122 protein-coding genes and 2 riboswitches (2 of these 124 running past the window's edge) are annotated in these 109,108 nt (G+C 66.1%); of the genes, 48 read left to right on the top strand and 74 right to left on the bottom strand.

Annotated elements, in window-relative coordinates:
• On the bottom strand, positions 1-142 hold the 5' portion of the coding sequence (locus O9281_RS02765) for an exodeoxyribonuclease VII small subunit (RefSeq protein WP_298182483.1). The gene continues 116 nt to the left of window position 1, outside the view; 142 of the gene's 258 nt are visible here — the first part of the coding sequence; its start codon is at positions 140-142; its stop codon lies off the left edge, out of view.
• A gap of 63 nt (positions 143-205) precedes the next feature.
• Here O9281_RS02765 and O9281_RS02760 point away from each other — a divergent pair, with 63 nt between their 5' ends.
• From O9281_RS02760 to O9281_RS02745, 4 genes are all read left to right on the top strand, one after another.
• On the top strand, positions 206-610 hold the full coding sequence (locus O9281_RS02760) for a DUF2177 family protein (protein ID WP_298182481.1): 405 nt from the start codon (positions 206-208) through the stop codon (positions 608-610).
• Positions 611-634: 24 nt separating this feature from the next.
• On the top strand, positions 635-1,282 hold the full coding sequence (locus tag O9281_RS02755) for a hypothetical protein (RefSeq protein ID WP_298182479.1): 648 nt from the start codon (positions 635-637) through the stop codon (positions 1,280-1,282).
• A gap of 41 nt (positions 1,283-1,323) precedes the next feature.
• Positions 1,324-3,504 (top strand): phosphoribosylformylglycinamidine synthase subunit PurL, encoded by a 2,181-nt coding sequence (purL, locus tag O9281_RS02750; protein WP_298182477.1) that lies wholly within the window; start codon positions 1,324-1,326, stop codon positions 3,502-3,504.
• Between the two features lie 137 nt (positions 3,505-3,641).
• Positions 3,642-4,049 carry a DUF3052 family protein gene (locus O9281_RS02745; RefSeq protein ID WP_298182475.1) on the top strand — a complete coding sequence of 136 codons (408 nt, stop codon included), beginning with the start codon at positions 3,642-3,644 and terminating at the stop codon, positions 4,047-4,049.
• 15 nt (positions 4,050-4,064) lie between these two features.
• Here the strand turns inward: O9281_RS02745 and O9281_RS02740 are convergent, their stop codons facing one another.
• Positions 4,065-4,913 (bottom strand): Coq4 family protein, encoded by an 849-nt coding sequence (locus O9281_RS02740; protein ID WP_298182473.1) that lies wholly within the window; start codon positions 4,911-4,913, stop codon positions 4,065-4,067.
• 116 nt (positions 4,914-5,029) lie between these two features.
• On the opposite strand from O9281_RS02740, the gene O9281_RS02735 reads away from it, so the two are divergent.
• Positions 5,030-5,608 (top strand): hypothetical protein, encoded by a 579-nt coding sequence (locus tag O9281_RS02735; protein WP_298182471.1) that lies wholly within the window; start codon positions 5,030-5,032, stop codon positions 5,606-5,608.
• Here the strand turns inward: O9281_RS02735 and serB are convergent.
• Positions 5,605-6,444, bottom strand: a complete 840-nt coding sequence (gene serB / locus O9281_RS02730; RefSeq protein ID WP_298182469.1) for a phosphoserine phosphatase SerB — start codon at positions 6,442-6,444, stop codon at positions 5,605-5,607. The genes O9281_RS02735 and serB overlap by 4 nt on opposite strands.
• A gap of 28 nt (positions 6,445-6,472) precedes the next feature.
• Between serB and miaA the strand changes: the two genes are divergently transcribed.
• The 4 genes from miaA to ilvC all read left to right on the top strand — a co-directional run bounded on the left by miaA (position 6,473) and on the right by ilvC (position 10,990).
• Positions 6,473-7,435 (top strand): tRNA (adenosine(37)-N6)-dimethylallyltransferase MiaA, encoded by a 963-nt coding sequence (gene miaA, locus O9281_RS02725; protein ID WP_298182467.1) that lies wholly within the window; start codon positions 6,473-6,475, stop codon positions 7,433-7,435.
• Between the two features lie 149 nt (positions 7,436-7,584).
• Positions 7,585-9,327, top strand: coding sequence for a biosynthetic-type acetolactate synthase large subunit (ilvB, locus tag O9281_RS02720; RefSeq protein ID WP_298182465.1), 1,743 nt, complete (start codon positions 7,585-7,587; stop codon positions 9,325-9,327).
• 14 nt (positions 9,328-9,341) lie between these two features.
• Positions 9,342-9,857 (top strand): acetolactate synthase small subunit, encoded by a 516-nt coding sequence (ilvN, locus tag O9281_RS02715; protein ID WP_298182601.1) that lies wholly within the window; start codon positions 9,342-9,344, stop codon positions 9,855-9,857.
• A 113-nt stretch (positions 9,858-9,970) separates the two neighbouring features.
• The gene (gene ilvC / locus O9281_RS02710) at positions 9,971-10,990 is read left to right on the top strand and encodes a ketol-acid reductoisomerase (protein WP_298182463.1); all 1,020 of its coding nucleotides are present in this window, start codon (positions 9,971-9,973) and stop codon (positions 10,988-10,990) included.
• 40 nt (positions 10,991-11,030) lie between these two features.
• On the opposite strand, the gene O9281_RS02705 is transcribed toward ilvC, so the two are convergent.
• The 3 genes from O9281_RS02705 to O9281_RS02695 are packed head-to-tail and all read right to left on the bottom strand — an operon-like array spanning position 11,031 to position 13,789.
• Positions 11,031-12,155 (bottom strand): epoxide hydrolase family protein, encoded by a 1,125-nt coding sequence (locus O9281_RS02705; RefSeq protein ID WP_298182461.1) that lies wholly within the window; start codon positions 12,153-12,155, stop codon positions 11,031-11,033.
• 3 nt (positions 12,156-12,158) lie between these two features.
• Complete coding sequence (locus O9281_RS02700; protein ID WP_298182459.1) at positions 12,159-12,578, bottom strand: PaaI family thioesterase; 420 nt, start codon at positions 12,576-12,578, stop codon at positions 12,159-12,161.
• A gap of 11 nt (positions 12,579-12,589) precedes the next feature.
• On the bottom strand, positions 12,590-13,789 hold the full coding sequence (locus tag O9281_RS02695) for a serine hydrolase (RefSeq protein ID WP_298182457.1): 1,200 nt from the start codon (positions 13,787-13,789) through the stop codon (positions 12,590-12,592).
• 253 nt (positions 13,790-14,042) lie between these two features.
• Here O9281_RS02695 and leuA point away from each other — a divergent pair, with 253 nt between their 5' ends.
• Positions 14,043-15,719, top strand: a complete 1,677-nt coding sequence (gene leuA, locus O9281_RS02690) for a 2-isopropylmalate synthase (RefSeq protein WP_298182455.1) — start codon at positions 14,043-14,045, stop codon at positions 15,717-15,719.
• A 34-nt stretch (positions 15,720-15,753) separates the two neighbouring features.
• On the opposite strand, the gene O9281_RS02685 is transcribed toward leuA, so the two are convergent.
• On the bottom strand, positions 15,754-16,533 hold the full coding sequence (locus O9281_RS02685; RefSeq protein ID WP_298182453.1) for an SDR family oxidoreductase: 780 nt from the start codon (positions 16,531-16,533) through the stop codon (positions 15,754-15,756).
• Between the two features lie 117 nt (positions 16,534-16,650).
• Between O9281_RS02685 and O9281_RS02680 the strand changes: the two genes are divergently transcribed.
• Entirely contained in the window at positions 16,651-17,694 is a 1,044-nt protein-coding gene (locus O9281_RS02680) for an amidohydrolase (RefSeq protein ID WP_298182452.1), read from the top strand.
• Positions 17,695-17,739: 45 nt separating this feature from the next.
• Here O9281_RS02680 and O9281_RS02675 read toward each other — a convergent pair whose 3' ends face one another.
• The 6 genes from O9281_RS02675 to rpmF all read right to left on the bottom strand — a co-directional run bounded on the left by O9281_RS02675 (position 17,740) and on the right by rpmF (position 22,277).
• The gene (locus O9281_RS02675) at positions 17,740-19,173 is read right to left on the bottom strand and encodes an NAD-dependent succinate-semialdehyde dehydrogenase (RefSeq protein WP_298182450.1); all 1,434 of its coding nucleotides are present in this window, start codon (positions 19,171-19,173) and stop codon (positions 17,740-17,742) included.
• Between the two features lie 28 nt (positions 19,174-19,201).
• Positions 19,202-19,651 carry a MerR family transcriptional regulator gene (locus tag O9281_RS02670; protein WP_298182448.1) on the bottom strand — a complete coding sequence of 150 codons (450 nt, stop codon included), beginning with the start codon at positions 19,649-19,651 and terminating at the stop codon, positions 19,202-19,204.
• Entirely contained in the window at positions 19,648-19,944 is a 297-nt protein-coding gene (locus O9281_RS02665; protein ID WP_298182599.1) for an integration host factor subunit alpha, read from the bottom strand. Before O9281_RS02665 ends, O9281_RS02670 begins: the two co-directional genes overlap by 4 nt.
• Positions 19,945-20,055: 111 nt before the next feature.
• A complete protein-coding gene (locus O9281_RS02660; protein WP_298182446.1) occupies positions 20,056-21,024 on the bottom strand; it encodes a beta-ketoacyl-ACP synthase III in 969 nt (322 codons plus the stop codon).
• Positions 21,021-22,073: a phosphate acyltransferase PlsX gene (plsX, locus tag O9281_RS02655; protein WP_298182444.1), complete on the bottom strand. Its 1,053-nt coding sequence runs from the start codon at positions 22,071-22,073 to the stop codon at positions 21,021-21,023. Before plsX ends, O9281_RS02660 begins: the two co-directional genes overlap by 4 nt.
• Positions 22,074-22,097: 24 nt before the next feature.
• Positions 22,098-22,277, bottom strand: a complete 180-nt coding sequence (gene rpmF / locus O9281_RS02650) for a 50S ribosomal protein L32 (RefSeq protein ID WP_298182442.1) — start codon at positions 22,275-22,277, stop codon at positions 22,098-22,100.
• A gap of 148 nt (positions 22,278-22,425) precedes the next feature.
• Between rpmF and O9281_RS02645 the strand changes: the two genes are divergently transcribed.
• Positions 22,426-22,821, top strand: a complete 396-nt coding sequence (locus O9281_RS02645) for an MAPEG family protein (RefSeq protein ID WP_363321455.1) — start codon at positions 22,426-22,428, stop codon at positions 22,819-22,821.
• A 35-nt stretch (positions 22,822-22,856) separates the two neighbouring features.
• Here O9281_RS02645 and O9281_RS02640 read toward each other — a convergent pair whose 3' ends face one another.
• Together O9281_RS02640 and O9281_RS02635 are read right to left on the bottom strand one after the other, a co-directional pair.
• Positions 22,857-23,522 (bottom strand): MBL fold metallo-hydrolase, encoded by a 666-nt coding sequence (locus O9281_RS02640; protein ID WP_298182441.1) that lies wholly within the window; start codon positions 23,520-23,522, stop codon positions 22,857-22,859.
• Between the two features lie 79 nt (positions 23,523-23,601).
• Entirely contained in the window at positions 23,602-24,252 is a 651-nt protein-coding gene (locus O9281_RS02635) for a LexA family transcriptional regulator (protein WP_298182439.1), read from the bottom strand.
• Positions 24,253-24,534: 282 nt separating this feature from the next.
• Between O9281_RS02635 and O9281_RS02625 the strand changes: the two genes are divergently transcribed.
• Positions 24,535-24,903: a hypothetical protein gene (locus O9281_RS02625; RefSeq protein WP_298182435.1), complete on the top strand. Its 369-nt coding sequence runs from the start codon at positions 24,535-24,537 to the stop codon at positions 24,901-24,903.
• Here O9281_RS02625 and O9281_RS02620 read toward each other — a convergent pair.
• On the bottom strand, positions 24,900-25,592 hold the full coding sequence (locus O9281_RS02620; protein WP_298182433.1) for a winged helix-turn-helix domain-containing protein: 693 nt from the start codon (positions 25,590-25,592) through the stop codon (positions 24,900-24,902). The two genes, O9281_RS02625 and O9281_RS02620, sit on opposite strands and share 4 nt — an antisense overlap.
• A gap of 72 nt (positions 25,593-25,664) precedes the next feature.
• Here O9281_RS02620 and O9281_RS02615 point away from each other — a divergent pair, with 72 nt between their 5' ends.
• Positions 25,665-25,988 carry an NIPSNAP family protein gene (locus O9281_RS02615; protein WP_298182431.1) on the top strand — a complete coding sequence of 108 codons (324 nt, stop codon included), beginning with the start codon at positions 25,665-25,667 and terminating at the stop codon, positions 25,986-25,988.
• Entirely contained in the window at positions 25,985-26,311 is a 327-nt protein-coding gene (locus O9281_RS02610) for an antibiotic biosynthesis monooxygenase (protein WP_298182429.1), read from the top strand. The genes O9281_RS02615 and O9281_RS02610 overlap by 4 nt, the downstream gene beginning before the upstream one ends.
• A gap of 10 nt (positions 26,312-26,321) precedes the next feature.
• On the opposite strand, the gene O9281_RS02605 is transcribed toward O9281_RS02610, so the two are convergent.
• The 11 genes from O9281_RS02605 to O9281_RS02555 form a co-directional block, all read right to left on the bottom strand.
• Complete coding sequence (locus O9281_RS02605) at positions 26,322-27,260, bottom strand: D-2-hydroxyacid dehydrogenase (RefSeq protein WP_298182427.1); 939 nt, start codon at positions 27,258-27,260, stop codon at positions 26,322-26,324.
• Entirely contained in the window at positions 27,257-27,613 is a 357-nt protein-coding gene (locus tag O9281_RS02600; protein WP_298182425.1) for a hypothetical protein, read from the bottom strand. The genes O9281_RS02605 and O9281_RS02600 overlap by 4 nt, the downstream gene beginning before the upstream one ends.
• 56 nt (positions 27,614-27,669) lie before the next feature.
• Positions 27,670-29,136 carry a cysteine--tRNA ligase gene (gene cysS, locus O9281_RS02595; protein WP_298182423.1) on the bottom strand — a complete coding sequence of 489 codons (1,467 nt, stop codon included), beginning with the start codon at positions 29,134-29,136 and terminating at the stop codon, positions 27,670-27,672.
• Between the two features lie 99 nt (positions 29,137-29,235).
• Positions 29,236-30,114 carry a DMT family transporter gene (locus O9281_RS02590; RefSeq protein WP_298182421.1) on the bottom strand — a complete coding sequence of 293 codons (879 nt, stop codon included), beginning with the start codon at positions 30,112-30,114 and terminating at the stop codon, positions 29,236-29,238.
• Positions 30,115-30,140: 26 nt separating this feature from the next.
• Positions 30,141-30,812, bottom strand: a complete 672-nt coding sequence (locus O9281_RS02585; protein WP_298182419.1) for a nitroreductase — start codon at positions 30,810-30,812, stop codon at positions 30,141-30,143.
• 11 nt (positions 30,813-30,823) lie between these two features.
• Positions 30,824-31,501: a nitroreductase gene (locus tag O9281_RS02580; RefSeq protein ID WP_298182416.1), complete on the bottom strand. Its 678-nt coding sequence runs from the start codon at positions 31,499-31,501 to the stop codon at positions 30,824-30,826.
• A 112-nt stretch (positions 31,502-31,613) separates the two neighbouring features.
• Positions 31,614-32,141 (bottom strand): DUF2846 domain-containing protein, encoded by a 528-nt coding sequence (locus O9281_RS02575; RefSeq protein WP_298182414.1) that lies wholly within the window; start codon positions 32,139-32,141, stop codon positions 31,614-31,616.
• On the bottom strand, positions 32,131-32,778 hold the full coding sequence (locus O9281_RS02570) for a hypothetical protein (protein WP_298182412.1): 648 nt from the start codon (positions 32,776-32,778) through the stop codon (positions 32,131-32,133). Before O9281_RS02570 ends, O9281_RS02575 begins: the two co-directional genes overlap by 11 nt.
• A gap of 57 nt (positions 32,779-32,835) precedes the next feature.
• Positions 32,836-34,650 (bottom strand): cobaltochelatase subunit CobT, encoded by a 1,815-nt coding sequence (cobT, locus tag O9281_RS02565; protein WP_298182410.1) that lies wholly within the window; start codon positions 34,648-34,650, stop codon positions 32,836-32,838.
• Between the two features lie 11 nt (positions 34,651-34,661).
• A complete protein-coding gene (gene fsa, locus O9281_RS02560; RefSeq protein ID WP_298182408.1) occupies positions 34,662-35,312 on the bottom strand; it encodes a fructose-6-phosphate aldolase in 651 nt (216 codons plus the stop codon).
• A gap of 80 nt (positions 35,313-35,392) precedes the next feature.
• Positions 35,393-36,076 carry a DUF4197 domain-containing protein gene (locus O9281_RS02555; protein ID WP_298182406.1) on the bottom strand — a complete coding sequence of 228 codons (684 nt, stop codon included), beginning with the start codon at positions 36,074-36,076 and terminating at the stop codon, positions 35,393-35,395.
• A gap of 65 nt (positions 36,077-36,141) precedes the next feature.
• Between O9281_RS02555 and O9281_RS02550 the strand changes: the two genes are divergently transcribed.
• Genes O9281_RS02550 through O9281_RS02540 form a run of 3 tightly spaced genes read left to right on the top strand, consistent with a single transcriptional unit; the run spans position 36,142 to position 40,528 of the window.
• Complete coding sequence (locus O9281_RS02550; RefSeq protein ID WP_298182404.1) at positions 36,142-38,307, top strand: primosomal protein N'; 2,166 nt, start codon at positions 36,142-36,144, stop codon at positions 38,305-38,307.
• Entirely contained in the window at positions 38,304-39,890 is a 1,587-nt protein-coding gene (locus tag O9281_RS02545; protein ID WP_298182403.1) for a cryptochrome/photolyase family protein, read from the top strand. Before O9281_RS02550 ends, O9281_RS02545 begins: the two co-directional genes overlap by 4 nt.
• The gene (locus O9281_RS02540) at positions 39,884-40,528 is read left to right on the top strand and encodes a glutathione S-transferase family protein (RefSeq protein ID WP_298182401.1); all 645 of its coding nucleotides are present in this window, start codon (positions 39,884-39,886) and stop codon (positions 40,526-40,528) included. The genes O9281_RS02545 and O9281_RS02540 overlap by 7 nt, the downstream gene beginning before the upstream one ends.
• Here the strand turns inward: O9281_RS02540 and O9281_RS02535 are convergent.
• The 3 genes from O9281_RS02535 to O9281_RS02525 form a co-directional block, all read right to left on the bottom strand.
• Entirely contained in the window at positions 40,525-41,568 is a 1,044-nt protein-coding gene (locus O9281_RS02535; RefSeq protein WP_298182399.1) for a bifunctional transcriptional activator/DNA repair enzyme AdaA, read from the bottom strand. The two genes, O9281_RS02540 and O9281_RS02535, sit on opposite strands and share 4 nt — an antisense overlap.
• Positions 41,565-42,044, bottom strand: a complete 480-nt coding sequence (locus tag O9281_RS02530) for a DUF1203 domain-containing protein (RefSeq protein ID WP_298182397.1) — start codon at positions 42,042-42,044, stop codon at positions 41,565-41,567. The genes O9281_RS02535 and O9281_RS02530 overlap by 4 nt, the downstream gene beginning before the upstream one ends.
• A gap of 82 nt (positions 42,045-42,126) precedes the next feature.
• Positions 42,127-42,807 (bottom strand): dienelactone hydrolase family protein, encoded by a 681-nt coding sequence (locus O9281_RS02525; RefSeq protein ID WP_298182395.1) that lies wholly within the window; start codon positions 42,805-42,807, stop codon positions 42,127-42,129.
• A gap of 159 nt (positions 42,808-42,966) precedes the next feature.
• On the opposite strand from O9281_RS02525, the gene O9281_RS02520 reads away from it, so the two are divergent.
• The 5 genes from O9281_RS02520 to O9281_RS02500 are packed head-to-tail and all read left to right on the top strand — an operon-like array spanning position 42,967 to position 47,727.
• On the top strand, positions 42,967-43,521 hold the full coding sequence (locus O9281_RS02520; protein WP_298182393.1) for a F0F1 ATP synthase subunit delta: 555 nt from the start codon (positions 42,967-42,969) through the stop codon (positions 43,519-43,521).
• Positions 43,522-43,524: 3 nt separating this feature from the next.
• The gene (gene atpA / locus O9281_RS02515) at positions 43,525-45,054 is read left to right on the top strand and encodes a F0F1 ATP synthase subunit alpha (RefSeq protein WP_298182391.1); all 1,530 of its coding nucleotides are present in this window, start codon (positions 43,525-43,527) and stop codon (positions 45,052-45,054) included.
• 23 nt (positions 45,055-45,077) lie between these two features.
• Entirely contained in the window at positions 45,078-45,956 is an 879-nt protein-coding gene (locus O9281_RS02510; RefSeq protein ID WP_298182390.1) for a F0F1 ATP synthase subunit gamma, read from the top strand.
• A gap of 24 nt (positions 45,957-45,980) precedes the next feature.
• Positions 45,981-47,465: a F0F1 ATP synthase subunit beta gene (gene atpD, locus O9281_RS02505; RefSeq protein WP_298182388.1), complete on the top strand. Its 1,485-nt coding sequence runs from the start codon at positions 45,981-45,983 to the stop codon at positions 47,463-47,465.
• A 4-nt stretch (positions 47,466-47,469) separates the two neighbouring features.
• The gene (locus O9281_RS02500; protein ID WP_298182386.1) at positions 47,470-47,727 is read left to right on the top strand and encodes an ATP synthase F1 subunit epsilon; all 258 of its coding nucleotides are present in this window, start codon (positions 47,470-47,472) and stop codon (positions 47,725-47,727) included.
• A gap of 59 nt (positions 47,728-47,786) precedes the next feature.
• Here the strand turns inward: O9281_RS02500 and O9281_RS02495 are convergent, their stop codons facing one another.
• Positions 47,787-48,806, bottom strand: coding sequence for a nitronate monooxygenase (locus tag O9281_RS02495; RefSeq protein ID WP_298182384.1), 1,020 nt, complete (start codon positions 48,804-48,806; stop codon positions 47,787-47,789).
• Position 48,807: 1 nt separating this feature from the next.
• Complete coding sequence (locus O9281_RS02490) at positions 48,808-49,644, bottom strand: PhzF family phenazine biosynthesis protein (RefSeq protein WP_298182382.1); 837 nt, start codon at positions 49,642-49,644, stop codon at positions 48,808-48,810.
• Positions 49,645-49,712: 68 nt separating this feature from the next.
• Here O9281_RS02490 and O9281_RS02485 point away from each other — a divergent pair, with 68 nt between their 5' ends.
• The gene (locus tag O9281_RS02485) at positions 49,713-50,030 is read left to right on the top strand and encodes a helix-turn-helix domain-containing protein (protein ID WP_298182380.1); all 318 of its coding nucleotides are present in this window, start codon (positions 49,713-49,715) and stop codon (positions 50,028-50,030) included.
• Positions 50,031-50,038: 8 nt separating this feature from the next.
• On the opposite strand, the gene O9281_RS02480 is transcribed toward O9281_RS02485, so the two are convergent.
• Positions 50,039-50,500: a DUF6265 family protein gene (locus tag O9281_RS02480; RefSeq protein WP_298182378.1), complete on the bottom strand. Its 462-nt coding sequence runs from the start codon at positions 50,498-50,500 to the stop codon at positions 50,039-50,041.
• Between the two features lie 53 nt (positions 50,501-50,553).
• Complete coding sequence (locus O9281_RS02475; protein WP_298182376.1) at positions 50,554-51,453, bottom strand: DMT family transporter; 900 nt, start codon at positions 51,451-51,453, stop codon at positions 50,554-50,556.
• A gap of 145 nt (positions 51,454-51,598) precedes the next feature.
• Between O9281_RS02475 and O9281_RS02470 the strand changes: the two genes are divergently transcribed.
• Both O9281_RS02470 and O9281_RS02465 read left to right on the top strand, forming a co-directional pair.
• Positions 51,599-52,621: a glycosyltransferase family 2 protein gene (locus tag O9281_RS02470; protein ID WP_298182374.1), complete on the top strand. Its 1,023-nt coding sequence runs from the start codon at positions 51,599-51,601 to the stop codon at positions 52,619-52,621.
• Positions 52,618-54,270: a hypothetical protein gene (locus tag O9281_RS02465; RefSeq protein ID WP_298182372.1), complete on the top strand. Its 1,653-nt coding sequence runs from the start codon at positions 52,618-52,620 to the stop codon at positions 54,268-54,270. Before O9281_RS02470 ends, O9281_RS02465 begins: the two co-directional genes overlap by 4 nt.
• A gap of 4 nt (positions 54,271-54,274) precedes the next feature.
• On the opposite strand, the gene O9281_RS02460 is transcribed toward O9281_RS02465, so the two are convergent.
• Entirely contained in the window at positions 54,275-55,117 is an 843-nt protein-coding gene (locus tag O9281_RS02460) for a hypothetical protein (protein ID WP_298182370.1), read from the bottom strand.
• The gene (locus O9281_RS02455; protein WP_298182368.1) at positions 55,110-55,763 is read right to left on the bottom strand and encodes a class I SAM-dependent methyltransferase; all 654 of its coding nucleotides are present in this window, start codon (positions 55,761-55,763) and stop codon (positions 55,110-55,112) included. The genes O9281_RS02460 and O9281_RS02455 overlap by 8 nt, the downstream gene beginning before the upstream one ends.
• Positions 55,764-56,023: 260 nt before the next feature.
• Here O9281_RS02455 and O9281_RS02450 point away from each other — a divergent pair, with 260 nt between their 5' ends.
• The gene (locus O9281_RS02450) at positions 56,024-57,544 is read left to right on the top strand and encodes a CpaF family protein (RefSeq protein ID WP_298182366.1); all 1,521 of its coding nucleotides are present in this window, start codon (positions 56,024-56,026) and stop codon (positions 57,542-57,544) included.
• 29 nt (positions 57,545-57,573) lie between these two features.
• Here the strand turns inward: O9281_RS02450 and O9281_RS02445 are convergent, their stop codons facing one another.
• Positions 57,574-57,798, bottom strand: coding sequence for a hypothetical protein (locus O9281_RS02445; RefSeq protein WP_298182364.1), 225 nt, complete (start codon positions 57,796-57,798; stop codon positions 57,574-57,576).
• Positions 57,799-57,916: 118 nt separating this feature from the next.
• On the opposite strand from O9281_RS02445, the gene O9281_RS02440 reads away from it, so the two are divergent.
• Positions 57,917-58,051 (top strand): entericidin A/B family lipoprotein, encoded by a 135-nt coding sequence (locus O9281_RS02440; RefSeq protein ID WP_298182362.1) that lies wholly within the window; start codon positions 57,917-57,919, stop codon positions 58,049-58,051.
• Positions 58,052-58,155: 104 nt separating this feature from the next.
• On the top strand, positions 58,156-59,364 hold the full coding sequence (locus O9281_RS02435) for a hypothetical protein (protein WP_298182360.1): 1,209 nt from the start codon (positions 58,156-58,158) through the stop codon (positions 59,362-59,364).
• Positions 59,365-59,382: 18 nt separating this feature from the next.
• Here the strand turns inward: O9281_RS02435 and O9281_RS02430 are convergent, their stop codons facing one another.
• The 20 genes from O9281_RS02430 to O9281_RS02335 form a co-directional block, all read right to left on the bottom strand.
• The gene (locus O9281_RS02430; protein WP_298182358.1) at positions 59,383-59,859 is read right to left on the bottom strand and encodes an ABA4-like family protein; all 477 of its coding nucleotides are present in this window, start codon (positions 59,857-59,859) and stop codon (positions 59,383-59,385) included.
• Positions 59,860-59,864: 5 nt separating this feature from the next.
• On the bottom strand, positions 59,865-61,427 hold the full coding sequence (gene gcvPB / locus O9281_RS02425) for an aminomethyl-transferring glycine dehydrogenase subunit GcvPB (protein WP_298182356.1): 1,563 nt from the start codon (positions 61,425-61,427) through the stop codon (positions 59,865-59,867).
• On the bottom strand, positions 61,424-62,779 hold the full coding sequence (gene gcvPA, locus O9281_RS02420; protein ID WP_298182354.1) for an aminomethyl-transferring glycine dehydrogenase subunit GcvPA: 1,356 nt from the start codon (positions 62,777-62,779) through the stop codon (positions 61,424-61,426). The genes gcvPB and gcvPA overlap by 4 nt, the downstream gene beginning before the upstream one ends.
• 4 nt (positions 62,780-62,783) lie before the next feature.
• Positions 62,784-63,155, bottom strand: a complete 372-nt coding sequence (gene gcvH / locus O9281_RS02415) for a glycine cleavage system protein GcvH (protein WP_298182352.1) — start codon at positions 63,153-63,155, stop codon at positions 62,784-62,786.
• 4 nt (positions 63,156-63,159) lie between these two features.
• Complete coding sequence (gene gcvT / locus O9281_RS02410) at positions 63,160-64,305, bottom strand: glycine cleavage system aminomethyltransferase GcvT (protein WP_298182350.1); 1,146 nt, start codon at positions 64,303-64,305, stop codon at positions 63,160-63,162.
• A 31-nt stretch (positions 64,306-64,336) separates the two neighbouring features.
• Positions 64,337-64,439, bottom strand: a riboswitch (glycine riboswitch).
• Positions 64,440-64,560, bottom strand: a riboswitch (glycine riboswitch).
• A 72-nt stretch (positions 64,561-64,632) separates the two neighbouring features.
• Complete coding sequence (locus O9281_RS02405; protein ID WP_298182349.1) at positions 64,633-65,310, bottom strand: NAD(P)H-binding protein; 678 nt, start codon at positions 65,308-65,310, stop codon at positions 64,633-64,635.
• Positions 65,303-66,460: a deoxyguanosinetriphosphate triphosphohydrolase gene (locus tag O9281_RS02400; RefSeq protein WP_298182347.1), complete on the bottom strand. Its 1,158-nt coding sequence runs from the start codon at positions 66,458-66,460 to the stop codon at positions 65,303-65,305. The genes O9281_RS02405 and O9281_RS02400 overlap by 8 nt, the downstream gene beginning before the upstream one ends.
• Entirely contained in the window at positions 66,457-67,152 is a 696-nt protein-coding gene (locus O9281_RS02395) for an amino acid racemase (protein WP_298182345.1), read from the bottom strand. Before O9281_RS02395 ends, O9281_RS02400 begins: the two co-directional genes overlap by 4 nt.
• 93 nt (positions 67,153-67,245) lie before the next feature.
• Positions 67,246-68,205 (bottom strand): alpha/beta hydrolase, encoded by a 960-nt coding sequence (locus O9281_RS02390; protein ID WP_298182343.1) that lies wholly within the window; start codon positions 68,203-68,205, stop codon positions 67,246-67,248.
• Positions 68,202-69,191, bottom strand: coding sequence for an SO2930 family diheme c-type cytochrome (locus tag O9281_RS02385; RefSeq protein WP_298182341.1), 990 nt, complete (start codon positions 69,189-69,191; stop codon positions 68,202-68,204). Before O9281_RS02385 ends, O9281_RS02390 begins: the two co-directional genes overlap by 4 nt.
• Positions 69,188-70,381: a parallel beta-helix domain-containing protein gene (locus O9281_RS02380; RefSeq protein ID WP_298182339.1), complete on the bottom strand. Its 1,194-nt coding sequence runs from the start codon at positions 70,379-70,381 to the stop codon at positions 69,188-69,190. The genes O9281_RS02385 and O9281_RS02380 overlap by 4 nt, the downstream gene beginning before the upstream one ends.
• 66 nt (positions 70,382-70,447) lie before the next feature.
• On the bottom strand, positions 70,448-70,732 hold the full coding sequence (locus O9281_RS02375) for a hypothetical protein (RefSeq protein ID WP_298182337.1): 285 nt from the start codon (positions 70,730-70,732) through the stop codon (positions 70,448-70,450).
• A gap of 146 nt (positions 70,733-70,878) precedes the next feature.
• The gene (locus tag O9281_RS02370; protein ID WP_298182335.1) at positions 70,879-72,318 is read right to left on the bottom strand and encodes an NAD(P)(+) transhydrogenase (Re/Si-specific) subunit beta; all 1,440 of its coding nucleotides are present in this window, start codon (positions 72,316-72,318) and stop codon (positions 70,879-70,881) included.
• Positions 72,318-72,602, bottom strand: a complete 285-nt coding sequence (locus tag O9281_RS02365; RefSeq protein WP_298182333.1) for an NAD(P) transhydrogenase subunit alpha — start codon at positions 72,600-72,602, stop codon at positions 72,318-72,320. The genes O9281_RS02370 and O9281_RS02365 overlap by 1 nt, the downstream gene beginning before the upstream one ends.
• A 16-nt stretch (positions 72,603-72,618) precedes the next feature.
• Entirely contained in the window at positions 72,619-73,440 is an 822-nt protein-coding gene (locus O9281_RS02360) for a hypothetical protein (protein ID WP_298182332.1), read from the bottom strand.
• A gap of 1 nt (position 73,441) precedes the next feature.
• Complete coding sequence (locus O9281_RS02355; protein WP_298182330.1) at positions 73,442-74,230, bottom strand: hypothetical protein; 789 nt, start codon at positions 74,228-74,230, stop codon at positions 73,442-73,444.
• An 88-nt stretch (positions 74,231-74,318) separates the two neighbouring features.
• Complete coding sequence (locus tag O9281_RS02350) at positions 74,319-75,194, bottom strand: hypothetical protein (RefSeq protein ID WP_298182328.1); 876 nt, start codon at positions 75,192-75,194, stop codon at positions 74,319-74,321.
• An 11-nt stretch (positions 75,195-75,205) separates the two neighbouring features.
• Positions 75,206-75,913 (bottom strand): hypothetical protein, encoded by a 708-nt coding sequence (locus O9281_RS02345; RefSeq protein WP_298182326.1) that lies wholly within the window; start codon positions 75,911-75,913, stop codon positions 75,206-75,208.
• Positions 75,914-75,936: 23 nt separating this feature from the next.
• Positions 75,937-77,052, bottom strand: a complete 1,116-nt coding sequence (locus O9281_RS02340) for an NAD(P) transhydrogenase subunit alpha (protein ID WP_298182594.1) — start codon at positions 77,050-77,052, stop codon at positions 75,937-75,939.
• Between the two features lie 19 nt (positions 77,053-77,071).
• A complete protein-coding gene (locus tag O9281_RS02335; RefSeq protein ID WP_298182324.1) occupies positions 77,072-77,194 on the bottom strand; it encodes an aa3-type cytochrome c oxidase subunit IV in 123 nt (40 codons plus the stop codon).
• Between the two features lie 183 nt (positions 77,195-77,377).
• On the opposite strand from O9281_RS02335, the gene O9281_RS02330 reads away from it, so the two are divergent.
• Complete coding sequence (locus tag O9281_RS02330) at positions 77,378-78,799, top strand: sigma-54 dependent transcriptional regulator (protein ID WP_298182322.1); 1,422 nt, start codon at positions 77,378-77,380, stop codon at positions 78,797-78,799.
• Between the two features lie 9 nt (positions 78,800-78,808).
• Here O9281_RS02330 and O9281_RS02325 read toward each other — a convergent pair whose 3' ends face one another.
• From O9281_RS02325 to O9281_RS02300, 6 genes are read right to left on the bottom strand one after another with little or no spacing between them, the layout of a single operon-like run.
• Complete coding sequence (locus tag O9281_RS02325) at positions 78,809-79,429, bottom strand: TIGR02281 family clan AA aspartic protease (protein WP_298182320.1); 621 nt, start codon at positions 79,427-79,429, stop codon at positions 78,809-78,811.
• A complete protein-coding gene (locus tag O9281_RS02320) occupies positions 79,426-80,595 on the bottom strand; it encodes a CCA tRNA nucleotidyltransferase (RefSeq protein WP_298182319.1) in 1,170 nt (389 codons plus the stop codon). Before O9281_RS02320 ends, O9281_RS02325 begins: the two co-directional genes overlap by 4 nt.
• Positions 80,592-81,176, bottom strand: a complete 585-nt coding sequence (locus tag O9281_RS02315) for a CoA pyrophosphatase (RefSeq protein ID WP_298182317.1) — start codon at positions 81,174-81,176, stop codon at positions 80,592-80,594. Before O9281_RS02315 ends, O9281_RS02320 begins: the two co-directional genes overlap by 4 nt.
• Positions 81,173-81,712: a DUF1285 domain-containing protein gene (locus O9281_RS02310; protein ID WP_298182315.1), complete on the bottom strand. Its 540-nt coding sequence runs from the start codon at positions 81,710-81,712 to the stop codon at positions 81,173-81,175. Before O9281_RS02310 ends, O9281_RS02315 begins: the two co-directional genes overlap by 4 nt.
• Positions 81,713-81,735: 23 nt before the next feature.
• The gene (locus O9281_RS02305) at positions 81,736-82,254 is read right to left on the bottom strand and encodes a GNAT family N-acetyltransferase (protein WP_298182313.1); all 519 of its coding nucleotides are present in this window, start codon (positions 82,252-82,254) and stop codon (positions 81,736-81,738) included.
• Between the two features lie 42 nt (positions 82,255-82,296).
• Complete coding sequence (locus tag O9281_RS02300) at positions 82,297-83,424, bottom strand: PQQ-dependent sugar dehydrogenase (RefSeq protein WP_298182311.1); 1,128 nt, start codon at positions 83,422-83,424, stop codon at positions 82,297-82,299.
• 10 nt (positions 83,425-83,434) lie between these two features.
• Between O9281_RS02300 and O9281_RS02295 the strand changes: the two genes are divergently transcribed.
• From O9281_RS02295 to folP, 3 genes are all read left to right on the top strand, one after another.
• Entirely contained in the window at positions 83,435-84,058 is a 624-nt protein-coding gene (locus O9281_RS02295; protein WP_298182309.1) for a ribonuclease HII, read from the top strand.
• A gap of 228 nt (positions 84,059-84,286) precedes the next feature.
• Positions 84,287-85,420 (top strand): site-specific DNA-methyltransferase, encoded by a 1,134-nt coding sequence (locus O9281_RS02290; protein ID WP_298182307.1) that lies wholly within the window; start codon positions 84,287-84,289, stop codon positions 85,418-85,420.
• Positions 85,421-85,606: 186 nt separating this feature from the next.
• A complete protein-coding gene (folP, locus tag O9281_RS02285; protein ID WP_298182305.1) occupies positions 85,607-86,707 on the top strand; it encodes a dihydropteroate synthase in 1,101 nt (366 codons plus the stop codon).
• On the opposite strand, the gene O9281_RS02280 is transcribed toward folP, so the two are convergent.
• Positions 86,696-87,475, bottom strand: coding sequence for an SDR family oxidoreductase (locus tag O9281_RS02280; RefSeq protein WP_298182303.1), 780 nt, complete (start codon positions 87,473-87,475; stop codon positions 86,696-86,698). The two genes, folP and O9281_RS02280, sit on opposite strands and share 12 nt — an antisense overlap.
• A 247-nt stretch (positions 87,476-87,722) precedes the next feature.
• On the opposite strand from O9281_RS02280, the gene O9281_RS02275 reads away from it, so the two are divergent.
• Positions 87,723-88,616, top strand: coding sequence for a hypothetical protein (locus O9281_RS02275; protein WP_298182301.1), 894 nt, complete (start codon positions 87,723-87,725; stop codon positions 88,614-88,616).
• Positions 88,617-88,618: 2 nt separating this feature from the next.
• On the opposite strand, the gene parC is transcribed toward O9281_RS02275, so the two are convergent.
• From parC to O9281_RS02260, 3 genes are read right to left on the bottom strand one after another with little or no spacing between them, the layout of a single operon-like run.
• Entirely contained in the window at positions 88,619-90,904 is a 2,286-nt protein-coding gene (gene parC, locus O9281_RS02270; protein WP_298182299.1) for a DNA topoisomerase IV subunit A, read from the bottom strand.
• 42 nt (positions 90,905-90,946) lie between these two features.
• On the bottom strand, positions 90,947-91,279 hold the full coding sequence (locus O9281_RS02265; protein WP_298182297.1) for a 2Fe-2S iron-sulfur cluster-binding protein: 333 nt from the start codon (positions 91,277-91,279) through the stop codon (positions 90,947-90,949).
• Positions 91,280-91,281: 2 nt separating this feature from the next.
• Positions 91,282-92,376 carry an aminotransferase class V-fold PLP-dependent enzyme gene (locus O9281_RS02260; protein WP_298182295.1) on the bottom strand — a complete coding sequence of 365 codons (1,095 nt, stop codon included), beginning with the start codon at positions 92,374-92,376 and terminating at the stop codon, positions 91,282-91,284.
• A gap of 129 nt (positions 92,377-92,505) precedes the next feature.
• Here O9281_RS02260 and O9281_RS02255 point away from each other — a divergent pair, with 129 nt between their 5' ends.
• Positions 92,506-93,162 (top strand): alpha/beta hydrolase, encoded by a 657-nt coding sequence (locus tag O9281_RS02255; RefSeq protein ID WP_298182293.1) that lies wholly within the window; start codon positions 92,506-92,508, stop codon positions 93,160-93,162.
• 16 nt (positions 93,163-93,178) lie between these two features.
• Here O9281_RS02255 and O9281_RS02250 read toward each other — a convergent pair whose 3' ends face one another.
• Both O9281_RS02250 and O9281_RS02245 read right to left on the bottom strand, forming a co-directional pair.
• Positions 93,179-93,385, bottom strand: a complete 207-nt coding sequence (locus O9281_RS02250; protein ID WP_298182291.1) for a hypothetical protein — start codon at positions 93,383-93,385, stop codon at positions 93,179-93,181.
• The gene (locus tag O9281_RS02245; protein ID WP_298182290.1) at positions 93,382-93,939 is read right to left on the bottom strand and encodes a DUF937 domain-containing protein; all 558 of its coding nucleotides are present in this window, start codon (positions 93,937-93,939) and stop codon (positions 93,382-93,384) included. The genes O9281_RS02250 and O9281_RS02245 overlap by 4 nt, the downstream gene beginning before the upstream one ends.
• Before the next feature lie 161 nt (positions 93,940-94,100).
• On the opposite strand from O9281_RS02245, the gene O9281_RS02240 reads away from it, so the two are divergent.
• Positions 94,101-95,936, top strand: a complete 1,836-nt coding sequence (locus O9281_RS02240) for a DUF885 family protein (protein WP_298182288.1) — start codon at positions 94,101-94,103, stop codon at positions 95,934-95,936.
• On the opposite strand, the gene O9281_RS02235 is transcribed toward O9281_RS02240, so the two are convergent.
• Together O9281_RS02235 and O9281_RS02230 are read right to left on the bottom strand one after the other, a co-directional pair.
• Positions 95,912-96,373: a hypothetical protein gene (locus O9281_RS02235; RefSeq protein WP_298182286.1), complete on the bottom strand. Its 462-nt coding sequence runs from the start codon at positions 96,371-96,373 to the stop codon at positions 95,912-95,914. The two genes, O9281_RS02240 and O9281_RS02235, sit on opposite strands and share 25 nt — an antisense overlap.
• A 48-nt stretch (positions 96,374-96,421) precedes the next feature.
• Positions 96,422-98,023, bottom strand: a complete 1,602-nt coding sequence (locus tag O9281_RS02230; protein ID WP_298182284.1) for a phosphoenolpyruvate carboxykinase — start codon at positions 98,021-98,023, stop codon at positions 96,422-96,424.
• Between the two features lie 231 nt (positions 98,024-98,254).
• Between O9281_RS02230 and O9281_RS02225 the strand changes: the two genes are divergently transcribed.
• From O9281_RS02225 to O9281_RS02190, 8 genes are all read left to right on the top strand, one after another.
• Positions 98,255-99,001: a response regulator transcription factor gene (locus tag O9281_RS02225; RefSeq protein WP_298182282.1), complete on the top strand. Its 747-nt coding sequence runs from the start codon at positions 98,255-98,257 to the stop codon at positions 98,999-99,001.
• Entirely contained in the window at positions 98,994-100,580 is a 1,587-nt protein-coding gene (locus O9281_RS02220) for an ATP-binding protein (RefSeq protein WP_298182280.1), read from the top strand. The genes O9281_RS02225 and O9281_RS02220 overlap by 8 nt, the downstream gene beginning before the upstream one ends.
• The gene (locus O9281_RS02215) at positions 100,577-101,032 is read left to right on the top strand and encodes an HPr kinase/phosphorylase (protein ID WP_298182278.1); all 456 of its coding nucleotides are present in this window, start codon (positions 100,577-100,579) and stop codon (positions 101,030-101,032) included. The genes O9281_RS02220 and O9281_RS02215 overlap by 4 nt, the downstream gene beginning before the upstream one ends.
• Positions 101,029-101,949, top strand: a complete 921-nt coding sequence (gene rapZ / locus O9281_RS02210; RefSeq protein ID WP_298182276.1) for an RNase adapter RapZ — start codon at positions 101,029-101,031, stop codon at positions 101,947-101,949. The genes O9281_RS02215 and rapZ overlap by 4 nt, the downstream gene beginning before the upstream one ends.
• Before the next feature lie 82 nt (positions 101,950-102,031).
• Positions 102,032-102,436, top strand: coding sequence for a PTS sugar transporter subunit IIA (locus O9281_RS02205; RefSeq protein ID WP_298182274.1), 405 nt, complete (start codon positions 102,032-102,034; stop codon positions 102,434-102,436).
• Between the two features lie 34 nt (positions 102,437-102,470).
• Positions 102,471-102,749, top strand: coding sequence for an HPr family phosphocarrier protein (locus O9281_RS02200; protein ID WP_298182273.1), 279 nt, complete (start codon positions 102,471-102,473; stop codon positions 102,747-102,749).
• A gap of 4 nt (positions 102,750-102,753) precedes the next feature.
• The gene (locus tag O9281_RS02195; RefSeq protein ID WP_298182271.1) at positions 102,754-103,557 is read left to right on the top strand and encodes an RNA methyltransferase; all 804 of its coding nucleotides are present in this window, start codon (positions 102,754-102,756) and stop codon (positions 103,555-103,557) included.
• Between the two features lie 44 nt (positions 103,558-103,601).
• Positions 103,602-104,015 (top strand): META domain-containing protein, encoded by a 414-nt coding sequence (locus O9281_RS02190; protein WP_298182269.1) that lies wholly within the window; start codon positions 103,602-103,604, stop codon positions 104,013-104,015.
• On the opposite strand, the gene O9281_RS02185 is transcribed toward O9281_RS02190, so the two are convergent.
• The 3 genes from O9281_RS02185 to recR form a co-directional block, all read right to left on the bottom strand.
• A complete protein-coding gene (locus tag O9281_RS02185; protein WP_298182266.1) occupies positions 104,012-105,352 on the bottom strand; it encodes a DNA recombination protein RmuC in 1,341 nt (446 codons plus the stop codon). The genes O9281_RS02190 and O9281_RS02185 overlap by 4 nt on opposite strands.
• Positions 105,353-105,393: 41 nt before the next feature.
• Positions 105,394-105,963: a peptide deformylase gene (gene def, locus O9281_RS02180; RefSeq protein WP_298182264.1), complete on the bottom strand. Its 570-nt coding sequence runs from the start codon at positions 105,961-105,963 to the stop codon at positions 105,394-105,396.
• Positions 105,964-106,050: 87 nt separating this feature from the next.
• On the bottom strand, positions 106,051-106,647 hold the full coding sequence (gene recR / locus O9281_RS02175; protein WP_298182263.1) for a recombination mediator RecR: 597 nt from the start codon (positions 106,645-106,647) through the stop codon (positions 106,051-106,053).
• A gap of 112 nt (positions 106,648-106,759) precedes the next feature.
• Here recR and fmt point away from each other — a divergent pair, with 112 nt between their 5' ends.
• The 4 genes in view from fmt to O9281_RS02155 are tightly spaced (at most 44 nt apart) and all read left to right on the top strand, a layout consistent with a single transcriptional unit that may run on beyond the window.
• Positions 106,760-107,665, top strand: a complete 906-nt coding sequence (fmt, locus tag O9281_RS02170) for a methionyl-tRNA formyltransferase (protein ID WP_298182261.1) — start codon at positions 106,760-106,762, stop codon at positions 107,663-107,665.
• Entirely contained in the window at positions 107,665-108,060 is a 396-nt protein-coding gene (locus O9281_RS02165; RefSeq protein ID WP_298182259.1) for a hypothetical protein, read from the top strand. Before fmt ends, O9281_RS02165 begins: the two co-directional genes overlap by 1 nt.
• Positions 108,057-108,803 (top strand): tRNA pseudouridine(38-40) synthase TruA, encoded by a 747-nt coding sequence (gene truA / locus O9281_RS02160; protein WP_298182258.1) that lies wholly within the window; start codon positions 108,057-108,059, stop codon positions 108,801-108,803. Before O9281_RS02165 ends, truA begins: the two co-directional genes overlap by 4 nt.
• A 44-nt stretch (positions 108,804-108,847) precedes the next feature.
• Positions 108,848-109,108, top strand: partial view of an NADH oxidase gene (locus tag O9281_RS02155; RefSeq protein ID WP_298182256.1) — the beginning only. 852 nt of this gene lie beyond the right edge of the window; 261 of the gene's 1,113 nt are visible here — the first part of the coding sequence; it begins with the start codon at positions 108,848-108,850; its stop codon lies beyond the right edge, outside the window.

The following is a 109,108-nucleotide window of genomic DNA, read 5'->3' as shown; positions in this document are numbered from 1 at the left end:
GCAGCGCCTCACCCCGCTCATAGAGCGCGATCGAGCTATCCAGCGGCACTTCGCCGCCTTCCAGCTTGCGCACGATCTCTTCCAGCGCGCGCAGCGCATCCTCGAAGCTCAGGGCGGCGATATCGGAATTGTCTTCGCTCATCGCCAAGCAGCATTGACCGCGCCCGCGGCGGCGGTCAAGCATGCAGCGCAAGGGAGAATGCCGATGCACTGGATTACCGCCTATGTTACCGCCGCCGTAGTCTTCGGCGTACTCGATGCCCTGTGGCTGCGCTGGGCCATGCCGAACCTCTATCGCCCAACGATCGGCGAATTGCTGGCAGACAATTTCCGCATGGTTCCCGCGCTGGTGTTCTATGCGCTCTACATCGCCGGGATGGTCTGGTTCGCGGTGCGCCCGGGCATGGTGCTGGGCGTGCCGCATGGCGTGCTGAACGGCGCGCTGTTCGGGGCGATCTGCTATGCCACCTATGACCTGACCAACCAGGCGACGCTCAAAGTCTGGTCGACCCAGATGACGCTGATCGACATTGCCTGGGGCGCATCCGCCACGGCGCTGGCCAGCGGCGCGGCGGTGCTGGCGGTACAGAAACTGGCCCAGATGGGGTAGTTCTTCGACGGGAGGGGGAAAGCCATGTTCATCGGTCACTGGGCACCGGCCCTTGCCGCCGCCGCGGCCAGCCCGCGCGCGCCGAAGATCGGCATGCTGTTCATTGCCGCGCAGCTGGTTGACTGGGCCTTTTTCGGCCTGCTGCTGTCGGGTGTGGAGCACATGCGCTTTTCCCCCGGCATCAGTGTGATGAACCCGATGGACCTCTATCACATGCCGATCACGCATAGCCTGCTTGGCTCGGCCGCCTTCGCCGCCGCCTTTGCCGCGCTGCTGTGGCTGGGGAGCAAGGACCGCGTACTGGCGCTGATCGGCGGGGCGGTGGTGCTGTCGCACTGGTTTCTCGACCTGCTGGTCCACGTGCCCGACCTGACCCTGGCCGGCAGCCCGCCCAAGCTGGGGCTGGGCCTGTGGAATCACCCGGCGATCGAAATGCCGCTGGAACTGGCGATCACCTTTGGCGCGCTCTGGTGGTACGCGAAGGTCCGCCGCCCTGCCCGCCTGCGCCTTGGCGTTCTGGCGGCACTGCTGCTGGCGCTACAGGCGTTCAACTGGTTCGGCCCGGTTGAGTCCGAAGTGACGGCGGGCACCAGCTTGCTGGCCTTCGTCGCCTTTGGCCTGGTCACGCTGGCGGCCTGGTGGATGGGGAAAAGCGAGGCGGCGAACCGCTGAACGGACTCGCCTTAAGCAGACTGGCTCGCTAAGGGCCGCCAATGGCCGAAATCACTCCCGAAATCGTTGCCCAGCACGGGCTGTCCGAGGATGAATACCAGCGCGTGCTGCACGCCCTGGGGCGTGAGCCGAACCTGGTCGAGCTGGGCATCTTCTCGGTCATGTGGTCGGAGCATTGCTCGTACAAGTCGAGCCGCCTGCACCTGAAGAAGCTGCCGACCGAAGCGCCCTGGGTGATCTGCGGCCCGGGCGAGAATGCCGGGATCATCGACATCGGGGATGGCCAGGCCGCCATCTTCAAGATGGAGAGCCACAACCACCCCAGCTACATCGAACCCTACCAGGGTGCGGCGACCGGCGTGGGCGGCATCCTGCGCGACGTGTTCACCATGGGCGCGCGGCCCGTCGCCAACATGAACGCGCTGCGTTTCGGCCGGCCCGATCATCCCAAGATGAAAAGCCTGGTCCAGGGCGTGGTTGCGGGAATCGGCGGCTATGGCAACTGCGTCGGCGTGCCGACCGTTGGCGGCGAGACCAATTTCCACAAGGCCTATGATGGCAACATCCTGGTCAACGCGATGACCGTGGGCGTGGCCGATACCGACAAGATCTTCTATTCGGCCGCCACCGGCATCGGCAATCCGATCGTCTATGTCGGCTCCAAGACCGGGCGCGACGGGATCCACGGCGCGACCATGGCCAGCGCCGACTTCGACGAGAAGAGCGAGGAAAAGCGCCCGACCGTGCAGGTGGGCGATCCCTTCACCGAAAAGCTGCTCATCGAGGCCTGCCTCGAGCTGATGGCCACCGACGCGATCGTCGCGATCCAGGACATGGGCGCGGCCGGCCTCACTTCCAGCTCGGTCGAAATGGCCAGCAAGGGCGGCGCGGGCATCCGGCTCAACATGAACCTCGTGCCCTGCCGCGAGGAAGGCATGACGCCCTACGAAATGATGCTGAGCGAAAGCCAGGAGCGGATGCTCATGGTGCTGAAGCCCGGCAAGGAGCCGATGGCCGAGGCGATCTTCCGCAAGTGGGAGCTGGACTTTGCCGTAATCGGTGAAGTGACTGATACCGGGCACATGGTGCTGGAATTCGACGGCGAAGTGGTCTGCGACATTCCGCTGGGCCCGCTGGCCGACGATGCCCCGCTCTATGATCGCCCGCACCTGAGCCTGGAAGAATACAAGGCCTGGGCCAAGGTCAAGCCGCTGGGCGAGATCCCGCAAAGCGCGGACCTTGGCGCGGACCTGCTCAAGCTGATGGCCTGCCCGGACCTCGCCAGCCGGCGCTGGATCTGGGAACAGTATGACAGCCAGGTCGGGGCCGATACCCTGCAGAAGAGCGGCGGGGATGCCGCCGTGGTGCGCGTGCATGGGACGAAGAAGGCGCTGGCGATCAGCACCGACTGCACCCCGCGCTACTGCTATGCCGACCCCTATGAAGGCGGGAAGCAGGCCGTGGCGGAAACCTACCGCAATATCTCGGCGGTTGGCGCCACGCCACTGGCGATCACCAATTGCCTCAACTTCGCCAACCCGCAGCGGCCAGAGATCATGGCCCAGATCGTCGAGGCGCTGCGCGGGATGGGCGATGCTTGCCGCGCGCTCGACTATCCGATCGTTTCGGGCAACGTCAGCCTCTACAACGAAAGCAAGGCCACCGGCGGCGGCTCAGCGATCCTGCCCACCCCGGCCATTGGCGGTGTCGGCCTGATGGCCGATCACGAGATCATGGCCACCATCGCGATCAAGGCCGAGGGCGAATGCCTGGCGATCATCGGCCCCAGCTATCCGGACCTGGGCCAGTCGCTGTGGCTGCGCGAGATCCACGGGCGCGAAGACGGTGAGCCGCCGCGCGTCGACCTGGGTGACGAACGCTTCCACGCCGAAGTAATCCGCCAGCTGATCGCCGATGGCGCGGTGACGGCCGTGCACGACATCAGCGATGGCGGCCTGCTGGTCGCGATCGCGGAAATGGCGCTCGCCGGCAACATTGGCGCGACCATCGATCCGATGGACACGGCCTTTGCCTTCAACGAGACGCAGTCGCGCTATCTGGTGATCTATCCGGCCGACAAGCCGCTCGACCGCAGCAAGGTGCCGTTCGAGAAGATCGGTACGACCGGCGGCGATGCACTGGTGATCAATGGCCAGCCGGTCGCACTCAGCGCGCTTCGTGAAGCGAGCGAGAGCTTCTTCCGCGACTGGATGGAAGGCTGAATTCACCGCGACGCCGTCACCCCGGGCTTGACCCGGGGTCCCGCTGAAATTTCTCGCGTTGCCTTGCGTGGCGAACCTGCAAGAACAGCAGCGGGACCCCGGATCAGGTCCGGGGTGACGATGAAGGGACATGGCTGGTGACTACAGGCTATTCCGGCACGCCGCTGGCGAAGAAGCTCAACCTGCGCGACGGGATGCGGGTGTGGTTCGATGCTATGCCCGAAAGCGTCGCCGATGAAATCGACGAATATGCGCTGGACCTGCGGTTTGCGGACGATCCGGCCAAGGGGGTCGACGCCGCCCATGTTTTCGTGACCGAGCGCGCCGTCCTGGCGCAGCGACTGGCGGCGCTGCGCGATCAGATCGCCAGTGATGGCCAGGTCTGGGTCAGCTGGCCCAAGCAGGCCGCCAAGGTGCAAACCGACGTGACCGAAGACACGGTGCGCGAAATCGCGCTACCGCTGGGCTTCGTCGATACCAAGGTCTGTGCGATCGACGAGGTCTGGTCAGGCCTGAAACTGGTGATCCGCAAGGAGCTGCGCTGACCGCAGCTCCCCCTGTCAGGCAGCCTTTTTCTTGGCCGCCCCCAGCAGGTCATAGGGATCGATCCCCATCCCGCGCCAAACTTCGTGGGCCTTGCTGTAATTGACCGCCGGGGTGATGTGCAGCCGCTTGCGCACGTCCTCGATCGGCATGGCCAGCAGTTCGCGGATCGGCTGTTCGACCAGGCGCGGACAGGCCTTGCCCAGCCGCTGCCCTTCGCGCACCGCGCGCAGCACCGGGGCGCTGCTCTTGATCCGCTTCTTGATTTCCAGGCCGCCGGCATAGCCCAGCAGCAGGTGACCCGGGCTGGGTTGCTGGCTGTAGGTAAAGGCCAGCACGCACTGTTCGCCCAGCGCATCGCGGCCGAAGCCGGTCAGCACGTGCAGCAGGTCATGCGTGTCGCGCATCCGGTTGTAGTACCATTCCATCTGGTCGTGGAACTTCTCGCGCTTGGCGGCGAATTCGGCGAACTCGTCAACCAGGCCCTGTGCGGTCAGCCCTTCGCGCTCCATGAAATCGCAATAGGCATGGGCTAGGCTGCCCTTGGGCAGCCGGCGCAGCGCGGCGTGATCGTCAAGGATCGGCGGCAGATAGGGCTCGCTCTTGCGCAGCGCCTGGCCGCGTGAGGAGCGCAGGAAGCTCTCGGCGGCAGCGCGCAGGCCGGTCCAGGGCAGCGCCTCGAAGATGTAGAACACCTCCTTGGTGTTCTCCTTGTCCTTGACCAGCTCCTTGAAGTGCCGCCAGGCCTTGGGAATGTTGCGCTTCAGCTGCGGGCGCCGCTCGTCATAGATCGGCAGGTCCGCGGCAACATCGGCAGCGGCGGGCTCTTCGGCAGTAAACTGCGCAGTGGGGGCAAGGCTGTCCATTAATCCAATCTGTCATTAGCTGACACGGGTGTCAATATATCGCTCCCGCCAGTGTCCCGGTATCTCGCCAATCGGTTGCCGATCCGTTATCCGAGCCATCGGGCAGGGAGAAACCCATGAACCTTCTTGATCGACGCTGGCCACTGGTCATGGCCGTTATTCTCGGCCCTGGGTCGCTGTACCTTGGCCTGGCGCTTGGCACTACCGAGCCTGAGGCATGGAACCTTGCCGCGCGTTACACCGCGCGGGTTGGACTGCCGATCTTCATGCTGGCCTATGCCGCCTCCAGCCTGCTGCGCCTGGCCCCGTCAGCCACGACAAAGGCTCTGGTCCGCGACCGGCGCCGGTGGGGGCTGGCCTTCGCCTTCACCCACACGATCCATTTCGGCGCGCTCTATATGGCGGTCACCACGCGGGGCGACAGCCTCAGCCTGCTCGCCCCCGGCGCAGTGGCCTATCTGGCGATCCTGGCCATGGCGCTGACCTCCAGCGATGCAGCGATGAAGGCCCTGGGGGCCAACTGGAAGCGGTTGCACCGCACAGGCATTCACGTGATCTGGCTGGTCTTCACCCTGGCCTATGCCAAGCGCATTCCCGAAGCGGATACGATGATCACCGGGCTGGTCGGCACGGCGCTGTCCCTGTCCGCCGCCGCCCTCAGGCTGGCGGCATGGCGCAAGACCAGGCGGGCCTAATCCCCGATCCAGTCCCCACGCGGGATGCCAAGCAGCAGCAGCACACTGGTCAGGTCACCGGCGGCGACATAGCCGTGGGCGGCCTCGCGCGCCTTGGGCTTGGCGTGATAGGCAATCCCGTGGGTGGCCGCGCGCAGCATCGGAATGTCGTTGGCACCATCGCCAGTGGCCAGGCTCGCTCCGCCGCGCAGCGCCACTTCCTCGCGCAGCACCTGCTCCTTGACCGAGCTGTCGACGATCCCGCCGACCAGCCCGCCGGTCAGCGCACCGTGCTCTACCCCCAGCCGGTTGGCGACAACCCGCTCGAAGCCCAGCTGATCGGCCACCGGATCGGCAAATTGGTGGAAACCACCTGTGACGAGGACGGTAAAGCAACCATGATCCTTGAGCGTGGCGACCAGCGTGGTGGCCCCCGGCATCGGCGGCACGCGCTCGGCCAGGCACTGGGCAATCGCCCCCTCGCCCAGCCCGCCCAGCAGCCGCACCCGCTCGGTCAACGCCTCGGCAAAATCGAGCTCGCCCTGCATGGCGCGTTCGGTGATTGCGGCGATCTGGTCCTTCAGCCCAGCAAAGTCGGCCAGCTCGTCGATGCATTCGGCCTGGATCATGGTTGAATCCATGTCCGAGACGAACACCTGCGGCACGACCGGCGCCTCGGCGCTGACCAGCAGGTCGGCGACCGGGAAGACCCGCTCCAGCACGGCGCGCATGGTGGCCGCATCGCCATCGACCGAGAACTGCAGCACCTCGTCCAGCCCGGCCAGTGGCTCGGCCGCATGGACCCGCACTCCGGCCGCTTCGAGCGCGTGGATCGCGGCCGAGACATTTGCCGACAAGACCGCCGGTTCTGCTATCACGCGGGCAATGGGCACGAAGGATTCCCCTGTAGATTCGGACCGCGAACGGCCGCCGGTGGCGCTCATCGCAGGGCCGACCGCCAGCGGCAAGAGCGATCTGGCCGTGCGGCTGGCGCTGGCCCTGCGGGAACGAGGCCGCGAAGCGGTGGTGATCAATGCCGACAGCGCGCAGGTCTATGCCGACCTCGCCGTGCTGAGCGCACGCCCCGGCGAGGAAGAGATGCAGGGTGTGCCGCACTGCCTGTTCGGCGAATGGGACGGCGCGACCGCCTGTTCCGCCGCTGACTGGGCACGGGCAGCGCGGGCTCTGGTTGAGGAAGTCCATGCTGGCGGGGCGGTGCCGATCCTGGTCGGCGGGACCGGGCTATACTTGCGCACGCTGCTGGATGGCATCGCCCCGGTGCCGCCGATCGATCCGGCGGTGCGCGAGGCGGTGCGGGTCATGCCCGTGGCCGAGGCCCATGCCGCCCTCGCCCGCGAAGACCCAGAGCGGGCCGCCCGCCTTTCCCCCAATGACACCACCCGCGTCGCCCGCGCACTGGAAGTGGTGCGCTCCACCGGCCAGCCGCTCGCCGCCTGGCAGGAACGGCGCGAGGGCGGGATCGGGGCGGCGATTACCCTGCACCCGCTGCTGCTCCTGCCTGACCGGGCCTGGCTGTATGAACGCTGCGACCGGCGCTTTTCGCTGATGCTGGAGCGTGGAGCCCTGGCCGAAGTGGAGGCGCTGCTGGCGCGCGGGCTGGACCCGGCCCTGCCGGTCATGCGGGCCATCGGCATGCCAGAACTCACCGCACATTTGCGCGGCGAAATGTCGCTTGCCGTAGCGGAAAGCATGGGGCAGCAAGCGACCAGGAACTATGCCAAGCGGCAGTACACCTGGTTCCGGGGGCAGACTTCCGCCGATTGGCCACGGATCGAGTCATTTAATGTCGATTCTCTCGATCCATTTGCATCATTATTACAACAATAATTCTTGACACGATATTTCCTGTCTCCTAGGGCCGGGTCACTTCCTGCCCACGGCAGGCCCGCACGAGTTGGAGAGGGCGACCCGGTACAGGCCACTGTGCCGGGTCGGTTCTTTGATAGGGGCGGCAAGAATGATGAAGGACTGTTACGGTGAGTGAAGAGCGCAGCGGCGCAAGCATCCTGGTCGAAAGCCTGGTCCGCCAGGGGGTCGAATTCGTCTTCGGTTATCCCGGGGGCGCGGTGCTGCCGATTTACGACGCCCTGTTCGCCGATCCGCGCATTCGCCACATCCTGGTCCGGCACGAAGCCGGCGCGGCCCATGCCGCCGAAGGCTATGCTCGTTCCACCGGCAAGCCCGGCGTGGTGCTGGTCACCTCCGGCCCCGGCGCAACCAATGCGGTGACCGGCATTGCCGATGCCTTCATGGATTCGATCCCGCTGGTGGTGATCACCGGCCAGGTCGCTACTGGCCTGATCGGTTCGGACGCTTTCCAGGAAGCCGATACCGTCGGCATCACCCGCCACTGCACCAAGCACAACTACCTGGTGAAGGACCCGGCGGAACTGGCCGCGACGATCGACGAGGCTTTCCAGATCGCCACGGAAGGCCGCCCCGGCCCGGTCGTGATCGACATTCCCAAGGACGTGCAGGTTGCGGTCGCCAGCTTCAGCCACGGCGCGCCGCAGCGTCGCAACCGCTACACGCCGACTCTGCGCGGGACCGACAAGGACATTGCCCGCGCGATCGAACTGATCGGCAATGCCCGCGCGCCGATCCTCTATACCGGCGGCGGCGTGATCAATTCCGGCCCGCGCGCCACCGAACTGCTGCGCGAGCTGCAGGAAAAGACCGGCGCGCCGGTTACTTCCACCCTCATGGGCCTGGGCGCCTTCCCGGCCGACCATGCCGACTGGCTGGGCATGCTGGGCATGCACGGCACTTACGAATCGAACATGGCGATGAACAAGGCGGACCTGATCGTCTGCGTGGGCGCGCGGTTCGATGACCGGGTGACCGGGCGGCTCGATGCCTTCTCGCCCCATTCGACCAAAATCCACATCGATATCGACCGCTCCTCGTTCAACAAGACGGTGCCGGTCGACCTGCCGATCCTGGGCGATTGCGCCGAGGTGCTGGAACAGCTGCTCGACGCCTGGGGCGATCGCAAGGCCCAGGACCTGACCGAGTGGAAATCGCGCATCGATGGCTGGCGCGCGCGCCAGAGCCTGGCCTATCCGGCCAATCCGCAGGCGATCATGCCCCAGCTGGCGATCGAGCGGCTCTATGAACTGACCAGGCACCGCGATCCGGTGATCTCCACCGAAGTGGGCCAGCACCAGATGTGGGCGGCGCAGTACTTCCCGTTCTTTGCGCCGAACAAGTGGCTCACCTCGGGCGGGCTCGGCACCATGGGCTATGGCCTGCCCGCCGCGATCGGCGCGCAGCTGGGCAATCCCGACAGCCTGGTGATCGACATTGCCGGCGATGCCTCGATCCAGATGAACATCCAGGAACTGGGCACGGCCACACAGTATCGCCTGCCGGTCAAGGTCTTCATCCTCAACAACGAATGGATGGGCATGGTCCGCCAGTGGCAGGAACTGACCTATGAAAGCCGCTATTCGGAAAGCTATTCGGACAGCTTGCCCGATTTCGTGAAGCTGGCCGAGGCCTATGGCTGGAAGGGCATCCGGATCGAGAACGAAGGCCAGCTGGACGCCGGTATCCAGGCGATGCTCGATCATCCGGGGCCGGTGATCGTCGATTGCCTGGTCCACAAGGAAGCCAACTGCTTCCCTATGATCCCCAGCGGCGCGGCGCATACCGACATGATCCTCTATGGCGATCAGGTTGCCGGGACCATGGACGACGAAGCCAAGGCGCTGGTGTAAGGAACGCTCCGATGATGAAGATCAAACAGCAGGCGTCGGAACGCCACGTCCTGACCATCACGGTCGACAACGAAGCCGGGATCCTGGCCAAGATCGCCGGCCTGTTCACCGCGCGCGGCTATAACATCGACAGCCTGACCGTGGCTGACATTACCGAGAACCACGCGGTCAGCCGGATCACCATCGTCACCCACGGCCCGCCCCAGGTGATCGACCAGATCCACGCCCAGCTGGAACGGCTGGTGCCGGTCCACAAGGTGATCGATCTGACCGAGGCCGGGGCCCACGTCGAGCGCGAGCTGGCACTGGTCAAGGTGGCCGGCACAGGCGAGGCCCGGGTCGAAGCACTACGCCTGGCCGACGTGTTCCGCGCGAGCGTGGTCGACACCACGACCAGCAGCTTCATTTTCGAACTGACCGGCGCGCCGGACAAGATCGACCGCTTCGTCAGCCTGATGCGCGAGCTGGGGCTGGTCGAAGTGGGCCGCACCGGGGTGGTCGGCATGATGCGCGGGGCCGAAGCGGTTTAGCGGCACTTTTTCATTCACCGTGTCATCCCCGCGCAGGCGGGGATCCATGGTGCAAGGGCAGTCCATGGGTTCCCGCGTGCGCGGGAACGACAAGTTAGGAAACGGAAGCGACAATGAAGGTTTACTACGACGCCGATTGCGACCTGAACCTGGTCACGGGCAAGAAGATCGCCGTGCTTGGCTATGGCAGCCAGGGCCACGCCCACGCGCAGAACCTGCGCGACAGCGGGGTCAAGGAAGTGGCGATCGCGCTGCGTCCCGGTTCGGCCAGTGCCCGCAAGGCCGAAGCCGCCGGTTTCAAGGTGCTGCCCAACAAGGAAGCCGCTGCCTGGGCCGACATCCTGATGATCCTGGCCCCCGACGAACATCAGGCTGCGATCTGGGCCGATGACATCAAGGGCAACCTGCGCCCCGGTTCGGCCCTGGCCTTTGCCCACGGCCTCAACATCCACTTCGGGCTGATCGAGGCGCCCGCCGATATCGACGTGATCATGATCGCGCCCAAGGGCCCTGGCCACACCGTGCGCGGCGAATACCTCAAGGGCGGCGGCGTGCCGTGCCTCGTCGCTGTCCACCAGGACGCCACCGGCAATGCGCTCGATGTCGCGCTGGCCTATGCCTCGGGCGTTGGCGGTGGCCGCTCGGGCATCATCGAAACCAACTTCAAGGAAGAATGCGAAACCGACCTGTTCGGTGAGCAGGCCGTGCTCTGCGGCGGGATCACCCACCTGATCCAGGCCGGGTTCGAAACCCTGGTCGAAGCTGGTTACGCCCCGGAAATGGCCTATTTCGAGTGCCTCCACGAAACCAAGCTGATCGTCGACCTGCTCTATGAAGGCGGCATCGCCAACATGCGCTATTCGATCAGCAACACGGCCGAATATGGCGACATCACCACCGGCCCGCGGATCATCACCGCCGAAACCAAGGCCGAGATGAAGCGCGTGCTGGCCGATATCCAGTCGGGCCGCTTCGTGAAGAACTTTGTGCTCGACAACCGCGCCGGCCAGCCGGAGCTGAAAGCCGCTCGCAAGGCCGCCGCCGCGCACCCGATCGAGCAGACCGGTGCCGCGCTGCGCGCCATGATGCCGTGGATCGGCGCCAACAAGCTGGTCGATCAGGACAAGAACTGAGCGTTCAGCGCGCCGCCCCGGCCAGGTTCGGGGCGGCGCGCTAGACCATCTTGCCGAAGGCCGTGCGCAATTCGCCAACGAAGGCTTCGGGCTGTTCCCAGGCGGCAAAGTGGCCGCCTTTTTCCATATCCCCCCAGTGGACAAGGTTCTTCAGGCTGCGCTCCGCCCATTTGCGCGGCGTTGGCAGGATTTCGCGCGGATAGGCGCTGACCGCCGTCGGCAGCTCAATTTCCACCGGGGCGAAGGCATTGAAGCTCTCCCAGTAGAGCCGCGCGGCTGAGGCGCCGTTGCCGGGCAGCCAGTAAAGCATGATGTTGTCGAGAATGGCATCGCGGCTCAGCGCATCGAAGGGCGATCCGGTATTGTCGGTCCAGGCCCACATCTTCTCGAAGATCCAGCCAGCGAGACCGACAGGACTGTCCACCAGCCCGTAACCCACCGTCTGCGGCCGGGTGCTCTGCTGCTTGGAATAGCCCGAATCCCAGTCCTGGTAATGCTGCAACGCGACCAGCGCCTTTTGCTCGGCTGGCGAGGGATTGGCGAGGTCTTCGGGCAGCGGCCGGGCGATCGGCATGTTCAGGTGGATGCCCAGGCACCCCGGCGGCTTGATCAGGCCGATCGCGGTGGTCACGGCCGATCCCCAGTCACCGCCCTGTGCCACCCAGCGATTGTAACCCAGCCGCTGCATCAGTTCGGCCCAGGCAAAGGCGATCTTTGGCACACCCCAGCCGGTTTCGCTCGGCTTGCCCGAGAAACCGAAGCCCGGCAGCGATGGGGCGACGACGTGGAAAGCAAGTTCGCCCGCGGGCGGATTGGTCAGCGCCTCGATCACGCCCATGAACTCGATCACCGAGCCCGGCCAGCCGTGTGTGATGACGAGCGGCATGGCATCGGCGCGCGGTGATCGGACGTGCAGGAAATGGATGTCCAGCCCCTGGATCTCGGTCTTGTACTGGCCCAGCCCATTCAGCCGCGCCTCGCACCGCCGCCAGTCATAGCCCTTGCGCCAGTAGCCGACGAGGTCCTGCAGCACGGCGAGCGGCGTACCCTGCGACCAGTCATCGACCGGCTCCTTTTCCGGCCAGCGGGCGAGGTCCAGCCGGGCATCGAGATCGTCCAGCTGCGCCTGCGGGATCGCGAGGGTGAAAGGCTTGATTTCGCTCATGGTCTATCCTTGCAGCGCTGCCTTGGCGGCAGCTTCAACCTTGCCGCGATCGAACAGTGTCACGGTCGAGCTGCCCTTGGCCAACACATTGCCGTCAATATCCAACAGCTGCCCTTCGACAAAGGCGGTCTTCTTGCCGCGCCGCTCGATCCAGCCTTCGGCAATCACCCGCCCGGGGCGCACAGGCGCGAAGAAGCTGACCTTGATCTCCAGGCTCATCGGCGTGACATCGTGGCCCAGCACGGCGATCACCGCATGGGCCATGGCCGCATCGATCCAGCCGGTCACGAAGCCGCCCTGCACTACTCCGCCGGAATGGCACTGGTTGGCGCGCGCCTCGTATTCCAGCCGCGAACGGCCTTCGGGGTTCATCTCGACGATGCGGACAAGGCCCATCGTCTCGTAAAGGCTGTCAACGCTCACCGTCGGTTCCTTCAGGCCAGCGCCGAATAGATCAGCGTCTTCAACTCGCGCCGGATCGGGTAAGTGCTGCTGGGGGCCAGCTGGGTCATGAAGACCATGGTGATCTCCTCAACCGGGTCGACGAAGAAGGCCGTGGAATACATCCCGCCCCAGTAATACTCGCCGACCGAACCCGGGATCATCGTCCGCACCGGATCGAGGTTGACCGCAAAGCCCAGGCCGAACCCGACGCCGGCATTGGTCGCCTCGCTGAACAGCGACTTCGACCACGAGGCCAGATCGCCATCATCGGGCAGGTGGTTGAGCGTCATCAGCTCGATCGACTTGCGCCCGAGGATTCGTGCGCCATCCAGCTCGCCACCATTGAGCAGCATGGTGTTGAAGCGGTGATAGTCGAGCGCGGTCGAAACCAGCCCGCCCCCGCCCGAAACCAGCCGCGGCATCTTCGCCCACAGGCTTTCCGCGCCGCGATCGAACAGCACCTTCCCCTTGCCCGGCACGAAGCTGTAGCAATCGGGCAGGCGGTGCAGCTTGTCAGCCGGGACCATGAGGCCGGTGTCGACCATCTTGAGCGGCGCGAAGATGTGCTGCTCGAAATACTCGTGCAGCGGCTGGCCCGACAGGCGTTCCACCACTGCGCCCAGCACGTCGGTCGACACCGAGTAGTTCCAGGCCTCGCCGGGCGAGAATTCGAGCGGCAGCTTGCCCAGTGCGGCGATGAATTCGTCCAGCGTCAGGTTGCCATGCCAGTTCTCGATCTTGCCCTCGCGATAGGCGGCATCGATATTGGTGCGGTTCTGGAAGCCATAGGTCAGGCCCGAGGTGTGGCGCAGCAGGTCGACCATCTGCATCGGCCGGGTGCAGGCCCTGGTCAGGAACGGCACCCCCGCCCCGCCACCATTGTAGACCGCCAGGTCTTTGAATTCCGGCAGCACGTGATGGACCGGCGTATCAAGCGCAACCCTCGCCTGTTCCAGCAACTGCATGAAGGCCACCGAGGTGACCGGCTTGGTCATGGAAGCGATGCGGAAGATCGTGCTTTCATCGATCTGCTTGCCATCACCCTCGCGCGCCGCGCCCTGCGAGGAAAAGTGGGCGATCTCGCCCCGGTGCGCCACCAGCACCTGGGCATGGGGCAGCTTGCCGGTATCGAGGTAGCGATCCTTGATGAAGGCGGGAATGCGGGCAAGGCGGGCTGGGTCGAATCTCATTCGGTCTTTCCGGTCACTGATTGAGCAACCCTATTGCCGCGAGTCCCAGGTCAAAGCAACGAATGCGCATTGCTGGCTTTACAAGCCGGGTTCGAGACTCCATAGGCTCGGTCCATGACCACTCTGTTTGGCCTTACCCTGCGACTTATCCGCCCTTGGGCGTGAGCGGGCGTGCCATCCTCGGGCGCGCAGCATCGCCCAAGGGACTTTCCGGCACACCCAGACAATCGCAGAGCTACGCAGAGACCACGCCATGACCATGCTGAAGAACCCCGGGGTCAAGTACCGCCCCTTCCCGCCCATCAACCTGCCCGACCGGCAGTGGCCCAGTCGCGTGATCGACAAGGCCCCGCGCTGGCTTTCCACCGACCTGCGCGATGGCAACCAGGCGCTGATCGATCCGATGGGCGCGGAGAAGAAGAGCCGCTTCTTCGACCTGCTGCTGAAAGTGGGCGTGAAGGAGATCGAGGTGGGCTTCCCCGCTTCGGGCGCGACCGATTTCGATTTCATCTCGGGCCTGGTCAAGTCCGGCCGGATTCCCTCGGACGTGACGCCGCAGGTGCTGACCCAGTCGCGCCGCGACCTGATCGAGACGACCTTTGCCAGCCTGGAAGGCGCGGAGAAGGCCATCGTCCACGTCTACAATGCCGTCTCCCCCGCCTGGCGCCGGATCGTCTTCGGGATGAGCCGGGAAGAGATCAAGCAGATCGCCATCGAGGGCGCCAAGGTGATGCGCGACCAGGCGGCGAAGTATCACGGTACCGACTGGCACTTCGAGTACAGCCCCGAAACCTTCTCGACCGCCGAGGTCGATTTCTCGGTCGAGGTCTGCGCGGCGGTAATGGAAGTACTCCAGCCGACCACCGCCAAGCCGATCATCTTCAATCTGCCCGCCACGGTCGAATGCGCGACGCCCAACGTCTATGCCGACCAGGTCGAGCTGTTCAGCCGCTCGATCCCGGACCGCGACAAGGTGGTCATTTCGCTGCACACCCATAACGATCGCGGCACCGGCATCGCCGCTTGCGAACTGGGGCTGATGGCTGGAGGCGACCGGGTCGAGGGCTGCCTGTTCGGCAATGGCGAACGCACCGGCAACTGCGATCTCGTGACCGTTGCGCTCAACATGTACACGCAGGGGGTCGATCCGGGGCTCGATTTTTCGGACATCGATGCGATCGCGAAGACAGTGGAATACTGCAACCAGCTGCCGATCCACCCGCGCCATCCTTACGTGGGCGAACTGGTCTACACCTCGTTCTCCGGCAGCCACCAGGACGCGATCAAGAAGGGCTTCGCCGCGCGCGAACAGCAGAACGACGAGGCCTGGGAGATGCCCTATCTTCCGATCGATCCGGCGGATCTGGGCCGCAGCTATGAAGCGGTGATCCGGGTCAACTCGCAGTCCGGCAAGGGCGGCTTTGCCTGGGTGCTGGAACAGGACCAGGGGCTGAAGCTGCCCAAGAAGATGCAGGCGCACTTCTCCGGCCATGTCCAGAACCTGGCCGACGAAGTGGGCCGCGAACTGTTTGCCGACGACATCTGGGAGGTGTTCCAGCGGACCTACAAGCTCAGCACGCCGCAGCATTTCCAGCTGGTCGACTACGAGGAATCGAAGGCTGCCGACGGCACCCGCGTCTTCGCCGGCAAGATTGCCGTCGATGACAAGGAACAGACCGTTTCCGGGCGTGGCAATGGCCTGATCAGCTCAGTCGTGGCGACCCTGGCGGAGAGCTTTGGCGAGAAGCTGGAAGTGAAGGACTATTCCGAGCACGCCATGGGCGCCGGGTCCGATGCCCGTGCGGCGGCCTATGTCGAATGCATCGGCCCGGACGGCAAAACCATCTGGGGCGTCGGCATTGACGAGGACGTGGCGACTGCTTCCGTCCGGGCCGTGCTGAGCGCCGCCAATGGCTTGGCGCGGGCCTAGCCAGCACTTCTGACCGAGGATCAGGCGGGGGCGATCAATAGATCGTGTAGCCCCCGTCGATCACGATCGAATCGCCAGTGTGGTGGCGCGATGCGCGGCTGGCGAGGTAGACCGCGATCGCGGCAAAATCCGAACCGTCCATCCAGCCACCGGTCGGCACCCGGCTGATCACCGCCTCGTTGAACTTGTCCCAGCCTTGCAGGCCTTCGGTCAGGCCGGATCGGGTCCAGCCGGGTAGGATGCTGTTGGCGGTAATGCCATAGCGCGCCAGTTCGACAGCCATGGCGCGGATCATGGTGACGACCGCGCCCTTGGTGGCAGCATAATGCTCGTTGCGGGCCGCACCGTGAATCGCCGAAGTCGAGGAAATGCCCACCAGCGAACCGCCGCTGTCGCCCGCCTCATGCCGCGCGATCATGTGCCGCGCCGCCTCTCGGAGAGTGTAAAGCACCCCGTGGATGTTGATCGCCTCGATCCGTTCCAAGTCGGCGGTCGAGATGTCGAACAGGCTCTTGCGCGGAATGGATATACCCGCGTTGGCAATCGCCTGGTCAAGCCGCCCGAACTCCGCGACAATGCCCGCGATCCCGGCCGCGACCGCCGCTTCGTCGGACACGTCGATCCGGGCATGGCGAACCTCGCCACCATGCTGGCGAAGCTGCGCCGCCGCAATCTCGTTGCGCTCGGCATTGGTGCCCCAGATCACCACCGTCGCGCCATGTTGGGCCAGCCCTTCGGCCATACCCAGGCCGATCCCGCTGTTGCCCCCGGTTACCAGCGCGACCTTGCCGGTCAGATCGAACAGTGATGCCATGGCCTATCCCTCACCCATCTTTTTAATCGATCGGTTAATGCGAGGGCGGTCTGCGCTTGTCAAACCCGCCCGGCACCATAAGCTGCGGGCCAAACAGAACCAGAGAGGAGTGAACCAGTGAGCGAAGCGATCCTCGAGCCTGAACTGCCGATCATCGATCCCCATCACCACCTGTGGGACCTGCGCCCGGTGATGGGCGCCTTTCCGGAGCCGCATCATCACTTCGTCGCTTCGGTGGCGCGTTCACCCTATTACACCTTCAACGAACTGCACGCCGACATGACCAGCGGCCAAAACGTGATCGGCACGGTCTACATGGAATGCGGCGCCTTCTACCGCGCCGGGGCCGATGAAGCACTGAAGGTGGTCGGCGAGGTCGAATATGTGAACGGCGTTGCCGCCCAGGGCGCCAGTGGGCTTTATGGCGCGATGCGGCCCTGCGCGGCAATCATCGGTCATGCCGACCTGACCCGCGGCAGCGCGGCCGGCGCGGTGCTCGATGCGCTGGCCTCAGCCGCGCCGGACCGGTTCCGTGGCATTCGCCATGCCGCCGCCTGGGATGCCGATCCCGATGTGCTGGGCCCGCCGTTCCACGCGCCGGCCGGGCTCTATCTCGACAGCAAGTTCCGCGAAGGCTTTGCCGAACTGGGCAAGCGCGGGCTGACTTTCGATGCCTGGCTGCTGGAACCGCAGCTGGGCGATTTCCTGAGCCTGGCCAAGGCTTTCCCCGACCAGCCGATCGTGCTCGATCACTGCGGCACCCCGCTGGGCATGGGCTCGTACCACGGCAAGCTGCACGAACGGTTCGACACCTGGCGTGCTTCGATCAAGGCGATTGCCGAATGCCCCAACGTGTCGGTCAAGCTGGGCGGCCTCGCCATGTCCTTTGCCGGCATGCCCGATCACGGGCCGGAAGCGGGACTGTCATCGGAAGTGCTGGCGGCGATGTGGCGCCCCTATATCGAAACCTGCATCGAGGCCTTCGGGCCGGACCGGGCCATGTTCGAAAGCAATTACCCGGTCGACAAGTGGGGCGCGAGCTATCCGGTGCTGTGGAACGCCTTCAAGCGACTGACGCTGGGGGCCAGTGCCGATGAAAAGCGCGCGCTTTATGCCGGCACGGCGGCGCGCTTCTATGGGCTGGAATACCTGCTCGGCTGATGATGAACCGGCCGGGGGTGCGGTTCGCCCGCACCCCCGCGCCGCTTAGGCCTGATGGATCGCCTTGGTGACGAGGTAGCTTTCCATCCCCTCGATCCCGCCTTCGCTGCCAAAGCCCGAGTCCTTGACCCCGCCAAACGGCGAATCCGGGACCGAGATGGCGAAGGTGTTGATCCCCACCATCCCGCTTTCCAGCGCATCGCCCAGCAGGTTGGCGCGGCGCATCTGCTCGGTAAAGGTGAAGGCAGCGAGGCCATAGGGCAGGCGGTTGGCCTTGGCGATAGCATCGTCCAGATCGGTGAACGGGGCCGCCACGGCGACCGGGCCGAACGGCTCGTTGCTCATGATATCAGCGCTGTCCGGAACATCGGCGAGCAGGGTCGGCTGGAAGAAGAACCCGGCATTGCCGCGGCTGCCCCCCGCCATCACCCGCGCACCCTTGGCCCGCGCATCCTCGACCAGCGCCTCGATCGCAGCGGGGCGACGGACATTGGCCAGGGGCCCCATCTGTGTTTCGCCATCCAGCCCGTGGCCGGTCTGGACCTTTCCCGCGCGCGCGGCAAAGCCTTCGACGAAACGGTCATAGATGCCCTGCTGGACATAGAACCGCGTCGGCGAAACGCAGACTTGCCCGGCGTTGCGGAACTTCTGCGGCACGACCATGTCGAGCGTCTTTTCGAGGTCGCAATCGTCGAACACCAGGACCGGGGCATGGCCGCCCAGTTCCATCGTCACGCGCTTCAAGCCATCGGCCGCCAGCCGCATCAGGTGCTTGCCGACCGGGACCGAGCCGGTGAAGCTGACCTTGCGGATGACGGGTGAGGCCAGCAGGTGGCGGCTGACCGCATCGGGCACACCATGGACCAGCTGCACCACGTCGGCCGGCAGGCCCGCATCCAGCAGGCAGCGCACCAGCGCCCCGGTGCAGCCGGGAGTTTCCTCCGGCGGCTTGGCAATCACCGAACAGCCCGTGGCGAGCGCCGGACCCAGCTTCTTGGCCAACAGGTAGATCGGGAAGTTCCATGGGCTGAAAGCCGCGACCGGGCCGACCGGTTGCTTCGTCACCAGCGCGCGCTGGCCGGTGGGGCGCACCAGCACCCGGCCATAGATCCGGGTGGCTTCGGCCGCGCACCAATCGAACAACCCCGCGCTGGACATCACTTCGCCGCGCGCCTCGGCCAGCGGCTTGCCCTGTTCCATGGTCAGCAGCCGGGCGATGCCATCGGCCCGTTCGCGCAGCAGCGCGGCGGCCTTGGTCAGCACGGCCGCGCGCTGCTCGGCCGGGGTGTTCTTCCACAGGGCAAAGCCGCGCTCGGCGGCGGCGAGCGCCTCGTTAAGATCAGCCGGGCTGGCCAGTGGCACTTCGGCAATGGTTTCGCCGCGGGCCGGGTCTACGACCGGGAACAGGTCGCGCCCCTCCCCGATTTTCCAGCTGCCATTGATGAACAGCGCCAGGTCGGCGTCGTAAGTCTGGGTCATGGGTATCCTCGCTCTCTGGGGCGAGGGATTAGCTGTCGTGCAGCGCCTTGACCAGTGTAGTGCGCAGCGCAATCAACCGCGCACGCAGGGCAAAGGCATTGGTCGGAACAGGGGCCGACCCGGCTTGCGGCTCAGCTGCCAGAGGCGCCTGCTCGGCCACTTTGGCAGCCGCTGCCGACCGGGCCGCCTTGCCTCCGCTCAAGGCCTGGCGCGCGCCGCGCAAGGTATAACCCTCGCGATGAACCAGCCGGTCAATTGCCTCAACCAGGGCAACATCTTCCGGCCGGTAGTATCGACGCCCGCCGCTGCGTTTGAGCGGCTTCAACATGGGGAACTGTTCTTCCCAATAGCGCAGGACATGCTGACGGATGCCCAGCGCCTTGGCCACTTCCCCGATCGTGCGCAGCGCACCCTCTTCCTTCCCGTCGGCAAAACCGGCGTGGCGCGAATCGGCCGAGAAGAGGTCAGGCCCGGTCACCCTTTGGCGATCCGGTCCTTAAGCATCTGGCTGGCCCGGAATGTCAGCACCCGGCGTGGCGTGATCGGCACTTCCACCCCGGTCTTGGGGTTGCGGCCAATGCGCTGCGTCTTGTCCCGAAGCAGGAAGGTGCCAAACCCGGATATCTTCACATTCTCGCCACTTTCCAGTGCGTTACCCATGTGATCGAGAATGGCTTCCACCATCCCCAGCGAGTCCGCACGGGACAATCCCACCTTGCGATTGATTGCTTCGGCCAGATCGGCCCTCGTCAAAGTTTGCATCGAGCGCATTTTTGCCACCTTCCCCGAAACATAGCTATTTCGACCCCGTGTCAACGATAGCCGTTTACCGGAAGAATGCAACGAAGCCCTTGAAAGTGGTTGATTTGGAATAAAGCGGGCTCAGACCCGAAACAGGCTCGCGCCCCAGGTGAAGCCACCACCCATCGCTTCCAGCATGACCAGCTGACCCGGCTGGATCCGCCCGTCACGGATCGCGGCGTCCAGCGCCAGCGGCACCGAGGCGGCCGAAGTGTTGGCGTGGCGATCGACCGTTACCACCACCTTCTCCGGCGGCAGGCCAAGCTTTTTCGCGGTCGCATCAAGGATGCGCTGATTGGCCTGGTGCGGCACCACCCAGTCGAGCTGGTCCGGCGTATGGCCGGTGTCCGCCAGCACTTCGCCCAGCACCTCGGCCAGGTTGACCACGGCATGGCGGAACACCTCGCGGCCCCGCATGCGGATGTGGCCGACCGTGCCGGTGGTGGAAGGCCCGCCATCGACATAGAGCAGTTCGTTATGCGCGCCGTCGGCATGCAGCCGGCTGGCCAGAATGCCCGGGCCATCCTCGGCCACATCGCGCGCTTCGAGCACCACGGCCCCGGCCCCGTCGCCGAACAGGACGCAGGTGGTGCGATCCTCCCAGTCAAGGATCCGGCTCATCGTCTCGGCACCGATTACCAAGGCACGCTTCGCGGCGCCAGTGCGCAGCATCGAATCGGCCACGCCCAGGGCATAAAGGAAGCCGGAACAGACCGCGCCGACATCGAAGGCGATTCCGCCATGGCAGCCAAGCTGGTCCTGGACGATCGTCGCGCTGGCCGGAAAGGTCTGATCGGGTGTGCAGGTGGCCAGCACGATCAGGCCGATATCCTGCGGTTCCAGCCCGGCCGCAGCCAGCGCGGCGCGCGCGGCGGCAGTGGCGAGGCTGGAAGTCGTTTCCCCCTCACCGGCCAGGTGACGCGAACGGATGCCGGTCCGCTCGACGATCCATTCGTCGCTGGTGTCGACCCGCTCGGCCAGTTCGGCATTTGAAACTGCGCGTTCCGGCAGGGCCGAACCCGTACCAACCAGAACCGAGCGAAGTGTCATTGCGCCGTCTTGCCCTTGTTGCGGATCGATTCGGCCCCGAAATGCTCGAGTTCGGCGGCGATCCGGCTGGTCAGGTTTTCTTCGAGCAGCCGCGCGGTAACCGCCACGGCATTGGCCACGCCCAGCGCCGAGGCCGAACCGTGGCTCTTCACGACAATGCCGTTCAGCCCCAGGAACACCGCGCCGTTGTGGTTGTTGGGATCGAGATGGTGCTTGAGCAGCTCGGTCGCCGGACGCGAGATCAGGAAGCCGACCTTCGAGCGCAGCGACGAAGCGAACGAGCGGCGCAGCAGATCCGCCACGAAGCGGGCCGTTCCTTCGATCGCCTTGAGGGCGATATTGCCCGAAAAGCCGTCGGTCACCACCACGTCTACATCGCCGCGGTTGATCTTGTCGGCCTCGGTAAAGCCGTCAAAGCGCAACGAGAGTTCGGTGTGGGAATTGAGCTGGGCGGCCGCATCGCGCAGCGCCTCGGTGCCCTTGGTTTCCTCGCTACCGATATTGAGCAGGCGGACACGCGGATGATCGCGGCCAGTGATGATCCGCGAATAGGCTGCGCCCATGATCGCGAACTGCACCAGGTTGCGGGCATCGCAATCGGTATTGGCGCCCAGGTCGAGCATGACCACGTCATTCTCGCCGAGGGTCGGCATCAGGGCAGACAGCGCCGGACGGTCGATCCCGGGCATGGTCCGCAGGGCCAGCTTGGCCATGGCCATCAGCGCACCGGTATTGCCGGCGCTGACCGCGGCACCGGCGGCCCCGGTCTTCACCGCGTTGATCGCCAGGCCCATCGAGGTGGTCTTGGCACGGCGCAGGGCCTGGGTGGGCTTTTCATCGCCCGCCACCACATCTTCGCAATGCAGGATTTCAGAGGCCGCGCGCAGGTTCGGGTGGTGCTCCAGCGCGTCCTTGATCCGCGCTTCGTCACCGACCAGCAGAAACTTGAAACGGTCGTGGCGGCGACGCGCCAGCGCCGCCCCTTCGACCATCACACGCACGCCTTCGTCACCGCCCATCGCATCGATGGCGATACGCGGCAGGCTCATCGCAGTTCCCCCCGTTGGATGGGCTTAGAGCCCGACGGCGATGACTTCGCGGCCGTTGTAATGCCCGCAAGCCGGGCAGATGTTGTGCGGGCGCTTCAGTTCGCCACAGTTCGAGCATTCATGGAATGCTTCAACCTTCAGCGCATCATGGCTGCGGCGCATGCCCCGGCGGGACGGGCTCGTTTTTCTCTTGGGGACAGCCATTTCGGCACCTGTTCCTGAATATCGTCTGGTCGTCTAGGGTTGCCGCGCTGGATCCAAGGGACTGGCGGCTGCGAAGGCGCGCCTATAGCGAATTTGGCGCGCGTTGCAAGCGCCGTCCTGACCATTGAGCGAACCAACAGGGGAGAGGATGATGTTGCTACCCACTACGCTTTCGCTGGCTGCTGCTGCGGCGATCATCAATCTGTGGCTTTCGGTCCGCTGCGGCCAGGTCCGCGGCAAGGCCGGGATCAGCATTGGCACCGGCGGTAACGAGCTGCTCGAACGCCGGATGCGCGCCCAGCTCAACTTCGTGGAGAACACCCCCTGGGTGCTGCTGCTCATCGCCGGGATCGAACTGGCCGGCAAGGGCGGGCAATGGCTCGCGATCGTCGGCGCGGTCTACATGCTGGGCCGCGTTGGCCACGGCATCGGCATGGATGGCGCAAGCTTTGCGAAGGGCCGGATGATCGGCACCCTGATCACCATGCTGGCCCAGCTGGGCCTGGCAATTGTTGCCGTGCTGGTCGTACTCGGCCACATGTAAGCCTGAAGCCGCGCCGGCCTGGCCGGGGCGGCAGGCTAGCTCAGCACATAATCGCTGACGAAGGCATTGGTCTTGCGTTCGCGACCGAAAGTGCTCGTGGGGCCGTGGCCGGGAACAAAGGTCACGTCCTCACCCAGCGGCCAGAGCTTCTGCGTGATCGAATCGACCAGTTGCTGGTGATTCCCGCGCGGAAAATCGGTCCGTCCGATCGACCCCTGGAACAGCACATCGCCAACCATCGCAAAGCGCGAGGGGGCGTGGAAGAATACCACGTGGCCGGGCGTGTGGCCGGGGCAATGGATCACGTCCAGGTCCAGCTCACCCACCGTCACCTTGTCGCCATCGTGCAGCCAGCGGTTCGGCTCGAAGGTTTCGGCATGCATGCCCCAGCGCTTGCCGTCATCGTCCAGCTGAGCGATCCAGAACCGGTCCTCCTCGTGCGGGCCTTCGATCGGCACGCCCAGTTCCTTCGCCAGGATCCCGGTCTGCCCGCAGTGATCGAGGTGCCCGTGGGTAACGAGCAGCTTCTCGATCGTCACCCCGACCTTGGCCACGGCCGCCTTCAGCTTGTCGAGATCGCCGCCGGGATCGACCAACGCGCCCTTCATCGTCTTCGTGCACCAGATCAGCGAGCAGTTCTGCTGCAAGGGAGTGACGGGCAGGATGCCCACGCGCATCGGGGGTTCGGCGGTTTCGGTCATGCCGCCTAAATGACGGCAAGCGCCCGCAGCGGCAAGGGTCATGATCACTTAACCCCGACCCAAGCCTCAGCGCCAGCGATCACAGCCGCCCGCCCTTCCATACCACCCGCCCGATCACCTCCACTTCCGCGCGCGGCAGTTCGATCGGGCGATAGGCGGCATTATCGCTGACCAGCACGATCTGCCCTGGCTGCGCGGTGTCGAGCCGCTTGACCAGCAAGGCATCCCCGCTGCGCACCACGTGGATGCCATCGCGCAAGGGCCGCGGCGTGCGATCGACCAGGATCTCGTCCCCGTCGCGCAGGGTCGGCTCCATCGAATCGCCCTCGACCCGGATCGCCGAGAGCATGCGCGGATCGAGCCCCTGCTCGCGCAGCCAGCGTCCCGAAAAGCGCAGGGCTCCGATCGGCATTTCCTCGAACGCGAGCGCGCCGGCCCCGGCCGCTGCGCCCAGCGGCAGGCGCGGCACGTCAACCCAATCACCGCGCGCTGGCTGCTCGATAACTTGCGAGGAATTTTCCTCCGGCGCGCCCAGCTCCGCCTCGTCCACGCCGAGGAACCGGGCCAGCTTGCGCCGGTCCATTTCCTCCAGCTTGCGCGGGCTGCCCTTGCGGATGAATTGCTGCAAGTACGTGGCGTTACGCCCGATCAGTTCCGAAAGCCGGGCCAGGCTGACGCCTTGCTCGGTCGCCAGTTGCTGCAAACGGGTGCGCGGGTCGGCCATGGTCATGAAGATGTACTAGTCGATGTATTTTTCCTAGACAAGTAGGATTTTACCCGTGAAGGCAGGATTGTTCCCGCACCGACTCACCGATCAGAAAAGGACGCCTTCTCATGCTGATACGCCGGATCGAGCAATTCCTGCACGAAACAGGAATGCCCTGGACCAAGTTCGGGCGGCTCGCCACTCACGACCCCCGCTTTGTCCAGGACCTGCGCAATGGCCGCTCACCCCGCCCGGAAACAGAATCGCGGTTGGAACATTTCATGAACGATTATCGGAGAACCCGCCGTGCAGCATGACCCTGCCCTGCTTCGCATCCTCAGGCAGCCTGGAGTCCGCAAGGGCCGTCGTCCCTGGCTGAGCCTGCTCGCGACCTTGCTGGAACTGGGACAGGGCCGCGCCGAACTGGTGCGTCACAGCGAACACAGTTGGGCCAGCGCGACCTTTGCCGGCACCAAGCATTGCGTGGAGCTGGCCTTTACCGGGGCGGAAGCACTGGAAGCCGCGGAAAGCCTGATCGCCGCCCTGCCCGATCACGAATTCGACCTGCCCGGCCAACTGGTGGCCGATGCCTGCCTGATCTCCATCGAACAAGCCATGCTGCCCCAGCCCCGCATGGTGCTGAAGATCGAGGTCCTGCTGCTGGAGGATGGCTAAGTGGCGCCCTCGCCGCCGATCAGCCGCTCGAACTGGGCGCGGCCGCGCGGCGAGAACACGACCGCGCGTGAGTTCGCTTCCCGCCTAGCCCAACCCTGATCGAGGATCCGGGCGAGGATCGCCCGGCCCAGACTGCCCGCCAGATGCGAGCGCCGCTCACTCCAGTCGAGGCACTCGCGGCACAGGTGGCCGCGCCGGGCGGAAAGATCCGCAATATCGATCCCGAAGGCGCCAACAAATGCTGCGCCTGGTTCGGTCAGCGCCAGCCCCGATGGTGCCAGCGCCAGGTAACCGTGGCTGATCATGTGATCGAACAGCCGCGTCGCCATCTGCCCCGCCAGATGGTTGTAGCAGACCCGCGCCTCGCGCAGCCGGATATCGGCCGGGCCGGTGCGCGTGCGCAAATGGCCGGTGGTCTGGGCGAGCTCCATCAGCACTTCGAGCGATCGCGCGACGCGTTCATCGGCCAGGGCAAAATAGCGGTGGCGCCCCTGCTGGCGGGTCGTCACCAGATTGCCATCGAGCAGCTTGCGCAGGTGCGAGCTGGCAGTCTGCTGGGTGATCCCGGCCTCACTGGCGAGTTCGGTCGCCGTCAGGGCCTTGCCCGACATCAGCGCGGTCAGCATGTTCGATCGCGCGGGGTCACCGATCAGGTTGGCGATCCGGGCAATGTCAGGGCCTTCTTTCATACTTCGATCCATATCGAAGCATATCGGCAGGGTGAAGCGTAAATCGGCCTCTCCAAAACCACTGGAGAGACCATGCTTACCTGCATCATCCGCTATCACATCGATCCGACCAAGAAGGACCAGTTTGCCGAATATTCCCGCAACTGGGGCCAGGCCATCCCGCGCTGCGGGGCCGACCTGATCGGCTATTTCGCCCCGCACGAGGGCTCCAGCACCCTGGCCTATGGCATCTACAACATCGCCAGTCTGGCCGAATACGAAGCCTACCGGGCGCGCCTTGCGGCAGACCCGCTGGGCCGCGAAAACTACGAGTTCGCCCAGCGCGAAAAGTTCCTGCTGCGCGAGGATCGCACTTTCCTGAAACTGGTTTCAGCGCCGCACGGAGGCCGGGAATGATCGCGGTGATCTTCGAGGTCGAACCTGCCCCGGGCCAGAACGAGACCTATCTCGACACAGCGGCAGGCCTGCGCCCGCTGCTCGATGAAATCGAGGGTTTCATCTCGGTCGAACGCTTCCAGAGCCTGACCAACCCCGGCAAGCTGGTGTCGCTGTCCTTCTTCGAGAACGAGGAAGCAGTGCGGCGTTGGCGCGAAACGGCTGAACATCGCGCCGCCCAGTCAGCCGGCCGCAGCGGGGTTTTCGCCGACTACCGCCTGCGGGTCGCCTCCGTGATCCGCGACTATTCGCTGCACAACCGCAAGGAGGTGCCGCTGGTCTAGTGGAGGACGTCTAATACCCCAGCGTCAGGTCCATCACCGGATCGAGCGGTTCACCGGCGCGATAGCGTTCCAGGTTGACCAGGAACCGCTCGACCGAGCGGATGAACATCTTGTCCTGCGCCCGGCCTGACAGGTGCATGGTGACATGGGCGTTGGGCAGGCTCCACAGCTCGTGATCGGCCGGGAGCGGTTCGGGCGTGGTGACGTCCAGGAAAGCCGCGTGGATGCGATTGGCCTTGAGCGCCTCAACCAGCGCATCCTGATCGACCACGGCCCCGCGCGCGATGTTGACCAGCACGGCATCGCTTTTCATCGCCGCGAGCTCGGCCGCGCCGATCATGCCATCGGTTTCGGGGGTGGCGGGCACGGCCAGGATCACCCAATCGAATTCGCCCAGCCGCGCGCGCCACTGGTCGGGCGCCAGGGTATCCGGCCCCGGCGTGCGGCGGACCTTGGTCACCTCGACCCCAAACGGAGCCAGCCGCTCGGCAATCAGGCTGCCGATCGCGCCCATGCCAAGGAGCAGCGCCTTGCTGCCGAACAGTTCACGCTTGCCGGGCGAATCCATCAGCCATTCGTGGCGGTCCTGCGCGCGGACCACCTCGCGATAGCCCTTGGCCACGGTCAGCATGCCCATCACGACATATTCGGCGATGGTGATGGCGTTGATCCCGGCGCCGTTGGTCACGGTCACGCCGCGCTCATGCAGCAGCGAGAGCGGCATGTGATCGAGCCCGGCGTAGATCGAGTTGAGCCACTTGAGGCTGGTCGCCCGCCGCGCCGCCTCGGCCATGTCTTCCTTCTTGTAGAGATCGAACCAGCCGATTTCGGCCTGATCGGCGATCTCCAGCAATTCCTCGGTCGTGGCGAACCAGCGCGGCTCGATCCAGTCGGGCAGGCGCGGCTCCAGGATCGGGCGGGCGATGGCGGATAGCACGGCAACAGTCATGACGGACGAAAAGCTCCCCACAGGGCAAAGGTCAGGAACGGTAGGCCGATCAGGTCAACCAGCGCAATGGTGCGCAGGGCCGGTGGCGCTCCGGCGCGCCAGTATAGCCACAGAAAGCCCAGCATCGAAATCGCGGTGACAATCCCCGCCAATTGCCGCGCCTCGGGCCGCCATGCTGCCCACAGGCAGGCGACGAACACCGCCAGGAACAGCGCGGCGCGGTGGTGCATCAGCATGAACAGCGGGTTGTCCGCGCGAATTCCATAAAGCGCGGTCAGCGTCGCCGGACGGAAGAAGGCCAGCGCCGGCATCAGGTGCACCAGCGCCAGCGCTATCCAGGAGATCGGTTGCATCATGCAACCAGATTAGCGCAGCGAGGCAGCTTGGCAAGCCGCCTCAGCCAAAGCGCTCACTCACCCAGCTTCCAGTCCCAGCCCAGCGGATCGCCGTCCATCACCTCGACGCCCTGTGCGGCGAGTTCGTCGCGCAGGCGGTCGGAGGTGGCGAAATCTTTGGCCGCGCGCGCTTCCTTGCGCTGGGTCAGGACGGCTTCGATCTCGGCTTCGGTGATGGTCGCCGCCTTGGGGCGGATGCGTAGGTCGGTCCTGCTCAGGTTGTCGAATTCAAAGCCCAGAACCGCGTCGAACTTTCGCAGCAGATCCAATCTGAAATCCGACGAGATTTTCTTGTCGGCCAGCAGCTCTTCGAAAACGGTCAAGGCCACCGCCGTATTCAAGTCTTCAGAGATTGTTCCGGCGAACGCAGTTTCATGGTTTGAAAGAATCTGCTCCATCGCTGTTGGCGACCCTGCGGTCTTAGGAGGGGTTTGGGCCAATCGCTCCCAGGCCATCACCATCCGCTTCAGCCGCACCAGCGCCGCCTGCAGCCCTTCCCAGCTGAATTCCAGTTCGCTGCGGTAATGGGCCTGAAGGCACATCAGACGATAGGCCAGCGGGTGATAGCCCTTGTCGATCAGCAGTTGCAGCCGCAGGAACTCGCCCGCGCTCTTGCTCATCTTGCCCGAACGCTCGACCAGGAAATTGTTGTGCATCCAGATGTTGGCGCCCGAATTGGCGGGAACATCGAGGCCATTGGTGCAGCAGAACGCCTGGTTCTGGGCAATCTCGTTCGGGTGGTGGATCTCGCGGTGGTCGATCCCGCCGGTGTGGATGTCGAACGGAAAACCCAGCACCTGCCCGGACATGACCGAGCATTCGAGGTGCCAGCCCGGCGCGCCCCTGCCCCAGGGCGAATCCCATTCCATCTGGCGCTTCTCGCCCGGCGGGGTCTTGCGCCAGATCGCGAAGTCGGCGGCGTTGCGCTTGCCCTCCACTTCGTCAATCCGGCCCTCACCTTCTTCGGTGACAGCGCGGGCGAGGCGGCCGTAGTCGGCCACGGTCGTAACGTCGAAGTAAAGCCCGCTATCCAGCTCGTAGCAGTGCTTGTCGGCAATCGACTTCGCAAAGTCGATCATCGCCGGGACATATTCGGTGGCGATGGTCCACTTGGCGGGCTGGCGGATGCCCAGCGCCTTCACGTCGGCCCAATAGGCTTCGGTATAGTGCTGCGCGATGTCCCAGATGGACTGGGCCCGTTCGGCCGCCATCTTTTCCATCTTGTCCTCGCCCGCGTCGGCATCGTCGGTCAGGTGGCCCACGTCGGTGATGTTGATCACGTGAGTCAGCTTGTAGCCCTTGAAGCTCAGCGTCCGACCCAGCACGTCGGCAAAGACATAGGCCCGCATGTTGCCGATGTGGGGATAGTTGTAGACCGTCGGGCCACAGGTATAGACGCGCGCCTCGCCGGGGTGGACGGGCTGGAACTCTTCCAGCTGGCGGGTCAGGCTGTTGAACAGCTTGAGGGGCGTCGTAGTCATGCGACGCCTTTGCCGTCCTCGTCGTCCCGGCGCAAGCCGGGACCGCTGGCAAGGCCAGGGCAAATCGGCCTGCGGTCCCGGATCAGGTCCGGGACGACGCTAGGCGAGCGAGGCGAACAGCAGGCCGACGCCCGCCATCACCACGGTCAGGCCGATCACTTCATGACGGCTCGCGGCCTTGCCGGTCAGCCTTCCGGCCAGCAGCGCGGCCAGCGGCATCTCGATCAGGCCCAGCGTGCGGACATTGGCGGCGGGTGTCAGGGCAAAGGCGGTGAACCAGCAGGCCGAGGCGAAGGCGCCGAGGAACCCGGCGCCCAGGCTGGTCCGCCAGACCTTGAGGCTGCCGGTAAAGGCCGCCCTGTCTCGCGCCACCAGCCACAGGCCCAGCAGGCCCGCCTGGATCGTCAGGCTGATCGCCAGCACGGTCAGCGCGCGGATCAGGAAATCGCCACCCTCCAGCGCCCCGATCCCGCCGCGAAAGGCGATGGCGGAAAGGCCGAACAGTCCGCCCGCGCCCACCCCGGCGGCGATCATCCGCCGTTCCTTCAGCAGGTTGCGATACTCGCCCGGCTTGACCGAGGCGACCAGAACCCCTGCTGTGACAACGCCGACCGCCGCCCAGGCTAGCGGGCTCAGGTGATCGCCCAGCAGGATCACCCCCAGCACGGCGACCAGCACCGGCTCGGTCTTGATATAGGCATAGGCCACGCCAAAGGCGCGCTGGTGCATCACCAGCAGCATCAGCGCCGTGCCGAGAATCTGGCAGACCGCGCCGAGCGCCGCCCAGCCCAGCGCCGGGGTGGTCAGGCCGGGCAACGGCTGATCGGTGATCGCCAGGCCCCCGGCCAGGAACAGCAGGGCAAAGGGCAGCCCGAAGACGAACCGCACCTGCGTCGCCCCCAGCATGCCGATGGTCTTGGTCAGCCCTGCCTGCGCACCGTTGCGAAAGACCTGTGCCGATGCCGCCGCCAGCGTCACCGGTACCCAGAGCAGGAGTGAAAGGCTCAGAAGCCCTCCCAGCGGATCACTTCGTCAAGCGGCGCGCGCGGTACGGGGAAATTGTTCACCGGCGCAGCCGGATCGCGCCAGCCCACACCCATACCACAGAAGAAGATGTGATCTTCCGGGATATCGACCACGCCGCGAATCTGTTCCTGGTAGATCGCCCAGGCTTCCTGCGGGCAGGAATCGAGCCCTTCCTCGCGCAGCAGCAGGCACACGGTCTGCAGCCACATGCCAATGTCCGACCACTGCGGCCGGCCCATGTAGCGCGGGGTGTGGATCAGCATCAGCACCGGCGCGCCAAAGGCCTGGAAGTTCTTCGCGAACCACATCAGCCGACCCATCTTGTCGTCACGCGGGATTTCCAGCGCGGCATACATGGCTTCGCCCACGCCCTTGCGGCGCTCGGCATAGTTTCCGTCAAGCTCGGGCGGGTAAATGTCGTACTCCGGCTTATGCCGCGCGGGTCCTTCGGGCAGGACCGCGGCGACATCGGCCAGCAGTTTCGCCAGCGGCTCACCCGTGATCACCGTCGCGTTCCACGGCTGGGTATTGCCACCCGAGGGCGATTGCTGCGCCTTTTCGAGCACGCGCCGCAGCACGGCCTGATCGACAGGCTTGTCCACAAAGGCCCGCACGGTGCGGCGGCTGGCGACGGCGTCAGAAACGTTCATGTCCGGAAGTCCTATTCAAAGCCCAGGAACTGGATCTTGCTCTCCAGCGGCTCACGCTTGCGGTCAAACGCGTTCACCGGGTCTTCCTCGTCACGATAGCCGATCGCGATACCGCAGAAGAAGATGTGGCTTTCATCCGAAACGCCCAGGAAATCCTTGATCAGCCGGGCATAGAGCGAGAGGAATTCCTGCGGGCAGGTATCCAGCCCCTGTTCGCGCAGCAGCAGCATGATCGACTGCAGCCACATGCCCACGTCAGACCACTGCGGCGGGCCCATCACCCGCGGGAAATAGACCATCAGCACGGCCGGGGCGCCGAACGAGACGATGTTCTGCGCCATGAAATCGCCACGCGCAGCCTTGTCGCCGCGCTCGATATTCATGGCGGCATACATGTCCGCGCCCACCTGGTGCAGGCGAGCCAGGCATTCCGGCAGGACTTCGGGATCGCTCCACGAATATTCCTTGGGATCCTGCGGCGGGGTAGCGCGCATCTTCTCCTGCAACTGGCGCAGCGGCTCACCAGTCAGGATCGCGCCTTCCCACGGCTGGAAATTGCAGCCCGACGGTGTCCAGCGGGCTGTATCCATGACCTGCTTGAGGACATCGAGGGGAACGGGCCTGTCGCTGAACGCCCGGATCGAGCGGCGGGACATGACGGCTTCGGTAACGGTGCTGGCTTTGCTCATACCGGTTTAATCGAACGATTAAACCGGGCGGTCAAGCCCGAAGATGACCCGGCGATGTGGACAGCGCGCCACCGCCCCGCGGCGACGCGCTGTCGTTGGCCGCTTTTGGCGCTCAGGGCGCGGGTGCAGGTGCCGGCTTTGGTGCAAGGGCTGCAGCGACATCGGCGGCACGCAGCGCACCCGGCCCGGGGCCCATATCCTCGTCATCGACCAGCTTCAGCTTCTTGGCCTCGCGGAACTCGGCCTCGGTCGCGGGGGCAAGATCGGGGCGGCCAACCATGATCCCCATCTTGATCCGGCACTTGGCGAACTGCGTTTCGTCGGCTTCAACCTCAAGCGCCAGTGCGTCCTTCGCCTCGCTTTTCACGGTGAACTCGTGCTTGCCGGGTTCCGTGACCATGATGAAATACTTGCCCGCGCCCAGCGAGCTGACCTTCTGGCCGTTCTCGTTGACCGAGCAGCCCACGGCAAAGCCCATGCCGCCCGGGCGGAAGAACACGATCTGGCCCTTGCCGGCCGGCGGTGCGGGCAAGGCGATCGGGGCGGCATCGTCGTCCTTCTTGTCCGCCGCCTGGGCCGGCATCGTGGCCAGGCTGGCAGCCAGGGCCAGGGGGAACAGGGCGGAAAGCTTAAGGGCCATCGGTTTTTCCTTCGGATGTTGATGGGGTTGGCGCCGCCTGTGGCGCCGGGGTTTCCTGCGCCTGGCGCGGAATGACGAACAGGGCCGCAACCCTGGCCTCGGCCAGGGTGCCCGGCGGTACCTCGATATGCTTGCCGCGAATGAACAGGGCGGGCAGCCCCACCGTCGCGCCCACGGCATAGCTCAGCGTCTGGTTATCCTTGCCCTTCCCGCCGACCTGCATGCTGCGCAGGCGGATCCGCTGACCAGCAAAGTCGAGATAGCGCGCAGCAAGCACCAGTTCGCCGCCCACGCCCAGCCCGGTCTTCTTGGCATGGACCACCTCGCCCATGCCGGAGGTTTCGGCCGGCACCACGACCCGGCCATCGAGCACTAGTGGTTCGGCCAGCGTGAGCGGGAACATCTCGCCAGAGGTGGACACCCGGCTGCCGAGCAAGGCGCCGATCTTCAGCACGACCGGGGTCAGGGCGGCAATGCAATCGGACTGTGCGGGACAGGCCTCGATGGGCTGGGCCGCGACGGACGGGACAGGTCCAACCGGCACCGTTGCGACGGGTTGTGCAACCGCAGCAACGCCGGTCAGCCACCAGGCCGAAACCACACCAAGAGTGCGAGATAAAAAGATTTTCATTGCCACCGCTGGCTGGCTTACCGCCTCAGCGCTGGCTGGCAAGGGCCTATCTGGAGTTGTCGACTATTCGTCCTCGAACAGCGCAGCCAATTGCTCGATCATCGTGCCGCCCAGTTGCTCGACATCCATGATCGTCACGGCGCGGCGATAATAGCGGGTCACGTCGTGGCCGATGCCGATGGCGACCAGCTGAACCGGGGACTGGCGCTCGATCCAGTCGATCACCTTCCTGAGGTGCTGTTCCAGATAGCCGGCGGTGTTCACGCTAAGGGTCGAATCGTCGACCGGCGCGCCGTCGGAAATGACCATCAGGATGCGGCGATCCTCGGGCCGGGCGAGCATCCGGGTATGGGCCCAGAGCAGCGCCTCGCCGTCGATGTTTTCCTTGAGCAGGCCTTCGCGCATCATCAGGCCGAGGTTGCGGCGGCTGCGGCGATAGGGCTCGTCGGCCTTCTTGTAGACGATGTGGCGCAGATCGTTGAGGCGGCCGGGCTGGGCCTGCTTGCCGCTGGCCAACCAGGCCTCGCGGCTCTGCCCACCCTTCCAGGCGCGGGTGGTGAAGCCGAGGATCTCGGTCTTGACCCCACAGCGCTCCAGCGTCCGCGCCAGCACGTCGGCGCTGATCGCGGCGATCGAGATCGGCCGGCCTCTCATGGATCCGGAATTGTCGATCAGCAGGGTGACGATGGTGTCCTTGAACTCGACATCGCGCTCGATCTTGTAGGACAGCGAGTGGCCGGGGCTGATCACCACGCGGGCCAGCCGCGCGGCATCGAGCATGCCCTCTTCCTGGTCGAAATCCCAAGAGCGGTTCTGCTGAGCCATCAGGCGCCGCTGCAGCCGGTTGGCCAGCTTGGTGACGATACCCTGGAGGCCCTTCAGCTGCGCGTCGAGATAGGCGCGCAGCCGGGTCAGTTCTTCCTCGTCGCACAGGTCCTGCGCGGCGACGACCTCGTCGAACTGCTCGGTGAAGACCTTGTAGTCGAAATTGGCGGGAATATCGGTCCACTGGCGGTTCGGGCGGACGGGGAGCATCCCCTCCTCGCCATCGTCACCGGCCTCGGCCTCGGCATTGTCGTCCTCGACCTGCTGCTCGACCTCGCCCTCGCCTTCCTCGTCGCCTTCGCTGGGTTCACCGGCCACTTCGCTGGGGGCCTGGTCTTCCTGCGATTCGCCGGCGTCGGGATTGTCCTCGCTGTCGTCCTCGCCCTCCTGGTCCTCGCCCTCTTCAGGCTCGGCTTCGGTCGGCTCGGAGCGGGTCAGCTCGAGGTGCTGGAGCATGTCGAGGCTCAGCGCCTGGAACGCCTTCTGATCGTCAAGCGACAGGGCCAGCGCCTTGAAATCGGTTCCGGCGCGCTCTTCGATCCAGCCGCGCAGCATGTCGGTGCCCTTGCGCGCGGCTTCCGGCACCGGCTGGCCGGTGAGGTGTTCGCGTAGCAGCAGCGAGAGCGCAACCGGCAGCGGCACCTCGTCGGGACTCGCGGCGCGGGCAATCGGATCGCCGGCAATCCGCACGGCCATCGCCGCATCGAGATTGTCGCGCATCCCGGCATAGGCCTTCGAGCCGAGGGCTTCGTAGCGCACCTGCTCCACCAGGTCATAGCAGGCCCGCGCCGAAGGTTCGCTGGGCGCGGCCTTGGCATGGAGCGCATCATTGTGGTGGCGCAGCCGCAGCGCCATCGAATCGGCATGGCCGCGCGCTTCCATCGCCTGGTCGCGCGGCAGGTTGCGGCCCGGCATCGGCACCCGCAGGTTCTTGCCGTTGGCCACGGCGACATCGGCCGTCCAGGCCACTTCCAGTTCCGGCTCGTGCGAAATCGCCCGGCTGGCGCCGGTCAACACGGAACGGAAGCGATCAAGGGGCGTTTCGTCGGCCATCGCTTATGCGCTCAGATCGACTGCCCGGTCTTGGCCCAGTCGGCCAGGAAGCCTTCGATGCCCTTCTCGGTCAGGATATGCTTGAACAGGCCCTTGATGACCGAGGGCGGCGCGGTCATCACGTCGGCGCCGATCTTGGCAGCTTCCAACACGTGGATGCCGTGACGGACCGAGGCGACGAGGATTTCCGTGGCAAAGCCGTAATTGTCGTAGATCAGACGAATGTCGCTGATCAGCGCCATGCCATCGAAGCCATTGTCATCGTGGCGGCCGACGAAGGGCGAGACGAAGGTCGCCCCGGCCTTGGCCGCCAGCAGCGCCTGGGCGGCCGAGAAGCACAGCGTGACGTTGACCATGGTGCCATCGTCGGTCAGCGCCTTGCAGGTCTTCAGGCCATCGATGGTCAGTGGCACCTTGATGCAGACGTTGTCGGCGATCTTGCGCAGCACTTCCGCCTCGCGCATCATCCCTTCGTGATCGAGCGCGACCACTTCCGCGCTGACCGGGCCGCTGGTGATCCCGCAGATCTCGCGGGTCACTTCCATGAAATCGCGGCCCGATTTCATGATCAGGCTGGGATTGGTGGTCACGCCATCGAGCAGGCCAGTGGCAGCCAGTTCCTTGATCTCGGCGATTTCGGCGGTGTCGGCAAAGAACTTCACGGGTCAGCGCTCCGGGGTTGATTCCCGGTTGCTATAGGGAAGCCCGCACCAACCCGCTAGATGGCCCGCTAGATGCCCCGCTAGACCACCTTGAGCGCCGCGGTCAGCAGCGGATCGCGCGTTGCCACCGGATCGGCCCGGATGGCGGCTTCCTCGACCCCGATCTCGCGCCAGATCGCACTGTCCACCTCGGCCGCAAAGCCGCGCGCCACCCGGTCGAGATCGACGCCAGTCAGCGCCGCCAGCACCTGCCCGATCAACGGCTCGCGCGCCACGCGCAGCGCCCCGCCCACTTCAGGCACCAGCGTTTCCACCAACCCATCGGCCATCGAGCGGCGCAGGAAATCGGTCGCCGCAGACGGCCCGCCGCGGACGAGATCAATCGCGTTCTCGATCCCGATCATCCGCACCGTATCGGCCACAATCGGGGCCACGCGATAGGAACCGCGCACGGCGATATCCGCGACGGCATCCTCCAGCCGGTCCTTGAACAGGCGCGAGGTGAGGATCCGTCCGAGCACATCGCCGCGCCGACCCAGGAAGCGGTCCAGCCCGATCCGCTCCACCGCCTGGTCCCAATAGCCGCCCGGCGCGGCCATGCGGGCAAAGGCCCGCTCGCTTGCCAGCACCAGCAGGCGGCGGATCGCCTCAGTATAGCTGATCTTGCCCATCGAACTGCAGCCCGGCAGCGCCAGCAGGGCCACGGCGGAAGAACCGGCCAGGAACGCGCGGCGGCTGGGCGCGAATGCGGAAATCGGGGTCATGATGCTCTCCTGCGATTGCGCGGCACTTGCCGCCACCCTCAGGCGGTCTCCATATAGCAGCCCAGATGAACCGCGTCCGACTCCTTGTTTTCAATCCCGTGCTGTCGGTGCTGGATTATCGGGTTCCACCCGGCATGGCGATCGAACTCGGCAGCCTGGTGATCGCTCCGCTGGGCCCGCGCCAGGTACTGGGGATCGTGTGGGAGCCGGAGCGGCTCGAAGGCACCGAAGTGCCCGAGGCCAAGCTGCGCCCCTTGCTGGAAGTGCTACCAGTGCCGCCGATTTCGGAAGCCCTGCGGCGGCTGATCGAGTGGACGGCGGACTATTACTGCGCCCCGCTCAATTCGGTGGCGCGGATGATGCTGGGATCGATGGCGGCGCTGCGCGGCGGCGGGACGACCACCGAATACCGCCTGTCGGGCCATGAACCCGCCCGGCTGACGCCGCAGCGCGCCGCCGCGCTCGATGCCTTGCAGGGTGAGCAGGCCTCGATCCGCGAACTGGCCGAACTGGCCAGCGTTTCCGAAGGCGTGCTGCGCGGGATGGTCAATGCCGGGATCCTCGAGCCGGTGACGGTCGACCTTGACCGCCGCTATCCCCGCGCCCGGCCCGACCACGCCCAGCCGGAGCTGTCCGAGGAGCAGCAGGCGGCGGCCGAAGAATTTGTCGCGGCGGTCGATGCCGGGCGGTTCCAGCCCTTCCTGCTCGATGGCGTCACCGGTTCGGGCAAGACCGAATGCTATTTCGAGGCGATTGCCGAAGCCGTGCGGCGCGGGCGGCAAGTGCTGGTGCTGCTGCCCGAAATCGCCCTGACCGAGAATTTCCTGCGCCGGTTCGAGGCCCGGTTCGGCGTGCCGCCGGTGCTGTGGCATTCCAACCTCAAGCAGAGCGAGCGGCGCCGCGCCTGGCGGGCAATCGTTTCGGGTGAGGCGCAGGTGGTGGTCGGCGCGCGCTCCGCGCTGTTCATGCCGTTCAAGCAACTCGGCCTGATCGTGGTCGACGAGGCGCACGAGGTCTCGTTCAAGCAGGACGATGGCGTGCGCTATAACGCGCGCGACGTGGCGGTGATCCGCGCCCGGTTCGAGGCCATCCCGGTGATCCTGGCCAGTGCGACCCCGGCGCTCGAATCGCTGCAACTGGCCGAGGCCGGGGTTTACCGGAAGATCGACCTGCCCAGCCGGTTCGGCGGGGCGACGCTGCCGCACATCGAGGTGGTCGACCTGCGCAAGGACGAGCCGCCGCGCCAACACTGGATCGCCCCCTCGCTGGTCAAGGCGCTGGAAGAGCGGCTGGGGCGCGGCGAACAGTCGCTGCTGTTCCTCAACCGGCGCGGCTATGCCCCGCTGACGCTGTGCCGCCATTGCGGCTATCGCTTCCAGTGCCCGAATTGTTCGGCCTGGCTGGTCGAGCATCGCCTGTCACGGCGGCTGGCCTGCCACCATTGCGGCCATGCCGCCGAAGTGCCCGAAGCCTGCCCCGAATGCCACACGCCCGATTGCCTGGTCGCCTGTGGTCCGGGCGTGGAACGCATCGCCGACGAGGTGACCGCGCTGTTCCCCGATGCCCGGATCGCCATCGCCACCTCGGACACGCTCAACAGCCCCGAAAAGATCGGCGATTTCGTCGCCCGGGCTGAAGGCGGGGCGATCGACGTGATCGTCGGCACCCAGCTGGTGACCAAGGGCTATCACTTCCCCGAACTGACGCTGGTCGGCGTGATCGATGCCGACATGGGGCTGGAGGGCGGCGATCTGCGCGCGGCGGAGCGGACCTACCAGCAGATAGCCCAGGTAGCCGGGCGCGCCGGGCGCGGGGTAAAACCCGGCGAAGTGCTGATCCAGACCCGCCATCCCGAAGCCGCCGTGATCGCCGCGCTCGCCGCTGGTGACCGCGACGCCTTCTATGCCGCCGAGGCCGAGGCGCGCCGCGATGCCGGCGCTCCGCCGTTCGGCCGCTGGGCCGCGATCATCGTTTCGAGCGAGGACGAAGCCGAAGCGCGCGAGGCCGCCCGCCAGATCGGCGGCGCGCGGCCAAGCCTTCCTGACGTCATGATCCTGGGCCCAGCCCCTGCCCCGTTGGCCCTGCTGCGCGGGCGCTATCGCTATCGCCTGCTGATCAATGCCCGCCGTTCGGCGCAATTGCAGGACATCATCCGGCAATGGCTGGGTGCGCTGACTTTCCCGCAAGGGGTGCGGGTCGCGGTCGATATCGATCCTTATTCCTTCGTATGACCGTTCTGGTTCCGATCCTGGGCGATCAGCTGTCGCACCGGCTGGCAAGCCTGCAGGGCTGCGATCCGGCCGATACGGTGGTGCTGATGATGGAAGTGGCCGAGGAAGCCACCCATGTGCGCCACCACCAGGCCAAGATCGCGCTGATCCTATCCGCCATGCGCCACTTCGCGGCGGAATTGCGCGCGGCGGGCTGGCGGGTGGACTATGTGTCGCTGACCGATCCGGACAATACCGGCAGCTTCACCGGCGAAGTGATCCGCGCGGCCCAGCGCCACGCCCCGCGCCTGATCCGCGTGGTCGAACCGGGCGACTGGCGGGTCGAGCAGGCCATGCTCGATTGGCAGACCTTTGTGGGCTGCCCGGTCGAGATCCTGCCCGACAGTCGCTTTCTTTGTTCGCGCGACGAATTCGCAGGCTGGGCAGCGGGGCGCAAGGAACTCCGCATGGAGTTCTTCTACCGCGAGATGCGGCGGCGTACGGGCATCCTGATGGATGGCAAGGAGCCGGTCGGCGGCAAGTGGAACTATGACGCCGAGAACCGCTCCGGCCCGCCGCCAGGGCTGAAAGGCCCGCCCCTGCCCCGCTTCGGCCCCGATGCGATCACGCGGGAAGTGCTGGAACTGATCGGGGACAGGTTCGGCCAGCACTTCGGATCGCTCGAGCGCTTCAACTGGCCGGTGACGGCGGCTGAGGCCGAGGTGGCGGCCGAAACTTTCCTGCGCCAACGCCTGCCTACCTTCGGCCAATGGCAGGATGCCATGGTGGCGGGGCAGGATTTCCTGTTTCATGCGGTCCTCTCCCCGGCGATCAACCTCGGCCTGCTCGATCCGGTCGACCTCTCGCGCCGCGCCGAAGCCGAATACCACGCCGGCCGCGCGCCGCTGGCGGCGGTCGAGGGTTTCATCCGGCAATTGATCGGCTGGCGGGAATACATCCGCGGGGTCTACTGGCTGGAAATGCCGGGGCTGGCCGAGGCCAATTTCCTGGAAGCCGAGCGCCCGCTGCCGGACTTCTACTGGACCGGCGAAACGCCGATGGCCTGCCTCGCCGATTGCGTGCGCACCACCCGCGACAATGCCTATGCCCACCACATCCAGCGACTGATGGTGCTGGGCAATTTCGCCCTGCTGGCCGGGATCCGGCCACAGGAGGTCGCCGACTGGTTCCTGGTGGTCTACGCCGATGCCTTCGACTGGGTCGAACTGCCCAATGTCGCCGGCATGGCGCTGTTTGCCGATGGCGGGCGGCTGGCTTCGAAGCCCTATGCCGCAAGCGGTGCCTATATCGACCGGATGAGTGGCTATTGTGGTACCTGCATCTATGACGTGAAGGTCAAGACAGGCCCCCGTGGGTGCCCCTTCAATGCGCTCTACTGGCACTTCCTCGCCCGCAACGAGGGCAAGCTCGCCCGCAACCCGCGCCTCGCCAATCCCTATGCCACCTGGCGGCGAATGACCGAAGCCAAGCGCAACGAATACCTTGCCAGCGCCGATGCCTTCCTCCAGCAATTGCAACCGGCCAGCGGCGGCTGGGCCCATGCTCATAAGACCACGCCAGATCGAGAGGATTCCCCATGCTGACTGTCCACCACCTGCGCATTTCCCAGTCCGAGCGGATCGTCTGGCTGTGCGAGGAGCTGGGGATCGAATACGACCTCAAACTCTATACCCGCCGCGAGGACAACCGGCTGGCGCCCGATGAATACAAGGCGCTGCACCCGATGGGGATCGCGCCGGTCATTACCGATGCCAAGGACGGGCAAAGTCTGGTGCTGGGCGAAAGCGGGGCGATCTGCGAATATATCGACCGCAAGTATGGCGGCTGCCGCCTGTCACCGGGGGTCGATGATCCGGACTTTGCCGATCACCTGTTCTGGTTCCACTTTTCCAACGCCACCTTCATGACCAATGGCATGATGGGGCTGGTGGCGCAGTCGCTGGGGGCGGCGACAGCTCCGCCCTTCGTGGCCGATCGCGTCGCCAAGGCCTGGGCGCTGACGAACGCGCGACTGGGTGAGGCGGAGTTCTTCGGCGGGCGCAACCTGACCCTGGCCGACATCATGATGGGCTTCAACCTGACGACCTCGCGCGCCTTTGGCGGCATGTCGCTCGATGCCTACCCCAATATCGCGGCCTATCTGCAGCGGATCGGTGAGCGCCCGGCCTATCAGCGGGCCATGAGCAAGTGCGAACCGGGCATGCCGCCGATGCTCAGCTAGTCCTGATCGCCGGGGCTGAGTGCCCCTTCCTTCTCCAGCAGCTGGCGCTTGATCGCCAGCCCATAGGCATAGCCGCCCAGGCCGCCGCCGCTGGCGATCACCCGGTGGCAAGGGATCAGCACGGCGACATTATTGGCCCCGTTGGCGCTGCCCGCCGCCCGGACCGCCTTCGGGCGCCCCACGGCGGCGGCAAGCTGGGCGTAGCTGCGCGTTTCGCCCGGCGGGATCCGGCGCAGTTCCTGCCAGACGGCTTCCTGGAAGGCGGTGCCCTTCACGTCGAGCGGGATATGGGCATAGTCGCCCGGCTGCTCGACCGCGGCGACCACCTGTTCAAGCAGCGCGGCGAAGTCGGCTCCGCCTTCGACCAGTTCGGCGTTCGGGAAGCGCGCTTCCAGCGCCGAGCGGTCCTCGTTGAACGACAGGCGGCAAACGCCCTTGTCGGTCGCGGCGACCAGCATCGGGCCAAGGCTGGTTGCCACCACGGCCCAGTGGATCGTGACGCCGCGGCCGCCATTGGCCCAGGCCGAAGGCGCCATACCCAGTCTCCCCTGATTGTTGTCATAGAACCGGCTGGGGGCCGAATAGCCCGCGGCATAGATCGCGTCGGTGACGCGGCGCTCGCCAGTCAGCGCCTCGGCCGCCCGCTCCTGCATCAGGGCGCGGGCATAGGCGGCCGGGGATAGCCCGGTGTGGCGGGTGAACACGCGCTGGAAGTGGCTGGGCGAATAGCCCGCCTCCGCCGCCAGCGCGGCCAAGGCCAGCGGTTGTTCGGCAGCCTTGATCGCGGCGATCGCGGCCAGCACGGCGCGCTCGTCGCGGCTGACATCGTCGGGCGAGCAGCGCTTGCATGGGCGCAGGCCCGCCGCCCGCGCCGCCGCGCTGTCGGCAAAGAAGCGCACGTTGCTCCGCGCCGGATGCCGCGCGGCGCAGCTCGGCCGACAATAGATTCGCGTGGTCAGCACACCGGTGACAAAGCGTCCGTCAAAGGCCCGGTCGCGCGCCAGCACGGCGGTCCAGCAATCATCGTCGTCGATGGTCATGCCGCGGCTCCGTGGCGATCGATCCGGGTCGAAAAGCAGCCACGGGTCGCATTGTGGGCATGGATATAGGCTGTCGCGGGATTGGCAAGCAGCTGGCGGATCCCGCCATCGGCCTCACCGGGCTGGGTCAGCCGCGCGTCGATCATCATGCCCTGCTCGTCAAAGGCCCGCAGCGACAGGATGCGGGGGACGAAGACGGGCGGCACCGCATCGACATAGCTGGCGGCCGGACCGGCGGCTTCCCGCACGAAGATCGCATGGCTCGCGCGGTAGGGATTCGCCACGTCGTGGCTGACATGGTTCACCAGGATCAGTGTTTCGCCGGGTTCGGCATCGACCAGGGTGATCCGGCAGGGTGCGCTCTGCGGGCGGCTGGCGGTCATCCGCACGGCATTGTGGCGCGCCAGTTCGGCGTCGCTCGCGCCGATCAGGTGGCTGAAGGCCGCGCGCGGCAGGCCGGTGATGCGATAGGTCATGGGGATACTCCGTTGTTGCGGAGCCCGACCTAGAACGGCCCTGACGGATTCGCGTCCCGCGCCTTGCGGTCAAAACCCGGTGTCAGCCGCCCAGCGCCCGGAACAGCATCAGGGTCCGCTCTTTGGCCAGGTCCGCGCTTTCCGGGTGCCAGTCCTTGCGCCGGTCCGAATTGAAGCCATGCCCGGCCTCGTAGACGAAGACCTGCGCGGTGGGGTGCTGCTTCTCGATCAGCTTTTCGACCGGGGCGAAGTCGACCAGGTTGTCATAGCGGCCGAAGTGACAGATCGCGGCGCATTGCGGCGCCTCGTCGGCAAAGCGCGTGGCGATATAGCCACCATAATAGCATGAGGCGCCGTCAAGGTTCGGGCTGATCTGCGCCATCCGCCAGGCGACCGAGCCGCCGAAGCAATAGCCGACAATGAACACCGGATGGCCCTTCGCGGCCAGCCAGTCGATGCAGACCTGCGTATCCTTCAGGCCCTGGTCCCAGTCATGCTCGGTTCGGGCAATCTGGATCGCGCGTTCCCAATCGCTGCCGGTATAGCCCAGCGCGCAGCCCGGCTGCTCGCGGTCGAACAGGCCGGGGCTGAGCACTTCATAGCCGTCTTCGGCATATTCGTCGCACAGTTCGCGGATGTGGTCGGTCACCCCGAAGATTTCCTGGACCAGCACCAGCCCGCCCCGGCGCTCACCGCTGGGCATGGCATGATAGACCGGCATCTGATGCCCGTCCGACATGGTGATCGTGATCGTTTCGCCCATCCTTTTATGCCTCTCCCGGTCTGGTGCCCGATTAGAACCTAGCCCCACCTTGCATCGCAGCACAATCGCCGCTATGCGCGCCCCCGTCTGAGGGGCGGTGGCTCGTTTTTCGTGTCCTGTCCGCCCCATCAATGCACCCGATGCAAGGAACTTGAGCGCGTGGAGAATTCCGGCGGCATTACGGCCAGCTTGCAGGGGCGATACGCCTCTGCGCTTTATGATCTGGCCAGCGAATCCAAGGCGGTCACGGCGGTCGAGGGCGATCTCGACAAGCTGGGCCAGGCGATCCTCGGCAATGCCGATCTGGCCGCGCTGATTCGCAATCCGCAGATCGGCCGCGATGCTGCCGCTGCCGCGATGGGCGAAGTCGGCAAGCTGCTCGGCCTTTCGCCCCTGACGCAGAATTTCGTCGGCGTGCTGGCGGCCAACCGCCGCCTGGCCAAGCTGCCCGAAATCGTCCGCGCCTTTGCCACCATCGCTGCCGCCGCCCGCGGCGAAGTGACGGCCGAGGTGACCAGTGCTCACCCGCTGACCGATGCCCAGGTCAAGGAACTCGCCGCCAAGCTCAAGGCACGCGAGGGCAAGGACGTGAAGATCAAGGCGAATGTCGACCCCGAAGTACTCGGGGGTCTGGTGGTCCGGATCGGCTCCACCCAGATCGACAGTTCGATCCGCACCCGTTTGAACACGCTCGCGCAAGCGATGAAAGGCTGAACCATGGATATCCGCGCCGCAGAAATCTCGAAGGTCATCAAGGACCAGATCGCCAGCTTCGGCACCAAGGCCCAGGTCTCGGAAGTCGGCACCGTGCTGTCCGTCGGTGACGGCATCGCCCGCATCCACGGCCTCGACAAGGTCCAGGCCGGTGAAATGGTCGAATTCGCCAACGGCGTGAAGGGCATGGCCCTGAACCTCGAAGCCGACAACGTCGGCGTCGTGATCTTCGGCTCGGACGCCGAGATCAAGGAAGGCGACACCGTCAAGCGCACCGAAACCATCGTGGACGTCCCCGTCGGCAAGGGCCTGCTCGGCCGCGTCGTCGATGCGCTGGGCAACCCGATCGACGGCAAGGGCCCGATCGCGGCCGCCAGCCGCCAGCGCGTGGAAGTCAAGGCTCCCGGCATCATCCCGCGCCAGTCGGTGAACGAACCGGTTCAGACCGGCCTCAAGGCGATCGACGCCCTGGTTCCCGTCGGCCGCGGCCAGCGCGAACTGATCATTGGTGACCGCCAGACCGGCAAGACCGCCGTCGCGATCGACACCTTCATCAACCAAAAGGGCGTCAACGCCGGCACCGACGAATCGAAGAAGCTTTACTGCATCTACGTCGCCGTCGGTCAGAAGCGTTCGACCGTGGCGCAGATCGTGCGCCAGCTCGAAGAAAACGGCGCGATGGAATACTCGATCGTCGTCGCCGCGACCGCTTCGGAACCGGCCCCGCTGCAGTATCTGGCGCCCTACACCGGCGCGACCATGGGCGAATACTTCCGTGACAACGGCATGCACGCCGTGATCGTGTATGACGACCTTTCGAAGCAGGCCGTCGCCTATCGCCAGATGTCGCTGCTGCTGCGCCGCCCGCCGGGGCGCGAAGCCTATCCGGGCGACGTGTTCTATCTCCACAGCCGCCTGCTCGAGCGTGCGGCCAAGATGAACGACAGCCTCGGCGGTGGTTCGCTGACCGCGCTGCCGATCATCGAAACCCAGGCGGGCGACGTGTCGGCATACATTCCGACCAACGTGATCTCGATCACCGACGGCCAGATCTTCCTCGAAACCGGCCTGTTCTACCAGGGCGTTCGTCCGGCGATCAACGTCGGTCTGTCGGTCAGCCGCGTCGGCGGCGCCGCCCAGACCAAGGCGATGAAGAAGGTGGCCGGCTCGATCAAGCTGGAGCTGGCGCAATACCGCGAAATGGCGGCCTTCGCCCAGTTCGGTTCGGACCTCGACGCTTCGACCCAGAAGCTGCTCAACCGCGGTGCGCGCCTGACCGAGCTGCTCAAGCAGCCGCAGTTCAGCCCGCTGCCCTTTGAAGAGCAGACCGTGTCGATCTATGCCGGCACCAACGGCTACCTCGACAACATCCCCACCTCGGACGTGACCCGCTATGAAGCCGAAATGCTCAGCTTCATGCGCGACAAGCACGCCGACGTGCTGGCCGAAATCCGCACCAGCCAGAAGTTCGAAGGCGAAGTGGCGGACAAGACCAAGGCCGCGCTCGACGCTTTCGCGAAGCAGTTCGCCTGATCCGATTGAAAGGGTAAGGCTTCATGGCCTCGCTTAAGGAACTCAAAGGTCGGATCAACTCGGTCAAGTCGACCCAGAAGATCACCAAGGCCAAGCAGATGGTCGCGGCCGCGAAGCTGCGCAAGGCGCAGACCGCGGCCGAAGCCGCGCGTCCCTATGCCGCGCGCCTCGCCACGGTGATGGGCTCGCTCGCCAGCAAGATCTCGGTCAGCGAACACTCGCCGAAGCTTCTCGCCGGCACTGGCAAGGACCAGGTCCATCTGCTGGTTGTCGCCAACAGCGACAAGGGCCTGTGCGGCGCGTTCAACTCGAACATTGTCAAGGCGGCGCTGGTCAAGGCCCGCGCGCTTGAGGCCGAGGGCAAGACCGTGCTGTTCTACCTCGTCGGCCGCAAGGGCCGCGCGGTGATCCGCCGGAACTATCCCAAGGCCGTGCTGGCCATGTTCGACACCACCGAAGTGCGCGAACCGGGCTTTGCCGAAGCCGAGAAGATCGCTGCCGAGCTGGTCGCACTCTACGACGAAGGCAAGTTTGACGTCGCCCACCTGTTCTATGCCAAGTTCAAGTCGGCGCTCCAGCAGGACCCGACCGAACAGCAGATCATTCCGGTGCCCGCCCCCACTGCCGCCGCCGCCAACGACAGCGGCGCCGTGGTGGAATACGAACCGGAAGAGGAAGCGATCCTGGCCGCGCTGCTGCCGCGTTACCTCAAGACCCAGCTGTTCGGCGCATTGCTGGAAAACCAGGCTTCTGAACAGGGCGCCTCGATGACCGCGATGGACAACGCGACGCGCAACGCGGGCGAGCTGATCCAGAAGCTGACCATCCAGTACAACCGCAGCCGCCAGGCCGCGATCACCACCGAACTGATTGAAATCATTGCTGGCGCGGAAGCGCTGTAAGTTAGCAGAGGCAAGGAAAAGACCATGGCCACCGCCGCTCCCAAGACCCGCAAGAAGGCCGCTCCGGCCGCCGCCAACACCGCTGGCGGCAAGATCAGCCAGGTTATCGGCGCCGTCGTCGACGTGACCTTCGACGGCGAGCTGCCGGCGATCCTCTCGGCGCTGGAAACCGACAACAACGGCACCCGCCTGGTGCTCGAAGTTGCCCAGCACCTGGGTGAGAACACTGTCCGCACCATCGCGATGGACTCGACCGACGGCCTGACCCGCGGCCAGCCCGTCACCGCCACCGGCGCGCAGATCTCGGTGCCGGTCGGCCCGCAGACCCTGGGTCGCATTCTCAACGTCGTCGGCGATCCCATCGACGAGCGCGGCCCGGTCAACACCGACATGCGCGCCCCGATCCACGCCAAGGCTCCGGAATTCGTCGAGCAGTCGACCGAAGCCGCGATTCTCGTGACCGGCATCAAGGTGATCGACCTCCTCGCGCCTTACGCCAAGGGCGGCAAGATCGGCCTGTTCGGCGGCGCGGGCGTCGGCAAGACCGTGCTGATCCAGGAACTGATCAACAACATCGCCAAGGGACACGGCGGCGTGTCGGTCTTCGCGGGCGTCGGTGAACGCACCCGCGAAGGTAACGACCTCTACCACGAATTCCTCGACGCCGGCGTTATCGCCAAGGACGCCGATGGCAATGCCACGCCGGAAGGTTCGAAGGTGGCGCTCGTGTTCGGCCAGATGAACGAGCCCCCGGGCGCCCGCGCCCGCGTCGCGCTCTCGGGCCTGACCATGGCCGAATACTTCCGCGACCAGGAAGGCCAGGACGTGCTGTTCTTCGTCGACAACATCTTCCGCTTCACCCAGGCGGGTTCGGAAGTGTCGGCGCTGCTCGGCCGTATTCCTTCGGCGGTGGGCTATCAGCCGACCCTGGCGACCGACATGGGCGCCCTGCAGGAGCGCATCACCTCGACCACCAAGGGTTCGATCACCTCGGTCCAGGCGATCTACGTGCCCGCGGACGACCTTACCGACCCCGCGCCGGCCACCTCGTTCGCTCACCTTGACGCCACGACCACCCTGTCGCGCGCGATCTCGGAACTGGGCATCTACCCGGCCGTTGACCCGCTCGACTCGACCAGCCGCGTGCTGACCCCGGCCGTTGTCGGCCAGGAGCACTACGACGTGGCCCGCCGCGTTCAGGAAACGCTGCAGAAGTACAAGTCGCTGCAGGACATCATCGCGATCCTCGGCATGGACGAACTGTCGGAAGAAGATAAGCTGACTGTTGCCCGCGCCCGCAAGATCCAGCGCTTCCTGTCGCAGCCGTTCCACGTCGCCGAAGTCTTCACCAACATCCCGGGCAAGTTCGTCCAGGTCGAAGACACCGTGCGTTCGTTCAAGGCCGTGGTGGACGGCGAGTACGACCACCTGCCCGAAGCCGCCTTCTACATGGTCGGCGGGATCGACGAAGCGGTCGAAAAGGCCAAGAAGCTGGCCGAGGACGCCTAAGCTCATGGCCCTGCACTTCGAACTCGTCACGCCGGCCCGGCTCGTTCGTTCGGAAGACGTCCACATGGTGGTCGTCCCCGGCGAGGAAGGCGAGTTCGGCGTGCTTGAAGGCCACGCGCCCTTCATGTCGACCGTCCGCGACGGCGCCATCCTGGTCTACAAGACCGAAGGCGCCGCCCCGGAAGCGATCCAGGTCCAGGGCGGCTTCGCCGAAGTCGGTGCCAATGGCCTGACCGTGCTGGCGGAACACGTCGAAGGCTGAAGCCTTCGCGGCCTGACCGAACAAGCGAAAGGGCGGCCCCACGGGTCGCCCTTTCTCGTTCAGGCGTGGCGAAACGCCGCTGCCGAGGCCAGCCGCTCGTCCGCCTCAACGCAGATCCGGCGCAGCACTTCGCTCGCACCCGGCACGTCGCGGATCAGGCCGACCGCCTCGCCCACGGTGACATTGGCTCCGGCAAAGTCCCCGGCCGCCACTGCCGCATCGAAGGCGGCGCGGGCGGCGGCGGGATCGGCGCGCAGTTCGGCCTCGCGCCCTTCCCATTCGCGGTGGAGCGCGTTGCGCAGGGCGCGGAAATCGTACTCGGCGGGCCAGTCCTTGCGGCGCAGCACGTCGAAGATCGGGCTGCGGGCCGTGGCATCGCCATCGGCGGCGACTGCCTGGGCCTTGGCGGCAGCGGCCGGTAGCGCCTCGGCACTGGCCCAGAGCCGCGAGCCGATCAGCGCCCCGTCCGCCCCCAGCATCAGCAAGGCGGCAAGGCCGCGCCCATCCGCGATGCCCCCGGCGCCCAGCAGCAGCACCTGCGGCGCGTTGACCGCCAGCCAGTCCGCCACCTCGGGCACGAAGACCATGGTCGATCGCGCGGTGGCAGCGGCAGCGCCATGTCCGCCTGCCGCACCGCCCTGGGCCACGATCAGCGCGGCTCCAGCCTCGACCGCCTGCGGGACCTGGTCAAGCCGCTGGACCTGGCAGACCAGCCGGGCGCCGCTGGCCGCGATCCGCGCGGCATAGGGGCGCGGATCGCCGAACGAGAGGAACACCGCCTTGGGCGCCAGCGGCTGGTCCAGCACCCAATCGAGCGCAGAGGCATCCTGATCAAGCTTCCAGGTGATGAAGCCGCAGCCGACCCGCTGCGCCGCAGCCGTATTGGCCAGCCGCTGGGTGGCCAGGCCCCATTCGCGCCGGGTCCAGTCGAGCTCGCCATAACCGCCGCCGACCAGCCCGAAGGCGCCTGCCTCGGCACAGGCGGCGGCGAGTTCTCCCCCGCCGGCGAGCGCCATCGGCGCGAGCATGATCGGCAGATCGAGCCCCCATTCGCGGGTCAGTCGGGTCTCGATTGCCATGTCAAATCTGCGCCGTGCCGTTGATCACGGTCACGCACTGGCCACCGATGTGGATATCGACACCCTCGAACCGCACGTCGATCCAGCCATCGCGGCCGACCTGGCGGCCCTGGCTGGCGCGGTACGAATCGCCATCGCCCACCTGCCCCGCCGCCAACCGGAATGCTGCCGCCGCGCCATTGCCGCTGCCGCAAACCGGATCTTCCGGAATGCCGTCGCCGGGGGCAAAGCTGCGCACCACCACCCGCTCGCCCTCGGCAGCATAAAGCGTCGCACCGGTCATGCCCTTGGGCACATAGAAGGCGGCCAGCCGGGCCTCGTCGTGGGCCAGGTTCTCCAGCGCATCGATCCCGTCCACTTCGGCCACCAGCCAGACCGGCCCCACATCGACTGCCTGGGCCGCACCCTTCACCGGCGCATTGATCCAGGCGGTCGCCTCCGGATCGGTCAGCTCGGTCAGGGCATAGCGCGGCAAGCGGAACGAGAGGCGATCGGCACCTACCGTCAGATCGACCAGCCCGACCTTGCATTCCTGCACCAGGCGGCCAGCGCGCGGGGTCGCCAGCCCTGCCTCGATCACCGCATGGGCCGTGCCCAGCGTGGGATGCCCGGCAAAGGGCAGCTCGGTCTTGGGCGTGAAGATCCGCACCCGGTAATCGGCCCCGGCCTGCGTCGGCGGCAGGACAAAGGTGGTTTCCGACAGGTTCGTCCAGGCGGCCATGGCCTGCATCTGGGCATCGCTCAGCCCTTCGCCGTCCAGCACCACGGCCACGGGATTGCCCATCAGCGGGATAGCGGTGAACACGTCAACCTGGGCAAAACGGCGGGAAACAGTCATCGAATCGATACTCCGGGCACAAATCACCGCTTGCATAGATCGCAAAAATGCAATATTCAAATCTTTAGATGCAAGCACACTCGCCCCTGCTCGATCGCCAGTTGAAGGCGATTGCCAATCCCCAACGCCGCCAGGTGCTGGAATGGCTGCGCGATCCGCGTGCGCACTTCGCGCCGCAGGTCGATGGCGATCTGGTGGCGGACGGGGTCTGCGCCCTGCGGATCGAGGAAAAGCTGGGCCTCGCCCAGCCGACCACTGCCCGCCACCTGAAAGTGCTGGTCGATGCCGGGCTACTGGTGCCCAAGCGGATCAAGCAGTGGACCTTCTATCGCCGCGACGAGGCGGGCCTTGCCGCATTGCGCGCCGGGCTTAGCGAGCAGCTCTAACCGCCGGGTCAATCCTGTGGCGGCACGACGGGGCGATAGTTCCAGCGCATAACCTGGCTGCCGTCGATCTTGCTGGTTTCCGCCATCAGCAGCTTGCCCTGCCGCCAATAGCGGATGCGCTGCGGGTAATCGTGGGCCGGATTGGCGAATTCGATCGCTTCCTCGCTGACCAGCACCATCGGAAACTCGCTGGCGGGCTTGCCATTGGGCTGGGCAAAGAAGCTGATCGAGCCATCGGGCTTGCGGCGGATCTGGGTCACTTCCCAGCTCTGCAACTGGGGGCCGAAGCCGATCCGGGCCACGCCCAGCATCAGCCCGCCGCGCGGATCGGTCCACATCTCGTCAGCCCAGCTCGCGCCGTCCTCCATCATCCAGGTGCCGGCCAGCCACTCGGGCAGCTGGGCGGCGCGGGTCTGACCGCCGAGCGGAGTGGCCAGGGTCAACAGGAGCGGGAGCAGCAGCTTCTTCATGGAGCAGCCTTTTAGCCGTCCCGGCCCGCAGGCCAAGGGTCATTGACCGATCGTCATTCGCTTTCGGCGGGTTCGCGCACCTGGCCCGCACGCCACAGGTACAGCCCGGCCGCAACGATGATCCCGGCGCCCAGCAGGGTCAGCGCATCGGGATGATCGCCGAACCAGGCCCAGCCGATCACGCTGGCGACCAGCAGCTGGACATACATCATCGGCGCCACGCTGGCCGCCCCCGCACGGGTGGTGCCAAGGTAAACCAGCCAGTGCGCGCAGGTCGCGGTCAGGGCCACGAAGGCGCAGCGCGCCAGCACGCTCCAGTCCGGCCAGCCCAGGGCAAAGCGTTCCACCCCGGTGGCGGCAAACAGCGGCGCGGCCACAATCAGGATCGGCGCGGCGAAGACCGCCACCCAGAACTGCATGGCCAGAGGCGAAGCCGTGCCCGCGACCTTGCGGTTGCCGATGATCAGCAGGGCGAACATGAAAGCCGAACCGATCGGCAGCACCGCCCACCACCCGGCTTCGGCCAGGTTCGGCCGAAGCACCACCAGCACCCCGGCAAAGGCCAGCAGCGAAGCGATCCAGGTAGCCCGGCGCATCGGTTCGCCCAGCAGCAAGGCCGCCAGGATCGCGGTGAACATCGGGCTGGTGAACCCGATCGCCGTCGCCGTCGCCAGCGGCAGGACGAACAAAGAAGTGAAGAAGATCGTGGAGGAAACCGCCAGCGATGCCCCCCGCCCAAACTGCGCCCCCGGTTTGGCGAGACGGAAGCCCGCCGTCCCCTCGCGCCAGAACAGCAGGCTGCCCAGAGCAATCGCGGCAATGCCGAAGCGCAGCGCGGCGATCCCTACCGGCGACCATTGCCCGGCCATGGTCTTGATCACGGCATCACCGCATGACAGCACGGCAAAGCCGGCCAGGGCATAAAGCAGACCCGTGGTTTCGTTGCTGCGCAAGGCTGACGTCCCCTTCCCTCGCCCCGCCTCCTATCGCTCCGGTGGCTACGTGGCCAGAGCAGGCCCAACTTTACCCGCCGTTTACGGTTTATCGTTAACAGCAGATCACCGACCGCTAAGCGAAAGCGCGGACCGGTGGGGGCCCATGACCAAGCTGATCATCCAGATTCCCTGCTTCAACGAGGCCGAGACCCTGCCCGAAACGCTGGTTGCCCTGCCCCGGCGGATCGACGGGATCGACCAGATCGAAGTGCTGGTGATCGACGATGGCAGCCACGATGGCACCGCCGAGGTCGCCCGACGGTTCGGCGCCCACCACATCGTCCGCCATCGCCGCAACCGGGGCCTCGCCGCCGCTTTCCAGAGCGGCCTCGATGCCGCCCTAGCGGCCGGGGCCGATATCATCGTCAACACCGATGCCGACGGCCAGTACGAAGGGGCCGACATCGCCCGGCTGGTCGCACCGGTCATCGCCCATCAGGCCGATATCGTGATCGGCGATCGCGGCGTTGCCAACAATGCCCACTTCGGGCCGTTCAAGCGCCTGCTGCAGCACGCTGGCAGTTCGGTCGTGCGCCGCCTGTCGCGCACCGACGTGACCGACGCGGTCAGCGGGTTTCGCGCGATCAGCCGCGCGGCAGCGCAGCGGATCACGATCACCACCGAGTTTTCCTATACCACCGACATGCTGATCCAGGCCGGGCGCAAGCGGCTGAAGATCGTCAGCGTGCCGATCCGCACCCATGCAGCAGTGCGTCCATCGCGGCTGTTCACCTCGATCCCGCAGTTCATTACCCGCCAGTTGATGACCATGGCGCGGGCCTATGCGACGTATAATCCGCTGCGCACCTTTGCGCTGATCGGGACAACGCTGGCAGTGATCGGGCTGCTGCCGATCCTGCGGTTCCTCTATTTCTGGGCCACGGGCGATGGCGATGGCCATGTCCAGTCGCTGGTCCTGGGTGGCTCGCTGCTGGTGCTCGGCGTGGTGACCGGCCTGCTGGGCGTGCTGGCTGACCAGATCGGCACCAACCGCAAGCTGCTGGAAGAGGCGCTGTTCGCGCTGCGGCGGCTGGAAGACGAGCGGGCCGCTGCGCCGCGCGACGATCTGCCCGGCGATAGCCCCGCCGCTTCGCCGGCAAGGCCGCTGCGGATCCTGAAGCGATGACCTCTGCCGGTTGGCGCGTCCCGGCGCGGGATGCGGCGTTCTGGCCCTGGGCGGCATTGATCGCCGTCGCGCTGTTCACCCTGGCCACGCTGTTCCAGCGGTCAATCAACTGGGACGAATACTGGTTCCTGAGCCAGGTCCACGAGCTGGACCAGCAGCGCCTGTCGCGCCCGCTGCAAACCGTTCACACCCGCCTGTTCGGCTGGTTGCTGGCGCTGCCCGGCAACGAGATCGCCGCGCTTATGGCCGGCCGGCTGTTCATGTTCGGTTGCCTGCTGGTCGCCGCCACCGCAGTGGCCGGGCTCGCCCGGCGCTTTGCCGGGCGCGAGGCGGCGCTGTTTGCCGCGCTGGCCTATCTTTCAACCGGGTTCGTGTTCCAGCACGGCTACAGCTTCCGGATCGACCCGCTGGCCACGGCCCTGCTGATGACCAGCCTGTGGGCGCTGACCGTCTGCCGGCTGACGCCGCTGGCCATTGCGGGAATCGGCCTGGTGACGGGCCTTGCCGGCATGGTCACGATCAAGACCGTGCTCTATGCCCCGGCCTTTGCCGGGATCGCCTGGCTGCGCTGGAGCGAAGCCGGGCGCAGCCGCGCCGCCACGCTGCGACTCGGCGCGGTCGCCCTGGCCAGCCTTGCCTGGTTTGCCGCGATCTATCTCTATCATGCGCACGACCTCGCCCGCACCCGCGAAGGTGCGGCCGGAACCGTGCTGCGCACTGCCTTCGATCACATGTTCGCCCTGTTCCCGGCCAACCAATGGCCGATGATCCGCAAGGGCATAGCCACGGCACCGCTGCAGTTCCTGCTGATCCTGGCCGTGCCGGTGTGGCTGCTGCGGCACCGGGCCACCCCGGCCGAGAAGATTGCGCTGCTGGGGTTGCTGGGGCCACTCGCTGCGCTGTTCTATTACCAGAACACCGCCGCCTATTTCTTCACCTTCATGCTGGCCCCGGTCATGGTCTGCGCCGCGATCGTCCTGCCGGTGGCGCTGGCGCGATATGGTGCGCGGAACCTTGCCATGCTGCTGGCGATCACCCCGGTCGTCGTCTGGCTGTTCGAACCACCATCGACCCTGCCCGCCCAGCGCACCATCGCGGCGGCGGCAGACCAGCTGTTTCCCCGGCCGATCGGCTATTTCGACAAGATGGGCATGCTGCCCCGACTGGCCAAGGAAAACACCTTCATGACCAATTGGGGGGTCGAGCTCTATCAGCGGCGCGAAGTGTCGGGCCTGGCCGAGACCATGGCCCGCACGCCCGTGCCGCTGGTGCTGGAAAACGACGCGATCTTCACCAGCGCGCTGCGCGGCAAGGCCGACGATCCGCAGGTCTACCGGCCTGAGGATATCGCCGCGCTGCGGGGCGGCTATGTCAACTTCTGGGGGCCGTTCTGGCTGGCAGGCCGCGATGTGCCAGCCGGGGCCGAGCCGCTGCGGATCGAACTGCCTGCGCCGGGCCCTTACACCGTCAGCGGCGCACCGCTGGTGATCGACGGGGTACGCCATGGGCCCGGCGCGGTGGTCGAACTGGCGCGGGGCAGCCATCTGATCGCGGGCAATCGCGCGGCGGCGGCACGGCTGGTCTGGGGTAACAACCTGCGCCAGCCGGACTTTGCCCCGCCGCCGCAGCCCTGGTTCGTCGGGTTCTGACCGCTCAGCCTCGCCGGGCCAGCGCCAGCGCGCCCAGGCCATAACCCAGGTCACCCAGGATCGAGGCGATCCGCAGCGCCAACACTGCCGCCAGCAAAGGCGCAGTCGGCACGCTCCCGGCCGCGAGCGCCAAGAGGGCCGCTTCGCGCACGCCCAGCCCGCCCGGTGCGACTGGCACAACGAACCCGGCCAGCCAGGCCAGCAGGAACAGCGCGGCAAACTGGCTCAGCGCCAGCCCTCCCGGCAGGATCGCCGCTGCAACCAGCATGGCGGCCCCGGCAAAGCAGGCGAAGGCACCAAGCTGGCAGGCAAAGGCCCGGCCCATCGGCAAGCGCAAGAGCAAGGCCACGAAGCCGGCTGCGGCCACCCCGGCCAAGGCTGGAACCGCGCCGATCTGCGCGGCCACAAAGCAGCCCGCCGCAACGGTCATGCTGGAAGCTAGATGCAGACCGATCTCGGCCAGGCTGGCCTTGGCCGCCTCGCCCTGGGTCAGTCCGGCACCGCTCGCGTCGACCTGGCGACTGACATACTGGAACACGCTCCCTGGCAGGTACTTGAGCAGAACCCCGCGACCATAGATCCGGCCCGCCGTGCGCGGACATAGCCGCCCCTCCGGATCGGCCAGCGCCTGCCAGCCCTGCGCCAGCAGCCGGTTTGCCCCGCCAAACAAGGCTGTTGCCGCCAGCATCGCTCCGGCCAGCGGCCACGACGCCTGCCCCGCCAGCTGCACCGGATCGAGCGTCCACAATCGTTGGCCGATAAATCCGATGCTCAGCGCGACGATAGCCGCCCCGCCCCAGCGCACCAGCCAACCGTCACGCGCTGGCAGGCCCGGAGCTTCAGCCATGGAGGATGCTGCTGTGATCGGGATAGGGCACGCAATAGGAGCGGCCGAAGAAATGCCGTTCACGCAGGCCGCAGCCCGCAATGCCCGCCCGGTAGCGTGACCGGCCCGAATCATCGAACAGCACAATCCCGCCCGGCTTCAGGTGCGGCAGGGCTTGCGTCAAGCAGTCGATCCGGCGGCGACCATCGACCACGATCAGGTCAAATTGCTCGCCTGCCTCGGCAATGGCTCCCGGATAGCCCTCGCCCTCAAGCGGGCGATGCCACAGGGCGACATTGGCGAACCCGGCCACCAGCGGCGCCAGCAGGCGGTGCCAGTCGGCATGATGCTCCACGCTGATCACCTCACCGGCCCGGCGGGCCAGCCAGGCCGTGCTGGCGCCAGAGCCAAATTCGAACACCCGCGCGCCCGGCCGCGCGGCGAGGAACCGGACCACTTCGCGCGTCGCCGCCACATGCCACCAGGGGCAATCGAGCCGGATCATCCGCTGCGGCTGGTGGATCGCCAGCAACGAGGCCAGCCACCGCCGCCACCCATAGGCATCCGCCGCTTCGGCTTCGGCCAGGAACCGTTCGAGCGGTGGCACGCCCGCCAGCGCCCGCGCGGACGAAGAATAGAGCCGTTTGGCGGCGTCAGCTGCGTGCATGGGGCCGGACTTCCTCTTGTCTAACCCCCGCGTGATGCCAAGGCGGCCTTAAGATATGGCTAACGATAAACCGCAAGCCGGGGTTCACGATCGTGTGCCGCGCCAATCGGGGAAAAAACGCGCACCGGATCGGCCAGATCGTGCATTCGATCACCCGGCATTAGGAAATAATCAAAGTTTCGTTCCTATTCACCATCCCGATTAGCCGCGAGGTAGCCACGCGCTTACCAAGGTCGGCACAGGGAAGTTGGGAACACGGTATGAGCGCATTCGGCCGACGCAATGGAGTTGGAGGCATGGCCCCCGGGGCCCGGCCGCAATTCGGCGTGGCGCGCCCGATGAAGGGCGGAATCGAAGCCCCGAAGAAACCCAATGCTCCCGGTGGCATGGGTGGTGACCAGTTCCCGCCGCTGCCGGGCGAAGAATCCATCTCCGAACCGGCGCTCAAGTCCGATGCGATGACCCGCCTGGCTGACCGCATGAACGGTTCGGTCGAGAATCAGTACAATGCCGAAGGTTTCGAAGCTTCGGTTCACAAGATCAAGGAACAGGTGCTGCCGCGCCTGCTCGAACGCGTCGATCCCGAAGCGGCTGCCACCCTGACCAAGGACGAGCTCTCCGAAGAGTTCCGCCCGATCATCATGGAAGTGCTGGCCGAGCTGAAGGTCACGCTCAACCGGCGTGAACAGTTCGCGCTGGAAAAGGTGCTGATCGACGAGCTGCTGGGCTTCGGTCCGCTCGAGGAACTGCTCAACGATCCGGACGTGTCCGACATCATGGTCAATGGTCCGGACCAGACCTACATCGAAAAGAAGGGCAAGCTGCAGCTCGCCCCGATCCGCTTCCGCGACGAACAGCACCTGTTCCAGATCGCCCAGCGCATCGTGAACCAGGTTGGCCGCCGCGTCGACCAGACCACGCCGCTGGCCGACGCCCGCCTCAAGGACGGCAGCCGCGTCAACGTGATCGTCCCGCCGCTGTCGCTGCGCGGAACCGCGATCTCGATTCGTAAGTTCTCCGAAAAGCCGATCACGCTCGATATGCTGCGCGATTTCGGTTCGATGAGCGACAAGATGTGCACCGCGCTGAAGATCGCGGGCGCCTGCCGCATGAACATCGTGATCTCGGGCGGTACCGGTTCGGGTAAGACGACAATGCTCAACGCCCTGTCGAAGATGATCGACCCGGGCGAGCGCGTGCTGACCATCGAAGACGCGGCCGAACTCCGGCTGCAGCAGCCGCACTGGCTGCCGCTGGAAACCCGCCCGCCGAACCTCGAGGGCCAGGGCGCGATCACAATCGGTGACCTTGTGAAGAACGCCCTGCGTATGCGTCCGGACCGGATCATCCTGGGCGAAATTCGCGGTGCGGAGTGTTTCGACCTGCTCGCCGCGATGAACACCGGTCACGATGGCTCGATGTGTACACTCCACGCCAACAGCCCGCGCGAATGCCTGGGCCGTATGGAAAACATGATCCTGATGGGCGACATCAAGATCCCCAAGGAAGCCATTTCGCGCCAGATCGCCGAATCGGTCGACATCATCGTTCAGGTGAAGCGCCTGCGCGACGGTTCGCGCCGCACCACCAACATCACCGAGGTGATCGGGATGGAAGGCGACGTGATCGTCACCCAGGAACTGTTCAAGTTCGAATACCTCGACGAGAGCGAGGACGGGAAGATCATCGGCGAATTCCGCCCGTCGGGCCTGCGCCCCTATACGCTGGAAAAGGCCCGCCAGTTCGGCTTCGATCAGGCCTATCTGGAAGCCTGCCTCTGATCGACGCCGCTGGTGCTATCCGCCACGCCCTATCCGCCACGCAGCGCGTAGCGGATCGCGACCAGTGTCAGCAGCAGGGCGCCGAACAGGCCCCAGAACGCCAGGTCGCGCCAGGGTAGCAACCCCACGGCATCGGGATCGCTGCGGCGCATCCGGCGCCGGTCAGCCCACCAGGCCACAATCGCGAGCAGCAGGGCAATCGTCGCCGCCTCGGCCCAGGGCGCCCAATCGGTGTAAAGCCAGTCCCAGTTCATCGCGCCCCGCTGGTCGTTTCGTCGCGCGCCGTCAAGCCACGGCATCGCCGTTCGGCTGGGATTAAGCTGACCGGACAAAAGCTGCCAACCGGGGCACTTTGGACCGGAGATCGATGCGATGAAGAACCGTCTGATTACCACGCTGGTGCTGGCCTCGCTGGCTGTCACCACCGCCGCCTGCAACACCGTGAAAGGGCTTGGCCGCGATATCGAATCGGTCGGCGAGGCCGGCGACAAGGCGATCAACCGCTAGGCTGCCTTTCGCCTGCCCCGGTTGACGCTTGGTCGATCAGCCAAGACTGGCGCCACCGAGCCTGCTAGGGGCGCGTCGAAAAGTCTTGATTCAGGAGCTTGTCGATGCGCCGCGCCATGATGCCCAGCCTTGCCCTGGCTGCCGCCCTTGCCCTTGCGGGTCCGGCGCAGGCGCAGGAAATCGTCGTCACCGGCAAGTCGCTGAAGCAGACCGAAGCCGATCTCAAGGCCTGCCTGGAACGCAAGTGCCCGCCGGACGAGGATATCAAGGCCACCCTTGCCCATGCCGAAAACCTGTTCGTGGCGGGCGATTACAAGAACAGCCGGGCCACGCTGAAATCCTCGATCGGCCGCAACAAGCGCCACGGCGAAGCCTTCCCGGTCCCCGTGTCCGATCTGCTCCGCGCCAACGGTCGGATCGCCGAACAGATGGGCGAGGCCAAGGATTTCCAGCTCTCCGTGCTCGACATGCGCGACACGCTGAAGAAGGGCTTTGGCGAGAACGATTTCCGCACCCTGGTCGCCCAGATCGAAGTGGGTGACAGCCGGGCCAAGCTGGGCTTCCCGGACGAAGCGGAGCGGATCTACCAGCAGGTCGAGCAGCGCGCCCTGGCCGCCAATCAGCCGCGCGTCGCCAGCTTTGCCCGGCTGCGCCAGGCGCTGCAATGGCGCGGCCGGTTCGATATGGCCCCCAACAAGCGCAATCTCGACGAGCTGAACAAGCGGCTGGACGTGCTGATCACCCAGCCCCTCCCCGAAAGCAGCGACTTCGCGCTGGCGGCCGAAGTGATCAAGGCCAAGGCCGATCGCAAGGGTGGCAGCGATGCCAGCACGGCCGCGCTGATCAAGCGCTTTGCCGAACAGGGCGGCGCGAGCAAGCCGGTGCTGCTCTATGCCGAGCCGCTGGTGCGCGATGACCTGACTACCGGTCGCCCGGAAACCGAGCCCAATCTCAACACGCTCAACCGCCTGACCGCGCTCCAGGCCCGCAACCAGTGGGCCGACATCGGGTTCTGGATCGGGGCCGATGGCCGCATCACCGAAATCGACGTGCTGCGCACCGATGGCGATACCAGCTGGCTGAAGCCGGTTGTCGCTAACATCCAGAAGCGGGTCTATGCCCCGCTCAAGAAGGACGAAGGCAGTGCGCCCGGCTTCTACATGATCGAGCGCTATACGCTGACCGCCCGCTTCGAAAGCGGCAATACCGGCACCCGCCTGCGCCGCCGCGAAGCGACGCCGCGGATCGAGCGGATCGACCTGACGCCGGAAAACTACGAAGCGCCGAGCAGCAAGGCGCCGCCTACTTCCTGATCAGCGTAAGCGAAACGCCTAGAGCTTAAGCCGGTTTTCCGCCGGGTGCAGTTCGCGCGCCCGACGCTCGCGCGCGATCAGCCAGGCCAGCAGGCCAATCGGCCCGGCCATGAAGCTGGCGAACAGGAAGGGCAGCTGGAACACGCGGCCAAAGCCCTTGGCATCGGCATCGCGCGCGATCCACAGCCCCACGAACAGATCGAACGCCAGGTAATGGGTCCAGCCGATCACCAGCCCGGCATCCGACATGAACAGCCGCCGCAGTCCCTCGATCGAATAGTCCGAGGCGACATAGGGCTGGCTGCCCGGCACCTGCCCCGGATCGACCGCGCCGCTGAGCAGGGTGACGAACATGCCCGCATAGCACAGGCACAAGAGGCCGACGCCGAGGTAGAGCACCGAGGTTGTCGCCAGCGGCTTGCGCGGCGCGAAGGCCAGGATGAGCCAGGCGATGATCACCACCGCATTGGTGAACGAGAACATCGCCTGCCACATCGCTCTTATCCTTCCGCCTTGTCGCCCTTCCAGGCCAGCACCGGTTTACGCGCGGCCAGCGTTTCGTCCAGTCGGCGGCGCGGGGCGAAGTGCGGCGTGCTCTTCAGCGCCGGATCGCCCTGCTTGGCCCGCAGCGCCACCGAGCGCAGCGCGCCGATGAACTGATCGAGCGCGGCCTTGCTTTCCGTCTCGGTCGGCTCGACCAGCATCGCGCCGTGGACCACCAGCGGGAAATAGACCGTCATCGGGTGGAACCCTTCGTCGATCAGCCCCTTGGCGACATCGAGCGTCGAGAAGCCCTCGGCAAAGCCATCGTCGGTAAACAGCGCCTCGTGCATGCACGGGCCGGAGTGGCCGAAGGGCGCATCGAGCACGCCTTCAAGGCTGCGCAGCACGTAATTGGCGTTGAGCACTGCATCCTCGGCAACCTGCTTCAGGCCATCGGCCCCGTGGCTGAGGATATAGGCCAGGGCGCGGGTGAACATGCCCATCTGGCCGTGGAAGGCGACCATCCGGCCAAAGCTGTCAGGCTGGTCTTCGCCCGCGGTTTCTTCCTCGACCAGCCGCAGCGAACCATCGGCCTCGCGCTTGACGTAAGGCAGCGGCGCGAAGGGCGAGAGCGCGGCGGAGAGCACCACCGGCCCCGAACCCGGTCCGCCCCCGCCGTGCGGCGTGGAAAAGGTCTTGTGCAGGTTGATGTGCATGGCATCGACGCCAAGGTCACCCGGGCGCACCTTGCCGACGATCGCGTTGAAGTTCGCCCCGTCGCAATAGACATAGCCGCCGGCGGCATGGACCGCGTCGGAAATCGCCTTGAGATCGGGTTCGAACAGGCCGCAGGTGTTGGGATTGGTGATCATCACCCCGGCCACGTCCGGCCCCAGCCGGGCCTGCAGCGCGGCCAGATCGACCCGGCCCGCATCGTTCGCCGGGATGTTCTCCACGGTGAAACCCGCAAAGGCCGCGGTCGCCGGGTTGGTGCCGTGGGCGCTTTCGGGCACCAGGATGACTTTGCGGTCTTCCCCGCGCGCTTCGAGCGCAGCCTTGATCGCGAGGATCCCGCACAGCTCGCCGTGGGCACCGGCCTTGGGCGACATGGCCACGCTGTCCATGCCGGTCAGCGTCACCAGCCAGTGGGCCAGTTCGTCGATCACCGCCAGCGCGCCCTGCACCGTCTCGCGCGGCTGGAGCGGGTGAACGTCCTTGAAGCCCTTCATCCGCGCCACCGCCTCATTGAGGCGCGGGTTGTGCTTCATCGTGCACGAACCCAGCGGGAACAGGCCCAGGTCGATCGCATAGTTCTGGCGAGACAGGCGGGTATAGTGCCGCACCGTCTCCGGCTCCGACAGGCCCGGCAAGCCGATCGGCGCGGTGCGCGCAAGGCTGCCGAGCATCGAGGGCGCGGCGGGGGCCACGTCCAGATCGACTCCGGTGGTGGTCGCATCGCCGATCTCGAAGATCAGGCGCTCTTCCAGCATCAGCGCGCGGTTGCCGGTAAAGGTCTCGTCTCCGGCGAGGTGCGTCTCGCCCAGTTCGGGCCGCCAGCCGGCTGCGTTGGGGGCGTTCATGCCAGCACCTCCTTCAGTGCCGCTTCAAGGGCATCGATGTCACCTTCGGACACCACTTCAGTGACCGCGATCACCAGTCCGTGTTCCAGTTCGGTCACCCTCGGATAGAGCCGGCCAAGCGATACGCCGCCCAGCACGCCCTTGGCCGCCAGTTCGTGCACCACGGCGCGGGCGGGCTTTGGCAGGACCAGGGTGAACTCGTTGAAGAAGCTTTCATTGGCGAGGCAGACGCCGGGCAGCTTGGCCAGCCGCTGCGCCGCCAGCACCGCCTTGGCGTGGTTGAGCGCCGCCAGATCGCGCAGGCCGCGCTCACCCAGCAGGGTCATGTGAATACTGAAAGCCAGCGCGCAAAGCCCTGAATTAGTGCAGATATTGCTCGTCGCCTTCTCGCGCCGGATATGCTGCTCGCGGGTCGATAGCGTCAGCACATAGCCGCGCTTGCCATTGGCATCGACCGTCTCGCCGCAGAGCCGCCCCGGCATCTGCCGGACATACTTGTCGCGGGTCGCGAACAGCCCGATGTAAGGCCCGCCGAACTGCAGGCCAACGCCGAGCGACTGCCCCTCGCCCACCACGATATCCGCGCCCATCTCGCCCGGAGCCTTGATCGCCCCCAGCGCCACCGGCTCGGTCACCACCGCGATCAGCAGTGCCCCGGCAGCCTGGCAGGCGGCCGAAAGCGCCGACAGATCCTCGATCCGGCCGAGCACATCGGGATACTGCACCACCACGCAGCTGGTCTCGGCATCGATCGCGCCGATCAGCCGGTCCATGTCGGTCCCGCCAAGGCTGGGGGTGGCGGTATCGAGCTGATCGCCGGTAAACCGCGCCATGGTCTTCGCCACGCTGACATAGTGCGGATGCAGCCCGCTGCTCAGCACCGCCTTCTTGCGGCGGGTGATGCGGCCGGCCATGCCGATTGCTTCCCAGCACGCGGTCGAGCCATCGTACATCGAGGCATTGGCCACATCGCAGCCGAACAGGCGCGCAACCTGGGTCTGGAACTCGAACAGCACCTGCAGCGTGCCCTGCGCGATTTCCGGCTGGTAGGGCGTGTAGGCGGTCAGGAACTCGCCGCGCTGGATCAGGTGATCGACGCTGGCGGGGACATGGTGCTTGTAGGCCCCCGCCCCCAGGAAGAACGGATGATCGGAAGCCGCCTTGTTCTTGCGGGCCAGGCTGGCAAAGTGGCGCTCAACCGCCATTTCGCTGGCGTGCAGCGGCAGGCCGGGCACGGGTCCGGGCAGGCGCGCGGTGGCGGGCACATCGACGAACAGGTCATCGACCGTGGCCGCGCCGATCACGCCCAGCATGGCGGTCCGGTCGTCAGGAGTGAGGGGCAGGTAACGCATCGGATCAGAGCCCCGCGACGTAGGCGTCGTAAGCCGCCTTATCCATCAGACCATCGAGCTCGGCTGGATCGCTGAGGTCGATCCGGAACAGCCAACCGCCTTCTTCGGCGTCGGTGTTGACCAGTTCCGGAGCATCGCCCAGCGCATCGTTGGCGGCGGTGATCGTGCCGGAAACGGGGGAGTAGACGTCCGAGGCGGCCTTCACGCTATCGACCACGCAAGGGGCATCGCCCTTCTTCACGGTGGCGCCGGCAGAGGGCAGGTCGACATAGGTGATGTCGCCCAGCTGGCTCTGCGCATATTCGGTAATGCCCACGACACCGCTGGTGCCGGAAACGTCGATCCATTCGTGGTCCTGGGTGAAATAACGCGTCATGGCGTCAGGCTCCTCGGTAGTAGCGATGGGGAACGAAGGGGGTGGGAACGACCTCGGCGGGCAGGCGCTTGCCGCGCACGTCGATCTCGAGCTTGGTGCCGGGCGCGGCATGGGCGCTGGCGACATAGGCCATGGCGATCGGCTGCTGGCGACTGGGCGAGAATCCGCCCGAAGTCACCACTCCAACCTGCTCGGCGCCAAGGTGGACTGTCGCGCCGTCACGCGCGGCCTGGCGACCTTCGAGGACCAGGCCAACCCACTTGCGGGCGGTACCCTCGGCAATTTCGCGCAGGATCCGCTCGGCTCCGGGGAAGCCACCTTCACTGCGGCGGCGCTTGTTGATCCCGAACAGCAGGCCGGCCTCGACCGGGCTGGTGTCGGGCGAAAGATCGTGACCGTAGAGCGGCAGCCCAGCTTCAAGCCGCAGCGAATCCCGTGCGCCAAGGCCGATGGGCTTCACTTCCGGCTGGGCGCAGATCAGATCGGCAACCCGTTCCGCATCGGCCGCAGGGATCGAGATTTCAAACCCGTCCTCACCGGTGTAACCCGACCGGCTGATCCAGGCCTCAACGCCATCGATCCTGAACTGGCCGCCCTTCATGAAGGTCAGCGCGGACAGCGGATATTCGCCGGTAACGACCCGTTCGAGCGCGGCAAAGGCCTTGGGGCCCTGCAGCGCCAGCAGAGCGCTGTCATCGAGGTGGTTGATCGTCACCTCGTCGGGCAGATGCTCGCGCAGGTGGCCGATGTCGTCCCACTTGGTCGCACCGTTCACGACGAGGTAGAAACCGCTGTTCCAGCGCGTGACCATCAGGTCGTCCAGCACGCCGCCGTTCTCGTCGAGCAGCAGCGAATAGCGCGGCCCATAGGGCTTCAGCGTTGACAGGTCGATCGGCAGCACGGCTTCCAGCGCCGCCTCAACCCCCTCTCCCGAAATGAACAGCTGCCCCATGTGGCTGACATCGAACAGGCCGGCGCTTTCCCGCGTCCAGAGGTGTTCGGCGATAATCCCCTCATACTGGACCGGCATCCAGTAGCCCGCGAATTCGACCATCCGGCCGCCCTTCGCGCGGTGCCAGGCATCGAGCGGCAGGGTGAGCACTTTGGGCTCAACCGCTTCGTCATCATTGGTTGTTTGGACGTCGCCCACAGCAAATCCCCGCACAGAATGCACCAAAACCGGTGCCCCCTCTGTCACGGAAACCTGAGAGCTTTCCCCAGCCTAAGACCGGGTTACCCCTTCGGCGGCCCTGCTGGTGCAGGACACTTTCCAGAGCATCGCTATCGACCCACGCGGTCCCTGGTGCCTGAGAGATTCCGGGGCGGTTGCTCCTTCGGCGTCCAGCGAAACGGGCCCTTCAAGCAAAGGAACCGCGAATCGCCGGAACTCTCCCGCGCGGTCAGCGATGCTGTGGGCGATGGCGGGCGGCGCGGCGTGAGTCAATCCCGGCCCTTGGGTCCTCCCCCGGCGGGCGGCTCAATCGGCCCTGCGTGCCGCCCGCAGGATCGCCTCATGCTCGAAGACAAAGCGCCCGGCGGCCTTTTCCTTGGTCAGGCCAACGATCGCCCGCGCCACCGTTTCCGCCCTGATCGAGCGATACTTGCTGTACTTGCCCTGCAACAGCAGGTCCGCCACCGGGCTGAGGATCCGCCCCGCCAGTTCGGCCGGACGCATTTCCTCGCGCGGGCCGCGCAGCAGGCCGGGACGCAGCACATCAAGCCGCGGAATGCCGACCCGGCCGAGCGCCTGTTCGGTCTCGCCCTTGACCTTGAGGTAGAAGTTCTTGGCCATGGCATCGGCCCCGACCGAGGACACGGCGATCATCTGCCGCATCCCGGCTTCCTTGGCGGCCTTGGCGCAGGCCAGCACCAGGTGCTGATCGACCGCGCGGAACGCGGTTTCATTGCGATCGGCCTTCTTCCAGGTCGTGCCCAGCGCACAGGCCAGGACATCGGCATTGGTTGCGGCAATGGCATCGCCCCAGTTCTCGGGCGGGGCGACCAGGACTTCCATCCGCGCGCCGGTGGGCAAGGGAATCTCGCGCCGGGCCACGGCAACGATGCGGATATCGCTGCGGCCCACTGCCAGGCGGATCAGGCTTAGCCCGACCAGGCCGGAAGCGCCGACCAGGGCAATGCGGGTAACCTTAGACATTCCTCAAACCCTCGGGCGTGCGGCCATAGATCGCGGCATGGGCGGCGATGGCAAAACGATCGGTCATGCCGGCGATGTAATCGGCGATGTGGCGGCTGTAATGCGGCTCATGCGGCGGCAGGCGTCCGGCCCAGTCATCGGCCATCAGCGAAGGATCCTGCGCATAGGCAGCATAAAGCTCGGCTGTCACCGCGCGCGCGCGCTCGGCCGTCTGCAACTGCTGGGGGTGGTGATAGAGCTTTTCGTACATGAACCGCTTCAGTGTGCGTTCCTGCCTCGCCAGTTCGCTCGAAAAGGCAGCGGTAGCCCGCTCAGCTCCGCGCACCTCGTCCGGGCCGCCCATCCCCTTCACCCGCTCGCCCGTCTCGGCGATCAGGTCGTTGACCATCCAGCCGATCTGGCTGCGGACCAGTTCGCGCAGGCGCCGGTCGATCGGCGCGCCGGGAAACTTGCGTTCGATCGCGCGCCATTGGTCGTTCACGAAATCGAGCGTCAGCAGCTCGTCCAGCTGCAGGAACCCGGCGCGCAGGCCATCGTCGATATCGTGGTTGTCATAAGCGATATCGTCAGCCAGCGCGGCAACCTGCGCCTCGAGCGAGGGCCAGTTCGTGAGGTCAAGCGGATAGGCCGCATCCAGTTCCGCCAGCGCCCAGTTGACCATGCCGACCGGGCCGTTGTGCTTCGCCATGCCTTCCAGCACTTCCCACGACAGGTTCAGGCCATCGTGCTCGCAGTATGGGCTTTCGATCCGCATCAGCGTGCGCAGCGCCTGGGCATTGTGATCGAAGCCGCCGTGGCGCTCCAGCGCGGCGTTGAGCGCATCCTCACCCGCATGGCCGAACGGCGGATGGCCGATGTCGTGGGCCAGGCACAGCGCCTCGGTCAGGTCCTCGTCCAGGCCAAGCGCGCGGGCGATGACCCGGCCGATCTGCGCCACTTCCAGGCTGTGAGTCAGCCGGACCCGGTAATGATCGCCATCGGGGGCGATGAACACCTGGGTCTTGTGGCGCAGCCGGCGGAAGGCGATCGAATGGACGATCCGATCGCGGTCGCGCTGGAAAGCGGAACGCGGACCGCGCGCAAGCGCCGCCTCGAGCGGAAACTCGCGCCCGCGCGACCGGTCGGGATCAGAGGCGTAGGGTGCTCTCACGCGTCCGCCAGCATCCAGTCGACCGCCGCCTCGGCATGGATGCGGGTGCAATCGTAGATCGGCAGGACATTGGCATCGACATCGACGACCATTTCCAGCTCGGTGCAGCCCAGCACCACGGCTTCGGCCCCGTCCTGTTCCAGGTTGGTCAGGATCGTCTTCAGTTCGCGCTCGGCCTGGCGGGTGACCTTTCCCAGCAGCAGTTCGTCGTAAATGATCCGGTCCAGCGTTTCGACGAAGGGCAGTTCGGGCGGCAGCAGTTCGATATCGCGGGCGATCAGCTTCTGGCGATAGAAGCTTTCCAGCATGACGTTGCGGGTGCCGATCAGCGCGGCCTTCTTCACCCCGGCCCCGGCCATCCGCTCCGCCACGCATTCGGCGATGTGGATGATCGGCACGTCGACCGCCGAGGCCACCTCGGCATAGACCTTGTGCATCGAATTGGCACCGATCAGGATCGCCGTGGCCCCGGCCTTTTCCAGCCGCTTGGCGGCACCGGCCAGCACCTTGGCGGCACGGGCCCATTCCTCGGCGCTCGAAAGCCGCGACAGCTGCGCAAAGTCGAGGCTTTCGATCACCATCGACGCGCTCGATCCCGGCCCGAGGCGGGCCTGGACCAGGCGATTGATGTGCTCATAGTAAGTGCGGGTCGAGTACCAGCTCATCCCGCCGATCAAACCGATCTTGCGCAAGCATTTTCTCCGTGGAAGCCCCCTGTCGGACCAGGCTGCCCCTGTTGCTTGCGCCCTTACCCAAGCGGCGCGCCAAGGTCCAGCGCGGCCCGGTCAGCCCTGTGGGCTGAGGAAGGCGCGGACTTCATTGGCCGTTTCCGCGGCAGCCTCCTCGTGCGGCAGGTGACCTATGCCGGTATAGACCTTCACCCGCGCATTCTTGATGCCATCGGCAAAGAACCGCGTGTCACTGACCGGGATGAGCCGGTCCTCCTCCCCCCAGATGATCAGGGTGGGCGCGGTGATCCGCGCGAGTTCGGCGGGGGTAAAGGCGCGGCGCTGGCTGGTGAACCGCTCCAGCGTCGCGGCGCGGTTGCCGGGATAGCGCAGCAGTTCCCAATAGCGGTCAACCGCCGCCGGAGTGACCACGGCCTGGTTGCTGACCGACTGGCTGAGGCTGCGCTCCACCAGGCTGCGCGGGGTGATCGAGCGGGCCAGGGCGTTGATCCCCGGCGTGGCCGCCAGGGTGAAACCGATATTGCCGCGCCCGCCCCCGGCCTTGCGCGGCGCCCCCGCTGCATCGACCAGGATCAGCGCCGAAACCTGCTGTGGATAGGCACTGGCATAGCGCGCGGCGAGGCCGCCCCCCATCGAGTTCCCGGCCAGGGCAAAGCGGTCCAGCCCCAGCTTGATCCGCAGCCGCTCCAGCACGGCCACCATGGCATCCTGCGAATGGCCCCCAGCCGGGTTGGGCCCGGTCAGGCCATGGCCGATCTGGTCATAGCGGATCACGCGGAACTGGCCCGACAAGGCCCGCGCCCAGGCATCCCAGGTATGGAGATCGGCGTTGGAGCCGTGCAGCAGGACCAGCACCGGCGCGTCGCCCCGATCGTTCTTGGGTCCTTCATCCCGCAGATGCACGGTCAGCCCACCGCCCAGGTCGACGAATTGCGAGGGCGGTGCGCCATACTTGGCCCGCATCGCCGCCGGATCGGTATCGGGCGTTCGCAGCAGCAGGAACGCGCCCACCAAGACCAGGAGGATCACAGCCAGCCACTTGCCAAGACGTTTCATTGCTTCATCTCCCCGATCCAGCGCGCCACGGCGGCCTGCCCAGCGGGATCGACCGTCGAGCGCCCCAGTTCGGGCATCGAAATCCCGCCCTCAAGGCTGCCCATGCGATAGATCATGATCGACTTGTCCGGGTGGCCCGGCAGCACGTCATATTCCAGCCCGCCCGAACCACGCCCGGCCGCGACCGGCCGCTTCATGATCCCCACTTTGACCGGGTCACCCTGCTCCCAGCGCAGGTCCAGCCCCGAATTCGAGGCCGATCCCGCCGGATTGTGGCAATGGGCGCAATTGGCATCAAGCCAGCCCCGGGCGACCGGAGCAGCTGGCAGTTTCGCCCGCTCTTCCCAAAGCGGCACGCGCGCGGCCACGGCCGGCACCTGATCGAGCTTGCCGGCCTTGTGCCAGCTGACCAGCCACCCGGCCGCCAGATTGCGGGCCTTGGGGCCAAGCGGCACCACGGCATCCTTCTGCTGGTGGCATTCCTTGCACTGGTTCTTGTTGGGCACGGCATAGGATATCCGCGCGCCCTGCGGGGTCGTCAGGTCAAGCCGTGCCCCGCCCAGCACCAGTCGCGCCTCGGTCTGTTCGCGATTCCACTGATAGGGCAGCGCCACCCAGCCATCGGCGCGGTGCAGCAGCACGCGGGTCTCGATCAGGCGGCCTTCCAGCTTGAAGGTCTTGATGAGGGCAGCGCCGACCGGCAGGTCGAGCAGACCTTCGCCTTGCGCCTTGGCCTGGGTCCCGGCCGGCAGATAGACGAACCGCAGCTTGTCCGCGCCATCCGACCACAGCGGGGTCTGGACGCGATAGGGAGTCACGCCAGCAGCCGGACGCTGCGCCGCGCCATCGGCGAAGAAGCGGTACTCGCCCAGCGTGGCAGGAAAACCCGCCGCCGTAATGGCCGTATCGTTGACCGATTGGCGCTGCGGCGTAGCGACCGCGACCGCTGCTCCCGCCAGCAGTGCTGCCCCCAGCAACAACCTCACCGCGCGATCCGGGCTTCCAGTGCGGCGGGCGCGCCCACCCCGTCAGCTATCGGCAGGATGGCGGCCGGGGCCAGTTCGAACGGCGCGGGCCGGGCCTGATCCGGGCTGACCCCCTGGGCCGGGAGATTGAGCGACAGGCCGGCGATCTTCTGGCCCGCCACGATCGCGCCGGTCCCGCCCAGCCCATCCCACAGCAGTGGCGGCAGGGCACCGCCGAATGCCGCCTTCAGCTGATCCCCGCCGGGCAATTGCGGATCGTAGCCCCCGCCGATGATGGTGTTCGCTCCGATCACGATCCGGCGCGGATAGGGATTGTACCGCTGATCGTCGAAGGCGTTGGGATAGGCCAGCACCATGATCTGGGCGGTGGGATTGTTGGCCAGGGTATTGCCGCGCACCACCACGGTCTCGTTGGCCATGACCATTACCCCGGTGCCACGCGGCACGCCCGCCACGATATTGCCTTTGGGCGCAAAGTTCGGCGTATCGTTATCGATCACCAGGTTGTTCTCGACCACGGTGTTGCCCCCGCCCATCACAGGCAGGTTGGGTAGATCGAACACCAGAATCCCGCCGGTGTTGCGGGTCGCCAGATTGCCATGGACGATGGCATTGCGGCTGTTCTCGATCTCGATCCCGGCCACGTTGAATTCGGCCAGCGAATAGCGGACCGTGATATCCTTCGACTGGCCGACATAGATCCCGGCGTCGGATGCGCCCGAAACCTTGCAGCCATCGATCAGCACCCCGGTGCTTTCGACCGGGTAGATGCCATAGGCGCCATTGGTGGTCTTGGCCCCGCCGGTCCAGGTCACGCGGACGCGGTAATAGACGATGTTGTCCGCACCTTTGCTCTTGATCCCGTCGCCCTTGGTGTTCTCGACCGCGAAATCGCGCAGGGTGACCTCGTCGGACGTGACCAGCAGCCCCTCGCCCGAGCCCTTCTGGCCGGTGAAGTCGAGCACGGTCGCCTCCATGCCCGCGCCGCGCAGCGTCACGCCCTTGACGTCGAGCGACAGGCCATCGGTCAGCACGAAGCGCCCTGCCCCCAGTTCGACCACGTCGCCCGGCTCGGCCAGGATCAGCGCCTCTTGCAGCCGCGTCTGGGCATTTTCGCCCGGGGCGACCTGGATCACCTTGGCATAGGCAGGGGCAACCAGGGCAAGCGCCGTGGCCGCTGCGATCAGCATTGTTGGCATCCTCATGGCGCGGAGTGTGACCTGACTTTTCGCCAAGTCAATCCGCGGCCGGCAGGATCAATACCGCTTTTCCCGCGCCAGCCCGCTGGCACAAAGCGCGGCAGACGTGGCCGTCACCTCGATCGCCTCGGTATCGCCAACCCGGCGCACGGCGGCCACGTAGTCCATCAGGCCCCGCTTCTCACCCTTTAACTGCTTGAGCTTGTTGAGCTGCGACAGGGTCAGCCGGTCGGTCATCCGCTCGGCCATGCAGGCCGAATTGGCTTCGGACAGCCCGGCATCCATCATCGCGCTCTTGACCTGGCCATAGGCCAGCTTGGAGGGCGAGCAGGCGGCGACCAAAGCTATTATCAGACCACCAAGCAAAATCCGTTCGTGCTGAGCTTGTCGAAGCACCGTTCTTTCCCTTGCGATATGCACCAGGCCCCAAGACCAGGGATGGCCCTTCGACAAGCTCAGGGCGAACGGGTCTTGGGAGCGATTGGCTATTAGTGCGCCAGCCCCTTGTTGATGTCCTCAACCATCTTCTTGGCATCGGCCAGCAGCATCAGGGTCTGGTCCATGTAGAACACGTCGTTGTCGACCCCGGCATAGCCCACCCCGCCCATCGAGCGCTTGATGAAGAAGACCTGCTTGGCCTTGTCGACATCGAACACCGGCATCCCATAGATCGGGCTGGACTTGTCGGTCTTGGCCGCCGGATTGACCACGTCGTTGGCGCCGATGATGAAGGCCACGTCAGCTGTGGCGAACTCGCTGTTGATGTCTTCCAGCTCGAACACCTCGTCATAGGGGACATTGGCTTCGGCCAGCAGCACGTTCATGTGCCCGGGCATGCGGCCCGCGACCGGGTGGATTGCGTACTTCACCTCGACACCCTTGGCTTTCAGCAGGTCAGCCATTTCGCGCAGCGCGTGCTGGGCCTGCGAGACGGCCATGCCATAGCCCGGGATGATGATGACCTTCTCGGCCTCGCTCAGCATATAGGCCGCGTCTTCGGCGCTGCCGCGCTTCCACGGGCGCTGTTCGCGCATCTCGCCGCCGCCCGCGCTGGCCTCGGCCCCGAAACCACCGGCAATCACGCTGAGGAAGCCGCGGTTCATCGCCTTGCACATGATGTAGGACAGGATCGCGCCCGACGAGCCGACCAGCGCCCCGGTAATGATCATCGCGGTGTTGGACAGGGTGAAGCCCATCGCCGCCGCGGCCCAGCCCGAATAGGAATTGAGCATCGAGACCACGACCGGCATGTCCGCCCCGCCGATCGGGATGATCAGCAGGAAGCCGATCAGGAACGACAGCGCGGTGATCGTCACGATCACCCACAGGCTCTGGTCGGTCATGAAGAAGCCGGTCAGGCCCAGGATCGCCAGCAGGGTCCCCAGGTTGATCACGTGCCGCGCGGGCAGCAGGATCGGCGCGCCGCTCATCTTGCCGGCGAGCTTGAGGAAGGCGATGACCGAACCGGAGAAGGTGATCGCCCCAATGGCAATACCCAGGCCCAGTTCGAGCCGCGAAACGGCATGGATCGCGCCATCCGGCCCGACAATCCCGAAGGCCTCCGGGTTGAGATAGGCCGCCCAGCCGACCAGCACGGCGGCAAGGCCGACCAACGAGTGGAACGCCGCAACCAGCTGCGGCATGTCGGTCATGGCGATCTTGCGGGCGATGACGAAGCCGATCACCCCGCCCAGCGCCAGCGCACCAAGGATTTCCGGCAGGCTGGCAATGTCATGCGTGACCAGCGTGGTGACGACCGCAATGGTCATCCCGATCATGCCATAGCGGTTGCCCGCACGGCTGGTGCTGGGGCTGGACAGCCCGCGCAGCGCCAGGATGAACAGCACGCCCGAAACGAGATAGGCCAGCGCCACCCAGGGGCTGGCGGCAAGACCGCTGGCAGCAGCGGAAAGGAGCGTGAAGTCCATCACTTCTTCTCCTTCTTCTTGTACATCGCCAGCATGCGCTCGGTCACGGCAAAGCCGCCGAAGATGTTGACGCTGGCCAGCACCACCGCGAGCAGGCCGAGCCACTTGGCCACCGGGCTACCCGCTGCCGCCGAAGCGATCAGCGCGCCGACCACGATCACCGAGGAAATCGCGTTGGTCACCGCCATCAGCGGCGTGTGCAACGCCGGGGTTACCGACCACACCACGTAATAGCCCACGAAGCAGGCCATGACGAAGATCGAGAGGATCGAGATGAAGTCCATTTGCTCAGTCTGCCCCTTATTCTGCCTTCTCGTCGGTGAAGCCGAAGGTCACCTGGTACTCTTCGGGTCGCCGCTGAACCCTAACCGTCATCGCCCTGGATAGCGGATCGAACGACAATGCGGAAACCCTGAAACCGTGCATGGCGAGCGATTTTGGCAGCTCGGCATATTTGGGCCGCAGGGTCGATACCAGGCAGGCATCGACCAGGTGCGGGAATCCCCAGCTTTCCTTGCGGCGGAACGGTTCGAAACAGAAGTCGATCAGGCCCCAGTCGCCCAGGTGCGAATAGCGCAGGATGAACTCGACCGGGCGAAACTCGGCCGCTTCATCAAGCTCGCGATAGCGCACGGGCTGGTGCAGCGGCTCGTACTTGAACGGCCAGGGCCAGGCCTGGATCGGGAAGATGAAGTAATTGCCGTGGGCCGGGATGCGGGTGACAGTGTCAAAGACGCCATCGGTGTTGTCATCGCGCAGGCAGGTCAGCCGCTCGTTGCCGGGCTTGCGCACGATCTCGCAGGCGATGAACTGTGGCCCCGGCGCCCGCATCAGCTGGGTGCCGGCGGGCAGCAGCACCTTCTTCGGCTTTGTCATCCCCGGATCGAGCGCGGCATAGGCCTCTTTCGGGCGCACCTTGAACAACGAGATGTAGGACCGGCTCTGCAGCACGACCGTTTCGTCGGTCTTGTTGGGGGCCATGGCCACCCAGACCGGATGCATCGACAAATCGCCGGGGCGCTGTTCGGCGAGGGCCGCAGAGGCCCCGAAGAGCGCAAGGGCAACATGCCCGCCGCCAGCCCACCGCATCGCCTTGCGCACCGCACGGGAGTTCGGGCTCACCTCAGAACTCCTCGGTCAGGTTGAACGTCCCGGTCCGCGCGCCTTCCAGCACGACCAGCTGCATCCGCCACAGGCGCAGCTTGTCGCCGGTCAGCCGAAAGCGGACGCCCCAGCGCCTGAATTCGGTCTGGTTCAGATCGCCCTTGAAGACATGGTCATGGCTACCCCCGCCAATCGCGCTGCTGTGCATGACGGCGCCAAGGCTGACCCCGATCCCTTCGCAGCGGGCCTTGTCCGGGCTGCCCCAGCAACCGTTGAAGCCCAGCTTGATCTGGAACTTCAGGATTTCATTCAGGGCCTTGGCCGCTTCCGCATTGGCTCCGTAAGCCAGCGGTTCGATCGGATGGAGTGCGACCGGTCCCTCACCCCGGCCAGCGAAGATGCCCGCGATGTTGCGGTGGAGGAAGAACCCCTCGAACCGGCCATCGCGGTCGCGGTCAAGGAAGCAGGTGGAAAACTGGCGCTCGATGTAGTCCGTCCTGCTCTTCCCGAATTCGGGATAGCTGTAATTGCTCCTGAGGCTGCAATAGATCGCCTGGTCGCTCTTCGCCTGCACCAGCGGGGTGAGCGGTGTCAGTTCGCGTACGAAGGCGCGCTCGTGTGGCGGAGCCTGGCCGGCGAAAGGCTGGAAGGCAGCGGCGAGGAAGACAAACGCTCCGGGAAAGGCCGCCGCGATCGGCAGGCCTTCATATCGCTTCACCTCAATTGGTCCGGCCGGAAGGCTCAGCGGCTCGACCCGCCATTCCGCGCTGTAGCTGAGCGGCGTGGCGGCCGGCTGCTCCGCCGCCACGGTTTGCGATGCACCCGCCAGGCCTGCCAGGATCAATCCGCAGCGAAGTGTCCTCACCCCGTGAGCTTTCCCGGCGCGGCTTGCCATCTCAGGAACCCGCCAGGCTCAGGCCCGGCACAAAGGACAGCGTGACCGCACCGGGCTGGATATCGTGCAGCTCTCCCGCCCCGTGCGGGGTCGAAAATTTCAGCGGCAAGCGGGACGCATCGAGCTTGAACCGGTTGGCGCAGCTGGCGCCCGCCGCCTTCTTGCTCGCCGTACAGAATTCGAGCTGCGCGGAGGACCTGTCCGCGCTGACCTTGACCAGGCTCAGATAGACGCGGATCGGATCGTCGTATGTGCCGGTCGGCAAGAAATCCGACAGGGCGACCGGCTGGGCCAGCGGGGCCTTCGAATCGAAGTAACGCCTGCCGACAAAGTTCGTCAGCCGCCAGACACCCATGGCGCTGGCATAGCTCAGGCTGACTGGATAGCTGGCGGTGAAGGTGCCGACGCTGTCCGCATCGGTGAAGCATTCGACGTAATTGGCCTCTCGCCGTCGCTGCGTCTCGCACAGGGTCAGCGGCGCCCCTTTCGCCTTGGCGAAGCTGGTCCCGGCAGGAATGACGTGCCCTTTCCGGACCGTCAGGCTGCGCTGCAGGATAAAGGGCTGCTCGGGCACGAGCGCGGCCAGGTAGACTGGCTGCCGGATACCAATGGAAACCCGCTCAAGATTGCCGGCCGGGTCCGTCACCACCCATGGCATTTCGGTGTAGCCAAAGGTCCCGGGTTTCTGGGCGGACCAGACCTCACCTGGCCAGATCACCAGCACGCCGGCAATGAACGCACGGGCAGGGTTTACCCCAGCACCCGCAACCATCGCGGAGAACGACGCGGTTGCCGCCATCAACAGCCTGCCCGGCAACGGCATGGCCGACGCGAAGACCCGATACCCGCGCGGCAGACCGGAAAGAGTCGAGCGCATGGCGGCGGCTTCTAGAGAACCGTCCCCCGGAACGTCGTGGGGACGATCCGGACGTCGGTTGGAATCGATACGGAAACCCGCTTGTCGTCATGGCGGGCTACGCGCGCCTCGATGCCGAACAGGTTCAGCTTTCCGGTTTCGGGTTCGGCGACAATTTCCTGGTTCAGGCAGGTCTTGTAGAGTCCCTTGCGCCATTTGGCCGCGCCGCTGGACTCCTCGATACAGAGCTTGAAGCGCACTTTCCCGCCGGGCGCGCCGCCAGCATAGCGCAGGCCCATGGCGACGGGCGCGATTTGGGTTAAAGGATCGAGCTCACGCAGCCGGGCGGGCACGGTCAACCGGGCAAGGCCATTCTCGCCAAAGGTCGATCCGAAATAGAACTCGTTGAAAACCTGCTGATAATGATAGGCTTCGATCGAGCCGTCACCATCACGGTCGGCCAGACAATGAAATGCGCTGCCAAGATGGCGCGCCATCGCACAGTACTTGCCGGAGCCGTTGTCACCCACTTCGACGAAGAGCGTGCCGCGCGGGACGATCACCTTGGCGCCGAGCGTGGCAACGTCTTCCTCGAGATGGAACACCCGCTGCGGAACAAGACTGAAGGCGGGAGCCGTCTCGCCCTTGGCGAGGACCAGCGGGGCAATGACTTCCAGCCGAACGAACCATTTTGCGGTTGAAGCTTTGGCCGGCGCCCCAAGCATCGCAGCGAAAGCCATTGCCGCAAAGGCCAACCTGCCAATCACCCCAGCAGTCGCTCGTTGACCACCTTGCCGCCCTCGGTCAGGCGGATCGCGTTGCCGATTTCCTCGTCCAGAACCGGCCGGCCGGCTTCCTTGTCCCAGAAGGCCGAGAGGAAGTTGTAGAGGTTGCGGGCGAACAGGGCCGAAGCATCGGCCGGCAGCTTGGCCGGGGTGTTCGAATAGCCCAAGATCTTTACCCCGTGGCGTTCGACCACCTCGTCCGCCACCGAACCCTCGACATTGCCGCCCTGGGCCACGGCCAGGTCGAAAATGACCGAACCGGGCTTCATGCTGGCAATCTGCGCGTCCGAGATCAGCCGGGGCGCAGCCCGCCCCGGGATCAGCGCCGTGGTGATGACGATATCCTGCTTGGCGATATGGCCGGACACCAGCTCGGCCTGGGCCTTCTGGTATTCTTCCGACATTTCCGTGGCATAGCCACCCGCACCCTCGCCCTCGATCCCGGCGACGCTTTCCACGAAGATCGGCTTCGCGCCCAGCGAGAGGATCTGCTCCTTCGTGGCGGAACGCACGTCGGTGGCGGAAACCTGAGCGCCCAGCCGCCGCGCCGTAGCGATGGCCTGGAGCCCAGCGACACCCACGCCCATCACGAAGCACTTGGCGGCGGAAACCGTGCCCGCCGCGGTCATCATCATCGGAAAGGCGCGGCCATAAAGGTTCGCCGCCTCGATCACCGCCTTGTAACCCGCCAGGTTCGACTGGCTGGAGAGGATATCCATGCTTTGAGCGCGGGTGATGCGCGGCATGAATTCCATCGCCAGGGCTTCAAAGCCGCCCTTGGCATAGGCATCGACGCGCGCGCGCTGGCCAAACGGATCGAGGCCGGCAACGACCCAGGCCCCGGCATTGGCGCCTTTCAGCGCCTTGGGGTCGGGGCCCTGCACGCCCAGCACGATGTCGGCGCCCTTGGCCGCATCCTTGACCACTTCGGCCCCGGCTGCGGCATAGTCCGCATCGGCAATCGACGCGGACAGGCCAGCCCCGGCCTCCACCGCCACGACTGCCCCCAGGCCGATGAATTTCTTCACCGTTTCAGGGGTGGCCGCGACGCGGGTTTCACCCTTCGCCTGTTCCTTGAGAACGGCGATCCGCAGGCTGGCGCTCACCGCGCGATCAGGAAATCAGCGAGATGACGAGAATGGTGACCAGCGCGGTCACCACCGAACCCCACTTCACCAGGCCAATGAAGCCTTCATAAGTCGAATTGGCCGCCTTCATGTCGTTACCCGAAGCCATAGTCCTGTCCCTGTACTGGCATGGAGCGCCGTTTCCGGCGCGTTCTGGGCCTCGTCTATCGTCCCATACCGCCGCACTCAAGGCCTCGTGAGGGATTTGTGATCAATGCGCAGCCTTAATCGGGTCTTTACCCCCTCGCGTTAGGGTCAGGGTTCACGAAGGCGTGGGGACAAACAGGCAATCATGGCGGAAATCGAGCAGCGCCTGCTGATGCTGATCGATGATGAACCGGCGCAGAGCCGGCTCATCAGCGCCCTTGCCGCGCGCGAAGGCTGGCGGACGCTGGTCGTGCGCGATTCGGAAACCGCGATCGCCACGCTGGGCACGCGCCAGGGCATGCAGCTGGGCGCGATCATCCTTGACCAGTGGGTACCGGGCGACGAGGCCTGCACCCTGATCGCCGAACTGAAGAGCCGCCGCCCCGCCTTGCCGATCCTGATGCTGACGGCTTCAACCTCGCCGCTGCTGGCGGTCGAGGCGATGCGCGCCGGGGCCAGCGACTACCTGGTCAAGCCCGTCTCGCCCGAACGCCTGATGCAGGCACTGCGCATGGCGACCACGCGCGAGGCACCGCGCGACGAGCTCATGCCGCTGACCGAAAAGATGTCGGCCCCGGCTGATTTCGACGCGATGATCGGCGCCGCGCCAACCTTCCGCAGTGCCCTGGCGATTGCCGCCAAGGCCGCCCGCGGCCACGGCAACGTGTTGATCGAGGGCGAAAGCGGGACCGGCAAGGAGCTGCTGATTCGCGCAATGCAGGCGGCCAGTCCGCGCGCGAAGGCCCCGTTCCGGTTGCTCAATGTCGGGGCGATCCCGGCCAACTCGGTCGAATCCGCGCTGTTCGGGCATGAGAAAGGCGCCTTTCCGGGAGCCTTCGACCGGCACGTCGGGGCCCTGCAACACGCCGATGGCGGCACCCTGGCATTGGACGAGGTCGACCGCCTGCCCCCGTCCGTGCAGGAGCGGCTGCTCGAATCGCTTCAGCGCGGCGATGTCCGCCCGATCGGCGCGCGCCACAGCTTCCGGATCGACCTGCGCATCATCGCCGCCAGCAACCTGCCGCTGAAGGATATGGTTGCCGCCGGGCACTTCCTGCCCGAACTGTACCAGTTGCTCTCCCCCGTGGCGGTCAACCTGCCCGCCCTGCGCGAACGGCCCGGCGATATCCCGGCCCTGTCCCGCCATTTCCTGGCCCGGATCGGCGAGCAGCCGGGCCTGCGCGAACTGGGCATCACCGATGGCGCGCTGGCCCTGCTGGGCGCCTATGACTGGCCAGGCAATGTCCGCCAGCTCCAGGCCGTGCTGTTCCGCGCAGCCGTGTTCTGCGATGGCGATGCGCTGACGGCCGAGGATTTCCCTCAGCTATCCGACATGCTGGGCAGCGATGCCGGGCATTCGTCCCCACACCATCACGAAGCCATCGGCGTCACCCTCTACACGCCCGACGGCAACCTGCGCCCGCTGGAAGAAATCGAGGCGGATGTGATTCGCCTGGCCATCGGCCACTATCGCGGGCGGATGACCGAAGTGGCCCGCCGCCTCGGCATCGGCCGCTCCACCCTCTACCGCAAGCTCAGCGACCTGGGGATCGGCGACGTCGCCTGACCCTGCGGCTCAACGCGGTACCAGGATCAGCCGGTCGCCCTCGACCCGCCAGCTGCCCAGGCGGCTGAGCAGGTTCATCCCGATTACCCGGATCTCGTCGTCGGTTTCCTGCGGCACGGCCACTTCCAGCCCGCGCACCTCGATATTGCCGAACCGCAGGCTGTCGATCCGGCCCAGCCGGGCGGTGATCATGCCGTTGGCGGTCTGCAGTTCCAGCGGCGCCCGGCCCGGATCGGGGCGAATGCCAAGCGCCGCCGCATCGCCGCGCCCCACGCCGGTGAAGGTCGCCCCGGTATCGACCAGGAACGCAATCGGCTGGCCGTTGACCTCGGCCTCGATCCAGAAATGGCCGTCGCTCGCCAGCGGCACGATGGTCTCGCGCCCGCTGACGCTCAGCGCCGGGCGGCTGTTGAGTTCCAGCGCTGCGTCGGACCGTTCGGCCTGCAGCGCCAGCACCCCCACCTGCAACAACAGCGCGGCGATCAGCCCGAGATAGCCCAGCCGCCGCAGGTTGCGGGCCAGTTCCGGCCGCTCGCGCTCCAGCATCCAGCCGCCCGCCGCCAGCACGATCGCGCCCACCGCCACGAACAGCAGCGGCTGCGATCCGGCGAGCGCGCCCAGCCCGCTCATCCCCGCGCCGCCAGTTCGGCATCGAGCAGTCCGGGCACGGCCGCATCGTCAAACCCGGCGGCGATCCAGGCACTTTCGACCGCGCGCAGGGTGCGCGCCACGTCCGGCCCGGCCTTGACCCCGCGTGCCACGATATCCCCGCCCTTGAGCGGGAATACGGGAATGGCCCAGTCAGCCAGCGGAGCCACCTCGCCCCCGCCCAGCAACAGGCGATCGAGCGCGGCCGCTTTCCCCAGCCGATAGGCCAGCGCGCGCGGATCGCCGGGCGCCCCGTCGCGCCCCGCCGCCAGGGCCAGCCGCTTTTTCTGAACGCCGGACAGGCGAAACCGGCTGGCCACAGCCTCGGCCAGCGGCACATCGGCGGGCAGCAGCGCGGCCAGGCGGCGCAGCGCATCGGGCGGCACCTGCTGGCGCGTCTCTGCGGCAACCAGCGCCACCAGCGCCGCCACGTCGGCCTCGGGCAGGACGACCGGCAAGACGCTCAGTTCGGCCATCCGCGCCACTGTGGGGGCTGGATCGACCAGGCCGAGCAGGTTCATCATCTCCATGCCGACCCGCTCGCGCGACAGGCCCTTGAGCGTCGCAGCCAATTCGGCACAGGCACTTTCTGATTGCTCATCAGCAGGTTGGCTACCAAACCTCGCCTGGAACCGAAAGTACCGCAGGATCCGCAAGTGATCCTCGCGGATGCGCTGGTGCGGATCGCCGATGAACCGCACCCGCCGCGCGGCGAGGTCAGCGAGGCCCCCGAACCAGTCGAATACCTCGCCCGTTGCCGGATCGGCATAGAGCGCGTTGATGGTGAAATCGCGCCGGGCGGCATCGTCCTGCCAGTCGTTGGCAAAGGCGACAGTCGCGCGGCGACCGTCGGTGGAAACATCGTGCCGCAGCGTGGTGATCTCCACCGGCCCTTCGGGCAGGACGGCGGTGACAGTGCCATGCTCGATCCCCGTCGGCACGGCCTGGATCCCGGCATCCTTCAGCTTGCCGATCACCTTCAGCGGCAAGAGCGGCGTGGCAATGTCCACATCCTTGACCGGGATACCCAGCAGCGTATCGCGCACCGCGCCGCCGACATAGCGCGCCTTGTCCGGCCCCAGCACGGCCACCAGCCGCGCCAGATCCTCGCGCCGGGTCCAGTCGGCAGCGGGCAGCGACACGCTCACCACGCGATCCGCTTTGACAGGTTGGCGATGATCCCGGCGGTGACGCCCCAGATACGGTGTTGTTGCCACATGATCTCGATGTAGCGCCGTTCGTGGCCCTGCCAAAACGCGGAATGATGAGTGCGGTTGGCCGGATCGAACACGAAATCGACCGGGGCTTCGAACCAGGCCGCAACCTCGGTCGGGCTGGGATTTAGCGGCAGGTCGGGCGGAACCACGGCGACGACCGGCACGATCGCATAGCCCGATCCGGTGCAATAGACATCGCTGGTGCCGATCACCGTAACGTCGGCGGGGTTGATCCCCAGTTCCTCGTTCGCTTCGCGCAGGGCCGCCTCTTCCGGGCTTTCGCCGGGGTCGATCTTGCCGCCGGGGAAGGCCACCTGCCCCGGATGCGAGCGCATGTTCGACGGGCGGTGGATCAGCAGGAAGCCGGGCCGGTCGTTGCGTTCCGTAATCGCCGCGAGCACGGCGGCAGACCTCAGCTCGCGGCCGGCAAAGCCACCCTCGTCGCGCAGTTCGACATCGCGCGCATGGCCTTCGGCATGGAGCCGGCGCAGCCGCGCCACCAGTTCGCTCATGCCGGCACCAGGCTGAAGCGCGCGCCCTGGCTGATCACGGTCAGGTCGGCATCGGCGAGCTCAACCAGTTGCAACCAGGTCGAACGGTTGATCCGCGCCTCGCAGCCGTGGCGCACCGCAAGGTAGACGGCGGGCAGTTCCACATCGCCGCGCGCCACCAGCGGATGCTCCGGCCCGGCCACCACCACCTCGTCAGTGTTGAGGCGGAACACCAGCGCGCCGTCCTGCCTGGCGACATCGGTGGCGATGAAGGCGGCGTCGTCCACCACGATCGACTGCTTTTCGAACGGCGTGACCAGCCAGTGCTGGCCCTGCTCGTCGCGCCGCAGCAGCCCGGCAAAGGCGCGGACCATCGCCGGGCGCCTGATTTCTCCCCCATCGTGGAACCAGCGGCCGTCGGCTTTGATCACCATCAGGCTGTCACCCGCCGTGGCGGGGTTCCATTGCTCGACCGGCGGCAGCCGGCGCTCGGCATTGAGCCTGGCGATTTCGGCGAGGCTCAGCGTGGCAAGGTCGGGGGGCGGCGTATAGGGCATCGGTTAAGCGATGCCAGATCGGCCTAGCCGCGCCAAGGCCCCAGCGTGCCTTCAGCGGGCAGGATTGCCGGATTGTCGCAGCGGACCAGCAGCCGGTGCCGCTCGAACGGGCCGGGCAGGTCCCAGCCGCCGGTGTGGGCATTGGTAAAGCCCCAGAACCGGCCATAGTATTCCGGATCGCCGATCATCACCTGCGGCAGCGGCGCCTGGGGAGAAAGGGCGGCGATGCTGGCGGTCATCAGCGCCTTGCCATAGCCCTGGCCCTGCGCCTCCGGCTCGACCGCCACGGGGCCGACCATGATCATCGGGTGCCGCCGTCCGGCCGGATCGGTCAGCGCCACCGGCCAGCACTGGATCGTCCCGACCAGATGCTCCCCCGCATCGATCGCGGCGAAGGACAGCGCGGGCAGCCAGTCAGTCCCCTCGCGCACCTTGTAGGCGGTGCGGGTATGTCGCTCCGGCTCGAAGGCGCGATCAAGCAGCGCTTCGACCAGCGCGGGATCGACATTGTCGAGCGGGATAAGCGTGGGACCATCAGCCATAGGCGCGCGCCCCTAAGCCGCATGGCTCCGCTTGTCGACGGTTTACTTGTTCGGCGTCAGCCTCAGCAGGCGGCCGCCCTCGCGATCCTCGATCACCAGCAGCGAACCATCGGCGGCCTCGGCCACGTCGCGGATCCGCTTGTCCATCGGATAGCGGGCGACTTCGGTGGCCTTGTCGCCATCGATCTTGAGCCGCAGCAGCGCCTTGGGGCCAAGGCCCGCCACCAGCACCTGGCCCTTCCAGTCGCGGAAGGCCTTGCCCGAATAGAAGATCATGTCGCCCGGCGCGATCATCGGCGTCCAGGTGATCGCCGGGGCGGCAATGTCGGGCCGGGTGCTGTGCGGCGGAATGTCCTTGCCGTCATAGTGATCGCCCTCGGAGACGATCGGCCAGCCATAGTTCTTGCCCGGCTGGACCAGGTTCAGCTCGTCGCCACCCTTGGGGCCATGCTCGATATCCCACAGCCGGCCCTTGGGATCGAAAGCCAGGCCCAGGATGTTGCGGTGGCCATAGGACCAGATTTCGGCGCTGACGCCGCCCTTGTCGGCAAACGGGTTGCCTGGCGCGGGCTTGCCGTCGGGCAACAGGCGCAGCACCTTGCCGAGGTTGCCGGTCAGGTCCTGCGCCGGGTCCATCTTCTGCCGCTCGCCCGAGCCGACGAACATCAGCTTGCCATCGGGGGAGAAGGCGATGCGGTGCGAAAAGTGGCCGCGCCCGGTGGTCTTGGGGCTTTGCCGCCAGATCACTTCGAGGCCTTCGACGCGCGGAGCAGCGCCGCCAACATACTTGCCGCGCCCGATCACCGCGCCGCGCGTATCATTCTCACCGGCTTCGACCCACGAGAGGTAGATCGCGCCGCTCTTGGCGAAATCGGGGGCGAGCACCACGTCACCCAGGCCGCCCTGGCCGCCGGCATCGACGGTGGGCATTCCGGCCACGTCCTTCACCCCGCCATCGACGAGTTTCATCGTGCCACCCTTTTCGGTGACGAGCACGCCGCCGCCCGGCAGCACGGCAATGGCCCAGGGCGCATTGAGCGTGGCCAGCGGGGTTACGGTGAAGGCGTCCTTCACTTCGGCGGACGGCGGGGTATCCCCAGCAACCGAAGGGCCGCAGCTTGCGACGAACAGGGCGAGCGGGAAAAAGGTGGCGAAGATGGTTCTGGTCATGGCGGGCTAAATGGATTCACCGGCGTTCTTTGCCAAGGGCCTAAAAGACCGGGTGTTGATCGGCGTCGACGAAGCGGGGCGCGGGCCGCTCGCCGGGCCGGTGGTGGCTGCCGCCTGCGTGCTCAGGCCGGATGCCCCGGCGGGGCTGGACGATTCCAAGAAGCTGTCGGCCAAACGCCGTGCCGCGCTGGAACCGCTGATCAAGGCCAGCTGCCACTGGGCGCTGGGCGTGGTCGAAGCCGACGAAATCGACCGGATCAACATCTTCGCCGCCACCATGCTGGCCATGACCCGCGCGGTCGGCGCGCTTGGGGCCGAATTTGGGATCGAGCCGGACGAAGTGCTGATCGACGGCAACATGACCCCCGCTGGTCGCCACCCAGACTGGCATTGGTCGGCCCGCGCGATCGTCGGCGGCGATGGCCTCGAACCCTGCATCTCCGCCGCCTCGATCCTCGCGAAGGAACACCGCGACCGGCTGATGCGCGAATATGCCCTGGCTCACCCGCAGTACGGCTGGGAGCGCAACATGGGCTATGGCACCGCCGAGCATCTGGCGGCGCTGCAGACACACGGCCCGACCCCGCTCCACCGCCGCAGCTTTGCCCCGGTGGCCCAGCTGGTGCTGATCTGACGCAGCCGCAGCACATTTTTTCGATCCGAGTCCCCCGCGCCACACCCACCACATATTGAGTCCGCAGCGAATCCCGGGACTCTAGATGCTGTGTCGGACTCGCTCTGTTCCGCTTCTAACTCGGCCTGAATCGCCCCGAATCACAAGGATTCCTGCGGAGTCGCCCCTTGACGCGGGACTCCGGATGACTCACCCTGTGGATAACTTTCGCAAGTTTCAGGGAATGTCATGGGTCAGATGCTGGTGGGTGAAAAGGCGCGGCTGAAGGCCGTGCGCGAGGTGGCGCGGCCCGATCTGCCTCTGGGCCGGATCCTCGATGGCGACTGCATCGAGGCGATGCGCAGCCTGCCCGATGCCTGCGTGGACATGATCTTTGCCGATCCGCCCTATAACCTGCAGCTGGGCGGCGACCTATCGCGCCCGGATGGCAGCCATGTCGATGCCGTGACCGATCACTGGGACCAGTTCGACAGCTTTGCCGCCTATGACAAGTTCAGCCGCGAATGGCTGACCGAGGCGCGCCGGGTGCTGAAGCCCAACGGCTCGCTGTGGGTGATCGGGTCCTACCACAACATTTTCCGCCTGGGCGCGATGCTGCAGGACATGGGGTTCTGGATCCTCAACGACATCGTCTGGCGCAAGGCCAACCCCATGCCGAACTTCAAGGGCACCCGCTTCACCAATGCGCACGAGACGCTGATCTGGTGCTCGATGGGGGAGACGGCCAAGTACACCTTCAATTACCGCGCGATGAAGACCCTCAATGACGAGCTGCAGATGCGCTCTGACTGGGTGCTGCCGATCTGCGGCGGTCAGGAGCGGCTGAAGAAGGGCGGAACCAAGGTCCACCCGACGCAGAAGCCCGAAGCCCTGCTCTATCGCGTCATGCTGGCCACCACCAACAAGGGCGACGTGGTCCTCGATCCCTTCTTTGGCACCGGCACCACCGGCGCGGTGGCCAAGCGCCTGGGCCGAGAGTGGATCGGCTGCGAGCGCGAGAGCGTCTATCGCGAAGCCGCGCTGGAGCGGATCGAACTGGCCCTGCCGCTCGACGAATCTGCGCTGACCACGATGCAGAGCCCCAAGGCCGCGCCCAAGGTGGCCTTCGGCACCCTGGTTGAAACCGGCTGGATCGCCGCCGGGGCGCAGGTGTTCGACAAGAAGCGGCGCCTGCGGGCGACTGTGCGGGCCGATGGCTCGCTGGCTGTGGGCAGCGACACGGGCTCGATCCACGGGCTGGGCGCCAAGCTGCAAGGCGCGCCCAGCTGCAACGGCTGGACCTTCTGGCACATCGAGCACGAAGGCGAACTGAAGCCGCTCGACGCGATCCGGCAGCTCTATCTGCTGGCCACGGAAGACTGATCCGGCGCGTGCTGTCCTACTGCGGCTGTGCGGGCTAATACTGGCGGCCATGACTGCAATCCGCCCTGTCTGCCGCCACTTTTTCGGGCCATTGCGCCGCCACAGTTTTTTTGCCCCTGAACAGTGGTCCATGTGGTCCACGCCTGCGGGGGCGGAGCCGAAAGCGGGGCCGGAAAGAGGGTAACGATGACCAGCACTTTCTACCTCCGCCCGATTGCCCTCGCCGATTCGCCGCAGAGCGAGGATGGCGAAGCGGTGCGGCTGGCGGGCGGGCTGACCTATGCCAGCCGCTTTGCCGTGATCGAACGCGCTGGTGGCCGGGTGACCGGGCGCGAACGCTATTCGGCGGCCGAGCTGCGGGCCACGCTGGGCGATCTGCCGCAAGCGGTGCAGGAGCAGTTCGCCAACCTGCAGCGCGTCCACGCCCCGCTGCAATGCGGCGCGCGCACCCTGCGGCTCGACCAGCCGCAGGTCATGGGCATCCTCAACATGACGCCGGACAGCTTTTCGGATGGCGGCCAGTTCATGGACGATCCCGAGATCGCCGGGGCCCACGCCGCCGCGATGCTGGAAGCGGGCGCGGCAATCATCGACATTGGCGGGGAAAGCACCCGCCCCGGCGCGGCCGCCGTGTGGGAAGGCGATGAGCTGAAGCGCGTGGTACCGATGGTCGAACGGCTGGCGGCGATGGGTGCGGCGATCTCGATCGACAGCCGCCGCGCCGGGGTGATGGAAGCCGCATTGGCTGCCGGGGCCCAAGTGATCAACGACGTTTCCGCGCTGCGCCACGATCCGCGCAGTCTGGACCTGGCCGCGCGTTCCGGCGCGCCGGTGGTGCTGATGCACGCGCCCGGCGATGGTGAGGATCTGCACGGCGGCGATGGCTATGCCGACGTGGTGCTCGACGTGTTCGACTGGCTGGCGGCGCGGCGCGATGCGGCGGTCGCGGCGGGCATCGCGCGCGAGAAGATCCTGCTCGATCCGGGCATCGGCTTTGGCAAGTCGGTGGCGGACAACCTGGCGCTATTGAATGCCCTGCCGCTGTTCCATGCACTGGGCCAGCCGCTGCTGCTGGGGGCCAGTCGCAAGCGGATGATCGGGGCGCTCTCGGCCGAGGCCCCGGCGCACCAGCGGCTCGGCGGTTCGCTGATGATCGCCGCCAAGGCGCTGGAGGCCGGGGTGCAGGTGCTGCGGGTCCACGACGTGCCGGAAACCGTGCAGGCCGCCCGGGTCTGGCGCGGCCTGCGCGATGCGGCACTGACCGACTTCAGCCAGCTAGCCGGGTGAGGCGGCGGACCCGGCCAGCAAGCCGCCGTCGATGTTGAACTCGGCCCCGGTGATGTAACCGGCATCGTCGGAAGCCAGCATCACCGCCACGGCCGCCACTTCCTCCACCGTGCCGAAGCGGCGCAGCGGAGTGTCGGCGACGAAGGCGGCCAGTCGTTCCTCCCGGTCGGGACCGTCGCCCAGCATGGCGTCCCACATCTCGGTCAGGATCGCGGCGGGATGGATCGAATTGCAGCGGATCCGCCAGCCCTGCTGCGCGCAATAGAGCGCGACCGACTTGGTATGGTTGCGCACCGCCGCCTTGCTGCTGGCATAGGCCGCGGCACCCGGAATGCCGACCAGGCCAGAACGCGAGGAGATGTTGATGATCGAGCCCGTGCCCCGCCCCTTCATCGCGGCGATGGCATACCGGCAGCCCAGGAACGTGCCATCAAGGTTGGTGGCATGAACCGCGCGCCAATCGGCCAGGCTGGCATGTTCGGGATCGTGCGGACCGGGCGAAGCCTCGAACCCGGTGATCCCGGCGTTGTTGACCAGCACGTCGCAGGTCGGGACAGCGGCGGCAAGCGCCGCCCAGTCCGCCTCCTCGCGCACGTCGAGCGGGTGGAAGGTACAACCGATCGCAGCGGCTGCAGCCGTGCCGGCCGCAGCATCGAGATCGGTGAGGATGACAGTGGCCCCTTCGCGCTGGAAGGCGGCCGCGATGGCGCGGCCAATGCCGCGCGCCGCGCCGGTGACGACGCAGGTCTTACCCGCAAGTCTGGGCATGGAGATATCCTTGAACATGTGAACGGCAGCGCAAAGCCGACGGGCCCCGCGACATGGCTTGAAATGGTTCCGCCTCAGCGGTGCCGCTTGTTCACTGCAGGTCTCCTGGAAGTGCGGCCGGTTTACCGCGCACCGGTCGCAAAGGCAAATCGCCCCCGGCGTGATCGTCGTCACGGTGCAAATTCTCAATCTCTGCCAGAGGCTTGTATGCAGGCAGCACGACCTGCCAGATCACAGGGGAAAAACGATGCGCAATTCGATCATCGCGGCCGCACTGGCTCTTTCGCTGGCTCCGGTTGCCGCCGCAGCCCAGACCGCGCCGGATCAGGACGCCGATCGCGCCGCCGACCGGCTTGACCGGACGATTGACCGCGCCTTGTCGGACCGGCGGGTTGGCCGCGATCCGGCCAGCTTTCTCGAGAGGAAGAAGCCGACCTGGACCATCGAGTTCTCCACCCCGCTGGCCTTCAATTCGAACATCGGTAACGAAAGCACCGGCGCGAAGAGCTCAAGCTATGTCGACCCGACCTTCAAGCTGACTGGCCGGTGGGAAGTGGACGGCATGTCGATAACGGCCGAGGCCGGCACCGATACCCAGGTGTTCAGCAGCAATTCGAGCTATGACAACGCCACGGTCTATGGCCGCTTTGCCGTGGCCAAGAAGGACAACAAGGTTTCCGGCCAGTTCCTGCCCTATGCCGAGTACCGGGTGCTTTCGATCTACGATGGCATCTATGACCAGCATTCGATCACCCTGCACCAGTTCAGCGCCTGGGTGCGGACCACCTTCAACCTGGGTGGCAGCGACCGGGACAAGCTAAGGCTCAACCTCGCCGCCGCGCGCCGCGAAGCCAGCCTGGCCGCAGCCGAACAGTGGCGCTATACCGCCTCGGCCACTTACCTGAACGGTTCGGGCCTCAGCATTTCCGCCCAGTTCCGCTTCGCCGACTTCTCGGGCGGCACCAATGCCGGCCGGATCGACAAGAACCTGCAACTCGGCATCGGCTATGATGTCGAACTTGACCCGGAGCTGACCCTGACGCTCGGCACGACCTTCGAACGCAACTGGTCCAATCGCGCCAACCGCGATTACACCACCTGGGACCTTGGCCCGGCGGTCAGCCTGACCCGTTCGTTCTAGGCCTAGAACTTGTTGTCGCGCGGGAAGCCGTTGGGGGGCAGGCGCCCGGCGGCCCCGCGCGCCACCTTCCACAGCCGCATGTCGCTTTCGGTGCGGGTGCGGCCACTCTCGCCGCCCATCTTCCAGCTGAGGCCTTCGTCCAGCTTCAGCGTGATGGCATCGGCCAGCCCGCCATCGCGGTAGCGTTGCAGGGTCACGCCCTGCCCCTTGGCCAGCACCGGCAGCTCTTCCAGGCTGAAGATCACCAGCTTGCGGTTGTCGCCCACGACTGCGACGTGATCGTGCTCTGGCGGGATCTCGCGGACCACGGCCAGCTTCACGCCGGGCTTGGTCGTCATCACCCCGCGGCCCTTGCGGGTTTCGGCGAGCAGCTCGTCCGCCTCGGCGGCAAAGCCGCGGCCGGCATTGCTGGCCAGCAGCAATTGCGCCTTGGGCCGATAGACCAGCAGGCCGACGATTTCCGCCCCGGCATCGATATCCACCATCGTCCGGATCGGCTCACCAAACCCGCGCGCGGAGGGCAGCTTGTCGCACCCCAGAGTGTAGAACCGCCCGTTGTCGCAGGCGACCAGCAGCTTGTCGGTGGTCTGGGCGTGGAGCGCGAAAGCCGGGCCATCGCCCTCCTTGAACTTGAATTCCTTGTCGAGCGGCTCGTGGCCCGAGGCGCCGCGGATCCATCCCTTGGCCGAGAGGATCACCGTGACGGGCGCCTTCTCGATCATCGCGTCCATAGAGAACTCTACCGTCGGGGCGGCTTGGGCAATGGTGGTCCGGCGGCGGCCGAGCGCGGTATCCTCGGCATAGTCCTTGCGCAGGTTGGCCATGTCACGCTTCAGCCGGGTGCGCTGGCGGGCCGGGCTTTCGAGCAGCTTTTCGAGCTCGTCCTTCTCGGCCAGCAGATCGTCGCGCTCGCGCCGCAGCTCCATTTCCTCGAGCTTGCGCAAGCTGCGCAACCGCATGTTGAGGATCGCCTCGGCCTGGCGCTCGGTCAGGCCGAATTCGGCCATCATGACGGGCTTCGGCTCGTCCTCGGTACGGATGATCTCGATGATCCGGTCAAGGTTGAGATAGGCGATGATATAGCCGTCGAGCAGCTCCAGCCGGTCGGCAATCTTGGCCAGGCGGTGCTGGCTGCGGCGGACCAGGATGTCGATCTGGCTCTTGATCCATTCCTGCAGCACCAGCTTGAGGCTGAGCACGCCCGGCGTGCGGCTGGCGTCGAGGACATTGAGGTTGAGCCCGAACCGCGTTTCCAGGTCGGTCAGCTTGAACAGCGATTCCTTAAGCAGTTCGGGATCGACATTGCGGCTCTTGGGCACGAAGACCAGCCGGATCTGCTCGTCCGATTCATCGCGAACGTCTTCCAGGATCGGCAGCTTCTTGTCGGCGATCAGCTGGGCGACCTGCTCGATCAGCTTGCCCTTGGGCAGCTGATAGGGGATTTCCGAGATGACCAGCTGCCAGGCCCCACCGCCCAGCTTTTCGATCCCCGTTTCTTCCCAGGTGCCATCGGGATTGCGCCCGGTCGAGAAGCGGCCGCGCACGCGCAGCGCGCCGCGCCCGGTTTCATAGGCGCGGGAAATCACCTCGCGGCTTTCGGCCACGATCCCGCCGGTCGGGAAGTCCGGCCCCTGGAACAGCTCCATCAGCTGGGAATGCTCGGCGTGGGGATTGTCGATCAGCAGCAGGGTGGCGTCGATGATCTCGGCCACGTTGTGGCTGGGGATGTTGGTGGCCATCCCCACCGCGATCCCGCTGGAACCGTTGGCCAAGAGGTTCGGGAACAGGCCGGGGAAGATCTCCGGCTCTTCCTCTTCCCCGTTGTAGGTCGGGATGAAGTTGACCGTGCCTTCGTCAAGGCCCGCCATGAGCTGGATCGCAGTCTTGGTCAGGCGGGCTTCGGTGTAACGATAGGCGGCGGCATTATCGCCGTCGATATTGCCGAAATTGCCCTGCCCATCGACGAGCGGATAGCGGAGCGAGAAATCCTGGGCGAGGCGGACCATCGCATCGTAAACCGACTGGTCGCCGTGCGGGTGATATTTGCCGATCACATCGCCCACCACGCGCGCCGATTTTTTGAAGGCATCGTTGGGGTTCAGCTTCAATTGCCGCATCGCCCAGAGCAGGCGGCGGTGGACCGGCTTCAGCCCGTCGCGCAGATCGGGCAACGAGCGCGCGGTGATCGTGGAGAGGGCATAGACCAGGTAGCGTTCGCTGAGCGCGGCATCGAACGGCGCGTCAACGATGGCGTCAAAGGGATCGGGTTCAGTCGTATCGGTGGCCATGGGTCCTGCGCCCTAGCAGGCCCGGATTCCGCTCGCCAAGGGTCAGCGGCGCTGCATGTCGTGGCTTTCCCCCGGAATCCGCACTTCGAGGCCATCAAGCGCTTCGGTCAGGGTTATCTGGCAGGCCAGGCGGCTGGTGCGACTGACCCCGGCGGCGAGGTCGAGCATGTCTTCCTCGTCCTCACTGGCGCGCGGCAGGCGAGCGAACCAGTCCTGCGATACGATCACGTGGCAGGTGGAACAGGCCATCTGCCCTTCACAGGTGCCTTCGAGCGGCATGTCGGCATTCTGGGCCACTTCCAGCAGGCAATCGCCCTCGCCAGCCTGTGCCGTCACGCGGTCGCCCCGGGCGGTGATGAAGGTAACCGTTGGCATCGTTATACTCCCTGGGCCTGGGCGGCCGCCTCGATCGCCCGGCAGGCGGTCTCCACCTCCTCAAGCGTGGTATAGCGGCCAAAGCCGAGGCGGATCGAATTGCGCGCCTCCTTTGCCTCCAGCCCGATCGCGCTGAGCACGCGGCTGGGCGCGCCGGTGCCACTGCCACAGGCTGACCCGGCGGAGAAAGCGATGTCGCGGCAATCGCTGAGCAGGCGCGGAAAGTTCAGCCCCTCAAGCCGCAGGTTGAGGTTGCCGGGCCAGCGTGCCGTCTCGCTGCCATTGACCGTCCACCGCGACAGGATTGCCCGCGCGGCACTGGCCAGGCCCGACAGGTGCTGGAAATCGGCATCCATGCGTGCCTTCGCCAGGGCTGCCGCCGCGCCGAACCCGGCACAGAGCGCGGGAGAAAGGGTGCCGGAGCGCAAGCCGCTTTCCTGTCCGCCTCCCGCGATCAACGGCCCGATCTTGACCCCGTCACGCACCCACAGCGCGCCGATGCCCTTGGGGCCATAGAGCTTGTGCGCGGTGATCGCGATCAGGTCGGCGTTCTCGGGCGGGGCCACCTTGCCTGCCCCCTGCACCGCATCGCACAGGAACAGCGCCCCCGCTTCGTGCGCCCGTTCAGCCAGGCGTTCGACCGGCTGGATCGTGCCGATCTCGTTATTGACCTGCATCACCGCAACCAGACCCACGCCTTCCGGCAGGGGAACCTCTGGATCGATCAGCCCGCTCGGGCTGACCGGCAATTCGTGCAGTTCCGCCCCGCTCGCCACGGCGGCGTTGACCACGGCCGAATGTTCGATCGCGGAATAGGCGATCTTGCCATGGTCACGGGTGCGGATCGCCTGGTTCAGCGCCTCGGTCGCCCCGCTGGTGAAGATCACCCGGCCACCCTTCGGGAGCAGTTCGGCAACCTGTTCGCGCGCCACTTCCACGGCAGCCGCCGCCGCCCGGCCAGCGCGATGCATCGAGTGCGGATTGGCGAAACCCATAGACTCCGGGCCGGAGAGCCACGGCAGCATCGCCTGCAGCGCCTCGGGCGCCAGCGGCGTCGTCGCCTGGTGGTCAAGATAGATCGGCTGGGAGGGCATCATCGCAATCGTTGCTTTTCGGACAGTCGTTTCTATATAGCGCCTCTCTCCGGTTCATAGCCCTATCCGGCCCGGCAGGCCAATTTCCGGCCGCCGCGGATCGGGCTTCATTTGAAAGCAGGTACCAAGCCGATGCCCTCAGTCATCTTCCCCGGTCCCGAAGGTCGTCTCGAAGGGCGTTTCCAGCCCGCCTCGCGTCCGCGCGCGCCGGTCGCCATGATCCTGCACCCGCACCCTCAGGCGGGCGGGACGATGAACGACCGCATCACCATGGCGATGTACAAGACCTTCCAGGCGCGCGGCTTTGCCACCCTGCGGTTCAATTTCCGCGGCGTCGGGCGCAGCCAGGGCAGCTTTGACAACGGGATCGGCGAACTTTCCGATGCCGCCGCCGCACTCGACTGGGTGCAGTCGATCCACCCCGAAGCCAGCACAACCTGGATCGCAGGCTACAGCTTTGGCGCGCTGATCGGCATGCAACTGCTGATGCGCCGCCCGGAAATCCGCGGCTTCATCTCGGTCGCCCCGCCGGCGAACATGTACGATTTCAGCTTCCTCGCCCCCTGCCCGGCCTCGGGCATCATCATCCAGGGCGCGGCCGATACGGTGGTGACGCCCGGCGCGGTGCAGAAGCTGGTCGACAAGCTGCGCACGCAGAAGCACATCACGATCCACCATGACGAAGTGCCGCGCGCCAACCACTTCTTCGAGAACGAGCTGGATGACATGATGCGCGCGGTCGACAATTACCTCGACATGCGCCTTGCGCCGGATTGCCCGATCCGGTAACTGGCCAGGCCGCTGATCAGTTCGGCTGGTCGGTTGCCTTGGTAACCGGCGCCTCGCCCGAGGCATCGGGGATGGTCCAGATCCCGACATTGAGCGCTGCCACCAGCGCCAGGATCACCAGCAGCATGGCCTTGCGCCGGTCGCCGCGCCGCCATTGCAGCACGGCCCCGGCGACCAGCACCAGGACAGCCAGCACCAGCAAGGCCAGTACAGTCTCGATCATTTGAACAGTTTGCCCGCCATGTCGATGATGTCGTCCAGCGGATTGCCATCCCCGTCGAGATCAAGCAAGCGCCCGAGCCCGCCGCCGCTACCCGACAGTATCTCGCTCACGCCGCCCAACTGGCCGCTGCCCATGGCGCGGGCCGAGAGGTAACCGCCCACCAGCATCGCCAGCCGGGGCAGCATCTGCTTGAGCGTAGCCTGATCGATTCCCGTGCGGGCGGCAACGTCGGCGGCCAGGGTGCGGCTGACATCGGCTGAGCCGAAAATCTCGCCCAGAACGCCATTACCCCGCGTGATATTGGTCGGCTCGGGCCCCATGACATTGGCGGCCAGCGCCCCGCCGCCGTGGCGACCGAGCATCTCGATCATCCCGGCCAGCCCGGTTTCCCCGCCACCGGCTGCCTCGGCCTGCTTGCGAAAGCCGCCAAGGATCGCGGGCAGCATCGCCTCGGCTCCAGCGATTGCCGCAGCGGGCGTGATGCCGAGATCTCTGGATACAGCCTCAAGACCACCGCTTCGCCGCAGCGTGTCGAGCAGCATCTGCTCACTCATCGGGGACTCCATTTGCGACGATTTTCGTTTTGACCCGGCTGCGACCCCGTGAACATCAAGGTTAACCCGATTGTTGCTCTGTTTTCCAGCCGTATCTGCAACTAGGTAAACTGTCCTGTCCGGATTTGACACAAGAGAGGGCAATCCGCACGATGTAAGACATGGATACCGCTTCGCTTTCGCGCCGCCATGCCCTCGCCCTGCTGGGTGCCGGCACTGCCTCGCTCGTCCTGCCCGGTTGCGCCGGACGCGGCCTCGCCCAGGGCGGCACACCCGTCGATGCCGCCAGCTTCCTTGATTCGCTGGCCTGGTCACTGATTGCCCAGAACCCGGAATCGGCCTCGTCGCTGGGGATCGATACCGGGGACCACGCCCACCTGCGCGGCCAGTTGGGTGATCGCTCAGCTGCCGGACAAGCGGCAACGGCAAACCTGCTGCGCCGCGCGCTCAAGCAGGCGGAATCGATCGACACAACCGCGCTTGACCCCACGCTGCGAGCCAGCCTCGCCGTGGTTCGCAGCGCCTTTGGCGTGGCGCTTGATGGCTTTGCCCTGCCTTATGGTGATGTCGCCGTGGGTGGCTGGCGCAACACGCCCTATGTGGTGATCCAGAATGTCGGCGGTTACCTTGACGTGCCGCGCTTTCTCGACAGCGATCACCCGGTCCGCAACGCTGCAGATGCCGAGGCCTATCTCAGCCGCCTGAACCAGTTTCCCGCCCTGCTGGATGGCGAGCTGGACCGGATCCGGGCCGCCCGCGCCCAGGGGCTGGTGCCGCCCGCCTTCCTGCTCGACAAGGCGATCCGCCAGATGGAATCCCAGCTGGCCGCCACCCGCACCGGCGGCGATCTGGTCCAGTCGCTGGTTCGCCGCACCGCGACCATTCCCGGCGATTGGGAAGCCCGCGCCCGGGCCATCGTGGCCGGCCCGGTCACTGCAGCCCTATCTCGCCAGCTTGACGAGCTGAAGCAGCAGCGCGCGCTTGCAACGAACGATGCCGGGCTATGGGCGCGACCGCGGGGGGACGAATGGTACGCCTGGGGCCTGCGCGCCAGCACCACCACCCGCCACTCACCCGACGAAGTGCACCGCATCGGCCAGGAGCAGCTGGCCCTGCTTCATGGCCGGATGGACCCGATCCTGCGCGGACTGGGCTATACCAGTGGCACGGTGGGCGAACGGATGACCGCGCTGGGCAAGGATCCGCGCTTTGCCTTCCCCAATACTGACGCCGGTCGCGCCGAAATCATTGCGCTGATGCAATCCAAGGTCGATTTCATGCGCGCCCAGGCCCCGCGCGCCTTCCGCAATCCGGTGCGGGGCAACCTGGAGATTCGCCGCCTGCCCCCAGCCGAGGAAGCCGGTGCCCCCGGTGCCTATGGCGGACCAGGCTCCATCGACGGTTCGATCCCGGGCAAGATCTGGCTCAACCTAAGCAATACCGAGCTGCACAGCCGTTACTCGGTGCCGACCCTGGGCTTCCACGAAGGGATCTTCGGCCACGTCTGGCAGGGTGAATATGCCAACCGCCTGCCCCTGATCCGCACGCTGCTGGCATTCAACGCCTATTCCGAAGGCTGGGCGCTTTATGCCGAGACGCTGGGCGACGAACTGGGCGCCTATGATGGCGATCCGGTCGGTCAGCTGGGCTATCTTCAGTCGATCGCCTTCCGCGCCTGCCGCCTGGTGGTCGATACCGGGCTGCACGCCAAGCGCTGGACACGCGAACAGGCGATTGACTGGTTCGCCACGACCAACGGCTCGGGCCGCGCCGAAGTGACCAGCGAGGTCGATCGCTATTGCTCATGGCCGGGGCAGGCCTGCGGCTACAAGCTGGGCCACAGCGAGATCCTGAGCCAGCGCGACCGCGCCAAGGCGGAACTGGGCAAGAATTACGACCTGCGCGATTTCAACGATGCCGTGGTTGGCGGGGGCAACGTACCGCTCGACGTGCTGGCCGGGCAGGTCGATCGCTACATCGCCGCGACGAAGGGCTGAAAGGCAGCAAGGTCCGGCTCGATCCAGTCGCGCCGGGCTGCCACCGAAAACAGCCGCTCGCGCGAGTAGAACTGTAGCGGCCAGTCGCGGCGGCCAATGGTGCTGACGAGGAGAGCATTGACTTGCTCGACCAGCGGCGCGGACGGCATCGTCACAAGAAAGGCGCGCACCCCGCGAATGTAAAGCTGGGTTAGCGTTTCGTGATAGCCCTGGTGATCGTCATTCACGCCGCCGGCCGAAACGTTGTAGGCCCGGATGATCGCGGGCAGATCGCGCTCGGGCAGAACATCCGGTCGTTCCGCCAGCAACCACAGGCAGGCTGCCAGATGCGCCTCATGCGTCCATTCGGCGCGTGGCAGGGTGCAGTCGAGCAGGGCGTGGCCGATCCGGCGCACGGATGCATCGTCAGGAAAGCATCGAATTGAATGGTCGGTCATGATCGGAAGCTCCGGGTCAATCGCTGACCCGGAGCTTGCCGGATCAGGTCAGGCCGCCTTGGGGGCGGAATCGCGCACACCCTGGTCGACGTGGTCGGCGAACTGCTCGAAGTTGTCGATAAACTTGCGGACCAGGTCGGCGGCAGTCTTTTCGTAATCGGCCGGATCGGCCCAGGCTTCGCGCGGGTCGAGCAGCTTGCTGTCCACCCCGGCCACGGCCACCGGCACTTCGAAACCGAAATACGGATCCTTGCGGAACTCGCCGTGGTTCAGCGTGCCGTCGAGCGCGGCGTTGAGCAGGGCGCGGGTGGCCTTGATCGGCATCCGCTTGATCCCCGGCATCGTCGCCATCCCGCCCGACCAGCCGGTGTTGACCAGCCAGCACTTGACCCCGCCCTTGGCGATCCGCTCCTTGAGCAGGTTGCCATAAACCGAGGGGTGGCGCGGCATGAACGGTGCGCCGAAGCAGGTGGAGAAGGTCGCTTCCGGCTCGGTGACGCCGATTTCGGTGCCAGCCACGCGCGCCGTGTAACCCGACAGGAAGTGGTACATCGCCTGTTCCGGGGTCAGCCGGGCGATCGGCGGCAGCACACCATAGGCATCGGCCGTCAGGAAGATCAGGTTCGAGGGAACCGGACCCAGGTTATCGGCGGATGTGTTGGGAATGAAATCGATCGGATAGGACCCGCGGCTGTTCTCGGCCAGCGAGTTGTCATCGAGGTCGATCTCGCGGGTCACGGGATCGATCACCACGTTTTCCAGCACTGTGCCGAACCGCTTGGTGGTGGCATAGATTTCCGGCTCGGCCTCGGCCGAAAGGCGGATCATCTTGGCATAGCAGCCGCCTTCGAAGTTGAAGACGGCGGTATCAGACCAGCCATGCTCGTCATCGCCGATCAGCGTGCGGCTGGCATCGGCCGACAGCGTGGTCTTGCCGGTACCCGACAGGCCGAAGAAAACGGCGGTCTTGCCATCGGGGCCGATGTTGGCCGAGCAGTGCATCGGCATCACGCCCCTGGTCGGCAGGAGGAAGTTGAGGATGCCGAAGACCGACTTCTTCATTTCCCCGGCATAGGCCGTGCCGCCGATCAGGATCAGCTTCTCGGTGAAGTTGACCGCGATGACGGTTTCACTGCGGGTGCCATGGCGCGCCGGATCGGCGCGGAAGCTGGGCAGGTCGATAATGGTGTATTCCGGCACGAAGCCATCGAGCTCACCGGCGGTCGGGCGGACCAGCAGGGTGCGGATGAACAGGTTGTGCCAGGCCAGTTCATTGATCACGCGCACGTTGACGCGGTGTTCCGGCTGCGAACCGCCGAACAGGTCGGCCACGTAGAGCGTGTCCTTCTTGGCCAGTTCAGCCATGAAATCGGCCTTGAGCGCGGCGAAGTGCGCCGGGTCCATCGGCACGTTGGTCTTGCCCCACCACACCGTATCGGCGGTGGTCTCGTCCTTGACGATGAACTTGTCCTTGGCGCTGCGGCCGGTGTGCTTGCCGGTGGCGACCACGAAAGGACCGTCCTTGGCCAGCAGCCCTTCGCCGTTGTGAACCGCATGTTCAACCAGCGGCGCAGTGCCGAGGTTAGCATGGATCGTCGCTCCGGTGGCAATCCCCTGGTTGGCAAGCGGGTAGGACAGGACAGCGCTCAAGGTCGTCTCCGTGGTCTGGGCGCCGCGCGGATGCGAAACGCCGGGTTTCTGCATACGAATGCAGGGATTCGAGAGCGCGCATAGCGGCGCGGTTGGCGGGCGTCAAACCATTGGCGACCGCCCGTTCACAAGCAGTTCTTGTGCCACCGGTGGACAAGCTTTCAAGGCGCTATGGCCAGACATTTGCCTCACTGCCGCGAAGACTGTAACCCTTGGCTCGCAGAGCCGCCAATGGAACCCACTTCGCCCCCCCTTTTCCAAGCGCCCACCCCACAGACGATTGCGCTGGTCGACGATGATCGCAACATCCTGACCAGCGTGTCGATCGGGCTCCAGGCCGAAGGATTTGTCACCCGGGTCTATTCCGATGGCGAGGCAGCGTTGAAGGCCCTGCTCGACAATCCGCCGGACCTGGCCGTCTGCGACGTGAAGATGCCAAGGCTCGACGGGTTCGAGCTGCTGCGCCGCCTGCGCGAGAAATCCGCGCTGCCAGTGATCTTCCTGACCAGCAAGGACGAGGAGCAGGACGAGGCGCAGGGGCTCTCGCTGGGGGCGGACGACTACATCACCAAGCCGTTCAGCCAGCGGCTGCTGGTGGCCCGCATCCGCGCGATCCTGCGCCGCACCGAACTGGTCCGAGGTGAGGCCGAAGCTACCGAACCGCCGCCCCAGGGTGAGACGATCCGGCGCGGACGGCTGGAAATGGACCCGGCCCGCCACCGCGTAAGCTGGGATGGCCAGCCGGTTTCGCTGACCGTCACCGAATTCCTGATCCTGGAAGCGCTGGCGCAACGCCCCGGCGTGATAAAGAGCCGCAACCAGCTGATGGATGCAGCCTATAGCGAGGACGTCTTCGTCGACGACCGCACGATTGACAGCCATATCAAGCGCCTGCGCCGCAAGTTCCGCGCCGTCGATCCCGAATTCGCCGCGGTCGAAACACTTTATGGCGCGGGCTATTCCTTCACCGATGGCTGAACCCGCCACCACCCGCCCGGTCCGCGCCTGGAACCGCCGCGACTGGACCCGGCGCACCTCGCTGACCGCGCGCATCCTGGCGGTCAACATCATCGCGCTGGGCCTGATGGCGGGCAGCCTCTTCTACCTCGATTCCTATCGCAAGCAGCTCCTGGCCGAGCGGTTCCGGCTGGCCCAGGCCGAAGTTGCGATTGCTGCCGATGGACTGGCGGCGGCGGCCCCAGCCCGGCGCGGTGTCCTGCTAACCGATATCGGCCGTCATCAGGAGCTGCGGCTGCGCTTTTATGCCGCCGATGGCCGCCTCCTCGCGGACAGTTTTGCCGCTGGCCCGACCTTTACCCTCGCCGATCCGGAAGCGCAGGGGGTACTGCTCAAGGCGGCGCGATGGATCGATGCGGCGATGAACTGGATACTCGGCTCTGACCCGATCCCGGCCTATGCCGACCCGGCACTGGACCGGGCCGAGGCCTGGCCCGAACTGGCCGAGGCCCGCCGGCTGGGTGCCAGCGTGATCCGCTTGCGCGCTGCGCCGGATGAAACCCCGATGATCAACGCCGCTGCCCCGGTCGGCCGCGACGGCAGCACGCTTCTCGCCACGCGCAACGCGCCCGACATCACCCAGGCGGTGCGCGATGCACGCGGTACCCTGGCGATCGTGCTGGCGGTCACGCTATTGATCTCGATCCAGCTCTCGCTGTTCCTGGCGCGGACGATCGTTCAGCCGCTGCGGATGCTGGTGCGGGCCGCGATTCGCGTCCGGCTAGGGCGTGAGCGCGAGGTGGTCGTGCCGCGCCTGCCCGAGCGGCGCGACGAGATCGGCCTGCTGGCCCGCGCCATCTCCGACATGTCCTCGGCGCTGCGCCACCGGATCGACGCGGGCGAACGGTTTGCGGCCGACGTCGCGCACGAGATCAAGAACCCCCTGGCCTCGCTCCGCTCCGCGCTCGAATCGCTGGGCAAGGTGGAGGACGAAGCCCTACGCCGCCAGCTGACCGAGATTGCCGCCCACGACGTGCGGCGGATTGACCGGCTGGTGACCGAAATCGCCGAGATCAGCCGGATCGACGCCCAGTTGACCCGCAGCCGCTTTGTTGCGGTCAACCTCCTCAACCTCGCCCGCTCGCTGGTTGCAGAACGCGAGGAACGCGGCGGTGACGGACGCTGCACCCTGGCGGTAATCGCGGTGGGCAACGGCCCGTGGGACGCGCCGGGCGATGCGGCCCAGCTGGAACGGGTGCTCGAAAACCTGCTCGACAACGCGATCTCGTTCTCGCCGCCCGGCGGCGACGTGGTGGTGACGCTGGAGCGCCAGCACGACCGGCTGGAGCTGGCGGTGACCGACGAAGGACCCGGCATCCCGCTCGAAGCGCGCGAGAAGGTGTTCGAACGGTTCCACTCGCTGCGCCCGCAGGGCGAGGATTTCGGCAGCCATTCGGGCCTTGGCCTCGCCATCGCCCGGACCATTGCCGAAGCCCACGACGGCAGCCTGTTCGCCTCCGACCGGGCCGACGGCCAGCGCGGCGCGCGGCTGGTGCTGCACTTGCCGCTGGTCGATGAAGCGCCGGAGGACGGCGAATGAGCCGCACCATCCTGGCCGGCTGCGTGGCAATCGACGGCCGCGCCGTGCTGATCCTGGGCCAACCGGGCAGCGGCAAGTCCAGCCTCGCGCTGGCCCTGATCGATCGCGGGGCCGTGCTGGTCGGCGATGACGGGGTGACGCTCGAGGCGCACGGCGGCCGCCTCATCGCCAGCCCGCCGCCCAACATCGCCGGGTTGATCGAGGTGCGCAATGTCGGCCTTATCACCCTGCCGACCGCCAGCGGTGTGCCGGTGGCCCTGGCGCTGACGCTTGACCAGGCGGCGGAGCGCCTGCCCGAAGCGGCGGAAGTGTTCGAACTGGACGGGGCTTCGGTCCCCATGCTGCGGCTCTGGCCAGGCAGTCCGGTGGTGGCGCTGCGGGCCGAAGCGGCCTTGCGCCAGTGGGGGCTTTCCTTTGCTGCGCCCGCACCCCACATTGGGGCGACGCCATGACCGATCCTGCCGCCTCTCCCGCCCGTCAACGCGTCCTGCTGGTCACCGGCCTGCTGGGTGCGGGCAAGACCACGGCGCTCAAGGTGCTGGAAGACCTGGGCTGGGAAACAATCGACAACTTCCCAATCCGCCTGCTCGACCGGATGATCGACAGCCCCGATGCCCTGCCGGCCGAATTGCGCCCGCCACTGGCGATCGGCTTCGATGCCCGCACCCGCGGCTTCGATCCGGCCAAGGTAATCGACCGGGTCAAGAAGCTGGTCGAGCGGCCCGATCTGGAGCTGACCACCCTGTTCCTCGATTGCGCCGGGGCCGAGCTGGAGCGGCGCTACAATGAAACCCGCCGCCGCCATCCGCTGGCGCAGGACCTGCCCGTCCCCGCCGGGATCGCCGCCGAGCGCGAGCTGCTGGAGCCGCTGCGGCGCTGGGCCGACCTGGTCATGAGCACCACGCAGTTCAGCACGAACGACCTGCAGCAGGCCCTGCGCGAGCGATTCCTGCCCAGCGCGCCGCAGGGCACCACCATCACCGTCACCAGCTTCGGCTTTTCGCGCGGGATGCCGCCAGTAGCCGATCTGGTGTTCGACATGCGCTTCCTCGATAACCCGCACTGGGACGAAGCCCTGCGCCCGCTGACCGGGCAGGACGCGGCCGTGGGTGACCATATCCGCAAGGACCCGGCCTGGGCCGAGGCCTTTGCCCGGATCCGCGATCTCGTGCTGCTGCTGGTCCCGCGCTATGCCGCGCAGGGCAAGGCCTATGTCAACATTGCCTTCGGCTGCACCGGCGGGCGGCACCGCTCGGTCTTTTCCGCCGAACAGCTGGCGGCGGAGCTCCGCGAAGCCGGATTTTCGCCCACGGTGATCCACCGCAACCTGGGGTCGCGGGCGGCCGATCTGGTCGAAGGTAGGCATTGACCGTGTGCAGATTCAGCGGCATGGCCCTGCCCCTCTCCCCGGCGGGAATCGCTGGCCCAGGATTTCGGAGCATCTCCCCCGCATGATCGGCCTGATCCTTGTAACCCACGGCAAGCTGGCCGATGAGTTCGTCAACGCGATGCAGCATGTCGTTGGGCGGCAGGACGCAGTCGCAACCGTGTGCATCGGCCCGAACGACGACATGGAAGCCCGCCGCCAGGAAATCGCCGAAGCGGTAGATCGCGTGAACAGCGGCGCGGGTGTAATCATCCTGACCGACCTGTTCGGCGGCACACCGTCGAACCTCGCGATCTCGCTGATGAAGCAGGGCAAGGTCGAGGTGATCGCCGGGATCAACCTGCCGATGCTGATCCGCCTCGCCAAGGCCCGCACCTGCATGGACCTGACCCGCGCGACCGAAGCGGCGCGCGATGCCGGGCGCAATTACATCACCATCGCATCGGAATTTCTGGGGCAGGACGCCTGAGCGAAGAGCATATCCTGGGGGGGATAAGAGAGCCATGACTGAAGTCCGTGAAACGGTCGAGATCGTCAACAACCGGGGGCTTCATGCCCGGGCCAGCGCCAAGTTCGTCAACGCCGTCACCCAGCTGTGCAGCGGGCTGAGCGTGCGGGTCGAAAAGGATGGCAACGAAGCCGCCGGGGCATCGATCCTGGGGCTGATGATGCTGGGCGCGGCCAAGGGCGATTCGGTGGAAATCATCGTCAGCGGCGAAGGCAGCGAGCAGGCGCTGCTCAAGCTGGTCGGCCTGGTCAAGGACGGCTTCGGCGAGGATTGAGCATTTGACCCGCCGCCAGATCACCGGCTTTTCCAACCCCACAGTCAAGGCGCTGCGGGCGCTGCGCGAAAAGAAGCATCGCAAGGCCGCGGGCAAGTTCCTGGCCGAAGGACTGCGGCTGCTGACCGACGCACGCGAATGCGGCCACCTGCCCGAAGTGCTGGTCATGGCCGAAGGGCGCGATCCGCACCCCTTGCTGGCCGCGCTGGAGGCCGATGTCCTGCGCGCCGGCGGCGAAGTGATCGAGACCAGCACGGAAATCCTCGGCAAGATCACCGGCAAGGACAATCCGCAGGCAGTCTGCGGCGTCTTTGCCGAATTCGATACCAGCCTGGCCGCGCTTGACCGTTCGCGCGCGAAGATCTGGCTGGTGGCCCAGGCACTGCGCGACCCGGGCAATCTGGGCACCATGCTGCGCACGGGCGATGCCGTTGGCGCGGGCGGGCTGATCCTGCTCGACGATTGCGCTGATCCCTTTTCCGCCGAGGCGGTGCGGGCCAGCATGGGGGCAATCTTTACCCAGCAGATTGCCCTGGCCCGGTGGGAGGAGTTTCTGCCGTGGCTGCGAGGCGGAGCGGGCCAGCTCGTCGCCGCATCCCTGCGCGATGCCGTGCCCTATCGCAGCGCACCTTATGCCGCGCCATGTTTCATCATGGTCGGCAACGAGAGCCGCGGCCTGCCCGAGGACTATGAAGCAGCCTGCGACCTGCGCGTCACCATGCCGATGAAGGGCCGCGCCGACAGCCTGAACGCCGCGGTCGCCGGGGCGGTGCTGGCCTATGAAGTGCTGGACGTGCTGGGCGCATAAGTCGTTCAGCCAGCGATCAGGCAGAATTGCCGATAGCGCAAATTATGATCCGCCAAAGCTTGCTCGTCGCCCTGCCCTTCCTCGCTGCCTGCGCCACGCCCCAGGCGAGTGTCGATACCGGCCCCGAGGCCAGGCCAGACATGCCGCTGACCACCTGGACCTTCGTTTCGATCGACGGACAGAAGCCGGTCTCCGAACGGGCTGAGCTCAGGATCTACGAAAATCGCATCGCCGCCACGGTCGGCTGCAATGGTCTGGGCGGCGATCTTCAGATCGTCCCGGGTCAACTCAAGGTCGGCCCGATCGTTTCGACCCAGATGTACTGCGATGGACTGATGGAACAGGAAAGCGCCGTGGCCGAGCTGCTCGGTGCCTCGCCAGCATTCTTCGTCGAGAACGGCCGTATGGGGATCCGTTCCGACAAGCATGTCGCCGAACTGGTCCGCAAGGCGGACTAGTCCTCGCCAGCCTCCGTCTTGTTCGGTGCTTCGGTGCCGCTGTAACGCGGGGCGGCCTCGATCAGCGGCACATCCTCGATCTCGCGCTTGCCGATCTCGATACCCTTGTCGCGCAGGCGTTTGCCGGATGACACGACATTGCGCTCGAAGCTGGACACAAATTTGTTGTAGTTGTTGACCGCGCTTTCGAGGCCACCGCCAACCCGCTTGAGGTGTTCGGCGGCAACTGCGATCCGGTCATAAAGCTCCGCCCCGGCCTTGCCGATTTCCACCGCCTCGCGGGCCAGCTGGTCCTGCTTCCAGACCATCGCCACGGTCCGGGCAATCGCCACCAGGTTGGTGGGAGTGGCCAGCAAGACCTTGTTCTGGAATGCAAAGTCCCACAGTTCCGGATCGTGTTCCAGCGCGGCAGCAACAAAGTGCTCGCCCGGCACGAACATCACCACATAGTCGGGCGCATCGTCGAACTGGCTCTGGTAAGATTTGGCCCCCAGCGTCTGGACATGGCCGCGCATGGCCCGCGCGTGCAGATCGAGATGGCGTTTGCGCTCGGCTTCGTCAGTCGACTCGAAGGCGGCCTGATAGGCGTTGAGCGAGACCTTGGCATCGATCACCAGCTTCTTCTGGCCCGGCACGTGGACGATCGCATCGGGGCGCAACCGCCCATCATCGGTATCGAGCGAATGTTCCAGCACGAAATCGGTGTGTTCGGACAAGCCGCACTGCTCCAGCACGTTCTGCAAGGCCCGCTCGCCCCAGCGCCCGCGCGCCTTGGGGGCATTGGTCAGCGAATTGCCCAGCCGCGCCGCCTCGCGCTTGACCTCTTCCTGGCCCTTGCGGACTTCCTCGATCACCCCGGCCAACTGACCAAAGGCGTCGATCCGCTGCTTTTCCAGCGTCTGAACCTGCAGTTCATAGCTTTTCAGCCGCTCGTCCACCGGCGCAAGCAGGGCCTTGAGCCGTTCGGCGCTTTTTTCCTCGGACTGGGTCAGCCGTTCCTGCGCGCGGTTTAGCAAGGCTTCCTGCGCCTGGTGCAGGATCTTCGCCCCCGCCGCCTCGAACTCCTTCTTCAAGGCCTCCTGCGCCGCGAGCAGCCCGGCCTTCTGTTCGGCAAAGCTGGCGGCATTGGCCTTCAGCGTGGCGTTCTCGATCGAGGCCTCGCCCAGTTCCTTCACCGCCTGGCGGAACCGTTCGTCGAGCTCCCTGGTGGCGGTCTCGGTTTCCGTCAGCCGCGCGCGCAGGTCAGCGGCCGGGCGCGAGCCAAAAAACCAGCCAAGCGCGGTACCCGCAGCAAGGCCCAGAACGAGAGTGACAATTGCGATCAGCGAGGAGTCCATGACCCCACGCTAGACGGAACGGAGCAAGAACGCCAGAGGGATCAGGCGACCTTGCGCAGCTTTTCCAGCTTCTTCAGCGCCATCTGCCGCTTCAGGCGGCTGAGGTGGTCGATGAAAAGGATGCCTTCGAGGTGGTCCATCTCATGCTGAAGGCAGGTGGCCATCAGGCCGTCCATTTCCTCTTCATGCACGTTCCCGTCGAGATCCTGCCAACGGGCGCGGATGCGGGCCGGGCGTTCAACCTCGGCATAGATTTCAGGCACCGAGAGGCAGCCTTCGGAATAGAGCGAATGCTCTTCCGAGGGATCAAGGATTTCCGGGTTGATGAAGACCCGCGGCTCTTTCTTGAGTGGCTGGTGCGTGTGCGAATGCCCACCATGGGCCGTGCAGACTTCCGGCTCTGCGTCCGGGTCTTCCGGCTGCAGGTCGATCACCAGCACGCGCAGCGGTACGCCGACCTGGATCGCGGCGAGGCCGATGCCGGGGGCGTCGTACATGGTTTCGAACATGTCCGCGACGAGGGTCTTCAGCTCGTCATCGAACTTGGTGACGGGCTGGGACACCACCTTGAGGCGGGGATCGGGGACTTCGATGATTTCGAGGATAGGCATGACGCGCAGATAAGGCGCAAGCCCGCGAATCGCAAGGCGGCTGCGCCGATCAGACTAATCGGTCAGACCGACTGGCAGACTAATCGGCTAACCCATGGGCCGCCGCGCGCGCAGGGCCTGGGCCAGGGTGCCTTCGTCCAGATAGTCCAGCTCTCCCCCCACCGGCAGGCCGTGGGCCAGCTGGGTGATCCGCACCGGATAGCCTTCAAGCCGCTCGGCAATGTAATGCGCGGTGGTCTGCCCTTCGAGCGTGGCGTTCATGGCGAGGACCACTTCGTCGATCCCGCCCGCTGCAACCCGCTCGATCAGCGCGGCGATGGTCAGGTCCTCGGGCCGCACGCCTTCGAGCGCGGAGAGCCGCCCGCCCAGCACATGATAGCGCCCGGTGAACAGCCGCGCCCGGTCAAGCGCCCACAGGTCCGCCACATCCTCCACCACGCAGAGCGCGCGGCTATCGCGGCGCGGATCGGCGCAGATGCCGCAGGGGTCGGTCGTATCGACATTGCCGCAGGTCCGGCATTCGACCAGCCGCTCGGCCACGCCTTCCAGTGCGGCGAGCAGCTGTACCAGCGACGTTTCGCGCCGCTTGATCAGCCACAGCACCGCGCGCCGGGCCGACCGGGGCCCAAGGCCCGGCAGGCGCGACAGGGCCTGGGTCAGTGCTTCGATTTCCGACGACGCCATGGCTTCCCCTTAACCGCTCGCCCTGAGCTTGTCGAAGGGCTGTCCTTTTCTTTTCCGGTGCTGAAAGTAAGGACGGTCCTTCGACAGGCTCAGGACGAACGGATTTTTGGCTGTGCGCATCATCTTCATGGGTACCCCGGACTTTGCCGTGCCGGCACTGCAGGCGCTGGTCGCGGCCGGGCACCAGGTGGTGGCCGCCTATACCCAGCCGCCCCGCCCCGGCGGCCGGCGCGGCAAGGAACTGACCCCCACCCCGGTCCACCGCAAGGCCGAGGAACTGGGGATCGCAGTGCGCCACCCGGCCAGCCTGAAGAGCGCGGAAGAGCAAGCCGCCTTTGCCGCCCTCGCGGCCGACATTGCCGTGGTCGCCGCCTATGGCCTGATCCTGCCGCAGGCGGTGCTGGACGCGCCGACACACGGCTGCCTCAACCTCCATGGCTCGATCCTGCCGCGCTGGCGTGGGGCGGCGCCGATCCAGCGGGCGATCCTGGCGGGCGATGCGGAGACCGGGGTCGACATCATGCGGATGGAGGCTGGCCTTGATACCGGTCCGGTCCTGCTGGAAGGCCGCACGCCGATCGATCGCAAGACCGCCGGCGAACTGACCGGAGAACTCGCACAGATCGGCGCGGACCTGATCGTGCGGGTGCTGGCCGACCTCGCCGCCTATCCCGAAGTGCCGCAACCGGATGACGGCGTCACTTACGCGAAGAAGATCGACAAGGCCGAAACCCGGCTCGATTTCGCGCAGGATGCAGCCCAGGTCGAACGCCAGGTCCGCGCCTTCGCCCCCGCGCCCGGCGCCTGGTTCGAATTCCAGGGCGAACGCTGCAAGGTGCTGGCGGCGGACGTGGTTGAAGGCAGCGGTGCGCCGGGCGAAGTGCTCGACGATGCGCTGACCATCGCCTGCGCCAGTGGCGCGATCCGCCCCACGCTGGTCCAGCGCGCCGGACGTCCGGCGATGGCGACGGCGGACATGCTGCGCGGCTGGGCCATTGCGGCGGGGGCAAAACTGTAGTGACCCGCCTCAGCCACTACGCCACAATCGCCCTGTCCATCGCCGCGGCCGTGCTGGCGTTCCAGCTTGCCGAGCGGCTTGATGCGGGCGAGGAATCGGGCGGCATGCTGACCGGTCCAATGATCCTGGCCTGTCTCCTCTCGATCCCCGTGCTGATCGCGAGCGTGGTCGGAGGGCTGCGTAGTCACCGGCTTGGCCTCGCTCTGTCAGTCGCGGGTAGCGTTTTGGCTGTTCCGCTGGCCACCTGGCGCCTGGCACCAGGCCTGTGGGGCATGATCAGTCCCTGGCCGACCAAGGATGAACACCCGTTGTTCCGGTTCGATTGGCTCAGCATCGCCCTGCTCGCTTGCCTGTTCGCTTCGCTCGCCATGCAGAGTCGGCTCGCCCGGAAATGACCCGCTTCGCCCTCACCCTTGAATTCGATGGCACGCCGTTCTTCGGGCTGCAGCGGCAGGCGCACGGGCCGAGCGTGCAGCAGGCCGTCGAGGAAGCGGTGCACGCCACCACCGGCGAGACCGTCACGCTCCACGCCGCCGGTCGCACCGATGCCGGGGTCCATGCGCTCGCCATGCGCGCCCATGTCGAGGTCGAGAAGCGGATCGATCCGTTCCGGCTGATGGAAGCGCTCAACCATCATCTGCGGCCCGATCCGATTGCCGTGCTGGCCTGCGAGGCCAAACCCGATGACTGGCACGCCCGCTTTTCCTGCATTGGCCGCGAATACCTCTACCGCATCGCCAACCGCCGCGCGCAGTTAACACTGGACGCCAACCGCGCCTGGCAACTCGCCCAGCCGCTCGATGCGGAAGCCATGCACCGTGCGGCGCAGGCACTGGTCGGGCGGCATGACTTCACCACCTTCCGTTCGGTCCACTGCCAGGCGCAAAGCCCGGAGAAAACGCTCGACCTGCTCAGCGTTGAGCGCGCGGGCGAGGAAGTGCACATCCGCGCCGCCGCGCGCAGCTTCCTGCATCACCAGGTCCGCTCGATGGTCGGCTGCCTGGCGCTGGTCGGCATGGGCCGCTGGCGCGAGGAACAGGTGGCCGAGGCCCTCGCCGCGCGCGATCGGCAAGCACTGGGCCTCAATGCACCCAGCGAGGGGCTCTATTTCGTGCGGGCGCTTTACCCTGACGACTGAACGACTAGGTTGCATCCTGAAACCAGAGAATCGGGAGATAACCAATGGCCTTTACCGGCAAGCAACTCACCACCCAGCTCGATGCCGATGGCACGCTGACCGTCCAGCTCAACGACAAGACCTGGGACGCGCCCAAGGGCACCCAGGTGCTGGTGCAGGTTGAGGCATCGCCGATCAACCCGTCGGACCTGGGTCTGCTGTTCGCCAGCGCCGATACCGACAATGCCCAGTATTCCCCCGGCAAGGTCGTGGCGAAGATGCCTGACGCCGCCACCCGCGCCTTCAAGGCCCGCCACGGCATGGCC

It is taken from the genome of Novosphingobium sp., from assembly GCF_027531025.1.
Taxonomy (GTDB): Bacteria; Pseudomonadota; Alphaproteobacteria; order Sphingomonadales; family Sphingomonadaceae; genus Novosphingobium.
This window is presented reverse-complemented; position numbering and strand designations above follow the sequence as displayed.

Excerpts from the sequence above, each read along its gene's own strand:
- O9281_RS02760 (WP_298182481.1), top strand. The coding sequence starts at position 206 with ATGCACTGGATTACCGCCTATGTTACCGCCGCCGTAGTCTTCGGCGTA.
- O9281_RS02755 (WP_298182479.1), top strand. The coding sequence starts at position 635 with ATGTTCATCGGTCACTGGGCACCGGCCCTTGCCGCCGCCGCGGCCAGC.
- purL (WP_298182477.1), top strand. The coding sequence starts at position 1,324 with ATGGCCGAAATCACTCCCGAAATCGTTGCCCAGCACGGGCTGTCCGAG.
- O9281_RS02740 (WP_298182473.1), bottom strand. The coding sequence starts at position 4,913 with ATGGACAGCCTTGCCCCCACTGCGCAGTTTACTGCCGAAGAGCCCGCC.
- O9281_RS02735 (WP_298182471.1), top strand. The coding sequence starts at position 5,030 with ATGAACCTTCTTGATCGACGCTGGCCACTGGTCATGGCCGTTATTCTC.
- miaA (WP_298182467.1), top strand. The coding sequence starts at position 6,473 with ATGGGCACGAAGGATTCCCCTGTAGATTCGGACCGCGAACGGCCGCCG.
- ilvN (WP_298182601.1), top strand. The coding sequence starts at position 9,342 with ATGAAGATCAAACAGCAGGCGTCGGAACGCCACGTCCTGACCATCACG.
- ilvC (WP_298182463.1), top strand. The coding sequence starts at position 9,971 with ATGAAGGTTTACTACGACGCCGATTGCGACCTGAACCTGGTCACGGGC.
- O9281_RS02705 (WP_298182461.1), bottom strand. The coding sequence starts at position 12,155 with ATGAGCGAAATCAAGCCTTTCACCCTCGCGATCCCGCAGGCGCAGCTG.
- O9281_RS02695 (WP_298182457.1), bottom strand. The coding sequence starts at position 13,789 with ATGAGATTCGACCCAGCCCGCCTTGCCCGCATTCCCGCCTTCATCAAG.
- leuA (WP_298182455.1), top strand. The coding sequence starts at position 14,043 with ATGACCATGCTGAAGAACCCCGGGGTCAAGTACCGCCCCTTCCCGCCC.
- O9281_RS02685 (WP_298182453.1), bottom strand. The coding sequence starts at position 16,533 with ATGGCATCACTGTTCGATCTGACCGGCAAGGTCGCGCTGGTAACCGGG.
- O9281_RS02675 (WP_298182450.1), bottom strand. The coding sequence starts at position 19,173 with ATGACCCAGACTTACGACGCCGACCTGGCGCTGTTCATCAATGGCAGC.
- O9281_RS02665 (WP_298182599.1), bottom strand. The coding sequence starts at position 19,944 with ATGCGCTCGATGCAAACTTTGACGAGGGCCGATCTGGCCGAAGCAATC.
- O9281_RS02660 (WP_298182446.1), bottom strand. The coding sequence starts at position 21,024 with ATGACACTTCGCTCGGTTCTGGTTGGTACGGGTTCGGCCCTGCCGGAA.
- plsX (WP_298182444.1), bottom strand. The coding sequence starts at position 22,073 with ATGAGCCTGCCGCGTATCGCCATCGATGCGATGGGCGGTGACGAAGGC.
- rpmF (WP_298182442.1), bottom strand. The coding sequence starts at position 22,277 with ATGGCTGTCCCCAAGAGAAAAACGAGCCCGTCCCGCCGGGGCATGCGC.
- O9281_RS02645 (WP_363321455.1), top strand. The coding sequence starts at position 22,426 with ATGATGTTGCTACCCACTACGCTTTCGCTGGCTGCTGCTGCGGCGATC.
- O9281_RS02640 (WP_298182441.1), bottom strand. The coding sequence starts at position 23,522 with ATGACCGAAACCGCCGAACCCCCGATGCGCGTGGGCATCCTGCCCGTC.
- O9281_RS02635 (WP_298182439.1), bottom strand. The coding sequence starts at position 24,252 with ATGACCATGGCCGACCCGCGCACCCGTTTGCAGCAACTGGCGACCGAG.
- O9281_RS02620 (WP_298182433.1), bottom strand. The coding sequence starts at position 25,592 with ATGAAAGAAGGCCCTGACATTGCCCGGATCGCCAACCTGATCGGTGAC.
- O9281_RS02615 (WP_298182431.1), top strand. The coding sequence starts at position 25,665 with ATGCTTACCTGCATCATCCGCTATCACATCGATCCGACCAAGAAGGAC.
- O9281_RS02610 (WP_298182429.1), top strand. The coding sequence starts at position 25,985 with ATGATCGCGGTGATCTTCGAGGTCGAACCTGCCCCGGGCCAGAACGAG.
- O9281_RS02605 (WP_298182427.1), bottom strand. The coding sequence starts at position 27,260 with ATGACTGTTGCCGTGCTATCCGCCATCGCCCGCCCGATCCTGGAGCCG.
- O9281_RS02600 (WP_298182425.1), bottom strand. The coding sequence starts at position 27,613 with ATGCAACCGATCTCCTGGATAGCGCTGGCGCTGGTGCACCTGATGCCG.
- cysS (WP_298182423.1), bottom strand. The coding sequence starts at position 29,136 with ATGACTACGACGCCCCTCAAGCTGTTCAACAGCCTGACCCGCCAGCTG.
- O9281_RS02585 (WP_298182419.1), bottom strand. The coding sequence starts at position 30,812 with ATGAACGTTTCTGACGCCGTCGCCAGCCGCCGCACCGTGCGGGCCTTT.
- O9281_RS02580 (WP_298182416.1), bottom strand. The coding sequence starts at position 31,501 with ATGAGCAAAGCCAGCACCGTTACCGAAGCCGTCATGTCCCGCCGCTCG.
- O9281_RS02575 (WP_298182414.1), bottom strand. The coding sequence starts at position 32,141 with ATGGCCCTTAAGCTTTCCGCCCTGTTCCCCCTGGCCCTGGCTGCCAGC.
- cobT (WP_298182410.1), bottom strand. The coding sequence starts at position 34,650 with ATGGCCGACGAAACGCCCCTTGATCGCTTCCGTTCCGTGTTGACCGGC.
- O9281_RS02555 (WP_298182406.1), bottom strand. The coding sequence starts at position 36,076 with ATGACCCCGATTTCCGCATTCGCGCCCAGCCGCCGCGCGTTCCTGGCC.
- O9281_RS02550 (WP_298182404.1), top strand. The coding sequence starts at position 36,142 with ATGAACCGCGTCCGACTCCTTGTTTTCAATCCCGTGCTGTCGGTGCTG.
- O9281_RS02545 (WP_298182403.1), top strand. The coding sequence starts at position 38,304 with ATGACCGTTCTGGTTCCGATCCTGGGCGATCAGCTGTCGCACCGGCTG.
- O9281_RS02540 (WP_298182401.1), top strand. The coding sequence starts at position 39,884 with ATGCTGACTGTCCACCACCTGCGCATTTCCCAGTCCGAGCGGATCGTC.
- O9281_RS02535 (WP_298182399.1), bottom strand. The coding sequence starts at position 41,568 with ATGACCATCGACGACGATGATTGCTGGACCGCCGTGCTGGCGCGCGAC.
- O9281_RS02530 (WP_298182397.1), bottom strand. The coding sequence starts at position 42,044 with ATGACCTATCGCATCACCGGCCTGCCGCGCGCGGCCTTCAGCCACCTG.
- O9281_RS02525 (WP_298182395.1), bottom strand. The coding sequence starts at position 42,807 with ATGGGCGAAACGATCACGATCACCATGTCGGACGGGCATCAGATGCCG.
- atpA (WP_298182391.1), top strand. The coding sequence starts at position 43,525 with ATGGATATCCGCGCCGCAGAAATCTCGAAGGTCATCAAGGACCAGATC.
- O9281_RS02510 (WP_298182390.1), top strand. The coding sequence starts at position 45,078 with ATGGCCTCGCTTAAGGAACTCAAAGGTCGGATCAACTCGGTCAAGTCG.
- atpD (WP_298182388.1), top strand. The coding sequence starts at position 45,981 with ATGGCCACCGCCGCTCCCAAGACCCGCAAGAAGGCCGCTCCGGCCGCC.
- O9281_RS02500 (WP_298182386.1), top strand. The coding sequence starts at position 47,470 with ATGGCCCTGCACTTCGAACTCGTCACGCCGGCCCGGCTCGTTCGTTCG.
- O9281_RS02495 (WP_298182384.1), bottom strand. The coding sequence starts at position 48,806 with ATGGCAATCGAGACCCGACTGACCCGCGAATGGGGGCTCGATCTGCCG.
- O9281_RS02490 (WP_298182382.1), bottom strand. The coding sequence starts at position 49,644 with ATGACTGTTTCCCGCCGTTTTGCCCAGGTTGACGTGTTCACCGCTATC.
- O9281_RS02485 (WP_298182380.1), top strand. The coding sequence starts at position 49,713 with ATGCAAGCACACTCGCCCCTGCTCGATCGCCAGTTGAAGGCGATTGCC.
- O9281_RS02480 (WP_298182378.1), bottom strand. The coding sequence starts at position 50,500 with ATGAAGAAGCTGCTGCTCCCGCTCCTGTTGACCCTGGCCACTCCGCTC.
- O9281_RS02470 (WP_298182374.1), top strand. The coding sequence starts at position 51,599 with ATGACCAAGCTGATCATCCAGATTCCCTGCTTCAACGAGGCCGAGACC.
- O9281_RS02465 (WP_298182372.1), top strand. The coding sequence starts at position 52,618 with ATGACCTCTGCCGGTTGGCGCGTCCCGGCGCGGGATGCGGCGTTCTGG.
- O9281_RS02460 (WP_298182370.1), bottom strand. The coding sequence starts at position 55,117 with ATGGCTGAAGCTCCGGGCCTGCCAGCGCGTGACGGTTGGCTGGTGCGC.
- O9281_RS02455 (WP_298182368.1), bottom strand. The coding sequence starts at position 55,763 with ATGCACGCAGCTGACGCCGCCAAACGGCTCTATTCTTCGTCCGCGCGG.
- O9281_RS02450 (WP_298182366.1), top strand. The coding sequence starts at position 56,024 with ATGAGCGCATTCGGCCGACGCAATGGAGTTGGAGGCATGGCCCCCGGG.
- O9281_RS02445 (WP_298182364.1), bottom strand. The coding sequence starts at position 57,798 with ATGAACTGGGACTGGCTTTACACCGATTGGGCGCCCTGGGCCGAGGCG.
- O9281_RS02440 (WP_298182362.1), top strand. The coding sequence starts at position 57,917 with ATGAAGAACCGTCTGATTACCACGCTGGTGCTGGCCTCGCTGGCTGTC.
- O9281_RS02435 (WP_298182360.1), top strand. The coding sequence starts at position 58,156 with ATGCGCCGCGCCATGATGCCCAGCCTTGCCCTGGCTGCCGCCCTTGCC.
- O9281_RS02430 (WP_298182358.1), bottom strand. The coding sequence starts at position 59,859 with ATGTGGCAGGCGATGTTCTCGTTCACCAATGCGGTGGTGATCATCGCC.
- gcvPB (WP_298182356.1), bottom strand. The coding sequence starts at position 61,427 with ATGAACGCCCCCAACGCAGCCGGCTGGCGGCCCGAACTGGGCGAGACG.
- gcvPA (WP_298182354.1), bottom strand. The coding sequence starts at position 62,779 with ATGCGTTACCTGCCCCTCACTCCTGACGACCGGACCGCCATGCTGGGC.
- gcvH (WP_298182352.1), bottom strand. The coding sequence starts at position 63,155 with ATGACGCGTTATTTCACCCAGGACCACGAATGGATCGACGTTTCCGGC.
- O9281_RS02405 (WP_298182349.1), bottom strand. The coding sequence starts at position 65,310 with ATGTCTAAGGTTACCCGCATTGCCCTGGTCGGCGCTTCCGGCCTGGTC.
- O9281_RS02390 (WP_298182343.1), bottom strand. The coding sequence starts at position 68,205 with ATGAAACGTCTTGGCAAGTGGCTGGCTGTGATCCTCCTGGTCTTGGTG.
- O9281_RS02380 (WP_298182339.1), bottom strand. The coding sequence starts at position 70,381 with ATGCTGATCGCAGCGGCCACGGCGCTTGCCCTGGTTGCCCCTGCCTAT.
- O9281_RS02370 (WP_298182335.1), bottom strand. The coding sequence starts at position 72,318 with ATGGACTTCACGCTCCTTTCCGCTGCTGCCAGCGGTCTTGCCGCCAGC.
- O9281_RS02365 (WP_298182333.1), bottom strand. The coding sequence starts at position 72,602 with ATGGACTTCATCTCGATCCTCTCGATCTTCGTCATGGCCTGCTTCGTG.
- O9281_RS02350 (WP_298182328.1), bottom strand. The coding sequence starts at position 75,194 with ATGCGCTCGACTCTTTCCGGTCTGCCGCGCGGGTATCGGGTCTTCGCG.
- O9281_RS02345 (WP_298182326.1), bottom strand. The coding sequence starts at position 75,913 with ATGGCTTTCGCTGCGATGCTTGGGGCGCCGGCCAAAGCTTCAACCGCA.
- O9281_RS02335 (WP_298182324.1), bottom strand. The coding sequence starts at position 77,194 with ATGGCTTCGGGTAACGACATGAAGGCGGCCAATTCGACTTATGAAGGC.
- O9281_RS02330 (WP_298182322.1), top strand. The coding sequence starts at position 77,378 with ATGGCGGAAATCGAGCAGCGCCTGCTGATGCTGATCGATGATGAACCG.
- O9281_RS02325 (WP_298182320.1), bottom strand. The coding sequence starts at position 79,429 with ATGAGCGGGCTGGGCGCGCTCGCCGGATCGCAGCCGCTGCTGTTCGTG.
- O9281_RS02315 (WP_298182317.1), bottom strand. The coding sequence starts at position 81,176 with ATGAGCGAACTGGTGGCGCGGCTGCGCCGGCTCCATGCCGAAGGCCAT.
- O9281_RS02310 (WP_298182315.1), bottom strand. The coding sequence starts at position 81,712 with ATGCCCTATACGCCGCCCCCCGACCTTGCCACGCTGAGCCTCGCCGAA.
- O9281_RS02305 (WP_298182313.1), bottom strand. The coding sequence starts at position 82,254 with ATGGCTGATGGTCCCACGCTTATCCCGCTCGACAATGTCGATCCCGCG.
- O9281_RS02300 (WP_298182311.1), bottom strand. The coding sequence starts at position 83,424 with ATGACCAGAACCATCTTCGCCACCTTTTTCCCGCTCGCCCTGTTCGTC.
- O9281_RS02295 (WP_298182309.1), top strand. The coding sequence starts at position 83,435 with ATGGATTCACCGGCGTTCTTTGCCAAGGGCCTAAAAGACCGGGTGTTG.
- O9281_RS02290 (WP_298182307.1), top strand. The coding sequence starts at position 84,287 with ATGGGTCAGATGCTGGTGGGTGAAAAGGCGCGGCTGAAGGCCGTGCGC.
- folP (WP_298182305.1), top strand. The coding sequence starts at position 85,607 with ATGACCAGCACTTTCTACCTCCGCCCGATTGCCCTCGCCGATTCGCCG.
- O9281_RS02280 (WP_298182303.1), bottom strand. The coding sequence starts at position 87,475 with ATGCCCAGACTTGCGGGTAAGACCTGCGTCGTCACCGGCGCGGCGCGC.
- O9281_RS02275 (WP_298182301.1), top strand. The coding sequence starts at position 87,723 with ATGCGCAATTCGATCATCGCGGCCGCACTGGCTCTTTCGCTGGCTCCG.
- parC (WP_298182299.1), bottom strand. The coding sequence starts at position 90,904 with ATGGCCACCGATACGACTGAACCCGATCCCTTTGACGCCATCGTTGAC.
- O9281_RS02265 (WP_298182297.1), bottom strand. The coding sequence starts at position 91,279 with ATGCCAACGGTTACCTTCATCACCGCCCGGGGCGACCGCGTGACGGCA.
- O9281_RS02260 (WP_298182295.1), bottom strand. The coding sequence starts at position 92,376 with ATGATGCCCTCCCAGCCGATCTATCTTGACCACCAGGCGACGACGCCG.
- O9281_RS02255 (WP_298182293.1), top strand. The coding sequence starts at position 92,506 with ATGCCCTCAGTCATCTTCCCCGGTCCCGAAGGTCGTCTCGAAGGGCGT.
- O9281_RS02250 (WP_298182291.1), bottom strand. The coding sequence starts at position 93,385 with ATGATCGAGACTGTACTGGCCTTGCTGGTGCTGGCTGTCCTGGTGCTG.
- O9281_RS02245 (WP_298182290.1), bottom strand. The coding sequence starts at position 93,939 with ATGAGTGAGCAGATGCTGCTCGACACGCTGCGGCGAAGCGGTGGTCTT.
- O9281_RS02240 (WP_298182288.1), top strand. The coding sequence starts at position 94,101 with ATGGATACCGCTTCGCTTTCGCGCCGCCATGCCCTCGCCCTGCTGGGT.
- O9281_RS02235 (WP_298182286.1), bottom strand. The coding sequence starts at position 96,373 with ATGACCGACCATTCAATTCGATGCTTTCCTGACGATGCATCCGTGCGC.
- O9281_RS02225 (WP_298182282.1), top strand. The coding sequence starts at position 98,255 with ATGGAACCCACTTCGCCCCCCCTTTTCCAAGCGCCCACCCCACAGACG.
- O9281_RS02220 (WP_298182280.1), top strand. The coding sequence starts at position 98,994 with ATGGCTGAACCCGCCACCACCCGCCCGGTCCGCGCCTGGAACCGCCGC.
- O9281_RS02215 (WP_298182278.1), top strand. The coding sequence starts at position 100,577 with ATGAGCCGCACCATCCTGGCCGGCTGCGTGGCAATCGACGGCCGCGCC.
- rapZ (WP_298182276.1), top strand. The coding sequence starts at position 101,029 with ATGACCGATCCTGCCGCCTCTCCCGCCCGTCAACGCGTCCTGCTGGTC.
- O9281_RS02205 (WP_298182274.1), top strand. The coding sequence starts at position 102,032 with ATGATCGGCCTGATCCTTGTAACCCACGGCAAGCTGGCCGATGAGTTC.
- O9281_RS02200 (WP_298182273.1), top strand. The coding sequence starts at position 102,471 with ATGACTGAAGTCCGTGAAACGGTCGAGATCGTCAACAACCGGGGGCTT.
- O9281_RS02190 (WP_298182269.1), top strand. The coding sequence starts at position 103,602 with ATGATCCGCCAAAGCTTGCTCGTCGCCCTGCCCTTCCTCGCTGCCTGC.
- O9281_RS02185 (WP_298182266.1), bottom strand. The coding sequence starts at position 105,352 with ATGGACTCCTCGCTGATCGCAATTGTCACTCTCGTTCTGGGCCTTGCT.
- def (WP_298182264.1), bottom strand. The coding sequence starts at position 105,963 with ATGCCTATCCTCGAAATCATCGAAGTCCCCGATCCCCGCCTCAAGGTG.
- recR (WP_298182263.1), bottom strand. The coding sequence starts at position 106,647 with ATGGCGTCGTCGGAAATCGAAGCACTGACCCAGGCCCTGTCGCGCCTG.
- truA (WP_298182258.1), top strand. The coding sequence starts at position 108,057 with ATGACCCGCTTCGCCCTCACCCTTGAATTCGATGGCACGCCGTTCTTC.